General features: G+C 74.8%; 108 protein-coding genes (2 of these 108 cut by a window edge). 44 read left to right on the top strand and 64 right to left on the bottom strand.

What is annotated here, in order from left to right; all coding sequences use genetic code 11:
- Positions 1-32 carry the 3' end of a LolA-like protein gene (locus tag PATMI_RS0123150; protein WP_026912623.1) on the top strand. 760 nt of this gene lie to the left of the window's left edge, so only the last 32 of its 792 coding nucleotides appear in the window; its start codon lies beyond the left edge, outside the window; the stop codon is at positions 30-32.
- Between the two features lie 21 nt (positions 33-53).
- Here PATMI_RS0123150 and PATMI_RS0123155 read toward each other — a convergent pair whose 3' ends face one another.
- Positions 54-1592: an acyl-CoA synthetase gene (locus PATMI_RS0123155; RefSeq protein WP_026912624.1), complete on the bottom strand. Its 1539-nt coding sequence runs from the start codon at positions 1590-1592 to the stop codon at positions 54-56.
- A gap of 241 nt (positions 1593-1833) precedes the next feature.
- Between PATMI_RS0123155 and PATMI_RS32730 the strand changes: the two genes are divergently transcribed.
- From PATMI_RS32730 to PATMI_RS0123180, 5 genes are all read left to right on the top strand, one after another.
- Positions 1834-4602 carry an AAA family ATPase gene (locus PATMI_RS32730; RefSeq protein ID WP_036726315.1) on the top strand — a complete coding sequence of 923 codons (2769 nt, stop codon included), beginning with the start codon at positions 1834-1836 and terminating at the stop codon, positions 4600-4602.
- A 97-nt stretch (positions 4603-4699) separates the two neighbouring features.
- On the top strand, positions 4700-6109 hold the full coding sequence (locus tag PATMI_RS32735; RefSeq protein ID WP_051472193.1) for an MFS transporter: 1410 nt from the start codon (positions 4700-4702) through the stop codon (positions 6107-6109).
- A gap of 288 nt (positions 6110-6397) precedes the next feature.
- Positions 6398-7777, top strand: coding sequence for an FAD-binding oxidoreductase (locus PATMI_RS32740; protein WP_036726317.1), 1380 nt, complete (start codon positions 6398-6400; stop codon positions 7775-7777).
- 114 nt (positions 7778-7891) lie between these two features.
- A complete protein-coding gene (locus PATMI_RS0123175; RefSeq protein ID WP_026912625.1) occupies positions 7892-9136 on the top strand; it encodes an acyl-CoA dehydrogenase family protein in 1245 nt (414 codons plus the stop codon).
- A 146-nt stretch (positions 9137-9282) separates the two neighbouring features.
- A complete protein-coding gene (locus PATMI_RS0123180) occupies positions 9283-10572 on the top strand; it encodes a cytochrome P450 (RefSeq protein ID WP_026912626.1) in 1290 nt (429 codons plus the stop codon).
- A 64-nt stretch (positions 10573-10636) separates the two neighbouring features.
- On the opposite strand, the gene PATMI_RS0123185 is transcribed toward PATMI_RS0123180, so the two are convergent.
- The 3 genes from PATMI_RS0123185 to PATMI_RS0123195 all read right to left on the bottom strand — a co-directional run bounded on the left by PATMI_RS0123185 (position 10637) and on the right by PATMI_RS0123195 (position 13975).
- Complete coding sequence (locus PATMI_RS0123185; protein WP_026912627.1) at positions 10637-11803, bottom strand: CaiB/BaiF CoA transferase family protein; 1167 nt, start codon at positions 11801-11803, stop codon at positions 10637-10639.
- Between the two features lie 58 nt (positions 11804-11861).
- On the bottom strand, positions 11862-12626 hold the full coding sequence (locus PATMI_RS0123190) for an SDR family NAD(P)-dependent oxidoreductase (RefSeq protein WP_026912628.1): 765 nt from the start codon (positions 12624-12626) through the stop codon (positions 11862-11864).
- 167 nt (positions 12627-12793) lie between these two features.
- Positions 12794-13975, bottom strand: a complete 1182-nt coding sequence (locus PATMI_RS0123195) for an acyl-CoA dehydrogenase family protein (protein WP_026912629.1) — start codon at positions 13973-13975, stop codon at positions 12794-12796.
- 135 nt (positions 13976-14110) lie between these two features.
- On the opposite strand from PATMI_RS0123195, the gene PATMI_RS0123200 reads away from it, so the two are divergent.
- Positions 14111-15397, top strand: a complete 1287-nt coding sequence (locus PATMI_RS0123200) for an ATP-binding protein (RefSeq protein WP_084270195.1) — start codon at positions 14111-14113, stop codon at positions 15395-15397.
- Between the two features lie 11 nt (positions 15398-15408).
- Here PATMI_RS0123200 and PATMI_RS0123205 read toward each other — a convergent pair whose 3' ends face one another.
- On the bottom strand, positions 15409-16287 hold the full coding sequence (locus tag PATMI_RS0123205) for an aldo/keto reductase (RefSeq protein WP_026912631.1): 879 nt from the start codon (positions 16285-16287) through the stop codon (positions 15409-15411).
- A 194-nt stretch (positions 16288-16481) separates the two neighbouring features.
- Between PATMI_RS0123205 and PATMI_RS0123210 the strand changes: the two genes are divergently transcribed.
- The gene (locus PATMI_RS0123210) at positions 16482-17483 is read left to right on the top strand and encodes a type III polyketide synthase (RefSeq protein WP_211241780.1); all 1002 of its coding nucleotides are present in this window, start codon (positions 16482-16484) and stop codon (positions 17481-17483) included.
- Positions 17484-17556: 73 nt separating this feature from the next.
- Here the strand turns inward: PATMI_RS0123210 and PATMI_RS0123215 are convergent, their stop codons facing one another.
- Entirely contained in the window at positions 17557-18171 is a 615-nt protein-coding gene (locus tag PATMI_RS0123215) for a TetR/AcrR family transcriptional regulator (RefSeq protein WP_026912633.1), read from the bottom strand.
- A gap of 93 nt (positions 18172-18264) precedes the next feature.
- On the opposite strand from PATMI_RS0123215, the gene PATMI_RS0123220 reads away from it, so the two are divergent.
- On the top strand, positions 18265-19026 hold the full coding sequence (locus PATMI_RS0123220) for an SDR family NAD(P)-dependent oxidoreductase (RefSeq protein WP_026912634.1): 762 nt from the start codon (positions 18265-18267) through the stop codon (positions 19024-19026).
- Position 19027: 1 nt separating this feature from the next.
- On the opposite strand, the gene PATMI_RS0123225 is transcribed toward PATMI_RS0123220, so the two are convergent.
- Positions 19028-19747: a methyltransferase domain-containing protein gene (locus PATMI_RS0123225; RefSeq protein ID WP_026912635.1), complete on the bottom strand. Its 720-nt coding sequence runs from the start codon at positions 19745-19747 to the stop codon at positions 19028-19030.
- A gap of 23 nt (positions 19748-19770) precedes the next feature.
- On the opposite strand from PATMI_RS0123225, the gene PATMI_RS32745 reads away from it, so the two are divergent.
- Both PATMI_RS32745 and PATMI_RS0123235 read left to right on the top strand, forming a co-directional pair.
- Positions 19771-21456: an FAD-dependent monooxygenase gene (locus PATMI_RS32745; RefSeq protein WP_051472194.1), complete on the top strand. Its 1686-nt coding sequence runs from the start codon at positions 19771-19773 to the stop codon at positions 21454-21456.
- A gap of 52 nt (positions 21457-21508) precedes the next feature.
- A complete protein-coding gene (locus tag PATMI_RS0123235; RefSeq protein ID WP_026912636.1) occupies positions 21509-21901 on the top strand; it encodes a VOC family protein in 393 nt (130 codons plus the stop codon).
- Positions 21902-21922: 21 nt separating this feature from the next.
- On the opposite strand, the gene PATMI_RS35370 is transcribed toward PATMI_RS0123235, so the two are convergent.
- The 3 genes from PATMI_RS35370 to PATMI_RS35375 form a co-directional block, all read right to left on the bottom strand.
- A complete protein-coding gene (locus tag PATMI_RS35370) occupies positions 21923-24862 on the bottom strand; it encodes a bifunctional diguanylate cyclase/phosphodiesterase (protein ID WP_051472195.1) in 2940 nt (979 codons plus the stop codon).
- Positions 24859-25260, bottom strand: coding sequence for a hypothetical protein (locus PATMI_RS36990; RefSeq protein ID WP_026912637.1), 402 nt, complete (start codon positions 25258-25260; stop codon positions 24859-24861). The genes PATMI_RS35370 and PATMI_RS36990 overlap by 4 nt, the downstream gene beginning before the upstream one ends.
- A 107-nt stretch (positions 25261-25367) precedes the next feature.
- Entirely contained in the window at positions 25368-27005 is a 1638-nt protein-coding gene (locus PATMI_RS35375) for a sensor histidine kinase (RefSeq protein WP_051472196.1), read from the bottom strand.
- A gap of 127 nt (positions 27006-27132) precedes the next feature.
- Here PATMI_RS35375 and PATMI_RS0123260 point away from each other — a divergent pair, with 127 nt between their 5' ends.
- The 3 genes from PATMI_RS0123260 to PATMI_RS36995 all read left to right on the top strand — a co-directional run bounded on the left by PATMI_RS0123260 (position 27133) and on the right by PATMI_RS36995 (position 28417).
- Positions 27133-27807 carry a response regulator transcription factor gene (locus PATMI_RS0123260; protein WP_051472197.1) on the top strand — a complete coding sequence of 225 codons (675 nt, stop codon included), beginning with the start codon at positions 27133-27135 and terminating at the stop codon, positions 27805-27807.
- Positions 27808-28038: 231 nt separating this feature from the next.
- Positions 28039-28248 (top strand): DUF6458 family protein, encoded by a 210-nt coding sequence (locus PATMI_RS0123265; RefSeq protein WP_026912639.1) that lies wholly within the window; start codon positions 28039-28041, stop codon positions 28246-28248.
- A gap of 10 nt (positions 28249-28258) precedes the next feature.
- Positions 28259-28417 carry a hypothetical protein gene (locus PATMI_RS36995; RefSeq protein ID WP_157260938.1) on the top strand — a complete coding sequence of 53 codons (159 nt, stop codon included), beginning with the start codon at positions 28259-28261 and terminating at the stop codon, positions 28415-28417.
- A 77-nt stretch (positions 28418-28494) separates the two neighbouring features.
- Here PATMI_RS36995 and PATMI_RS32760 read toward each other — a convergent pair whose 3' ends face one another.
- Genes PATMI_RS32760 through PATMI_RS0123285 form a run of 3 tightly spaced genes read right to left on the bottom strand, consistent with a single transcriptional unit; the run spans position 28495 to position 31985 of the window.
- Complete coding sequence (locus PATMI_RS32760; protein WP_051472198.1) at positions 28495-29631, bottom strand: serine/threonine-protein kinase; 1137 nt, start codon at positions 29629-29631, stop codon at positions 28495-28497.
- Positions 29628-30359, bottom strand: coding sequence for a hypothetical protein (locus tag PATMI_RS0123280; RefSeq protein ID WP_157260939.1), 732 nt, complete (start codon positions 30357-30359; stop codon positions 29628-29630). Before PATMI_RS0123280 ends, PATMI_RS32760 begins: the two co-directional genes overlap by 4 nt.
- 30 nt (positions 30360-30389) lie before the next feature.
- Positions 30390-31985 (bottom strand): RNA polymerase sigma factor, encoded by a 1596-nt coding sequence (locus PATMI_RS0123285; RefSeq protein ID WP_026912641.1) that lies wholly within the window; start codon positions 31983-31985, stop codon positions 30390-30392.
- 275 nt (positions 31986-32260) lie between these two features.
- Between PATMI_RS0123285 and PATMI_RS0123290 the strand changes: the two genes are divergently transcribed.
- The gene (locus PATMI_RS0123290; RefSeq protein WP_026912642.1) at positions 32261-32485 is read left to right on the top strand and encodes a DUF6458 family protein; all 225 of its coding nucleotides are present in this window, start codon (positions 32261-32263) and stop codon (positions 32483-32485) included.
- Between the two features lie 3 nt (positions 32486-32488).
- Positions 32489-32809, top strand: a complete 321-nt coding sequence (locus tag PATMI_RS0123295; protein WP_026912643.1) for a hypothetical protein — start codon at positions 32489-32491, stop codon at positions 32807-32809.
- A gap of 21 nt (positions 32810-32830) precedes the next feature.
- On the opposite strand, the gene PATMI_RS0123300 is transcribed toward PATMI_RS0123295, so the two are convergent.
- Positions 32831-33433, bottom strand: a complete 603-nt coding sequence (locus tag PATMI_RS0123300) for a DUF2231 domain-containing protein (RefSeq protein ID WP_026912644.1) — start codon at positions 33431-33433, stop codon at positions 32831-32833.
- Between the two features lie 229 nt (positions 33434-33662).
- On the bottom strand, positions 33663-34115 hold the full coding sequence (locus PATMI_RS35380; protein ID WP_051472199.1) for a hypothetical protein: 453 nt from the start codon (positions 34113-34115) through the stop codon (positions 33663-33665).
- Positions 34116-34267: 152 nt separating this feature from the next.
- Between PATMI_RS35380 and PATMI_RS0123310 the strand changes: the two genes are divergently transcribed.
- From PATMI_RS0123310 to PATMI_RS0123320, 3 genes are read left to right on the top strand one after another with little or no spacing between them, the layout of a single operon-like run.
- On the top strand, positions 34268-34939 hold the full coding sequence (locus PATMI_RS0123310; RefSeq protein WP_157260940.1) for a response regulator transcription factor: 672 nt from the start codon (positions 34268-34270) through the stop codon (positions 34937-34939).
- Positions 34936-36183 carry a sensor histidine kinase gene (locus tag PATMI_RS0123315; protein ID WP_026912646.1) on the top strand — a complete coding sequence of 416 codons (1248 nt, stop codon included), beginning with the start codon at positions 34936-34938 and terminating at the stop codon, positions 36181-36183. Before PATMI_RS0123310 ends, PATMI_RS0123315 begins: the two co-directional genes overlap by 4 nt.
- Before the next feature lie 59 nt (positions 36184-36242).
- Entirely contained in the window at positions 36243-36587 is a 345-nt protein-coding gene (locus PATMI_RS0123320) for a DUF1232 domain-containing protein (protein WP_051472441.1), read from the top strand.
- Between the two features lie 27 nt (positions 36588-36614).
- Here PATMI_RS0123320 and PATMI_RS0123325 read toward each other — a convergent pair whose 3' ends face one another.
- From PATMI_RS0123325 to PATMI_RS0123350, 6 genes are all read right to left on the bottom strand, one after another.
- Entirely contained in the window at positions 36615-37919 is a 1305-nt protein-coding gene (locus PATMI_RS0123325) for a cytochrome P450 (protein WP_051472200.1), read from the bottom strand.
- Between the two features lie 38 nt (positions 37920-37957).
- Positions 37958-38413: a hypothetical protein gene (locus PATMI_RS0123330; protein ID WP_026912649.1), complete on the bottom strand. Its 456-nt coding sequence runs from the start codon at positions 38411-38413 to the stop codon at positions 37958-37960.
- 154 nt (positions 38414-38567) lie between these two features.
- On the bottom strand, positions 38568-39368 hold the full coding sequence (locus PATMI_RS0123335) for a L,D-transpeptidase (protein ID WP_026912650.1): 801 nt from the start codon (positions 39366-39368) through the stop codon (positions 38568-38570).
- Complete coding sequence (locus PATMI_RS37715) at positions 39365-40294, bottom strand: hypothetical protein (RefSeq protein ID WP_026912651.1); 930 nt, start codon at positions 40292-40294, stop codon at positions 39365-39367. The genes PATMI_RS0123335 and PATMI_RS37715 overlap by 4 nt, the downstream gene beginning before the upstream one ends.
- A 275-nt stretch (positions 40295-40569) precedes the next feature.
- On the bottom strand, positions 40570-40806 hold the full coding sequence (locus PATMI_RS0123345; RefSeq protein WP_026912652.1) for a helix-turn-helix domain-containing protein: 237 nt from the start codon (positions 40804-40806) through the stop codon (positions 40570-40572).
- A 208-nt stretch (positions 40807-41014) separates the two neighbouring features.
- The gene (locus tag PATMI_RS0123350; protein ID WP_026912653.1) at positions 41015-42445 is read right to left on the bottom strand and encodes a membrane-attack complex/perforin family protein; all 1431 of its coding nucleotides are present in this window, start codon (positions 42443-42445) and stop codon (positions 41015-41017) included.
- A gap of 131 nt (positions 42446-42576) precedes the next feature.
- On the opposite strand from PATMI_RS0123350, the gene PATMI_RS35385 reads away from it, so the two are divergent.
- Positions 42577-43392, top strand: a complete 816-nt coding sequence (locus tag PATMI_RS35385) for a L,D-transpeptidase (protein WP_157260942.1) — start codon at positions 42577-42579, stop codon at positions 43390-43392.
- A 192-nt stretch (positions 43393-43584) separates the two neighbouring features.
- Complete coding sequence (locus PATMI_RS0123360; protein WP_026912654.1) at positions 43585-44997, top strand: cytochrome P450; 1413 nt, start codon at positions 43585-43587, stop codon at positions 44995-44997.
- A gap of 31 nt (positions 44998-45028) precedes the next feature.
- Here the strand turns inward: PATMI_RS0123360 and PATMI_RS0123365 are convergent, their stop codons facing one another.
- From PATMI_RS0123365 to PATMI_RS0123375, 3 genes are all read right to left on the bottom strand, one after another.
- Positions 45029-45511: a CinA family protein gene (locus PATMI_RS0123365; protein WP_051472202.1), complete on the bottom strand. Its 483-nt coding sequence runs from the start codon at positions 45509-45511 to the stop codon at positions 45029-45031.
- 89 nt (positions 45512-45600) lie between these two features.
- Positions 45601-45969, bottom strand: coding sequence for a hypothetical protein (locus tag PATMI_RS0123370; protein ID WP_026912656.1), 369 nt, complete (start codon positions 45967-45969; stop codon positions 45601-45603).
- A gap of 145 nt (positions 45970-46114) precedes the next feature.
- The gene (locus tag PATMI_RS0123375; protein ID WP_026912657.1) at positions 46115-46987 is read right to left on the bottom strand and encodes an SDR family NAD(P)-dependent oxidoreductase; all 873 of its coding nucleotides are present in this window, start codon (positions 46985-46987) and stop codon (positions 46115-46117) included.
- Positions 46988-47167: 180 nt separating this feature from the next.
- Between PATMI_RS0123375 and PATMI_RS0123380 the strand changes: the two genes are divergently transcribed.
- Complete coding sequence (locus PATMI_RS0123380) at positions 47168-47725, top strand: TetR/AcrR family transcriptional regulator (RefSeq protein ID WP_169738411.1); 558 nt, start codon at positions 47168-47170, stop codon at positions 47723-47725.
- A 21-nt stretch (positions 47726-47746) separates the two neighbouring features.
- Here PATMI_RS0123380 and PATMI_RS0123385 read toward each other — a convergent pair whose 3' ends face one another.
- The 15 genes from PATMI_RS0123385 to PATMI_RS32820 all read right to left on the bottom strand — a co-directional run bounded on the left by PATMI_RS0123385 (position 47747) and on the right by PATMI_RS32820 (position 63950).
- A complete protein-coding gene (locus PATMI_RS0123385; protein ID WP_026912659.1) occupies positions 47747-48349 on the bottom strand; it encodes a dihydrofolate reductase family protein in 603 nt (200 codons plus the stop codon).
- A gap of 71 nt (positions 48350-48420) precedes the next feature.
- Positions 48421-49776, bottom strand: coding sequence for an NtaA/DmoA family FMN-dependent monooxygenase (locus tag PATMI_RS0123390; RefSeq protein WP_026912660.1), 1356 nt, complete (start codon positions 49774-49776; stop codon positions 48421-48423).
- Between the two features lie 15 nt (positions 49777-49791).
- Entirely contained in the window at positions 49792-50721 is a 930-nt protein-coding gene (locus PATMI_RS32775) for a DsbA family oxidoreductase (RefSeq protein WP_051472204.1), read from the bottom strand.
- Positions 50718-51926, bottom strand: a complete 1209-nt coding sequence (locus PATMI_RS32780) for an LLM class flavin-dependent oxidoreductase (RefSeq protein ID WP_084270204.1) — start codon at positions 51924-51926, stop codon at positions 50718-50720. Before PATMI_RS32780 ends, PATMI_RS32775 begins: the two co-directional genes overlap by 4 nt.
- 1 nt (position 51927) lies before the next feature.
- Positions 51928-52824: an ABC transporter ATP-binding protein gene (locus PATMI_RS0123405; protein WP_211241781.1), complete on the bottom strand. Its 897-nt coding sequence runs from the start codon at positions 52822-52824 to the stop codon at positions 51928-51930.
- The gene (locus PATMI_RS32785; protein WP_036726320.1) at positions 52814-53680 is read right to left on the bottom strand and encodes an ABC transporter ATP-binding protein; all 867 of its coding nucleotides are present in this window, start codon (positions 53678-53680) and stop codon (positions 52814-52816) included. Before PATMI_RS32785 ends, PATMI_RS0123405 begins: the two co-directional genes overlap by 11 nt.
- Positions 53670-54740 carry an ABC transporter permease gene (locus tag PATMI_RS32790; RefSeq protein ID WP_084270205.1) on the bottom strand — a complete coding sequence of 357 codons (1071 nt, stop codon included), beginning with the start codon at positions 54738-54740 and terminating at the stop codon, positions 53670-53672. The genes PATMI_RS32785 and PATMI_RS32790 overlap by 11 nt, the downstream gene beginning before the upstream one ends.
- Position 54741: 1 nt before the next feature.
- On the bottom strand, positions 54742-55746 hold the full coding sequence (locus tag PATMI_RS0123420) for an ABC transporter permease (protein WP_026912662.1): 1005 nt from the start codon (positions 55744-55746) through the stop codon (positions 54742-54744).
- A 24-nt stretch (positions 55747-55770) separates the two neighbouring features.
- Positions 55771-57354: an ABC transporter substrate-binding protein gene (locus tag PATMI_RS0123425; RefSeq protein WP_026912663.1), complete on the bottom strand. Its 1584-nt coding sequence runs from the start codon at positions 57352-57354 to the stop codon at positions 55771-55773.
- On the bottom strand, positions 57351-58496 hold the full coding sequence (locus PATMI_RS32795; RefSeq protein WP_036726323.1) for an LLM class flavin-dependent oxidoreductase: 1146 nt from the start codon (positions 58494-58496) through the stop codon (positions 57351-57353). Before PATMI_RS32795 ends, PATMI_RS0123425 begins: the two co-directional genes overlap by 4 nt.
- Positions 58497-58718: 222 nt before the next feature.
- A complete protein-coding gene (locus PATMI_RS32800; RefSeq protein ID WP_211241782.1) occupies positions 58719-60026 on the bottom strand; it encodes an acyl-CoA dehydrogenase family protein in 1308 nt (435 codons plus the stop codon).
- Positions 60023-60808, bottom strand: a complete 786-nt coding sequence (locus PATMI_RS32805; RefSeq protein WP_051472205.1) for an ArsR/SmtB family transcription factor — start codon at positions 60806-60808, stop codon at positions 60023-60025. The genes PATMI_RS32800 and PATMI_RS32805 overlap by 4 nt, the downstream gene beginning before the upstream one ends.
- A gap of 131 nt (positions 60809-60939) precedes the next feature.
- On the bottom strand, positions 60940-61485 hold the full coding sequence (locus PATMI_RS32810) for a cupin domain-containing protein (protein WP_084270206.1): 546 nt from the start codon (positions 61483-61485) through the stop codon (positions 60940-60942).
- A gap of 168 nt (positions 61486-61653) precedes the next feature.
- The gene (locus tag PATMI_RS32815) at positions 61654-63327 is read right to left on the bottom strand and encodes a carboxylesterase/lipase family protein (protein WP_051472206.1); all 1674 of its coding nucleotides are present in this window, start codon (positions 63325-63327) and stop codon (positions 61654-61656) included.
- Positions 63324-63950, bottom strand: coding sequence for a TetR family transcriptional regulator (locus PATMI_RS32820; RefSeq protein WP_051472207.1), 627 nt, complete (start codon positions 63948-63950; stop codon positions 63324-63326). Before PATMI_RS32820 ends, PATMI_RS32815 begins: the two co-directional genes overlap by 4 nt.
- Positions 63951-64024: 74 nt before the next feature.
- Here PATMI_RS32820 and PATMI_RS37000 point away from each other — a divergent pair, with 74 nt between their 5' ends.
- The 8 genes from PATMI_RS37000 (at position 64025) to PATMI_RS37010 (ending at position 68336) form a co-directional block, all read left to right on the top strand.
- A complete protein-coding gene (locus PATMI_RS37000) occupies positions 64025-64198 on the top strand; it encodes a hypothetical protein (protein WP_157260943.1) in 174 nt (57 codons plus the stop codon).
- A gap of 44 nt (positions 64199-64242) precedes the next feature.
- Positions 64243-64419, top strand: a complete 177-nt coding sequence (locus PATMI_RS37005) for a hypothetical protein (protein ID WP_157260944.1) — start codon at positions 64243-64245, stop codon at positions 64417-64419.
- 48 nt (positions 64420-64467) lie between these two features.
- A complete protein-coding gene (locus PATMI_RS0123470) occupies positions 64468-65655 on the top strand; it encodes a zinc-binding dehydrogenase (RefSeq protein ID WP_026912664.1) in 1188 nt (395 codons plus the stop codon).
- 53 nt (positions 65656-65708) lie between these two features.
- Positions 65709-66029, top strand: a complete 321-nt coding sequence (locus PATMI_RS0123475; protein ID WP_026912665.1) for a hypothetical protein — start codon at positions 65709-65711, stop codon at positions 66027-66029.
- A 349-nt stretch (positions 66030-66378) separates the two neighbouring features.
- Positions 66379-66624 carry a hypothetical protein gene (locus PATMI_RS0123480; protein ID WP_026912666.1) on the top strand — a complete coding sequence of 82 codons (246 nt, stop codon included), beginning with the start codon at positions 66379-66381 and terminating at the stop codon, positions 66622-66624.
- Positions 66625-66785: 161 nt separating this feature from the next.
- Positions 66786-67184, top strand: a complete 399-nt coding sequence (locus tag PATMI_RS35390) for a copper resistance CopC family protein (RefSeq protein ID WP_051472208.1) — start codon at positions 66786-66788, stop codon at positions 67182-67184.
- A complete protein-coding gene (locus PATMI_RS35395; RefSeq protein ID WP_026912667.1) occupies positions 67181-67852 on the top strand; it encodes a DUF1775 domain-containing protein in 672 nt (223 codons plus the stop codon). Before PATMI_RS35390 ends, PATMI_RS35395 begins: the two co-directional genes overlap by 4 nt.
- A 331-nt stretch (positions 67853-68183) precedes the next feature.
- The gene (locus PATMI_RS37010; protein ID WP_157260945.1) at positions 68184-68336 is read left to right on the top strand and encodes a hypothetical protein; all 153 of its coding nucleotides are present in this window, start codon (positions 68184-68186) and stop codon (positions 68334-68336) included.
- A 211-nt stretch (positions 68337-68547) separates the two neighbouring features.
- On the opposite strand, the gene PATMI_RS0123500 is transcribed toward PATMI_RS37010, so the two are convergent.
- The 11 genes from PATMI_RS0123500 to PATMI_RS32860 all read right to left on the bottom strand — a co-directional run bounded on the left by PATMI_RS0123500 (position 68548) and on the right by PATMI_RS32860 (position 79046).
- Positions 68548-69672, bottom strand: a complete 1125-nt coding sequence (locus PATMI_RS0123500) for a helix-turn-helix transcriptional regulator (protein ID WP_026912668.1) — start codon at positions 69670-69672, stop codon at positions 68548-68550.
- On the bottom strand, positions 69669-70844 hold the full coding sequence (locus PATMI_RS38430; protein ID WP_051472209.1) for a helix-turn-helix transcriptional regulator: 1176 nt from the start codon (positions 70842-70844) through the stop codon (positions 69669-69671). The genes PATMI_RS0123500 and PATMI_RS38430 overlap by 4 nt, the downstream gene beginning before the upstream one ends.
- An 82-nt stretch (positions 70845-70926) precedes the next feature.
- Positions 70927-72156 carry a molybdopterin molybdotransferase MoeA gene (locus PATMI_RS32840; protein ID WP_051472210.1) on the bottom strand — a complete coding sequence of 410 codons (1230 nt, stop codon included), beginning with the start codon at positions 72154-72156 and terminating at the stop codon, positions 70927-70929.
- 93 nt (positions 72157-72249) lie between these two features.
- Entirely contained in the window at positions 72250-73722 is a 1473-nt protein-coding gene (locus tag PATMI_RS35400; RefSeq protein ID WP_051472211.1) for an aldehyde dehydrogenase, read from the bottom strand.
- 312 nt (positions 73723-74034) lie between these two features.
- The gene (locus tag PATMI_RS0123520) at positions 74035-74388 is read right to left on the bottom strand and encodes a hypothetical protein (protein ID WP_157260946.1); all 354 of its coding nucleotides are present in this window, start codon (positions 74386-74388) and stop codon (positions 74035-74037) included.
- A gap of 122 nt (positions 74389-74510) precedes the next feature.
- Entirely contained in the window at positions 74511-74876 is a 366-nt protein-coding gene (locus PATMI_RS0123525; RefSeq protein WP_036726329.1) for a DoxX family protein, read from the bottom strand.
- 245 nt (positions 74877-75121) lie between these two features.
- Complete coding sequence (locus PATMI_RS0123530; protein WP_026912672.1) at positions 75122-75466, bottom strand: hypothetical protein; 345 nt, start codon at positions 75464-75466, stop codon at positions 75122-75124.
- An 88-nt stretch (positions 75467-75554) separates the two neighbouring features.
- Positions 75555-76010, bottom strand: a complete 456-nt coding sequence (locus PATMI_RS35405) for a Fur family transcriptional regulator (RefSeq protein ID WP_051472212.1) — start codon at positions 76008-76010, stop codon at positions 75555-75557.
- Positions 75988-77043: a metal ABC transporter substrate-binding protein gene (locus PATMI_RS32855; RefSeq protein ID WP_051472213.1), complete on the bottom strand. Its 1056-nt coding sequence runs from the start codon at positions 77041-77043 to the stop codon at positions 75988-75990. The genes PATMI_RS35405 and PATMI_RS32855 overlap by 23 nt, the downstream gene beginning before the upstream one ends.
- A gap of 206 nt (positions 77044-77249) precedes the next feature.
- Entirely contained in the window at positions 77250-77489 is a 240-nt protein-coding gene (locus PATMI_RS0123545) for a hypothetical protein (RefSeq protein WP_026912673.1), read from the bottom strand.
- Between the two features lie 393 nt (positions 77490-77882).
- The gene (locus PATMI_RS32860) at positions 77883-79046 is read right to left on the bottom strand and encodes an EAL domain-containing protein (protein ID WP_051472214.1); all 1164 of its coding nucleotides are present in this window, start codon (positions 79044-79046) and stop codon (positions 77883-77885) included.
- A 113-nt stretch (positions 79047-79159) separates the two neighbouring features.
- Here PATMI_RS32860 and PATMI_RS36220 point away from each other — a divergent pair, with 113 nt between their 5' ends.
- Together PATMI_RS36220 and PATMI_RS32865 are read left to right on the top strand one after the other, a co-directional pair.
- Positions 79160-79330, top strand: coding sequence for a DUF1059 domain-containing protein (locus PATMI_RS36220; RefSeq protein WP_084270208.1), 171 nt, complete (start codon positions 79160-79162; stop codon positions 79328-79330).
- 325 nt (positions 79331-79655) lie between these two features.
- Positions 79656-82124, top strand: coding sequence for a glycerol-3-phosphate 1-O-acyltransferase (locus PATMI_RS32865; protein WP_051472215.1), 2469 nt, complete (start codon positions 79656-79658; stop codon positions 82122-82124).
- Positions 82125-82188: 64 nt separating this feature from the next.
- Here the strand turns inward: PATMI_RS32865 and PATMI_RS0123565 are convergent, their stop codons facing one another.
- The 3 genes from PATMI_RS0123565 to PATMI_RS32875 form a co-directional block, all read right to left on the bottom strand.
- On the bottom strand, positions 82189-82518 hold the full coding sequence (locus PATMI_RS0123565) for a hypothetical protein (protein WP_026912674.1): 330 nt from the start codon (positions 82516-82518) through the stop codon (positions 82189-82191).
- Positions 82519-82651: 133 nt separating this feature from the next.
- Positions 82652-83569 carry a fatty acid desaturase gene (locus PATMI_RS32870; protein WP_051472216.1) on the bottom strand — a complete coding sequence of 306 codons (918 nt, stop codon included), beginning with the start codon at positions 83567-83569 and terminating at the stop codon, positions 82652-82654.
- A gap of 121 nt (positions 83570-83690) precedes the next feature.
- Positions 83691-84935 (bottom strand): PucR family transcriptional regulator, encoded by a 1245-nt coding sequence (locus PATMI_RS32875; protein WP_211241783.1) that lies wholly within the window; start codon positions 84933-84935, stop codon positions 83691-83693.
- 79 nt (positions 84936-85014) lie between these two features.
- Between PATMI_RS32875 and PATMI_RS35410 the strand changes: the two genes are divergently transcribed.
- Entirely contained in the window at positions 85015-86001 is a 987-nt protein-coding gene (locus tag PATMI_RS35410) for a glucosaminidase domain-containing protein (RefSeq protein ID WP_051472217.1), read from the top strand.
- Between the two features lie 256 nt (positions 86002-86257).
- Positions 86258-87130, top strand: a complete 873-nt coding sequence (locus PATMI_RS0123585) for a 3-hydroxybutyryl-CoA dehydrogenase (protein WP_026912675.1) — start codon at positions 86258-86260, stop codon at positions 87128-87130.
- A 53-nt stretch (positions 87131-87183) separates the two neighbouring features.
- Here PATMI_RS0123585 and PATMI_RS0123590 read toward each other — a convergent pair whose 3' ends face one another.
- Positions 87184-87666, bottom strand: a complete 483-nt coding sequence (locus PATMI_RS0123590; RefSeq protein WP_157260948.1) for a hypothetical protein — start codon at positions 87664-87666, stop codon at positions 87184-87186.
- A gap of 156 nt (positions 87667-87822) precedes the next feature.
- The gene (locus tag PATMI_RS0123595) at positions 87823-89241 is read right to left on the bottom strand and encodes a wax ester/triacylglycerol synthase domain-containing protein (RefSeq protein WP_026912677.1); all 1419 of its coding nucleotides are present in this window, start codon (positions 89239-89241) and stop codon (positions 87823-87825) included.
- Positions 89242-89462: 221 nt separating this feature from the next.
- On the opposite strand from PATMI_RS0123595, the gene PATMI_RS0123600 reads away from it, so the two are divergent.
- Complete coding sequence (locus PATMI_RS0123600) at positions 89463-90473, top strand: NAD(P)H-dependent glycerol-3-phosphate dehydrogenase (RefSeq protein WP_026912678.1); 1011 nt, start codon at positions 89463-89465, stop codon at positions 90471-90473.
- A gap of 58 nt (positions 90474-90531) precedes the next feature.
- On the opposite strand, the gene PATMI_RS0123605 is transcribed toward PATMI_RS0123600, so the two are convergent.
- The 5 genes from PATMI_RS0123605 to PATMI_RS0123625 form a co-directional block, all read right to left on the bottom strand.
- On the bottom strand, positions 90532-92316 hold the full coding sequence (locus tag PATMI_RS0123605) for a helix-turn-helix domain-containing protein (protein WP_026912679.1): 1785 nt from the start codon (positions 92314-92316) through the stop codon (positions 90532-90534).
- 172 nt (positions 92317-92488) lie between these two features.
- Positions 92489-93949 (bottom strand): HAD-IB family hydrolase, encoded by a 1461-nt coding sequence (locus tag PATMI_RS0123610; RefSeq protein ID WP_026912680.1) that lies wholly within the window; start codon positions 93947-93949, stop codon positions 92489-92491.
- Positions 93946-95352, bottom strand: coding sequence for a wax ester/triacylglycerol synthase domain-containing protein (locus PATMI_RS0123615; RefSeq protein ID WP_026912681.1), 1407 nt, complete (start codon positions 95350-95352; stop codon positions 93946-93948). The genes PATMI_RS0123610 and PATMI_RS0123615 overlap by 4 nt, the downstream gene beginning before the upstream one ends.
- A complete protein-coding gene (locus PATMI_RS32885; RefSeq protein WP_051472218.1) occupies positions 95349-96200 on the bottom strand; it encodes an alpha/beta fold hydrolase in 852 nt (283 codons plus the stop codon). The genes PATMI_RS0123615 and PATMI_RS32885 overlap by 4 nt, the downstream gene beginning before the upstream one ends.
- A 178-nt stretch (positions 96201-96378) precedes the next feature.
- Positions 96379-97488: an NAD(P)-dependent alcohol dehydrogenase gene (locus tag PATMI_RS0123625; RefSeq protein ID WP_026912682.1), complete on the bottom strand. Its 1110-nt coding sequence runs from the start codon at positions 97486-97488 to the stop codon at positions 96379-96381.
- 340 nt (positions 97489-97828) lie between these two features.
- On the opposite strand from PATMI_RS0123625, the gene PATMI_RS32890 reads away from it, so the two are divergent.
- Both PATMI_RS32890 and PATMI_RS0123640 read left to right on the top strand, forming a co-directional pair.
- Positions 97829-98755 (top strand): LLM class flavin-dependent oxidoreductase, encoded by a 927-nt coding sequence (locus PATMI_RS32890; RefSeq protein ID WP_051472219.1) that lies wholly within the window; start codon positions 97829-97831, stop codon positions 98753-98755.
- Positions 98756-98783: 28 nt separating this feature from the next.
- On the top strand, positions 98784-99947 hold the full coding sequence (locus PATMI_RS0123640; protein ID WP_026912683.1) for an acyl-CoA dehydrogenase family protein: 1164 nt from the start codon (positions 98784-98786) through the stop codon (positions 99945-99947).
- 102 nt (positions 99948-100049) lie between these two features.
- On the opposite strand, the gene PATMI_RS0123645 is transcribed toward PATMI_RS0123640, so the two are convergent.
- The 4 genes from PATMI_RS0123645 to PATMI_RS0123660 are packed head-to-tail and all read right to left on the bottom strand — an operon-like array spanning position 100050 to position 104480.
- Entirely contained in the window at positions 100050-101723 is a 1674-nt protein-coding gene (locus tag PATMI_RS0123645; RefSeq protein ID WP_026912684.1) for an acetate--CoA ligase, read from the bottom strand.
- Complete coding sequence (gene dmpG, locus PATMI_RS0123650; RefSeq protein ID WP_026912685.1) at positions 101720-102754, bottom strand: 4-hydroxy-2-oxovalerate aldolase; 1035 nt, start codon at positions 102752-102754, stop codon at positions 101720-101722. The genes PATMI_RS0123645 and dmpG overlap by 4 nt, the downstream gene beginning before the upstream one ends.
- Complete coding sequence (locus PATMI_RS0123655) at positions 102751-103662, bottom strand: acetaldehyde dehydrogenase (acetylating) (protein WP_026912686.1); 912 nt, start codon at positions 103660-103662, stop codon at positions 102751-102753. Before PATMI_RS0123655 ends, dmpG begins: the two co-directional genes overlap by 4 nt.
- Positions 103659-104480 carry a 2-keto-4-pentenoate hydratase gene (locus PATMI_RS0123660; RefSeq protein WP_036726334.1) on the bottom strand — a complete coding sequence of 274 codons (822 nt, stop codon included), beginning with the start codon at positions 104478-104480 and terminating at the stop codon, positions 103659-103661. Before PATMI_RS0123660 ends, PATMI_RS0123655 begins: the two co-directional genes overlap by 4 nt.
- Positions 104481-104581: 101 nt before the next feature.
- Between PATMI_RS0123660 and PATMI_RS32895 the strand changes: the two genes are divergently transcribed.
- The 7 genes from PATMI_RS32895 to PATMI_RS0123695 form a co-directional block, all read left to right on the top strand.
- Positions 104582-105364, top strand: a complete 783-nt coding sequence (locus tag PATMI_RS32895; protein ID WP_051472220.1) for an IclR family transcriptional regulator — start codon at positions 104582-104584, stop codon at positions 105362-105364.
- A gap of 104 nt (positions 105365-105468) precedes the next feature.
- Positions 105469-106815 (top strand): aromatic ring-hydroxylating oxygenase subunit alpha, encoded by a 1347-nt coding sequence (locus PATMI_RS32900; RefSeq protein WP_051472221.1) that lies wholly within the window; start codon positions 105469-105471, stop codon positions 106813-106815.
- Between the two features lie 23 nt (positions 106816-106838).
- Positions 106839-107573, top strand: a complete 735-nt coding sequence (locus PATMI_RS0123675; protein ID WP_211241784.1) for an SDR family NAD(P)-dependent oxidoreductase — start codon at positions 106839-106841, stop codon at positions 107571-107573.
- A gap of 17 nt (positions 107574-107590) precedes the next feature.
- Complete coding sequence (locus PATMI_RS0123680) at positions 107591-108106, top strand: aromatic-ring-hydroxylating dioxygenase subunit beta (RefSeq protein WP_211241785.1); 516 nt, start codon at positions 107591-107593, stop codon at positions 108104-108106.
- Positions 108103-108807, top strand: coding sequence for a class II aldolase/adducin family protein (locus tag PATMI_RS0123685; protein ID WP_026912690.1), 705 nt, complete (start codon positions 108103-108105; stop codon positions 108805-108807). The genes PATMI_RS0123680 and PATMI_RS0123685 overlap by 4 nt, the downstream gene beginning before the upstream one ends.
- Entirely contained in the window at positions 108804-109685 is an 882-nt protein-coding gene (locus tag PATMI_RS0123690; protein ID WP_026912691.1) for an alpha/beta fold hydrolase, read from the top strand. The genes PATMI_RS0123685 and PATMI_RS0123690 overlap by 4 nt, the downstream gene beginning before the upstream one ends.
- 1 nt (position 109686) lies before the next feature.
- A protein-coding gene (locus PATMI_RS0123695; RefSeq protein ID WP_026912692.1) for a DODA-type extradiol aromatic ring-opening family dioxygenase crosses the window boundary here: on the top strand, positions 109687-110336 show its 5' portion. It continues 433 nt past the right edge of the window; only the first 650 of its 1083 coding nucleotides appear in the window; it begins with the start codon at positions 109687-109689; the stop codon falls past the right edge of the window.

Raw genomic sequence — 110336 nt, forward strand, 5'->3', positions numbered from 1 at the left:
CGGGCGGCGGCAGCACCGGCACGCCCGTCTGACCGCCCGCCCCGGGCGGCGCGTCAGGCCTGCGCCGCCTGCGCCTTGTACTCGTCGACGAGCAGCCGCTTGTAGAGCTTGCCCGTGTCGTGCCGCGGGAGCTCGGCGCGGAAGTCGAGCGAGCGCGGGCACTTGACGTCGGCGAGGCGGGAGCGGCAGAGGGCGATCAGGCGCTCGGCCTCGGCGGCCTCGTCCTCCGGAGCGACCGGCTCGACCATCTGGACCACCGCGTGGACCTGCTCGCCGAAGTCCGCGTGCGGGATCCCGAAGACGGCGGCGTCGAGGACCGTGGGCTCGGAGATCAGGACGTTCTCGGCCTCCTGGGGGTACACGTTGACGCCGCCCGTGATGATCATGAAGCTCTTGCGGTCGGTCAGGTGGAGGAAGCCGTCCTCGTCCAGCCGGCCGATGTCGCCGGCCGTCGCCCAGCCCCGCGAGTCGTGCGCCTCGGCCGTCTTGACGGGATCGTTGTGGTATTCGAACGGCGGCCCGTCGGAGAAGTAGACCGTCCCGATCTCGCCGACCGGGAGCTCCTGCCCGTCGTCACCGACGACGTGCGGGACGCCGATCGCCGCCTTGCCGACCGTGCCCGGGTGCGAGAGCCACTGCTCGCTCGTCACCCAGGTCAGGCCGCAGGCCTCGGTCGACGCGTAGTACTCGTGGATGATCGGCCCGAGCCAGTCGATCATCTGCTGCTTCACGTCGACCGGGCACGGCGCGGCGGCGTGCATGACGACCTTCAGGCTCGAGAGGTCAGCGGCGGCACGGGTCTCCTCGGGGAGGCGGAGCAGCCGCACGAACATCGTCGGGACCATCTGGGTGTGCGTGACGCCGTGGTCCGCGATCGCCTGCAGCGCGGTCTCCGGTGTGAACTTCTCCATCATCACGACGGTGCCGCCGAGCTGGTGGACGGCCATCGTGAAGCGCAGCGGCGCCGCGTGGTACTGCGGCGCGGGCGACAGGTAGACCGACTCCGGACCGACGCCGAGCATGTCGCGGAGGATCGGGACGACGATGATCGGGGCCTCGTCGATCGGCACCGTCAGGTCCTTCGGCTTGATGCCCTTCGGCCGCCCGGTGGTGCCGGACGAGTAGAGCATGTCCTTGCCGCCGATCCGGACGCCCTCGATCGGCGTGGACGGGTGCTCCGCGGCGGCGTCCTCGACGGCGCGGTACCCGTCGATCTCCCCGCCGACCGACAGCCGCGCGACGGTGTCGGGGACCAGGCCGTCGAGGGCGACGGCCGTCTCCGCGTACGCTGCGGAGACGACGAGCGCCCCGGCTCCGCAGTCCTGCACGATGTAGGCGATCTCCTCCGGCGTCAGGCGCGTGGAGATCGCGGTGTAGAGCAGCCCGGCGTAGTGGGCGCCCCACAGCAGCTCGAAGAACTCGATGGAGTTGTCGACGACGAGGGCGACGTGGTCGCCGGTCTCCAGGCCGAGCGAACGGAAGAGGTGCGAGACCCGGTTGGCGGCGGCGTCGAGCTCCCCGTAGGTGGCGCTGCGGCCCGAGACCGACAGGACGATCGCGGTGTTCTCGGGCGGATGGGCTCCGGGGTGCATGGTCGACGGCTCCGTCGGGTCGCAGGGGTGGACCCCGACCCTCTCGCATCCGAGCGTCCGCGTGCCATGGACCGCGGGAGGGGTTCTCCTCTCCCGCACGGGCTATGCGGACCGGCTCCCGGCGCGCGACTCCGGGCGCCCGGTGCGCCGTGGGCCGCGGCCGCGGGCACTCCCCGCGCCGCCGGTGGCGTGCTCGGCTGACGCCTCGGGGCCACGCGGTACCGGTGATAGCCTGCCCGCCGTGCTGGTGGGTCGCGACCACGAGCGGGCCACGATGCGTCGGCTCGTCGCCGACGCCCGGGAGGGACGGAGCGGCGTGCTCGTCCTGCACGGCGAGGCAGGCGTCGGCAAGAGCGCGTTGCTCGAGGACCTCGTCGCGGACGCCCCGGGCGTCCGGGTCCTCCGGGCCACCGGCCTCGAGCGCGAGGCGCATCTCGCGCACGCCGCGCTCGCCGAGCTGCTGGACCCGCTCCTGCACCTCCGGGACGGCCTCCCGCCCGCCCAGGCGCGGGCCCTCGGGTGCGCGCTGGCCCTCGAGGACGGGCAGGCGACGCCGTTCGCGGTCGCCGCCGGCGCGCTCAGCCTGCTGGCCGCCGGGGCCGAGGACGCCCCGACGCTCGTGGTCGTCGACGACCTGCAGTGGCTCGACGACGCCTCGCGGGGCGCGCTGCTCTTCGTCGCCCGCCGTCTGGACCGCGAAGGGCTCGCGGTCGTCCTCGCGGCCCGGGACGACGAGGGCCTCGACGTCCTCGATCTCGGCCTGCCGACGCTGCCGGTCACGGGCCTCGCCGCCGGGCCCGCCCTGCGGCTCCTCGACGACGCCGGGATCGCCCCCGCGGTGGCCGAACGCCTCGTCGCCGCCACCGACGGGAGCCCGCTCGCGCTGCTCGAGATCCCGACGCTCCTGACGCCGGAGCAGCGGTCCGGCGCCGAGCCGCTCGACGACCCGCTGCCGATCGGACGCGACCTCGAGCACGCGTTCCGGCGCCGGATCGGGAGCCTGCCCGTCGACGCCCGCCGCGCGCTCGTCGTCGCGGCGTGCGCGGGCGACCTCCGCCCCGACGTCGTCCTCGACGCCGTGGTCGGCAGCGGTCTGGACCGCGATGCGCTCCTGCCGGCCGAGGAGGCCGGCGTGCTGCGGCTCGAGCTCCAGCGGATCGTGTTCCGTCATCCGCTCTTGCGCGCCGCGACGCTGGCCACGGCGTCGCCCGTCGCCCGGCGGGCCGCGCACCGGGCCCTGGCCGCCGTGCTGCCCGAGGACGGGACCGCGCGAGCGTGGCACCTCGGCGCCGCGGCGGAGGGCGCGGACCCGGAGGCCGCCGGCGCGCTCGCCGCCGCGGCCGCCGACGCCCGGGATCGCGGCGCGCCGGACGAGGCCGCGCGCGCATTCGCACGCGCCGCGGACCTGGAGCAGGACGGAGACGCCCGCGCCCGGCTCCTGCTCGAGGCGTCGGTGCTCGCCGCGCTGGCCTCCCGTGCGCCCGAGGCCGTCACCCACGCGCAGCGTGGTGCCGAGCTCGCCCGCGACGAGCTGCTGCGCGCGGACCTGCGCGCCGCCGGCGCCCGGGCCGACATCCGCACCGGCGCGGCGTTGTCGGGCCGCGAGGTCCTCGTGCAGGAGGGCGAGCGCCTGGTGGCGACGGACCCCGCGCGGGCCGGGATCTTCCTGCTGGAGGCCGCCGTCGTCGACATGGCCTCCGGCCGGCTGCGGCGCATGGTCGACGTCGGTGCACGAGCCGCCACGCTCGCCCGACACGCCGTTCCGCCGGTCGCCTTCCTCGCCGACACGATCGTGGCCGAGGCGCGGCTCGCGCTCGGGGAGTCCGCGGCCGGGGACGCGGCGCTCGCCGCCTCGGAGGACGTCCTGCGGGCGTTCGAGGTCGGGACCGGGCCGCCGCCGGTCGTCGCGATGGCCGCCCACTCGTCCCTGTGGGTGGAGCGGTTCGAGCGGGCCGAGACGATCCTCGAGCGCCTGATCGGCCGCCTCCGCGACGCCAGCGCGGTCGCTGAGCTCGTCTACCCGCTCGCCGTCCGGTCGCACCTGGCGTTCCGGCTCGGGCGACTGCCGTCCGCGCGGGCCGACGCCTCCGAGGCCGTCCGGCTGGGCGACGCCACCGGGCAGGAGCTTGTGGTCGCCCACGCCCTCGGTGCCCTGGCGGAGGTCGAGGCCGCGCTCGGCCACGACGAGGACGCCCGCGCGCACGCCGGTCGCTGCCTCGCGCTCGCGCAGGCGCAGGGCGCCGACGCCACCGCGATCTACGGCCACGGCGCCCTCGCGTTCCTCGCGTCCGGGCGCCGGGACCCCGAGGAGGCCGTCCGGCGGGCGCTCGCCGCGGCACGGTCCGAGGCCCGCACGGACAACGACGAGCCCGGCATCGTCCGCTGGGCCCCCGAGCTCGTCGAGGCGCTCTGGCGGCTCGGACGCCACGACGAGGCGCGGGAGCAGGTGGAGCGGCTGCAGCGGCAGGCCGACCGTCCGGGGCACACCTGGGCGCGGGCGGTCGTGCTGCGTTCGCGCGGGCTGCTCGCCCCCGACGACGACGTCGACGACCTGTTCGCGGCGGCTCTCGCGCTCCACGACCAGACCCCGCAGCCGCTCGAGGCCGGCCGGACGCGGCTCCTGCACGGCGAGCGGCTCCGGCGCGCGCGCCGCCCCGCCGACGCGCGCGGTCCGCTGCACGGCGCGCTGGCGACGTTCGAGCGCCTCGGGACGCCGGCGTGGATCGAGCGGGCCCGGACCGAGCTGCAGGCGTGCGGCGGCCAGGAGACGCCCGCGGTCGCGACCGTCGGAGCGGTCGAGGCGTCCGCCGCCGTCGCCGAGCTGACGCCGCAGGAGCTGCAGATCGCGCTGCACGCCGCGCGCGGGATGACCAACCGCGAGGTCGGCGCCGCGCTGTTCCTCGCCCCGAAGACCGTCGAGCACCACCTGAGCCGCACCTTCCGCAAGCTCGGCATCCGCCGCAGGGTCGAGCTGGCCGACGCCCTGCGCGCCGAGCCCGCCGTCGCGTGAGCCGGGTCACGGACCGGGGTCCCGCCCGCGAGCACCGGGGTCGCCCCAGGGGCAACCCCCCGATGTGCGGACGCGGGCACCGTTCCACGATCGGTGCATGCCCTCCACCAGCCCCGCCCCCTCCCGCGTCCTGACGGTCGCCGCCCTCGGCGCCGGCGTCGCGTTCGTCGACGCGACCATCGTCAACGTCGCGTTCCCCGACATCGGCCGCGACTTCCCCGGCGTCTCCCTCGACACGCTCTCCTGGGTCCTGAACGCCTACAACATCGTCTTCGCCGCGCTGCTCCTGCCCGCCGGGCGCCTGGCCGACGTCCTCGGACGCCGGCGCATGTTCACGATAGGCGTGCTCCTCTTCACCCTCGCCTCGGGCCTCTGCGCCGTCGCACCCACCCTCCCGGTCCTGATCGGCGCCCGGGTGCTCCAGGCCGTCGGCTCGGCGATCCTCGTGCCCGCGTCGATGGCGCTGGTCGTCCAGGCCTACCAGCGGACGTCCCCGGCACGCGGGATCGCGCTGTGGAGCGCGATCGCCGCGCTGGCGGCGGGCCTCGGCCCGTCGCTCGGCGGACTCCTCGTCGAGGTCGACGGCTGGCGCCTGGCGTTCCTCGTCAACCTGCCGATCGGTGCGCTCGTGCTCGCGCTGACGCGGGGATCGATCCCCGAGAGCCGCGGCACCGACCGACGGCTCCCCGACCTCGTCGCGTCCGGCCTGATGGCGCTCTCGACCGCGAGCCTGACGCTCGGCATCGTCGAGGGCTCCGACTGGGGCTGGGACAGCCCGGCCGTCCTCGGCAGCTGGGTCGCGGCCGTCGTCCTCGGGCTCCTGGTCGTCGTGCGCGGCCGCGGTCGCGGCCGGGTGGCGCTGATCGACCCCCAGCTCGTCCGGGTGCGCTCGACCGCCGTGGCGAACGTCCTGACGGTCGTCGGCGCGGCCGGCTTCTACGGCTACATCCTCGTCAACGTCCTGTTCCTCACGACGATGTGGCACTGGTCGGTCCTCGACGCCGGCCTGGCGCTCACGCCCGGGCCGATCGTCGCCGCGGCCGTCGCCGGCCCGGCCGGCCGGGTCGCCGAGCGCGTCGGCGCGTTCCCCGTCATCGCCGCCGGGGCGCTCCTGTGGGCCGCCGGGATCGCGGTGCTCGTCACGGCGGTCGGCACGACGCCCGACCTGCTGGGCGAGTGGGTGCCCGCGATGCTCTTCCTGGGCGTCGGCGCGGGGACGTGCTTCCCGGTGATCGGCGGCGCGGCGGTCGCCGACGTCGACGCGGCCCGGTACGCCACGGCGACGGGCCTGAACTCGATCGCGCGGCAGCTCGGCGCCGTGATCGGGGTGGCCGTCGTCGTCGCCATCATCGGCGTCCCGACCACGCCCACCGCTGCGGCCGCCGCCTTCGACCACGCGTGGGAGTTCGCGGCGGGGTGCTTCGTCCTCGTCGCCCTGGGCTCGCCCGGCCTGCGGGTCCGGCGGGCGCGCGCCGCCGCCCGCCGCCGGGGGCTCGCCGAGGCCTGATCGTCGGTTGCCGGCGGGGGTCCGCCGAGGCCTGAACATCGGTCGCCGGTCCGCCCCGGCGATCACGCGCACGAGCGCCCGCCGGTCCGGCGGGCGCTCGTCGTCGTTCCGCCGGTGCGCGTCGTCGTCCCGCGGCCCCGAGGCGTCCGTCCGCGCGGGACGTCGGGTCCCGGCGGGACGACGCCGTCCGCAGACCACGGCTCCGCCGCGGTCGTCGGCCGTCGTCGCCGCGACAGGAGGGGCAACCCCCCGATGCCGCCCGGTCACGCCGGGGCCAGGATCCTCGGCATGTCCACGATCACCGCCCCGCCCACCACCCTCGACCTCGGCGCCGCCCTGCGCGAGTGCTGCACCGGCCCTGTCTCCTGCCCCGGCGATCCGGGGCACGACGAGGCCCGCCAGGCCTGGAACCTCTCCGTCGACCAGCGCCCCGAGGCCGTCGTCCGGGCCCGATCCACCGCCGACGTCGTCGCGACCGTCGAGCTCTGCCGGGCACGCGGGCTGCGGGTCGCGCCCCAGGCGACCGGCCACGGCGCCGCAGCCCTCGGCCCCCTCACCGGGGCCGTCCTCCTGCGCACCGACCTGATGCGCGACGTCGCCGTCGACCCGCAGGCCCGGACCGTCCGCGTCGCCGCCGGTGCCCGGTGGGACGACGTCCTCGCGGCGTCGGCGCCCCACGGTCTCGCGCCGCTGGCGGGCTCGGCCGGCGACGTCGGCGTCGTCGGCTTCTGCCTCGGTGGCGGCCTGTCGTTCCTCGGCCGCCGGCACGGCCTGGCCTGCGGCGACGTGCTCGGCGCCGACGTCGTCCTCGCCGACGGGTCGCTCGTCCACGCCCGGGCCGACGACCACGCGGAGCTGCTCTGGGCCCTGCGGGGCGGCAGCGGCGCGTTCGGCGTCGTCGTCGCGCTGGAGCTCGCCCTCCACCCCGTCCCCGAGCTGTCGGCCGGCGCGCTGTTCTGGCCGATCGAGCGGGCCCGCGAGGTCCTCGGGGCCTGGCGCGACTGGTGCGCCGTCGCCCCGGAGTCGATCAGCACCTCGGCGCGCCTCATGCGCTTCCCGCCGGACCCGGCCCTGCCCGAGCCGCTGCGCGGTGCGGCGCTCGTCGTCGTCGACGGCGCCTTCGTCGGCCCCGCCGCGGACGCGGAGGCCGTCGTCGCACCCCTCCGGGCGATCTGCCCGATGCTCGACACCTTCGGCCCCGCCCCGCTCGAGGCGCTGACCCAGCTGCACATGGACCCGCCCGTCCCCGTGCCGGCCATCAGCACCCATGCGCTGCTCTCCGAGGCCGACGACCACGTCCTCGACGCGCTCGTCGCGACCGCCGGCGCCGACAGCGGCACGTCCGCGACCGTCGTCGAGCTCCGGCAGCTCGGTGGGGCGCTGGCCCGGCCGACCGGCGTGGGCGCCCAGCGCACCATCGACGCGGGCTTCCTGTTCTTCGCGCTCGGCGTCCTCGGCGGCCCCGCCGACCCCGCGACGATCGGGACCGACCTGACGGCGATCGCGGCGCGCGTGGCGTCGCGCGCGGTCGGGACGTTCCCGAACTTCGTGGAGTCCCCGGACGGCGACGTCGCCCCGGAGTCGAGCGTCGGCGATCGGCTCTCCGACATCAAGACCCGGCTGGACCCGGCGGGCGTCGTCCAGGCGGCGCACGCGCCGCGCCGCTGACCCCGGACGTCCGGTCGGCACCGCGCCCGGACGGGCCCCGACCTCCCCTTCCGGGGTGCCGATCTCGCCCCGGCGGTGGATGCGCCGGGCGCGCGGATCCGCCAAGGTGCTCCTATGGCCACCGCCCCGCCCTCCGTCGCCCCCGACCGCACCCAGGACCGCATGTGGCACGACGTGCTGCTGCCCGACGACGTCAAGGACGTGCGGGCCGACGTGCGCGCCGCGGTGGCCGAGCACCTGGCCCCGACGGCCCGCGAGATCGGCCGGCAGCTCGAGACCCCGGACGCCTTCCCGTGGACCGCCTTCCGCGGGCTCGCGTCGGCCGGCGTCTTCGCGTACCCGTTCGAGGGCGAGCACGGTGCCGGGCTGACGCACCGCAACCTCGGCACCTGCATCGCGACGGAGGAGATCGCCTACGAGAGCTCGAGCCTCGCGGGCGTCTACGACGGGCAGTGCATCCTCGTCGCCCAGACGCTGCGCTGGGCCGAGGACCACGTCAAGGCCGAGCTCCTGCCGAAGCTCATCTCCGGCGAGCAGGTCTTCTCCTTCGCGACCACCGAGCCCGACGCGTCGTCCGACCTCACGCCGTCGGCCCTGAAGACCGTCGCCACGCGCACCGCCGACGGCTTCACCGTGACCGGCCGCAAGCGTTGGATCACGAACTCGATCGTCGCCGACTACGTGTGCATGCTCTGCCGCGACGGCGAGGAGGACGCGTGCACGATGCTGCTGATCCCGCTGAAGGACAACCCCGGCGTCACGATCGGTCCGCCCGACACGAAGATGGGCCACCACGGCCAGATCACGGCCGACATCGTGCTGGAGGACGTCCACGTCCCGCACGACCACTGCCTCGGGCAGCCCGGCCGCGGACTCGGCGTCGCGCTCGGCTCGCTCGCCGCCGGCCGCGTCGGGATCGCCGCCGCCGGCGTCGGCGTCGCGCAGGCCGCGCTCGACCTCGCCGTCCAGCGGGTCCGCGAGCGCAAGCTGTTCGGCAAGCTGATCGGCGAGATGCAGCACTGGCAGTACCGCCTCGCCGCCCACGCGACGGAGATCGAGTGCGCCCGCTCGCTCTACCAGAAGGCCGCGATGCGGATGGACCTCGGCGACCGCTCCGGCGAGCCCGAGGCCTCGATGGCCAAGAGCTACGCCACCCGCCTGGCCAACGACGTCGCACGCGACGCCCTGCAGGTCCACGGCGGCTACGGGTTCGCCCGCCAGATGGGCGCGACGGGCGAGACGTACCGCCTGGAGGAGATCTACCGCGACGCGAAGATCCTCGAGATCTTCGAGGGCGCCAACGAGGTCCTGCAGTGGGTGATCGCGCGGCACCTGATCGGCCGCGACGTCACCGGCTGAGCCCGCCGACCGGGCCGACCGGGCCGGGCGGGCCGGGCGGGCCGGCTCCCGGTCGCCCGCCCACGCCCGGTGTCCCCCGGGAGGAACGCGCATCTCCCTCCCGCGGGCGATGGCGGACGCCGGTCACAGACGCGAGACTCGGCGGTATGAGCACCACCCTCAACAACGCCGACGGCAAGTCCTGGCCCGCGGACCTCGACCTCGCGGCCCGCACCTTCTGGGAGCGCCCCTTCGCCGAGCGGGAGAAGTCCTTCGCGAAGCTGCGCGCCGAGCACCCCGTCTCCTACCACCGCGCCTACGAGAGCTCGCTGCTCCCGCCCGACGAGGACTCCCCCGGCTTCTGGGCGATCACGAAGTTCGAGGACTGCCGGCGGGTCTCCCGTGACGTCGAGTCGTTCGTCAGCGGCCAGGGCGTGCTGATGGAGGACGTGCCGGAGGTCGTCACCCTCGCGACGACGTCGTTCCTCGCGATGGACGGCCCGGAGCACCGCCAGGTCCGCGGCATCGTGTCGCAGGCGTTCACGCCGCGGAAGGTCAAGCAGATCGAGGGCTGGATCAACAGCGAGGCCAAGGGGCTCGTCGACGACATCATCGGTCTCGGCGAGGGCGACATCGTCGACCTCTACGCCAAGATGCTGCCGGGCCGCATCTTCGCGTTCTTCTTCGGTGTGGACGCGGGCTCCGAGGAGATGCACACCATCATGGAGGCCGCCGAGCGCATGCTCGCGTGGGACGACCCGAACTGCGCTCTGGGCCGCGACGCCCTGACGACGTTCGCGGAGGAGGCCGACCGGATCCAGGAGGTCGCGATGGCCCGCGCCGACCACTTCCGCGAGCACCCGGCCGAGAACCTCGTCTCGTGGGTCGTCAACGCGAAGTTCGAGGATCGCGTGCTGGAGGACTGGGAGATCGCGGCGTTCTTCTCGCTGCTCGGATCCGCGGCCAACGACACGACGCGCCACTCGATCGGCCACGCGTTCCGCCTGTTCCACGAGCACCCGGACCAGCTCGAGCTGCTGAAGGAGGACATGGAGGGCCGCCTCGACGGCGCCGTCGAGGAGATCCTCCGCTACGTCTCCCCTGTGCAGCACTTCCGCCGCACCGCGGTCAAGGACGCCGTCGTCGGCGGCCAGGAGATCAAGGCCGGCGACAAGCTCGTCATGTGGTACTGCTCGGGGAACTACGACGAGGACGTCTTCGAGGACCCGACGACGTTCGACATCCTCCGCTCGCCGAACAAGCACCTCGGCTTCGGCGCCGGCGGCCCGCACTTCTGCATCGGCTCCGCGCTCGGCCGCCAGATGATCAAGGCGACCCTGCGCGAGGTCTACACCCGCATGCCCGACCTCCACCTCACGGCGGAGCCCGAGCTGCAGGTCAACAACTTCATCAACGGCATCCACGCGGCACAGGCCGCCTGGACGCCGTCGAAGTAGACGCGGCGGGGCGCGGCCGGTCGCGGCACGCGCCCCTGGCCGACCTCTCGGCCGGTCGCCTGGATCAGGCGGCGGGCGGCTGGTAGATCGTCCCGGCCTCGCGGAGCCGGTCGATCGTCTCCGGCGGGACGCCCCAGGCGGCCAGCGCCTCGACCGTGTCCGCCCCCGGCGCCGGGGGTGCGGTCGGCGGGTCGGGGGTCGTGCGGGAGAACCGCGGCGCCGGCCCCGGCTGGGGTGTTCCGCCGACGTCGACGAACACGCCGCGCTCGACGTTGTGCGGGTGCCCCGGGGCCTCCGCCAGGTCCAGCACTGGCGCGTAGCAGGCGTCCGTCCCGCCGAGGATCTCGTCCCACTCGTCGCGCGTGCGCGTGGCGAACGTCCGCTCGAACGTGGCGCGCATCGCCGGCCACGCCGAGCGGTCGTGCTGGTCGGCGCACTCGGGCGCGTCGGCCAGGCCGAGCAGGTCGATCAGGAGCGCGTAGAACTGCGGCTCCAGCGCGCCGACCGACACCCAGCGGCCGTCCTTCGTCCCGTAGACCGCGTAGAACGGTGCGCCGCCGTCGAGGATGTTCGACGAGCGCTCGAGGCGCTGCTGGCCCGCGGCGTGCAGGCCGAAGAACGCGGTCATCAGGCTGGCCGCGCCGTCGACCATCGTCGCATCGACGACCTGTCCGCGGCCGCTGCCACGGGCCTCGAGGATCGCGCTGACGAGCCCGAGGGCGAGGTACAGGGACCCACCGCCGAAGTCACCGACGAGGTTCAGCGGCACGACGGGCGCGGCGTCCGGATCGGGGCCGATCGCCGCGAGCGCCCCGGAGAGCGCGATGTAGTTGATGTCGTGCCCGGCGTCCTTCGCCATCGGGCCGGTCTGGCCCCAGCCGGTCATGCGCCCGAACGCGAGCCGCGGGTTCCGCGCCAGGCAGACGTCCGGTCCGAGTCCGAGCCGCTCCGCGACACCCGGGCGGAATCCCTCGATCAGCGCGTCCGCCCGCTCGACGAGGTCGAGCACCACGGCGGTGCCCTCGGACGACTTCAGGTCGACCGCGATCGACCGGCGGCTGCGGTTCAGGACGGCCAGCTCGAGGCCGCCCGGTCCGTCCCGCTTCGCCGCGTCGACCCGTTCGACACGGACCACGTCCGCACCGAGGTCGGCGAGCAGCATCGCGGCGAACGGCCCGGGACCGATGCCGGCGAGCTCCACGATCCGGACGCCGTGCAGCGGCCCCGGCACGCTCAGGTCCTCTCGCCGACGCGGGCGACGCGGCCCGCGCGGCCGGTGCCGGCGGCGATCATCGGGGTGCCATCCGCAGCGCGCCGTCGAGGCGGACGGTCTCGCCGTTGAGCATGCGGTTGGTGACGATGTGCTCGACGAGGTCCGCGTACTCGGTGGGACGACCGAGCCGCGCCGGGTACGGCACGCTGCCGCCGAGCGCGTCCTGCGCCGCCTGCGGGAGCCCGGCCAGCATCGGGGTCTCGAACAGGCCCGGGGCGATCGTCACGACGCGGATCGCGTGCGCCGCCAGCTCGCGGGCGATCGGGAGCGTGAGCCCGACGACGCCGCCCTTCGACGCGGCGTAGGCGACCTGCCCGATCTGCCCCTCGTAGGCGGCGATCGACGCGGTCTGCACGAGGACGCCGCGCTCGCCGTCGTCGTCCGGGTCCTGCGCGGCGATCTCCGCGGCGGCGAGGCGCTGCGCGTTCAGCGTGCCGAGCAGGTTCACCTTGATGACGGACTCGAACTTCGCGAACGGCGTCGCCGAGCCGTCGCGGCCCAGGAGCTTCGCCGGCGTGCCGAGGCCCGCGCAGACGACCGAGATCCGCAGGCCGCGCGGGGCCTCCTTCGCCCGCTCGATCGCGTCGGCCACCGACGACTCGTCGAGGACGTCGGTCTTCACACCGATGCCGCCGATCTCGGTGGCCAGCGCCTCCGCGCGGTCCTCCGCGAGGTCGGCGACGACGACGTGCGCGCCCTCGGCGGCCAGGCGACGGGCCGTGGCCTCGCCCAGTCCCGAGGCTCCGCCGAAGACGATCGCGCCGGTTCCCTTGATCTCCATGTGTGCTCCTTCGCTGTGGGTCGAAGCTCCGCGCCGGGCGTCCGGCGCGCAGGTCGGTTCGTGGCCCCGGATCGGGTCACGGGCGCGCGCGGACTCGCCGGCGCCGGGGCTCCCCCGCCGGGCGTGCGTCGCGACCGGGCCGTCGTGCGACGGCCGGACCGGTGGGCTCAGGCCGCGCGGGTCGCGCGGATCGACGCCGCCGCGCCGTCCTTCTGCAGGTGACGGCTGATGACCATCCGCTGGATCTGGTTGGTGCCCTCGAAGATCTGCATGATCTTCGCCTCGCGCATGAAGCGCTCGAGCGGGAACTCCGTCGTGTACCCCGCGCCGCCGAGCACCTGGACCGCGTCGGTGGTGACGCGCATCGCGGCGTCGGTGGCGACGAGCTTGGCGACCGACGCCTGGCGTGCGAACGGCCGCCCCAGGTCGCGGCGGCGCGCGGCGTCGAGCAGCGTGGCGCGGGCGGAGTCGACCGCGGCGGCCATGTCGGCGAGCAGGAACCCGAGGCCCTGGTGCTCGATGATCGGCTTGCCGAAGGTCTCGCGCTCGCCGGCGTAGGCGACGGCGTGGTCGAGCGCCGACTGCGACAGCCCGACCGCGGCGGCCGCGATACCGAGGCGGCCGGAGTCGAGCGCCGACAGCGCGATCTGCAGACCCTGGCCCTCGTCGCCGATCCGGCGCTCCTCGAGGATCTCGACGCCGTCGAGCTCGATCGTCGCGGTCGTCGAGCCCGTGAGGCCCATCTTCGACTCGGCCTTGCCGGCGGACAGCCCGGGCGCGTCCCCGGGGACGAGGAAGCAGGAGATCCCGCGCGAGCGGTGGTCCGACGTGCGCGCGAAGACGGTGTAGAAGTCGGCCTCGCCGCCGTGGGTGACCCACGCCTTGGAGCCCGTCAGGCGGTAGCCGGTGTCGGTCCGCTCCGCCCGGCAGCGCATCGCCGCGGGGTCGGACCCGGCGTCGGCCTCCGACAGGCAGTAGCCGCCCAGGAGCGTCCCGCCGACCATGTCGGGGAGCCAACGCGCCCGCTGCTCGTCCGTCCCGAACGTCGCCAGCGGGTAGCACGACATCACGTGCACGGACACGCCGACCGCGACGCTCGCCCAGGCACCCGCGAGCTCCTCGAGGACCTGCAGGTAGACCTCGTACGGCAGGCCTGCGCCGCCGTAGGCCTCGTCGTACGGCATCCCGAGCATCCCGAGCTCGCCGAGGTGCCGGAACGTCGACCGCGGGAAGGCGTGCTGGGCCTCGGCGTGCGCGGCGTTCGGCGCGAGCTCGCCCGCGGCCAGCTCGCGGGCCATGGCCACGAGCTCCTCGGCCTCGCCGGAGGGCAACAGTCGGTCCGCGCTCATACGGCGCAGTGTACTGCCGGACGTACGGGAGTACAGTCAGCCGATCGGCGGGTTGTTCACCTCCTCCCGGAGGAGAGGCCCGCCGGGCGACATCCGCCCCTGATCCCTGGACCCGTCCTGCGACACTTCACGACGATGGCGGCCCCCGCTCCCGGCTCGTTCCACGCCCGCATGGTGGAGCGCCACCCCTCGATCCCGCGAACGGTGGTCTCGAAGGCGGCGATGACCCGCATCTCGCGCGTGATCGAGTCGGTCGCCGAGACCGACGGGCCCGCGACGGTGCTCGTCGGCGGGTTCCAGTACGAGCGGTACTGGCGGAGCGCGTCGGAGCGCTACGCCCGGAGCGGGGTGACGACCATCGCCCTCGCCCGTCCGGGGCGGACGCGGACGACGACGACCGGCGGCGCGTTCGTCCCCGTCCCGGCGGGCCATGCGCTCGAGTCCGAGTGGTTCGTGGTCGCGCTCGGCCCGTCGGTGAGCGTGGTGCTGAGCGGGCTGGACCGCGGCGAGGCGCGCACCACCGGACCGGCGCAGGACGCCCGCACGTTCGACGTGGTCCTGAGCACCGACCCCGGCGCCGTGCACGCCGCGCTCGACCTCCTCGTCGCCGACCCGGCGCTGCCGTTCCCCGACGAGGCCCGTCGCGCGCTCGTCGATCGCGCCCGCGAGCGCTCGGACCTGCCCGCGCCCGCCCCGGATCCGAGCTTCGCCGACCGCATGCTGACCGCCCTGCTCGAGCAGGCCGACCACGACGTCCGGCGCCTCCAGGAGCGCGACGCGGCGCGCGACCACGTCATGACCGAGATCAGCGACCACGAGCGCCGGCGCCTCGTCGAGGTCGTCCACGACGAGAGCCTCCAGCACCTGCTCGCCGCGCACCAGGACCTCGAGGAGCTCGAGGAGGTCGGACCCGACGAGCCGCCCCCGATCGACCTGCAGGAGACCCGCGCCACGCTGGAGGAGGGCATCCAGCACCTGCGCGCGGCGCTCGCGGGGACCCTCGACGACGCCGCGCCGGACGGGCTCGGCGAGCCGCTCAGGACCGTCGCCGCGCGCGCGGCCCGCCGCGGCGGGTTCGAGGCGACGGTCTCGGTCGATCCCGCCGCGGCCGGCCTGTTCGACGACCACGTCGTCTCCTGCGCACGCGAGGCCCTCGTCAACGCCGCCAAGCACGCGCGGGCCCGGCGCGTCGACGTGACGGTCGTCCGCCGCTCATCGCCGGACGAGATCGTGGTGGTCGTCGAGGACGACGGCGTCGGGATGACCCCGGACGCGCTGCGCGAGGCGCGCGAGGACGGACACCTCGGTCTGACCCTGTCGCGCTCGCGCATCGAGCAGGTCGGCGGCACCTGGTCGCTGAACTCCGCCCCGGGCGAGGGCGTCCGCGTCCGGGCGACGATCCCGGTCCCGATGGCCGCCTGACCGGGGGCCGGTCAGGCCTCGGGGATCTCCTTGCCGAACGCCTCCAGGGTCACCTGCTCGGGCTCCGGGCCACCGCGCCTGCCGGTCTCCAGGCCGTCGAGCGCCGCGACCTCGTCGGCCGTGAGCTCGAAGTCGAAGACGTCGAGGTTCTCACCGATGCGGTGCGGCTTCGTCGACTTCGGAATCACCTGGCGGCCGTGCTGGAGGCCCCAGCGCAGCATCACCTGGGCGGGCGACTTCCCGTGCTCCTCTGCGACGCCGACGATGGTCGGGTCCTCCAGGGCGCTGGCGTGGCCGCTGTCGCGGTAGAACGTGATGCCGCCGATCGGCGACCACGCCTGCGACACGATCCCGCGTTCCTCGCCGAACGCCAGGACCTCGGCCTGCTGGAAGAACGGGTGGATCTCGAGCTGGTTGACGGCGGGCACCACGTTCGCGCGGTCGAGCAGCGTCGTGAGGTGGTCGACCATGAAGTTTGAGACCCCGATCGCGCGGACCTTCCCCTGCTCGAGCAGGGTCTCGAGCGCGCGGTACGCCTCGAGCGTCCGCTCGAAGTCGGAGGGGAGCGCCTGGTGCAGGATGAAGAGGTCGATCTGGTCGACCCCGAGCTTGCCGGCGCTCTTCTCGAACGCGTGCAGGGTCTCGTCGTGGCCGTAGTCGGAGATCCAGACCTTCGACTCGATGACGATGTCGGCGCGGTCGACGTCCGAGGCCGCGATCGCCTCGCCGACCTCGCGCTCGTTCCCGTACGCGGCGGCGGTGTCGATGTGGCGGTACCCCTGGTCGAGCGCCGAGGTCACGGCGGCCCGGGTCTCGTCGGGCGGCGTCTGGAAGACGCCGAGCCCGAGCGCGGGGAGCTGCACGCCGTTGTTCACGGTGATGGTGTCCATGGGGTGATCCTCGCTGGTCGCAGACGTCGGCCCGTGGGGATCGGGGGTTGGTCGACCGCCGCAGAGGGCAGAGGTGCACGATGAGCTCGCGCGCCGCCGGCGAACCCCCCGGCGGGTCCGGACCGTTGCCCCGGACCGTCCCGCGGCCCGCCGCGGTCCCGACCGTCGTGGGGTTCGGGTCGGCCTTCCCGCCCGTGCGCACGCAGACCGAGCTGTGGAACGGCTTCTTCCGCGACCACTTCGGCGGCCGGTCCGTCCCCGAGCAGATCTTCATGAACAGCGGCGTCGACTCCCGCCACGGCATCGTCGACCCGTTCGTCGAGGACGTCCGCGAGTGGGGCACCGAGAAGCGGATGCAGCGGTTCCAGCAGGAGGCCCTCCCCCTCGGGCTACGCGCCGTCGAGGCGTGCCTGGAGGACGCCGGCGTCGACCGGTCGGACGTCGGCCAGCTGACCGTCGTCTCGTGCACGGGGTACGGCACGCCCGGCGTCGACGTCCTGCTGGCCCGCGACCTCGGCCTCGGCGACGACGTCCAGCGCCTCCACATCGGCCACATGGGCTGCTACGCCGCGGTCCCGGGCCTCGCGACGGTCGCCGACGCCACCGCCGCCCGCGGGAAGGTGTCGATCATGCTCTGCCTGGAGCTCACGTCGCTGCACCTGCAGCCGCCGACCCGGGACCTCGAGCAGGTCGTCGCGCACGCGCTGTTCTCCGACGCGGCCGTCGCGGTGGCGGTCGTCCCGGACGCACCGGAGGGCTTCGAGGTCCTCGACGTCGTCGCGCGGACCGCCGTCGAGCACGCGCAGCTCATGCGCTGGGACGTCACCGACCTCGGGTTCAGGATGGGCCTCTCGTCGAAGGTCCCGCGGGTGCTGGAGGAGCACGTCGCCGGCGTCGTCGAGGAGCTGCTCGCGCCCCGCGGCCTCACCGCCTCCGACGTCGCGGGCTGGGCCGTCCACCCAGGCGGCCCGCGCATCATCGACGTCGTCTGCGAGCGCCTCGGCCTGCCCGAGGAGGAGCTCGAGGAGACCGCCACGATCCTGCGCGAGCACGGCAACTGCTCGTCGCCGACGGTCCTCATGGTGCTCGAGCGGATCCGTGCCCGACGCGACCTGAAGGACGGCGACCCGGTCGTGTTCATGGCGTTCGGGCCGGGCCTGACGCTCTACGCGGCGCTCCTGCGGTACCGGGCCTGAGCGCCGCCGGGGAGGAGCGGCCCCGGTCGCGGTGTCGAGGAGGAGCCCCGAGGGGCGATCGCCGCGGGCGCGACTACCGCTCCGCGGGCGCCCACGACCGCAGGTGCGCGAGCGCACCGTCGAGCGCGGCCTCGAGCGGCCAGAGGCCCTGCTCCGTCCGGGTGAGGAGCAGGCCGCCCTCGACGGCCGCCAGCACGGCGACGCCCAGCCGCTCGGGATCCGCCTCCGCCCGGAGGTGCCCCGCCGCACGCAGCCGGCCGACGCCCGCGGCGAGCAGCGCCGCCCAGTCCCGCAGATAGGCGGTGAGCTCGCCGGCCAGCACCGGGTCCGTCGCGGCGGCCTCCGTCGCCAGCGAGCCGATCGGGCACCCCCAGCCGTGCTGCGCGTCGTAGTGGGCCAGGAGCCGCGAGCGCCAGTCCTCCCACGACGGCCAGTCGTCCAGGGCGTCGAGCGCCGGGCGCTGGGCGTCGAGGACGCGGCGGCCCTGCAGGTCGACGACCGCGCGGACGAGCTCGGCCTTGCCGCCGGGGAAGTAGTGGAAGAGCTGGCTCTTGCTCGTCGCGGTGTCGGCGCGCACGTCGTCGAGGCTCGTCCCGCCGAGCCCCGCGGCGAGGATCCGGTCCGCGGTCGCCTCGACGATCCGCGCGCGGGTCGCCTCGCCCTTCGCCGTCCGTGCGCCCGTCGTCATGTCCCCATCGTACGCACTGGACCGCCGGGTCCACTCTGCTACAACGAATGGACCAGCGAGTCCAGAACGGGCTCGCGAGAGCGGAGACGCACCATGGGAACGACGCAGCAGGGGCGCACGGCGCTGATCACGGGTTCGACGAGCGGCATCGGTCGCGCGATCGCGGCGGCGCTCGCCGCGGAGGGCGCCCACGTGGTGCTCACCGGGCGCGACGCCGACCGCGGAGCGGAGGCGGTCGACGGGATCCGGGCGGCGGGCGGCCGGGCCGACGTCGTGACCGCCAACCTCGGCGCGTCCGGGGACGCCGTGCGCGCCCTGGCGGCCGAGGCGACCGACGTGCTCGGCGGCCGGATCGACGTGCTCGTCAACAACGCGGGGATCTACCCGTCGGCACCGACGAGGGAGGTCGACGACGCCACGCTCGACGCGGTCTGGACCACGAACGTCCGGGCCCCGCACGTCCTGACCGCGGCCGTCGTCCCGGCGATGGTCGAGCGCGGATCGGGGGTCGTCCTGAGCGTCGGCTCCTGGATCTCGACGGTCGGGATGCCGTCCGGCGCGCTCTACGCGGCGTCCAAGGCGGCGGTCGAGCAGCTCACCCGCGGATGGTCGGCGGAGTTCGCCGGCACCGGCGTGCGGTTCAACGCGATCGCGCCGGGGATCACGAGGACGGAGGGCACGGCCGCCCACGTCGCGTTCCTCGAGGAGGCCGCCCGGGCGTTCCCGGCCGGCCGGCTCGGGGAGCCGGACGAGGTCGCGGCCGCGGCGGTCTGGCTCGCGAGCGACGCGGCGGCGTACGTGCACGGCACGACGCTCGTGGTCGACGGCGGGGCGCTCGGCACGCGCACGCTCTGACCTACGCGGGTCCGCGCTTGACCCCGACCCCCTGGTAGACGGCGGCGAGCGACCGGGTCCGGACCATCTCGACGCTCGAACGTCGGCGCAGCAGGAACGCGACGAACTGGGCGGCGGCCGGCCGCAGGCCGTGGACGTGGAGGTCGACGCCCCCGGCGGCGCACAGCTCCTGCAGCCGCGCCGGCGGGACGAACAGCGCCGGGTCGTGGCAGGCGGGCGGCGGTCCGCCGCGCACCCGCTCCCCGATCGTCACGAGCGAGAGCCGCGCGAACGCCGTGGCGTTGATCGTGTCGCACACGAACGTGCCGCCGGGCCGCAGGACGCGCAGGGCCTCGGCGACGGTGCCGTCGAGGTCGGAGACGTGCTCGAGGATCTCGCCGGCGACGACGACGTCGAACGACGCGTCGTCGAACGGCAGGTCCGCGGCGTCCGCCCGGACCGCGTCGACGCCGTGGTCGGCCGCGACGGCGAGCCCGGCGTCCGAGAGGTCGACGCCGACGTGGTGGTAGCCCGTCACGTGCGGGGCGAGGAGCCCGCCGCCGCAGCCGACGTCGAGCAGCCGGGCGTCCGGGGTCGTCGCGACCGGGATCAGGCGGGCCCGTGCCCGGGCGAGCCAGTGCAGCGACGAGAACGGGCCGTCCGGGTCCCACCAGCGGTCGGCCAGGTCGTCGTACTGGCGCAGGTCGTTGCGCGCGCGGCGCGGCGGGAGCTCCGGGGGCACCCGATGAGCGTAGCGTCGGGTCGGTGCGCGTCCCGGACCCCGCTCCCGTCGTGGTCGCCGGCCTCGGTCCGGTCGGGGCGACGCTCGCGCTGCTGCTCGCGCGCCAGGGCGTGCCGGTCCTCGCGGTCGAGCGGGAACACGAGGTCTTCCCCCACCCCCGCGCCGTGGCCCTCGACGACGGGGCGCTGCGGGTCCTGCAGGCCGCCGGGGCGCTCGACCCGCCCGGGTTCCCGCTGCACGCCGGCGGACCGGTGCGCATCGCCGGGCCCACCGGGAGGACGCTCGTGGAGCTGCCCCCGCCCCCGGCCGACGGCGGGCATCCGGCGCTGTCGTTCTTCCGCCAGCCGGAGCTCGAGGGCAGGCTGCGCGCGCTGCTGGACGCCGAGCCGCTCGTCGAGGTCCTGCTGCGCCACGAGGTCGTCGGGGTGCGGGACGAGGACGGTCACGCCGTCGTGCGGCTGGTCCGGAGGTCCGACGACCGGACGAGCAGCGTGCGTTCGAGCTGGGTCCTCGCGTGCGACGGCGGGCGCAGCGGCATCCGCCGGGACCGCGGGCTCCGGCTGGTCGGGCGGACGTCCGGGCACCGCTGGCTCGTCGTCGACGGGACCACGCCGCCCGGGACCGATCCGGCGTTCACGTTCGTCTGCGACCCGCGCCGCCCGTGGGTCCACGGGCCGCTGCCCGGCGGCCGGCACCGCTGGGAGTTCCTGCTGACCGCCGAGGAAGGACGCGACGGGTCGCCGGAGGACCTCGCCTCGAGGCTCCTCGGCGAACGCGTCCCGGGCGGCGGACCGGCGGTCGCCCGCGCGTCGGTCTACGTGTTCCACGCCCGGATCGCGCCGCGTCTGCGCGCCGGGCGGGTGCTGCTCGCCGGGGACGCCGCGCACCTCGCGCCGCCGTTCGCCGGCCAGGGTCTCGGCGCCGGGCTCCGCGACGTGCACAACCTCGCGTGGAAGATCGCCGCGGTGGAGCAGGACGGTCGGCCGGAGCGCCTCCTGCGGTCGTACGCTCGCGAGCGCCTCCCCCACGTCCTGACGACGACCGCCCTCGCCGTCGGCCTCGGTGCGCTGGTCCAGGTGCGTCGCGGGCGGGCGGCACGCGTGCGCGACGCCGTGCTCACGCGACTCGCGGGGTCCGCCCGGGTCCAGGCATGGATCCGGGCCGGCGGTTGGCGTCCGCCCGGCCGCGTCGGCGGGACGCTCGTGGCCGGGCGCGCGGACCACCGGGCGGGGCTCCCGCTCCCCCAGCCCGACGTCGTGACCCCTGACGGCCGGACCGTCCCGCTCGACGCGTTGCTCGGCGCGGGATGGGCCGTCGTGATCGTGGACGACGTCGGCGCGGCGGGGACGACCTCGTCCGCCACCGGCCCGGTGTCCCGTCGCCCGGCGTCCCCGGCCGCCCCGGTCGTCGTCCAGCTCGGGCCGTCCGGGACCGCCGACGACGACGGCGTGCTCCGTGCCTGGCTGGCCCCAGCGTCAGCGGCCCTCGTGCGCCCCGACCGCGTGGTCTTCGGGACGACGGACGCGGCCGGGCTCCCGGACCTCTGCCTGAGGGCAGACCGCGCACTCGGCGTCCCGCGGGACCGGAGGCGCACGCCGGGCGCCCCCTGCTCCGGCCGAGGTGCGGCGGCGTCGGTCGGCGCCGCCGGGACGGGACCACCAGACTCCGGGACGACGCCGCCCACGGGCGAGCCGACGCCCGGGACCTGACCCGCGCGGCCGCGCCACGACGGCTCCCCGCACGACCGAGACGAGACCGTGCATGAGCACCTCCCCTCCCCTGATCACCGGCGTCGACTTCGTCACGCTCCCGGTCGACGACATCGACGCGGCCGTCCGCTTCTACGGCGAGGCCCTCTGCCTCCCGTTCGTCGAGCGCTGGGCCAGCATGCCGGCCGCCGAGTTCCAGGCCGGGAACCTGACGATCGCGCTCATGGATCCTCGGGCCTTCGGCGGCGACGGCGAGGTCCGGACCCACGGGACGCCCCTCGCGCTGCAGGTCGACGACGTCCCGACGGCGCGGGCGCTCCTCGAGGAGCGGGGCGTCGTGTTCCTGGGCGACGTGCTGGACAGCGGCGCGTGCCACCAGGCCCTCTTCCGCGACCCTGCGGGCAACGTCCTCGACCTCCACCACCGGTACGCGCCCGCGGTCTGATCCCCGCGGGACGACACGCCGTCACCGCCGAGCTGCGGCGCGAGGCGCCGCCGGAGCGGTGCTCGCACGCCCGAGCAGCTCGTCGAGGTCGACCGGCGCAGGACGGCCGATGTGGAACCCCTGCGCGAGATCGACCCCGAGGTCCGTGACGCACCGCAGCACGGCCTCGTCGGTGACGAACTCCGCGATCGTGCGCTTGTTCATCCCCCGGGCGACCGCGACGAGGGAGCGGATGACCACCCGGTCGTCGTGGCTCGTGGCGCAACCCCGCACGAACTCGCCGTCGATCTTCAGGTAGTCGGACGGCAGGTGCTTGAGGTAGTAGAACGACCCGAATCCGGCGCCGAAGTCGTCGAGGGCGAACCGGCACCCGATGCGGGTGAGGCGCTCGACGAACTCCCGCGCCGCGGCGATGTCGGCGATCGCCGCGGTCTCCGTGATCTCGATGATCAGGGCGCGCGGGTCGACGCCCGTGCGGCGCAGCTCGCGCTCGATGTGCCTGAGCAGCCCGTCGTCGCTGAGCGACCGCCCGGACACGTTGACCTCGAACCGGTGGGAGCCCCCGGCGTCGGCGATCCGCTCGAGCAGCTCGAGCGCCCGGCTGAGGACCCACCGGTCGATCCGCGGAGCGAGTCCGTGACGCTCCGCGACCGGCAGGAACGCGGCGGGTGGGATGAGGTCACCGTCGTCGATCATCCGGAGCAGCAGCTCGTGCCGGTCCACCGCCCCCGTCGACAGGTCCTCGATCGGTTGCGCGAGCAGGACGAAGCCGTCCGTCCGCAACGCGGTCTCGATCCGTTCCACCCATTCGATCTGGACCTTCGTGCGGGACTCGTGGACCCGCCCGTCCGAGAACACCGCGAACCGGTCCCGCCCTGCGGACTTCGCGTCGTACATCGCGAGATCGGCCTCGACCATCAGCTCCTCCGCCGTGATGCCCGGCCGGTCGCCGTCGACGACCGCGACGCCGACGCTGACCGTGACGTCCCGAGGACGGACGCCCTCGATGCCACCGGCATGCTCCCGGACCACGCGCACGAGCTCGCCGGCGACCGTCTCGGCGTCCGCCGCTGTCGCGCGCGGGAGGAGCACGGCGAACTCGTCGCCGCCGAGACGGGCCAGGACGTCGGAGGCCCGGAGCCGACCGGACAACAGGCGGGAGATCGCGACGATCAGGTCGTCGCCGACCTTGTGCCCGAGCGTGTCGTTGACCTGCTTGAAGTGGTCGATGTCGAGGACGCAGACGGCGCCGATGTCGCCGTACCGCCGGACCTGGTCGAGCTGACGGGCGAGCTCCTCCTCGAACCTGCGCCGATTCGCGAGGCCGGTGAGGCTGTCGTGGTCGGCGAGGTGCCGCAGCTCCCCCTCGTACCGGCGTCGCTCCGTGACGTCGACGAGTTGCACGAGCACCTGGCCGCCGCTCATCGCACAGGCGTGGACGGTCACGGTCGCGCCGGTCTCCGTCGTGAGCTCCAGCTCGCCGTCCGGCACTCCCCCGTCGCGGACGAGGTCGACCCGTTCCCGGACGCAGCGAGCGTGCTCCTCGCCGACCACGGCTCCGAGGGGCGCCCCCTCGGGTCGTCCTCCGTCCACCAGCCGGACGAGCGCCGCGTTCGCCCGGCTGACGAGCCCGTCGGGTCCGATCACCAGCTGGGCGATCGTGGCCGCTTCGAACATCGCCCGGAAGTCGTCGTGCATCTTCCGCAGCGCGTGCTCCTGCCGTCGGCGGTCCGTCACGTCCCGGGCGAGGACGAAGACGCCGGTGACGCGCCCCTCGGGGTCTCGCCGGGGTGCGATCTCGAGCTCGCCGGCCGTCCCGGTGAAGGAGGAGTCGTGGTCGAGCCGCACGGTCTCGCCGTCGAGGGCCCGCCGGAAGAGGGGCTCGAGGACGGCCAGGCGCTCCTTCGAGACCACCGCGTGGAGGGGCCGGCCGATGAGCGCCGTCGTGTCGACCCCGAGCGACGCGGGCGACGTGCCGTCGAGGAGCTCGAGCCGGAGATCGGCGTCGAACAGCGCGCAGATCGCGTCGGGCATCGCCCCGACGAGCTGCCGGTAGCGCTCGGCGCCGTCGAGCGCGGCGACCGCCGCGGAACGACGCTCACCGACGATCGCGGACGTCAGCGCGACCCCGACGAGCACGACGGCCAGGAACCCCTGCACCGCCACCACCGCGTCGAGCCCTCCGGCGACCTCCGCGAACGGCCCGCGCCCTCCGACCGTCCCGAGGACCGCGACGAGTCCCACCCCGCTCGTGGCGAGCATCGTCGGGCCGCGCTGCCCCCGCACTGCGACCCAGACGAGGAACGGGAACGTGGCGTACGGATAGTCGAGGACCACGACGTCGAGCGCCCGCGGGACCGCGAACACGGCGCAGCCGACGAGGATCGCCGTGGCGGCCAAGGCGTACCCGACCGCGTCCCCCGCCGCGTCGCCACGACGTCCGCCCAGCCGCAGCAGGACCGGGACGACGAAGACCATGCCGAGCCCGTCGGCGAGACTCCAGGTCGCCCACCCTGCGAGGACCGGCGACCCCACCGTCGCCCCCAGGGCGAGCGCGCCCGCGAGGCCCGCCGAGGCGGCCGACACCACGGCACCGAGCAGCACGCTCTGCAGGCCGCGGACGCCGTCCCAGGCCGGGAGTCCCGCCCCGCGCCGGTGGCGCGCCACCGCGGCGCCGAGGAGCGGCTCGGCGGCGTTGACCGCCGCCAGGGCGACGGCCAGGGCGACGCCGGGCCGCGCGCCCAGCTGCGCGAGCAGGTTCCCCGCGAAGACGCCCGCGGCGATCGCCGGCGCCCAGCGCGCCGGGGCGAGCAGCGCCGCGGCGAAGGCGATGCCGCTCGCGGGCCAGACCACCGCGACGTGCCCCGGATGCGCCACGAACGCCAGACCGAGCTCGGAGGCCGCGTAGTACGCCACCCCGACGACGAGGACGACGAGCGGTGCGGCGCGACGGTCGGTCACGACCCGGCGCCGGGGTCGTCCGTCCGGCCCATCGCGATGAGCACCACGTCGACGCACACGCGGACCGCGGCGTCCTCGTGGTCGTGCCACCTGCGGACCCCGGACTCGACCGCGTCGCGATCGACCGGTCGGATCTCGAGGCGGGGGAGCACCTGCAGGATCGGCAGCACCAGGTCGGGGTCCTCGACGGCGACGGCGAGGAGGGTGGGGACGTGGGTCCCGAGGAGGTCCGGACGACGTCGACTCACCACCTCGAGGAGGTGGGCGGCCCGCAGGCGATCGACCGGGTCGCGTCTGCGCAGGACGTCGACGAGGCGCCCGACGGCCACGACGCTGCGGTCCGGCCATTCGTCCGGACGGTGCTCGGGACGCCGGTCGGGCTGGCTGACGGTGCGCATGGACCGAGCGTCCTTAGTCGGTGGCGTGGCCACCTGGGTAGTTCGCCGCAGATTCCGCGGGAGACTGCGGAACCCGGGCGTTCCGGGACCCGGTGGCGATGGGGGACTCAGCGACCGGTCGCCCGGGCGCCGGTCCCTGAGCGCCCCAGCGGCAGGGTGGCTCGGAGCGACGTCCCGCCGCCGGGGACCGGCTCGAGATCGAGCCGTCCACCCGCCAGCGTGGCGCGCTCGCGCATCCCCGTCACGCCGAACCCCTCGCGGCGACGGAGCAGGGCGGGATCCACGCCTCGGCCGTCGTCGACGACGTGGACGACCACCGCCTTCCCGTCGTGCCTCACATCCACGCGGACGACGTCCGCCGCAGCGTGCTTCACGACGTTGGCGAGCGCCTCCTGGACGATGCGGTAGACGGCCGTCTCGTGCTCCGCCGGCAGCCGGTCGGCCGGGAGACGGACCCGGAGAGCCACCGCGACTCCGCCGGTGGCCCCCACGCGGTCGACGAGGCTCTCCAGCGCCGGCGTCAGGCCGAGCTCGTCGAGCGCGGCGGGCCGGAGCTCCGTGATCAGCGTCCGGAGCCGCGCGATCTCTCCTGCGACGGCCGTCCCCGCATCCCGGACGCCGTCCGCGAGCATCTCGTCCGTGGCCTGACGCTCGAGCATCTCGAGCCGCATCCGCAGTCCCGCGAGTCCCTGCAGCGTCTCGTCGTGCAGCTCACGCGCCCACCGGCGGCGTTCCTGCTCCGCGCCGTCCAGCGCGTCACGCAGCCGGGATTCCCCGACGTGCTGGGCCGTCGCGACCGCGATCGCGGCGCTCGCGGCGAATGCGCGGAGGAGCTCCTCGTCCTCCCCCGTGAAGTCGGGCCCGCCGTTCTGTCGGTCGAGGGCGGCGAGCACCCCGAGAGGACGCCCGCGGAAGATCAGCGGCACGAGCATGCTGCTCTCCACCCCGTGCAGTCCCATCCGGGCGGGGGCGTGCCCGAGGTCGCGGGCCGCCACCCGCCGGGCGACGCCGCTGCGCAGCACCTCGCCCGCCGTCGACGTCGCCATCGGGATCCGGGCGCCGCGCGTCGCACGCCCGGCGTCCCCGGCCGCGGCCGCGATCTCCAGCTCGTCACCGGCGGGCAGCGAGATGACCGCCGTACGGGCGTCGATGAGCCGACGACCACGGGACACCACGAGCTCGAGAACCCGGGCGAGCTCGGTCTCGTCCCCGATGGCGCGGGTGATCGCGGTCGTCGCCGCGAGCGTCTGGACGAGGTGGGCGGCCTCCGCTCGCCGACGTCGGACCTCCTCGCAGGCCGCGGCGTTCGCCGCCGCGACCGCCGCCCAGTCGGTGAGGACCTCGAGCGCCTCGACGTCGCGCGCGTCGAACGCGTCGCCGTCGCCGCGCGACGCCAAGCGCAGACGGGCCCACGGGGCCCGACGCACCGTCACGTCGGCCGTCAGCACCCCGGACGGGACCGGGTCGCCGCAAAGGGCCGCCCACGCGGATTCCGCACGCGCATCGTCGATCACGCCGTCGAGGCGCAGGGAGAGCGCCCGTCGGTGTCCGTCAGGTCCGGCCTCGCGGACGACGACCGCGTGCCGAGCACCGGTGAGCTGCTGCGCGCTGGTCAGCAGCTCGCGCAGGATCCCGTCCTCGTCCAGCTCCGCGGCGAACCGACGACCCGCGGCGATCAGCGCGCGCATCCGGGAGTCGTCCAGCGCGACGTGCTCCGAGGTGGGGTCCGGATGGAGATCCAGCACCGGGGCAGTGTCGCCGAGGTGGGCGGAACGGTGTCCGGGGCTGGACGTTCCGACGATCGGGCCGCCCGGACCCGAACGGACGTCCGCGTCGCGCGACCCCGCCGGAGCACGACGGTACGGTCGCCGGATGACCCGGCCGTCCGATCCGTCCGACGAACGGCCCGTCCCCTTGCGCGTCGCCCTGGCCGACGACCACGAGGTGGTCCGCCGGGGCCTCCGCCTCGTCCTCGAGTCCGAGTCCGACATCCGCGTCGTCGCCGAGGCCGGGAGCGCCGAGGCCGCTCGCCGGGCCGTCCTCGGACACAAGCCGGACGTCCTGGTCCTCGACCTGAACATGCCCGGCGAGTCGAGCCTCGATGCGATCCCCCGGATGCTCGCCGAGTCTCCTGCGACCGCGGTGGTCGTCCTGACCATGCAGGACGATCCGGCCTTCGCGCGGGCCGCCCTGCTCGCCGGTGCCCGCGGGTACGTGCTGAAGGACGCGGCGAGCAACGAGCTGGTCCGGGCTCTGCGGGTCTGCGTCGAGGGTGGGACGTACCTGCACCCGTCGCTCGGCGCCCGCATCGCGGCGGCACCCGAACCCGCCGGCCCGCCCGACGACCTGTCGCCCCGGGAGCTCGAGGTGCTGCGCATGGTCGCACTCGGGCACACGAACACGGAGATCGCCGAGCTCCTCTTCCTGAGCGTGCGCACCGTCGAGTCCCACCGCGCGAGCGTCCAGCAGAAGGCCGGCCGGAGCACACGGGCGGAGCTCGTGGCCTACGCGCTCGAGCACGAGTTGATCGGCGCCGCTGCTCGGTAGTCCTCCCCTCCCCACGGCGCCGGGGTGACCGCGGAGCTCGCTCTCGCGCCGGGATCCGGGGGTGGCCGTCGACGACGACCACGTCGGCGCCGCCGCAACGTGTGGGGATGGCGAAGGTCAGGCACGATCCGGCGAAGATCGACCATGCGTCGAGCGAGCAGTTCCGCGGGGTCCACGGGGGTACCGACGACCAACGCCGCAGTGGCGACGTCCCCCAACGAAGGAGAAGACATGACCTACGGAACCGCGCTGTTCCTCATCGCCGTCGGAGCCATCCTGCGCTTCGCGGTACACGTCCACACCAAGGGCTTCAGCCTCCACACCGCCGGCACGATCCTGATGGTGATCGGCGCGATCGGCCTCGTGCTGAGCCTGATCTGGGGCCTGTCCGCGGCGCGACGCCGGGACACCGTCCTCGTCGACGACCGTCCCCGATACTAGGAGCCCGGCCATGAACCTCTACGGACTGGTCGTCCTCCTCGTCGTCGTCGCCCTCGTGCTCTTCCTCGCGAAGATCGCGATCGGCGGCGGCATCATCGGCGTCGTCGCGCTGATCCTGCTCGTCTGGGTCGTCCTGAACGGACGGCGCGCGGGCCCGCGGATCCGCTGAGGCTCGCCGGACTGCGGCGGCCGGACCGGCCCCGTGGTCGAGCTCGGGGCCCGGGCCGCGGCGGGCCGCTCAGCCGCTCACCGCGGCACCCCGTCGACGATCGACCGCAGGGACCGGAGCTGCTCGGTCAGCGGGGCGACGGAGGAGGCCGGGCGCGGCACCGCCTTCGACCCGTCGCCCGACGACCCGACCGCCGCGACGAGCACCACGAGCACCACGACGGCCACGAGCGCGACCACCGCACCGACGGCGCGTCGGTCGCGCCGTGCCCACGCCCGGACGGCGCCGCCGGGGACGCCGGTCGGCGTCCCGGGGCGATCGGGAACGGGCTCCGGAGACCGGCCGCCACCGGTTCGCGGTCGTCGTGCGCCGGCGTCGCCCGGGCCCCCCACCGGGGAGAGCGGGCGGCCCCGTGGCACCTCGTCCCGCGGGAGGCGGGCGTCGATGCGGGTCGGCGCGGTGCGGTGGTGCTCCGGTGCTCCCGCGGGGTCGACCAGGATGCGCAGCGCGTCGACGGCGGAGGACGGGCGGTCCTCCGGCCGGGACCGCGTCAACGCGTCGGCGAGCCGGTCGAGTGCGTCGGACGGAGCGACCGCGGCGATCTCGCGGAGGACGACGCCGGCGGCGAAGAGGTCGCTCGCGACGGTCGCGGGACGCCCCTCGGCGACCTCGGGTGCGAGGTACTCGAGCGTCCCGATGACCATCCCGACCTGGGTCAGGGGCGACGAGCCCTCGGTCCTGGCGATCCCGAAGTCCGCGAGGTGCGCGTGGCCCTCCGCGTCGACGAGGACGTTGGCGGCCTTGACGTCGCGGTGCACGATGCCGGCGCGGTGCACCGCGCCGAGGGCGCCGAGGAGCTCGAGGGCGAGACGCTCGGGATCGGGCACCGGAAGGTCGGCCTCGCGGAGGAGCCGCGCCAGGTCCCGACCGGGGACGTGGGCCATCACGAGGAAGGGACGGCCGTCCTCGAGCCCGTGGTCGTAGACCGTGACGACGTTCGGGTGCTCGACCGCCGCCGCGGCCCGCGCCTCGCGGGTGAACCGCGTCGCCCACTGCGGGTCCCCGGCGGGGGCGTCGGCGACGATCTTGATCGCGACCGGACGGTCGAGGCGCCGGTCGTGCGCCAGCCACACCGACGCCATGCCCCCCGCGCCGAGCGGGCGGTCCAGGCGGTAGCGCCCGTCGGCGAGCGCGGCTCCGGCCCGCAGGGTCATCTCGTGCCGCCACGGGACGGTCCGGCGGCCTTCCCGCGACCCGCGGGGGGACCGCCGGGGCCGGCCGGGCCACCCGCCTGCCCGGGGCCCTTCGAGCCCTTCCCGCGCTTCTCGGCGTCCTTCCCGCGGCGCTTCGCGTCCTTGGCCCGCTGCTTCGCGTCCTTCGCCCGCTGCTTCGCGTCCTGCGACGGTGTCCTCGCACCCGCCGCGGGAGCCGCCGCGGATCCGGGGACGCCCGGCCCCGCACCGGGGTCCGGGGTCGACGGCCCACCAGTCGTGGTCGGGGCGGTGGTCGCACCGGTGGCACCCGACCCGGGCGCGGTCGTGACGGGCGCGGGTGTCGTCGACGCCGTGGACCCGCCGCCGGTCGACGGTGCCGTGGTCGTCGTGTCGGCCGTCGACGACGTGGCCGGCAGCTCCGCGAGGATGCGCGCCCGCGTCCGGGCGATGCCGGTCCGCAGGGCGTCGGCCTGCGCGGAGCTCAGCGCGCCCGTGCGCCGACGCTCCGCCACGGTCGTCGAGAAGGTCCGCAGGGCGCGGAGGGCCGCAGGTCGGTCCTCCGCGCTCGCCGCGCGCTGCACCGCGGCGAGCCGTCCGGAGAGCTCCCGGCCGGTGCCGTCCGATGACGACGGGACGGACGACCCGCAGCCTGCGAGCAGCAGGAGCGGGACCGCGGCGACGAGTCCGCGGCACCGGTGGGTGATCCGTCGCACGGGTCCGATCGCCACGCGTCCGGTCTCGGCGCGGGGGTCCACCGATCAGTCGCCCTTGCCGGAGTTCGAGGGTTTGGTGCTCGTCGAGGATCCGCCCGGCGTGGTCCTCGCGGGCGGGCTCGCCGACGTGGTCGTGGTGGTCGACGGCTTCGACGACGTCGTCGCCGAGGATCGTCCGGAGTCCGAGGTTCCGCCGGTCGAGGAGCCGGAGCCCTTCGCGTCCTTCCGCTTCGCGGCCTCGGCCTTCGCGGCCGATGCAGCCTCGGCCTTCGCCGACTTGGCCTTCGCGGCCTCCGACTTCGCGGGCTTGGACTTCGCCGCTTCGGCCTTCGCCGCCGTCGCCTTCGCGTTCGACTTCGCCGTCTTGGCGTCCGCCTTCTTCGCCTTGGCTTCCGCCTTCGCCTCCGCCTTCGCCGTCTTCGCGTCCGCGGTCGACGCGGCGTCCGCGCGTCCTCCACGGTCGCCCGGAGGCGCCGTGGAGGCCGAGCCCGCACCGGGCGCACCGGATGCACCCGTCGTGCTGCGGTTCCCCGCCTCGCGTCCCCGTCGGGTGGCCGCCACCCCTCGCGCGTCCGCAGGCGTGCGCGCACCGGTGGCCGTGCCCGGGATCGCCGGCGAACGGACGGTGCCGCCGGGGCCCGCCGGGGACCGGTTCGCGCCGGCCCCCGGTGGTGCCGACCGGGCGGGTCCGGGTGGATCGTGGGAGACCACGTGGTCCACGGCCACCGCCCCGCCCGCGAGGGCCGTGGTGGCGGCCACCACGGCCACGATCTTCGTCGCACCCGCGAGCGCGAGGCCCCCGCCGACCCCGGCCGTCGCGCCGACGCCCCCCGACACGCCGGCGCCCGCGGTCCCGGCGACCCCGGCGCCCGCACCCCCGGCGATCCCACCGCCCGCGGCACCGCCCTTGAGGAGCGCTGCGAGGCCCGCCGCACCCGCGAGGGGCACGACCGGCGACAGCGCGGCCAGGTCCTTCGGGCGCTGGGCGAGCGCTCCCTGGAACGTCCGGCACGACCGGCAGCTCCGCAGGTGCGCCCGCATCCGGCGCGTGCCGACGACCCGGCCGTCGTCGTCCGAGAGGGTGCGCTGGACGGTGTCACAGTCCATGGCGCGACCCTCCGCGGCGTCGCCGAGCCCCTTGCGCGCCTCGTAGATCGTCTGCTTCACGGCGCGCGCAGAGGTCCCCAGCGCGACCCCGATCTCCTCGTGACTGAGCCCGCTCAGCTCCCGCATCACCAGCGCGCCGCGCTGCCGTTCGGGCAGGTCCTGCAGGTCGGCCCGGAGGTGCCCCAGACGCTCCCGGGTCTCCACCGTCCGGTGCACCGTGTCGTCGTCGCCACCGACCCGGTCGTCGAGCTCCGCCGTCTCCGGTCGTCTGCGGATCAGCGAGATCGCTTCGTTGTGCGCGATCCGGAAGAGCCAGGGCCGTAGGTCCAGGTCGCGGTCCTCGGTCTGCAAGGCGGCGAAGGCCTTCACCATCGTGTTCTGGAGCGCGTCGTGCGCGTCCTGCTCGTGACGGAGGATCGAGCGGCAGTAGCGGAAGAGCTCCGTCCGGTGCCGCTCGTAGAGCGCGGCGAAGGCCGCGGGATCCCCCGCGACCGCCGGCGGGTGCTCCCGCGAGGCCCGGGAGCGGCGCTTCAAGACGCGTGTCGCTGCCTGCACCTCGGCCCCCCTCTCGTCCGCTCATGCCCCTGCGACGTCCACAGCGGGCCAGGGTCAGGTTGTACCCGATGAAGAAGCGCGCAGGGCGGGTCGCTCGACGAACGGCGCCCCGGTGTCCCCGCGGTCCGCGGTCGTCCCTGACCTTGACGGTCGCGGCGCGTTCCAGGCTGGTACGAGCAGATCGCCGGCCGCACCCTCGCGGTCGTCGGGACCATCCCGGTCGCTCGACGGACCCGAAACGACGGACCACGCCCATGACCTACGGAACCGCCCTCTTCCTCATCGGCGTCGGCGCGATCATGCGCTTCGCCGTGCACGCCTCGACCTCCGGGTTCAGCATCCACACGGCCGGCACGATCCTCATGATCATCGGCGTGGTCGGCCTCGTCCTCAGCGTCCTGTGGGCCGCGGCCTTCGCCCGGCGCCGGGACGCGCTCCTCGAGCGGCCGGTCGTGCGCGAGCGCCGCGAGCGCTGGTAGTCCGTGTCCATCGAGACCCCCGCCGAGGCGCCCGACGCCGCCACGTGGGCCGCGGGACGCATCCTGCTGGAGGCCCAGGTCGTGCACGGGCGCGTGACCGCCGTCGTCCGCACCTGTCGCGACGGCCGCGCGCCCGCGCTGCGGGAGCTCGACGCGATCTCGGTCGCGCTGGAGACGATGTGCGCCCGGCTGGGCGAGGCGCAGAGCGGATCGCCGGCCTCGGACGCTCCTGCGCTCTGGGCCGCGGCCTCGTCCATCCGGACGTCGCTGGACATGGTCGGCCACCTCCTCACGGACCTCCGCGTCCGGCCGCCGGTGATCTGAGCTCCGCCCCGACCTGTCCGCTCAGCGCTCGTCGCCGTCCCCGTGCCCCGGGGCCGCCGCGGCGGGGGTGTCGTGCCACACCGAGCGGGCGCCGGCCTCGCCGGTGCGGTAGATCCAGATCCCGGAGATCACCGAGAACACGAGCACGAGCAGCGCGAGTGCGGCGGCGACCTGCGGCTGGCCCGGGAACGCGCGGGGTGCCTCCCCCGGGATGCCACCGATGCGGTCGACGGCGGTCGGGGTCGCGGCGGCCGCGGCCGGGTCCGCGCCGGACGCGGCCCGTCGGCGGTAGCGGACGGCCAGCATCGCGAGGATCAGGATGACGCCGTAGGCGATCAGGATCGTGCCCATCTGGTCGCCGAGCTCCGTGTGCTTCTCGAGGAGCTTGCTCGGCTCGGTCCGCGCCTCGAGCTTCTCCCCCGTGGACGGGGTCACGAGGCCGAGGAAGATGCTGAGGACCCCGGTGACGAGGAGCGGCCAGCTGAGCCAGCGGCGGAAGCGCGGGATCAACGCGTAGGCGAGGCCGCCGATCGCCCCGCCCGTGGCGACGACCACGGTGAAGTGGACCATCAGGGCGTGGGTCGGCAGCCCGTTGACGTTGTCGAGGATGTCGGCGAGGGCCATGTGGGCTCCGGTGGGAGGCGGGTGGTCGGCCGTCCCGCGTCCGCCGCCGTCCGCCCTGGGGCGGAACGGCGCCGACCACGCGACGACCTCGGGAGCACGGTGCCCGGCGACCGGACAAGCGTCGTCGAACGAACCGACAAGAAACGGCAAAGGCCGTCCCCCGGGCATCGGCGGAAGGCTGGATGCAGAGGCCCCGGCAGCGGGCGAGACCGCGGCCGGGGCCGGATCGTCAGGAGACGCGGGTCGCGGGCGTCGGGGCGACCACCGGCAGGCGGCGGGCGACGGTCGCCCGTGCCCCCAGGACGGCCCCGGCCAGCGCGACGACGCAGCCCTCGATCCACAGGCTCGAGAGGCCGAGGCCCTCCGTCCAGTTGCCGATGTCGCCGTGCGCCTGCGGCAGCCCGGTCGTCCGGGTCAGGACGAACCCGACGATCGCGCTGGCGGCCAGTCCCCCCGCGGCGGCCCAGGCGAGCTTCGAGCCCGTCCGGATGAGCTCGGCGCCGACCGCGATGCAGCCGAGGATGAGCGCCATGTACATCCAGAACATGTAGGGGGTCTCGCTGTACTTGCCGGGGGCGTCGAGCAGGTGCACGAGGCCGATGCCGGCGACGCCGAGGGTGCCGACGGCGCGGGCGATGGCGTCGCGGACGGTCGCGTCGACGGTGGGATCGGTGGGGTTCATGGTCGGGCTCCGGTGGGTTCGGGATGGAGAGACGGCGGGACGCCGTGTCGTGGTCCCCATGGTGCGGCGCGGCCGCCCAACCGCCGGGCAGCTCCGCGGAAAGCTTTGGCAAAGGCCGGTTCGGAGCCCCCTTCCGGCCCTACGATCACCGTGTGGAGCGCCTACTGGTGGTCGAGGACGACGACAGCATCGGCGAGCCCCTCGTGCGCGCGCTGCGCCGCGAGGAGTTCGAGGTCGAGCACGTCACGACGGGCGAGTCGGCGCTCGTCCGCCTCGCGAAGGTCCGGTTCGACGTCGTCGTCCTCGACATCGGCCTGCCGGGCATCGACGGCGTCGAGGTCTGCCGGCACATCCGGCGCGACCACCACGCCACCGCCGTCCTGATGCTCACCGCGCGCAGCTCCGAGCTCGACGAGGTCGTGGGGCTCGACGCCGGTGCCGACGACTACGTCACCAAGCCGTTCAGCCTCGCCGTCCTCACCGCCCGCGTCCGGGCGCTCGTCCGCCGCCAGTCCGCGCCGACCGTCGGCCCGGACGCGATCGAGGTCTCCGGCCTCCGGATCGACCGGTCCTCCCGGCAGGCGTGGCGCGAGGACCGGGAGCTCGAGCTCGCCCCGAAGGAGTTCGACCTCCTCACCACGCTGGCCTCGCACGCGGGCGAGGCCGTCCGGCGCGAACAGATCATGAGCGAGGTCTGGGACGAGAACTGGTGGGGCTCGACCAAGACGCTCGACGTGCACATCGGCTGGCTGCGGCAGAAGCTCGCCGATCCGCCGCTGATCACCACCGTCCGCGGCTACGGCTTCCGGCTGGAGCGCGCGTGAGGCGCAGGCTGCTGCGCTCGACGTTGGCCATCGCGCTGGTCGCCGTCGTCGTCCTGGGGCTCCCGCTCGGGGTCGTCGGGACGGAGCTCCTGCACCAGCGGGCCGACATGCGCCTCGAGCGCCGCGCGGACGCCGTGGCGCTCCGCGTCGCACGGGCCGAGTCCTCGGGGACCCCGCTGACGACCGCGCTCGTCGCCGACCTCCTCCCGCCGCACCAGGCGGTCCAGATCACGAAGGACGGCCGGAGGATCACGCTCGGGTCGCTGCCGACGCACGACGTCACCCGCGTGACCTCGGGCGACGGCGGTCCGCTCCGGGCGACCCTCGTCGCACCCTCGGGCGTCCGGGGCGACGACGTCGGGACCGTGTGGGTCGCGATCGCCGGGCTGGCGGTCCTGGCCCTCGGCGCGGCCGTCGCCCTGGCGACCGTGCAGTCCCGGCGCCTCGCCGCGCCGCTCGAGGAGCTCTCCCGTCGGGTCGAGCGGGTCGGGGAGCCGACCTACGACGACGGACCGGTCACCGGGAACGTCCCGGAGATCGACCGCGTGCAGGTCGCGCTCAACCGCGCCGACGGGCGGCTCGCGGACCTCATCCGCCGCGAACGCGAGTTCACGGCCAACGCGTCGCATCAGCTGCGGACCCCGCTGACGGGCCTGCGGATGCGGCTCGAGGAGCTCCGCACGCTGGCGGACCGCCCGGCGATGAGCGTGGAGGCCGACGCGGCGCTCGTGCAGGTCGACCGGCTCGTGGCGACGATCGAGCACCTCGAGACCGCGGCCCGTCACCGCGACGACGCGCCCGACCGCGTCGACGTCGGCGGCCTGGTCGCCGAGCACGTCGACGCCGGGCGTTGGCGCTCGCGCTTCGACGACGCGGACCGCGACCTCCTCGTGCTCAGCGACGACGCCACGTGGGGGCGCGCCGCGCCCGAGACCGTCCGCCAGATCCTCGACGTCCTGCTCCAGAACGCGCTGGACCACGGCACCGGACGGACCCGGGTCCGCGCGACCTCCCCGGGCGACTTCGTCCGTCTGCGGGTCGCCGACGACGGACGCATCGGCGGGACGGACGCCACGGCGATCTTCGGGCGGGGCGTCGGCACGGGCAGCGGCATCGGGCTGACCGTCGCGCGCGAGCTCGCGCGTCGCGACGGCGGCGATCTGCTGCTGGTCGACACGGCACCGACGACCTTCGAGGCGCTGTTCCCCGCGGGCGACCCGGGACCCACGGGAGGTCCGGCGTGACCACGCTGCTGTGGATCGCGGGCGTCACGCTCGCCGTGTGGGCGCTCAGCTGCGTCGCCATGGTCCTCTTCGCCCGGCGCCTCCCGCCGGGGCTCCTGCGCGACCTCCTGGAGTTCCTCCCGGCGTGCGTCACAACCGCCCGGGCGCTGCGTGGGAGCCCCGAGGTCCCCCGCCGCGCGAAGGTCGCGCTCCTCGTCGCGATCCTCTGGGTGCTCTCCCCCATCGACCTGCTCCCGGAGTTCCTGCCGGTGATCGGTCCGCTCGACGACGTCGTCGCCGTCGTGCTCCTGATGCGCTTCGCAGCGCGGAGCGTTCCGCGGGAGCTCATCGAGGCGGCGTGGCCGGCGAACCCGCGGCTGCTGCACCGGATGCTCGACGGGCGGCGCGGGCGATCGGGGGCCTGACGGGCCGGGACGACGTGCCGGACCTCCTCAGGCCCGCTGCACCAGGACCTCGCCCCCGCGGTCCGGCACGACGACGAGCAGGCTCCTCCGCGCCCGCTCGGGCTCCGGGCGCACGGGCGAGAACCGCAGCCCCGACGCCGCCCGGAGGACCTCGCGCAGCTCGAGCTCGGCGAACGGCGCGCCCGCGCAGCGCCGGACCCCGCCGCCGTAGGGCATCCACGACCGCATCTCGTCGAGCTTCCCGAGCCAGCGCTCCGGCCGGAAGGCCGACGCCTGCGTCCAGAGGTCCTCCCGGCGCATCGCCAGCCAGAGGCAGGCCGCGACCTGGACGCCGGCGGGAAGGCGGTGCCCCGCGATCGTCACGGGCTCCGTCAGGAGCCGGGGCGCGATCGTCAGCGCGGGCCGCACGCGCAGGACCTCGCGGACGACCGCGTCGATGTAGTCGGGGTCGCCGTCGCGCATCCGGTCCTGGACGTGCGGATGGCGGGCGAGGCGCTCGAACGCCCAGGCGAGCGTCGCGGCCGAGCTGTCGTGCCCGCCCATGAGGAGCGCGACGAGCTGGTCGCGGACGTGGCGATCGGTGGTCGGTCGTCCGTCCTCGTCGTGCTGGTGCAGCAGGACGTCGATCACGGCGTCGCCCCGCGGGGCCGCGCGACGGCGGGCGATGACGTCGAGCAGCACCGCGTCGAACCGCTCGACCGCCAGCCGGAAGCGCCCCCACGGGCTGCGGGGGCCGAGGTCCCGCTGGACCACGGCCATCGACAGCATCCGCGGCAGGCTGCGCACGTCGTCGAGCGCACCGTCGATCGCGGCGCGCAACCGGTCGACCTCCGTCCGGTCGCCGGCGCCGAAGATCACGCGCAGGATGATCTCGAGCGTCAGGTGCCGGGACCGCTCCAGGGTGGTGACCCGGCCGTCCCAGCCGCCGAGCTCCTGCGCGGCGACCTCGGCGATCGTCGGCGTGAGCTGCCGCATGCCGGCGCCGCGGAACGGGGCGCCCATCAGCCGGCGCTCGCGCAGGTGCGGCTCGCCGTCGAGCAGCAGGATCGAGTCGGGCCCCGCGAAGGGCCGGAGGAACTCCCAGCTCTGCCCCGCGGGTGCGACGCCCGGGTCGAGCCGGAAGATCTCGCGCACCGCGTCCGGGTGCGAGAACAGCACCATCGGCTCGGGCGTCCAGTACGTGCGGATCGTGACGGGGTCGCCGAACCGACGGTGCGTCCGCTGGAGGAACGCCCCGGGGCGCGCCATCCAGGCGAGGGTCTGCCAGAGCGCGGGCGCCCGCGGACCGGCGGGGAGCGCGGAGCCGGTGCCGTCGTGTCCCCCGCGCGCCACCGGACGAGGGTAGCGCCACGGGGATCAGGCCTCGTGGCTCAGCGGGCCTGCTTCGACTTCTCGGCCTGCTTGGCCGCGGCGGTGACGCACCGGCTGAACGGCGTGCCCTTCGTGCCCTTGACGTGCTTCTTGCCGAGCGCCCTGCACGCGACCTTCGGCGAGGTGCTCGGCTTCCGGTCGACCTTCGCCAGCGCGACGACGCACTGCGAGAACGGCGTGCCCTTCTGCCCCGCGACGTGCGTCTTCGACTGGCCCTTGCAGAGGACGCCGTAGCCCCGCTTCTTCTCCGCGGCGGTCGGCTCGGCCGGCGTGGACGGGGTCGTGCCGGTGGTCGTGGTGGCCGTGGTGGTGGTCGCCGGCGTCGTGGTCGTCGTCTTGGGCCCGTGGGGCGCGCCTTCGGGCTGGTCGGCGAGCGCGAACGGTGCGGCGGCGCCGAGCGAGACGCAGGCGGCCGCCAGGACGGCGGTGGTGGCGTTCTTGCGGTTCGTGGTCATGGGGGGTGTGACGCCGGACCGCCCCGAAGGTCAGGGCTGACCTCGGACGGTCGTGCACCCACGCCCGGGGCGGGCCTCGAGGGTGTGCGCCGACGCCGATCGCCCCCCCGCCACGGCCGGGCCGGGACGGGGCTCCCGCGCCGCCTGCCCACGGTCAGCGGATCGTGACGGGGGTCCCGATCGGCAGCAGCCTCGCGAGCCGCAGGACGTCGGCGTTGCGCAGGCGGATGCACCCGTGCGACACCGCGCCCGGGAGGAGGTCCGGTCTGTCGGTCCCGTGGATCCCGACGACGCCACCGCCGGGCCAGTCGGTGAGCACGTCGGAGTGCGCGCTGAGCCCGAACGCCACCGGGCCGTAGATCGCCCCGAGCGTCCGGCCGGACAGCTCGTTCCGGACGTAGAACTCGCCCGTCGGCGTCGGCGACCCCGGCTTCCCGACCCCGACCCGGACGCGGAGGACGACCGTCCCGGAGCGCACGAGGGTCAACGTCGTCCGCCGCAGGTCGACCTGCACCCACGTCGCGACGCGGCGCATCGTGCCGAGGACGTCGCCGGGGACCCACCCGACGGAGCCGTTCGGCCGTCCGGGGGTGCGGACCCGCAGCCACGTGCGGCCGTCGGCGTCCGCGGTCCGGGCGAGCACGAGCACGAGCTCGGTCGTCCGGTCCTCCGTCAGCAGCCGGAGCTTCGCCCCCGCCGATCGCGCGGACATCGACGGAGCGACGCGCGGGGTGAACGCACGGTCGACGAACGCGTGACGCGCGAGCACCCCGGGGTCGTAGAGGTCCTCGACCGCCGGGAAGCGGGGGCGCGCCGGGACCGTGGACCCCATCGTCGGACCAGGCGCGGCCGACGCGGACGCCGCCGGGAGCGCGACGCCCGCCAGCGCGATCGCGACCGCGCCGGCGAGCGCCCGACGCATCCGGTCGCCCCGGACGGCGGACGCGGTGCTCACCCGGTGAAGCGGCCCGCGCGCGGTGCGCGGACGACCCGGGGGGCCAGGACGCGACGCCGGTCCGCGCCGAAGCAGACCTCGGACTGGAGCACGAGGGTCCCCGCGCGTGCCGCCTTCACGCGGAAGGTCGCGACGCCGGCGACGTCGGTCCGCCGGTTCTGGACGCCGCCGGGGTAGGTCGCCCGCACGAGCGCCCGGTTCAGTTCCTGGCCGCTGGTGCTGCGGATCGTGACCCGCACGATCGTCGTCTCCCGGGCGCGCAGGCGCAGCGTCCTCGGGGTCGAGATGCATCTCGCACCACCGCGCGTCAGCCTGCCGGTCGGCGCCGGGATGAACCCCGTGGTCGGGACGGTCGGGGTGCCGGCCGGCACGACCGGGGTCCCCGGGGCCGCGGGCGCCCCCGGGGTCGCGGGCGTGCCCGGAGCGGGCGGCGTCGCGGGGGACGCCGGGGCCGCCAGGATGCACGGGACGTCCACGACGACGCCCGCCGCCTGACCGAGCCCCGACCCGTTGTCGGGCTCGAGCTTCACGCGGAACGACGTCGCGGCCTGGGTGGCCGTCCGGAAGTCGTAGGCGATCGTGGCGGTGTGGTCCTGCGTGTCGCCCGGGACGAGGTCGACCTCCGGAGGCGAGAAGACCGGCGTCGGACTCGTGCCCTTGAGCTGCAGGAGCTTGAAGGTCGCGTGGGCCGGCTTCGAGACGTCGGACCCGAACGTGAACTGCAGCGTCTGGGCCTGCGACGCCGTCACGCATCCGAGGTACGAGACCTTGATCAGGCCGTTGCCGTTGTCCTTCACCGTGTAGAGGCTCGGGTTCGGGGCGACCGAGTACCGGATCGCGTCGGCTGATGCCGACGACGCGGTCGCCAGACCGACGCAGGACGTCGCGAAGACGGCTGCGGTGAGGCGGTGCTTCGTGCTGCTCATGGTGTTCGTCTCTCTTGGGGGACAGACGCGGCGCGCCCGTCGTTGCAGGACCGACGATGCCCTCCTCACACGAGCGCAACCGCTGGATATCGGCCTACTCCGGGCCCTATGGGATGCGGCCGGACGGTCGAGCCGAAACGGCCCCCGGCCCGCCCGTCTCGGCCGTCGGTCCTGCCGGAGGCGCGGTCGCCCGACGCCGGCGCCCGCCCCGGGGGTGCTCGTCGCCTGGTGCGACGACCACGAGGCCCGCCGAGGTCGAGCACCGGCGTCCCGGATCAGCCGTCGCGATCGTCCTGTGACTCCTGTGCGGGGTCGGCAGGCGACTGCGCACCCTCCCATCCCGAGGCCAGGAACCACTCGGGCGCGCCGCACGCCCAGGCGATGCGTGCGCGTTCGCGGTCGGTCATCCGGCGCTGGTCGTCCTCGAGCCGACGGATCGTGCGCGGGCTCGCCCCGATCCTGCGGCCGAGCTCCTCCCGGGTCAGGTCCGCGAACACGCGGACCGCCCGCACGCGCGCTCCGACCCCGGTCCGACGGGGATGCTCCGGGCCGGTCATCGGCCGGCCGGTGGCGACGCCCGGGTGGGTCCGGCAGGCCGGACGGGCGACGTGGTCGTCGGGGGGTGCATCCCCGGTAGGACGCGTCGGCCCGCCGAACGTCAGGTGCGACCGCGGGCCGGACGGGCCCCCGTCGCCCGGGCCCGACCGCTCGCGCCGCGGATCAGCCCGTGAAGCGCACCTTCGGCGCCCCCGCGGCGCAGCGCCGGAACCGGAAGCTCAGCGAGCGGGCCGCCGTCCGACTGTCGCTCGCGAACGTCACGCGCGCCGAGACCCGGTGGGCGCCGCGACGGGTGGTGCTGATGCGCGCCGTGTACGGCGAGGTGCGGTCGGTGCGGACCCTGCGGCCGTCGACCGAGAACACCACGCTGCGGATCGAGCGCCCCGAGACGCGGGCCGTGAACGAGCGCTTCGTGCACGTGCCGCTGACACCGCCCGTGGCGATCCCGCTCGGGCTCGAGGTCAGCTTCGCCTGTCCACGAGGGGTCGCCTCGGTGCGATCGTTGGCCGAGCTGCACCCCGTGTCGCGCGGGAAGTCGGTGCGCCCGTCCTTGTCGTTGTCGATCCCGTCGGAGCACTGCGGCAGGTTCCCCTGGTCGCGCTCGTCGTCGTCGGCGGGGTTGAAGGCGCCGTTCGGGCCGCTCAGGCAGCCGGGGTCCCGCGCGTCGGACACGAGGTCGCCGTCGTTGTCGAGCCCGTCGGAGCACTGCGGCGTGCCGCCCGGCGTGTTCGGGTCGGTCTCGTCGTCGTCCCGCGGGTTGTAGGTGCCACCGGGGCCGCTCAGGCAGCCCGGGTCCTTCGCGTCGGCCAGGCCGTCGCCGTCGTTGTCGGCGCCGTCGGAGCACTGCGGGTTCGCGGGCGGCGCGATCACCGCGGCGGCGCACGGGTTGCCGGTGAACCCGGCGGCGGCCTCGCCGATCACGACGTCGGCGACCGAGCCGTCGACCGGCACCTGGAGCTGCAGCGCGCGCTGGACGATCCGGCCGTTGGTCTGGACGGTCTGGTTGAGGAGCAGCGTGCCGAGACCGGCCGGCAGGTCGAGCCGGTACGGCTGGTTGTTGCCCGGGAGCGTGATCGGCGTGGCCACGCCGCCGACCGTCAGGACGATGTTCGCGACGACCGACGAGCCCGCCGGGACGGGCGCCCCGGCGCGGCACGTGTAGGAGGCGGTGGCGCCGATGACGTCGGCGGTCAGGCGGATGCCCGTGGCGCCGCCTCCCACGTCGACCACCGGATTGGTGACCGACGCGGTCGCGCGGCCGTTGTCGCCGTCGGCGGCCGGTGCGCCGGCGAGGTTCGCGGGCTGCACGACCGTGTCGGCGTTGGCCAGGTCGACGCGGACAGGGCCGATGTCGGTGGGATTCAGGATCGCGGCGGTCCCGTTCGCGCAGGGCGCGTCGGAGGCGTTGGCGATCGTCGGCTCGAGCAGCGTGGTGCCGAGGAGGGTGACGCGGGCGGCGCTCGCCCGACAGGTGAAGTCCGACCCGCCGGGGCGCGGTGCGGCGCCGGCGGTCGGTGCGAGCCCGAGGAGGGCCGAGCCGGCGGCGAGTGAAGCGAACCAGCCGATCGTGCGACGACGTGGTGCTGCGGTCATGAGGACCTCTTTCGGAGGAGTCGAGTCCTTGAGCCGGGATGGCGGACGACCCTCGACTCCTGCACTTGTACTCGCACTCGACGGCGTATGCGCTGGATGACCGGTTACGCCGCGGTTGGGGTGGACGGACGATGCCCCGCACCGCCCCGAACGGCGCCCGCACCCTCGCCGAGGGTCATACTCGCGTCATCGTGCGACATCCCGCCCCCGTCCTCTCCGGAGTCGTCGTGCTCCTCGTGGCGGGTGGCGTCGTCGGAGTCGCCCACGCCGCGCAGCCCACCGCGCCCGCAGCGCCGGCCGCCGCGCCCGCCCCGGCGGTGACGCCCCTCTCGGACGAGCGGACGCTGTCGCGGTGGGCGCACGCCGAGGGGCGGGCGATCGTCCGCCGCTCGCCGTCCGACGAGGCCCGCGCCGTCGGCCGGCTCCGCCTCGACACGGAGGACGGGCCGCCGGAGGTCTACCTCGCGCTGGAGCGCACCGTCGACGCCGAGGGGACGCCCTGGATCAAGGTGCGCCTGCCGGCGCGGCCGAACGGCCAGACCGGCTGGGTCCCCCGGTCCGCGCTCGGCGGGCTGCACCGCAACACCTCGCTGCTGCGCGTCGACCGCCGCACCCTGCGGGCGACGCTGGTCCGGGACGGCAGGACGATCTGGCGCGCGCGCGTCGGGGTCGGCAAGCGTGCCACGCCCACACCGGCGGGGCGGTTCTACGTCCGCGAGCGGCTGGTCCCGGCGTCCGGCACGATCTACGGCTCGCTCGCGTTCGGGCTGAGCGCCTACGCGCAGGTGAGCGAGTGGCCGGGCGGCGGGGTCGTCGGGATCCACGGCACCGACGCGCCCGCCCTGATCCCCGGACGCCCCTCCCACGGCTGCGTCCGCTTGCGGGCACGGGACCTCCGCCGTCTCGGTCGCCTGCTCACGATCGGGACCCCCGTCCGGATCGTCTGACGGGTTCTCACGCCCGGATCGAGCGTCCGACGCCCGCTCCTGCGGCTCCGGGACGTCGGCGATCGCGCCCCGGCCTCCCTGCCGCAGCGTTCCCGTGGGCGACCGCCCGGTCGGCGCGCGACCGAAAACTTGACACCGTGTCAAATCCTGTGGGATCGTCCTTGGCGAGCACCACCCCGGAGGAGTCCCCGCATGCCCGTGCCCCTCGAACACCGAGCCCGCGCCGCCGCCGCCGCGGTCGTCGACCGCCTGCCGGCGCGCCGGTCCGTGCCCCTCGCCGAGCCGCCCGCCGGCAGCGACCTGCGCCCGGTGCTGGGCGACCCCGGGCTGCCGGTGGTCGGCAACACGCTGGGCATGATGCAGGACACCCTGGCCTACTGCCGCCGCGCGCACGAGCGGTACGGGCCGGTCTCGTGGACCGGCTCGCTCGGCACGCGGATGGTGCTCGTCCTCGGCCCCGACGCGATCGGCGAGGTCCTGACGAACCGCGACAAGGTGTTCTCCAACGAGCAGGGCTGGGGGTACCTGATCGGGGCGTTCTTCGAGCGCGGCGTGATGCTCATGGACTTCGAGGAGCACCGCGACCACCGGCGGATCATGCAGCAGGCGTTCAAGCGCGAGCGCCTCGTCTCCTACCTCGACGGCATGAACGGCACGATCGCGCGCGGCCTGGCGGACTGGCGGCCGCAGGACGGCTTCGAGATCTACGAGGCGACGAAGGCCCTGACGCTCGACATCGCGACCGAGATCTTCGTCGGCGCGGAGACGGGCGCCGACGCCGACCGCCTGAACGAGGCGTTCATCCACACGGTGCACGGCGGGCAGACCGTCATCCGCCAGGACGTGCCGGGGACGCGCTGGCACCGCGGGCTGGTCAGCCGCCGGCTGCTCGAGGACTACTTCCGCGGGCAGCTGGCCGCCAAGCGCGCCGGGGACGGTGCGGACCTCTTCAGCGTGCTCTGCCGCGCCGAGGGCGACGACGGCGCCGGGTTCTCCGACGAGGACGTCGTCAACCACATGATCTTCGTGCTGATGGCCGCGCACGACACGAGCACGATCACGCTGGCGATGCTCGTCTACTACCTCGCGCGGCACCCCGAGTGGCAGGAGCGCCTGCGCGCGGAGTCCGAGGCGCTCGGGAAGGACGCGATCGGCTACGACGACCTCGACGACCTGCCGCTGATGGACCTGGCGTTCAAGGAGACGCTGCGGATGAACTCCCCCGTCGGCATGCTGGCCCGTCAGACGCTCCGCGACACCGAGATCCAGGGCCACCACGTCCCTGCGGGCACCAACCTGATGCTCGGGCTCTACCAGACGATGCGCATGGCGCAGTGGTGGGAGGACCCGGACCGCTTCGACCCGGAGCGGTTCTCCGAGGAGCGCCGCGAGGACCAGTCGCACAAGTACGCGTTCACCCCGTTCGGCGGGAACGTCCACAAGTGCATCGGCATGCACTTCGGCGGCATGGAGGTCAAGGCGATCCTCCACCAGCTCCTGCTGCGCTCCACGTGGACGATCCCCGCCGGGTACGAGCCGGTGATGGACTACGGCACCGGCCCGTTCCCGGTCGACGGCCTGCCGATCTCGCTCAGGTCGCGCTGACCGCGCCGACCGCCGGGCAGGCCGCCCGGTCTCACCCCTGCGCGATCAGCTCCAGCGCCCGCACCGCGAAGACCTCCATGTTCGCGGTGCGGTCGTCGTCGCCGGTCAGCAGGTGCGCGGTCGCGATCCCGCCGGGACCGGCGGCCGCGACCCAGCTGTGGCCGGCCGGGTCGCCGTAGGGGTTCGGCTTGGGACCGGACGCCCCGGTCTCCCCCACGCCCCAGTCGGCCTCCAGCCGGATCCGCGCGGAGTCCGCGACCCACCGCACCCGCTGCTCGGTCGCGCTGCGCTTCCCGCGGTCGAGCTCGGACACGTCCTGCAGGGAGACCGTCATCGACTCGAGCGTGTAGAAGACGAACCCGCCGCGGTAGTACGTCGACGCGCCGTCCTGGGCGATCAGCGCGGCGCTGATCAGCCCGCCGGTCGAGGACTCCGCGACGGCGACGGTCTCGCCGCGCTCCCGGAGCCGGCCGGCGGCGGCGGAGGCCGCGGTGAGGATGGCGTTCGTCAGCATCGGCCGATCGTAGTGCGGGGCGTCGTGGTCGACGTCGAGGCGTCGGGGACATCGTCCCGTCCGCGGTGCGGTTCGACCGGGCGTGGCCGCTACATCCGGAACCGCACGGTGCGCCCGCCGCGCACGCACCGAACGCGGATCGTGTCCCCGACGCGGGCCGTCGTCCGGCAGCGGTACCCGCTGCGGACGCAGGGCGACGTCAGCTTCAGCTCGCGTCCCGAGACGTACGAGCACCCGCGGAACCGGGCGCCTCGGACCTTGCTGACGCGGCTCGCGAGCTTCCGCGCGGCCGAGCACGAGGTGCCGCTCGCGGTGATCTGGAACGGCGTGGCACCTTCGCCGAGGACGTCCTCGCAGGTGCGGGCGGACGCGGCGTGCGTGCCGGCCGGGAGCGCGAGCAGGACGGCGGCGAGCGCGAGACCCGGGGGGACGAGGGATCGCGGTGAGGGCACGGACATGCGGGCTCCTGGGGGATTCGGGACCGGCCACCGCCGGGCGCGGCGGCCGCCAGATCGGTACCCCGACGTCGCCCTCGGCACGCTCCGTCTCCCTCACCGCCCGGACCGCGTCGCGGCGCCCCGCGGGCGCCGGGCGGTCCCGCGTTCACCCGGCGTCGCGGACCGCCGAACCGCGTCGGAGCCCGAAGACCCGCCCCATCAGCGCGTCGAGGAGCCGGTCGGGGGCCAGACGCCAGAGGACCTCGGCGCCCCGCGCGCCCGGGCCCGCGGGGTAGCGGGTGCGCGGGCGGCGATCGGTCATCGCACGCAGGACCACGCGGGCGACGACCACCGGCTCCGCACCGCGCCGCTCGTGGGCCACGGCGGTCCGGATCGCGGCGGGGAACCGCTCGCCGTAGAGCTCGCGCCCGTGGTCGTCGAACGCGTCGACGCTCCGGGCGGTCTGCTCCTCGAGCTTGCCGACCGCGGCGCTCGCGATCGTCGTCGGCTCGACGATCGCGACCGGGAGGCCCCACGGCCGCAGCTCCAGCCGCAGCGCGGTGGCCAGTGCCGTCAGCGCGTGCTTGGACGAGACGAGCGGGCCCGCGAACGGCAGCACCACGTGCCCGCCGATCGAGCCGATGAAGACGATCCTGCCCCGGGCACGACGGAGCGCCGGGAGCAGCGCGCGCGTCACGGCCAGCGGACCGACGACGTTGACCTCGTAGTGCCGGCGGAGCGGCTCGGCCTCCAGGAACTCCAGCGGCATCGCGAGCCCGTCGCCCGCGTTGTTGACGAGCCCGGCCAGCCCCGCCGGACCGCACGCCGCGTCGATCGTCGCGCGCGCCTGCTCGATCGAGTCGGCGTCGGTGACGTCCAGCCGGACCGCGGTGATCCCGGGGTGCTGCGCCTCGAGCTCCCGGGCGTCGGGATCGCGACGGACGGTGCCGAGCACCCGGTACCCGGCCTCGGCGAGCAGCCGCGCAGAGTCGCGACCGATGCCGCTCGACGCGCCCGTGACGACGACGACGCCGGTCATCGACCGCGGCCGTCCTGAGTTCCGGAAGGCATGCGACCACGTATATCATCCACTGTTGATATAGCTGTGAACCACGTGTCACGCCACCCCGCCACCGCGTCGATGGACCACCGACGGCGTGAACCCGAGCGCGGCGGCCGGACCGGCCGCCGTCCGGGACGTCCCGAGACCCGGACGGCGGTGCTCGATGCCGCCCGCTCGCACTTCGTCGAACGTGGCTACGCGGGCACCCGCCTGCGCGACGTCGCCGCCGACGCCGGCGTCGACGTGGCGCTCGTCCACTACTTCTTCCGCACGAAGGACCTGCTGTTCGCCACGGCGATGGAGCTGCCGATCGACCCCGCGGAGATCGTCGCCGAGCTGCTCGACGGGTCGCGCGACGAGCTCGCCCTCCGGATGCTCGGGCGCTTTCTCGACGCCTGGGACGCCCCGGGTGCCGCCGATCCGCTGATCGCTCTCGTGCGGTCCGCCTCGACCCACGAGCCCGCGGCCGAGCTGCTCCGCGGATTCGTCCACCACGGCGTCGTCGGCCCCCTCGTCGTCGGCCTCGGGGTCGACGATCACGAGCGGCGTGCCGCACTCGTGGCGTCGCAGCTCCTGGGACTCGTCCTGGTCCGCTACGTCGTTCGGGTCGAACCGGTGGCGTCGGACGATCGCGAGACCGTGATCACCGCACTCGCGCCGGTGATCACGCAGCACCTGTTCGGCCACCGGCCTGAGCCCCGGCCGCCGCAGTGAGCGAGCGGCGGCCGGTCAGGCTCACCGGTCGATGCGGTACCTGACGTGCGAGGCCAGCGGCGAGTGCAGGACCTCGACGGGCGTGACGCGCAGGTCGGACACGTCGTCGAACAGCCGCTCGCCCGACCCGAGGAGCACCGGCGCGACGTCGAGGGTCAGCTCGTCGACGACGCCGGCCCGCAGCGCCTGCCGCACCGTCGACGCGCCGCCCGCGATGTCGACGCCGCGGTCGCCGGCGGCCTCGGTGGCCTGCGCGAACGCCGCGTCGAAGCCCTCGGTGACGAAGTGGAACGTCGTGCCGCCCTGCAGCTCGACCGGCTCGCGGGCGTGGTGCGTGAGGACGAAGACCGGCGCGTGGTAGGGCGGCTCGTCGCCCCACCAGCCGGTCCAGTCGCCGTCCCACGCGCCGCGGATCGGGCCGAACATGTTGCGGCCCATGACGTACGCCCCGCGGGGCCGCATCAACCAGTCGACCGCGGTGCGGTCCGCCGGGTCCGTGATCTCGCCGAGGTGCCAGCGGTGGACCTCCATGCCGCCGACGCCGAGCGGGTTGTCGCGGTCCTGGTCGGGGCCGGCGGCGAAGCCGTCGAGCGAGATGGACATGTGGCAGGTGGTCTGGGGCATGGGGAGGATCCTCCGTCGGTGGGGTGTCGGAAGGGGATCGGAGCTGCGCCCCGTCCCTCGACATCCTCGGCCTACGATGTGGCGGATCCCGTCCCGACGGTCCGCCGCAGGGCGGTGTGGACGTTCTCCGGCACCGGCAGGCCGAGGTTCCCGCGCAGGGTGTCCGCCTCGTAGGCGGTGCGGAACAGGCCGCGCTCCCGGAGGATCGGCAGGACCTCGCCGGCGAACCGGTCGAAGGCGCTCGGGACGGTCACGTGCATGATGAAGCCGTCGGCGGCCCGCCCGAGGAACCAGCGCTCGATCTCGTCGGCGACGGTCCGCGGCGCGCCGACGAACGCGGTGCGGGTCCGCCGCTCGGCGTACAGGACGGTCTCCCGCAGGGTCAGGCCCCGCTCGGCGGCGACCTGCTGCAGGTGCGCCGTGATCGTGCGCCCGCTCGTCTCCCCGTACCGCGCGACGTCGGGGAACGGCGCGTCGGGGTCGTACTGCGCGAAGTCGTGCCAGACGTAGGGCCGGCCGAACTCGGCGAGCGACCGCGCGAAGTCCTTCGCCGCGTATGTCGCGTCGTCGATCGCGCGGGCCTCCTCGTCCGTGTCGGCGAGGACGACCGTCAGCGACGGGAGGATCAGGACGTCGTCGGGGTCGCGGCCCTTCGCGGCCGCCCGGTCCTTCATCTCCGCGTAGAACGCCCGGGCCTCCTCGAACCGGCGGGGCATCGTGAAGATCCCCTCGCCGACCGTCGCGGCGAGGTCGCGGCCCTCCTCGGAGTCGCCGGCCTGGAAGACCACCGGCTGCCCCTGCGCCGAGCGCTCGACGTTCAGCGGCCCCTGCACCGAGAAGTGCTCCCCGCGGTGCCCGAGCGCGTGCTGGCGCGACGGGTCGAAGAAGACGCCGGCCGCCTTGTCGCGCGGGAACGCGTCGTCCTCGTAGGAGTCCCACAGGCCCCGCGCGACGGTGACGTGCTCGAGCGCACGCGAGTACCGCGTGGCGTAGTCGAGGTGCTCCTCGCGGTCGTAGTTGCGCGCCGTTCCGGGGTCGAGGCTCGTGACGACGTTCCAGCCCGCGCGACCGCCGCTGATGAGGTCGAGCGACGCGAGCTGCCGCGCGACGTGGAACGGGGCGGTGTAGGACGTCGTGATGGTCGCCGCCAGGCCGATCCTCGTCGTCGCGACCGCGAGCGCCGAGAGCAGGGTCAGCGGCTCCAGGCGGTTGAGGTAGTGGGGCGGCGAGTCCGCGGTGATGAACTGGCTGTCGACGACGAAGACGAAGTCGAAGAGCGCCTCCTCGAACCGCCGCGCCAGGTCGGCGTACCACCGGATGTCGACGCTGGCGTCGCCCGGGATCTCGGGGTGCAGCCACGTGTGCTGCTGGCCGGGTCCGCCGACGCCGACGGGTGCGGCCCCGAACTTCAGCTTCCGCTCGCTCATGTCCGCCTGCTCCCGTCAGACGGCGGCGGCGCCGGAGGCCGTCCGCGCGTGGGTGTGCTCGGCGCCGGTCGGCGGTGCCTCGTCCGGGTGCACCCAGATCGGCGTCGTGGCGGTGTCGATCCGGACGGCGCCCAGGGGCTCGCGGCCGCCGGTGGTGATCCGCAGGTCGGCGGCGGTCAGGGTGCGGTACCGTGCCAGCGCCTCGTCGGGGTCCAGCGTCCTGGCGGTGTCGACCGGGCGGGCGCCGACGGACTCCACGGCCCGCGCCAGCGCGGCGACGTCGTTCCAGCCGGAGACGACCTCCTCCCCCGCCGGGCCGCGCAGGAGCAGCGTCGGGAAGCCGTACCGGGTGCGCTCGCCGTCGGGCTTCGCGCCGCCGGGGTTCGGGCCCGGGCCGGTGCGGCCGATCACGGCGGGGTGCGGGCGCCGGGTCTCCTCCCAGTCCGCCTGGACGCTCGCGAGGACCTCCGGATCGTCGAGGTCGCCGAGGAGCCGGTCGAGGTCGAGGCCGTCGACGCCGGCGAGCGCGTCGGCGATGCGCTCGCGCGTGTCGGCGGGACGCCCGTGCACGAAGACCGCCTCGCGGAGCCGACGCAGGACGCGGTCGGCGACGTCGGGGTGCTCGGCGGTGACCTGGCGCTCCGCCGCGCGGACGGCGTGGGACGCCGGTCGCGTGGAGCGGTGCTGGCGGTCCAGGCGGACGGGGACCGGGGCGTCGGTGTGGACGGCGACGGCGAGCCAGTCGTCGCGGAACGCCTCGGCGTCGCGCACCGCGTCGCGGGTCGGGTGGGTCTCCGACAGGCGGTCGACCTGGACCCCGAGGACGCGGCGCCACCGCAGCTGGTCGCCATAGTGGCGACGCAGCCACCGCAGCTGCGGCTCGCTGCCCCAGGACCAGACGCAGCCCGGGTCGGTGTACTCGACGACCTCGATCGGCGCGCTCATGCGGCCACCGCCTCCCGGGCGGGCTCCACGCTGCGCGGGATCAGCCCGGCGTCCTCGCGCCAGCCCGCGCCGCCGACGGGCGCGGCACCGATGAGCTCGCGGCCGGCCGCGGCCCGCTCGCGGTCGCGGCGCGCGACCTCCTGGCGGACGATCGGGATCAGCTCGCGGCCGTAGTCGATGGCGTCGTCCAGCGGGTCGTAGCCGCGGATCAGGAGCGTCGAGACGCCGAGGTCGACGTACTCCAGCAGCGCCTCGGCGACGGTCTCCGGGGTGCCGACGAGCGCCGTGGAGTTGCCCCCCGCGCCGAGCGCCTTCGCCAGCTCGGTCCAGAGCGCCTTGCCGTGCCGCGGCCCCTGCTCCGCGGCCTCGAGCTGCCGCCGGAAGCCCTCGCTCGGTCCCTCGGCCGGACGGCCGCGGAAGGTCTGGAGGTCGCCGCCGGCGGCGATCCGCGCCTTCGTCGTCTCGAGGATCCGCTCGGCGCGGGCCCACGCGAGCTCTTCCGTCGCACCGAGGATCGGCCGGAACGAGACGCTGATCCGCGGTCCGTGGTCGCGGCCGGCGGCCGTCGCGGCCGCGCGGATCTTCGCGATCTCCGCGGCGAGCTGCGCGGGCGGCAGGGCGAACAGCGCGTGCGTGTCGGCCTCGGTGGCGCCGATGCGGAACGCGACGGAGGACGAGCCGCCGAAGAAGATCGGGATCCGCGGCCGTTGGTGCGGCGGGGTCGCCAGGACGAAGTCCTCGAAGCGGTAGAAGCGCCCGTCGTGGCCGAACGGCTCGGTCGACGTCCAGGCACGCTTGAGCACCCGCAGGAACTCCTCGGACCGCGCGTAGCGGTCGGCCTTCTCGAGGAAGTCGCCGTCGCGGCGCTGCTCCGCGTCGACGCCGCCGGAGATCGTGTGGAGCGCCACGCGCCCCTGGCTGAACTGGTCGAGCGTGGCGTACTGGCGCGCGACGACGGTCGGGGCGATGAACCCCGGGCGGTGGGCGACCAGGAACCCCAGCCGCTCGCTGTGCGCGGCGGCGTCCGCGGCGACCTGCATCGGCTCGGCGATCGTGGACGCGAGCGCGACGAGGGCGCGGTCGAAGTCGCCGTCCTCGTGCGCGCGGACGATGCGGCGGAAGTACGCGCGGTCGACGGGCGGGCCCGCGTCGTGGGTCTCCGAGGCGCGGTTGGTGAGGACGGCACCGATGAACTCGACGGGCATGTCAGGACTTCCGGGGGATGGTGGTGGAGGTGTCCGCGGCGGACGCGAGGGCGTCGAGGCGCCGGCGGACGGTGGCGGGCGCGGCCTGCAGCAGGAGGCGCGTGTACTCGTGACGGGGGTCGCGGAGCACCCGGTCGGTCGGGCCCTCCTCGACGACGGCGCCCTCGTAGAGGACGACGACGCGGTCGACGACGCCGACCATGCTCGTCAGGTCGTGGCTGATCACCACGAGCGCGGTGCCGAGCTCGTCGCGCAGCCCGGCGAGCATCCGCAGGACCGACTCGCGGCTCTGGGCGTCGAGCGCGGAGACCGGCTCGTCGAAGACGATCAGGCGCGGGCGGGTGGCGAGCGCGCGGGCGATCGCGACGCGCTGGCGCTGGCCGCCGGAGATGTCGCGCGGCACGCGCTGCAGGAGCGTCTCGTCGAGGCCGACGAGCTCGAGGGCCCGGATCGCCTCCTCGCGGCGGACCTGGGCGGCGAGGCGGCCGCGGATCGCGAGCCCCTCGGTGACGAGCTCCTCGACGCGGAGCGCCGGGTCCAAGGACCGCAGCGGGTCCTGGAAGACGAGCTGCAGGTGGCCGGCGCGGCGGTGGGCGCGGCGACGGCGTCCCTGTCCGAGGCGCGTGAGGTCGACGCCGTCGAGGTCGATCGAGCCCTCGTCGGTGCCGACGAGCCCGGCGATCGCGCGGGCCAGCGTCGTCTTGCCGGAGCCGGTCTCGCCGATGATGCCGACGACCTCCGACCGGCCGACGTGGAGGTCGACGCCGCGCAGGACGTGGTGGCCGTCGGTGCCGCCGTGCCCGCCGAGCGAGGCGTGGAGGCCGGAGACGCGCAGGAGCGCGTCGTCCGGCACCGGGGTCGTGGTGGGGCGCTCCAGGAGCGCGGTCTCAGGCGACACGGTCGTCCTCCGGGGTGGTGGTCTCGAGTCCGGCGGCCCGCAGGAGTGAGCGCGTGTACGGGTGCTCGGCGCGCCCGGCGAGCAGCTCGGCGGTCGGCGCCTCCTCGACGATCCGGCCGTCGCGGAAGACCGCGATGCGGTCGCAGAGCTCGGTGACGACCGCGAGGTCGTGGCTGACGAACAGGATCGCCAGGCCGATCCGCTCGCGGAGCTCCCGCAGCAGCCGGACGATCTCGGCCTGCGTCTTCACGTCCAGGGCGGTCGTGGGCTCGTCGGCGATCAGGAGCTGCGGGTCGCAGGAGATCGCGATCGCGAGCATCACGCGCTGCTGCATGCCGCCCGACAGGTGCGCCGCGATCCGGTCGAAGACGACCTCCGGCCGCTTCAGGCCGACCGTCGCGAACAGCTCGAGCGCCCGAGCGCGCGCGGCACGCCGGCCGAGGCCGGTCTTCACGCGGAGCACCTCGGCGAGCTGGCGGCCCACCGTCTGCGCGGGGTTCAGGTACGACGCGGGGTCCTGGAAGACCGCGCCGATCCGCACGGCGTGGACGTCCCGCCAGGCCCGGGGCGAGAGCGTCGCGAGGTCGGTGCCGTCCAGGTCGATGGTGCCGCCCGCGACCGTGCAGCGGCCGGGGAGGACGCCCAGGACGGCGCGGCAGGTCAGCGTCTTGCCGGAGCCGGACTCGCCGACGAGGCCGAGCGCCTCGCCGCGACCGACGCGCAGGTCGACGCCGTGGACCGCGTCGACGGGGCCGTCCGCGCCGGGGACGGCGACGCGCAGGCCGCGGACCTCGAGGAGCGGCGCGCCGGTCGCGACGGGCGCGGTCTCCGGGCGGGTCGCGAGGTCAGCCGACATGGCGCACCTCCTCGCGGCCGGGGCCCGGTCGGCCCGTGACCCCCGCGCCGACCGGGACCCGGGATCCGGCGCGCCCGCCCGACGCGGGACGGTCGGCGCCGGTCGTGTGCGTCGACTCGTCGAGGACGCCCGGCCGCGGGACGTCGGGCCCCGGCGCGCCGGTGGGTCGCGGCTCGTCGGCGGCCGGCGCGACGCCGGCCAGGAGCGCGTCGGGGTCGTCGACCGCGCCGCGGACGAGGCCCGACTCGACGGCGAGGCCGTCGCGCAGGCCGTCGGCCAGCGCGTTCAGCGACCACGCGGTCAGGGCGATGAACAGGCCGGGCCAGATCGGCGCCCAGGAGTCCTCGGCGAGGTGCTCGACGTTCGCGGCGAGCATGCCGCCCCAGGTCGGGTCCGGCGCCTGGACGCCGAGCCCGAGGAAGCCGAGGCTCGCGGCCGCCATGACGGCGTAGCCGGCGGACGTCGCGGTCGTCACGGCGATCGTCGGCAGCACCTTGCGCCAGACGTGGCGGCGCACGATCCAGCCGCGCGAGGCGCCCAGCAGGGTGGCGGCCTCGACGTACTGCTGGTGCGCGAAGCCGAGCGTCTCGGCCCGCGCGATCCGGAAGAACCGCGGCGCGAGGAGGACGCCGATCGCGATGATCGCCCCGACCTCGCCGTTCGTGAAGAGCCCGGCGATCGCGATCGCGAAGACGATCGGCGGCAGCGCCATCAGCGAGTCGGTGAAGCGGAGCAGCCCGAACTCCGTCCACCGGCCGGCGAACGCGGAGAGCACCCCGGGGACGGCCCCGAGCAGCAACCCGACGGCGACCATCCCGCCGGCGCTGAGGACGGAGGCGCCGGCGCCGGCGAGGAGCCGGCTGAGCACGTCGCGCCCGACGTAGTCGGTGCCGAGCAGGTGCCCGGAGGCGCCGGCGTGGGCGAAGATGTCGTCGCCCTGGCCGAGCGGGTCCTGCGGCGCCAGGGTGCCGCCGAGCACGGCGACCACGAGGACGAGCAGGAGGACGACGCCGGCGACGCGGACGTACGTCGTGGCGAAGGTGCGGCGGAACGTGTCCATGTCAGGCCTTCCGGGTGGCGGGCCGCAGGCGCGACAGGAGCGCGTCGACGACGACGTTGGAGATCAGGACGATCGCGATGGTCGCCACGAGCACGCCCTGGATGACGGGCACGTCGTGGCTCTGCGCGCCGTTCAGGGCGTACTGGCCGAGGCCGGGGAGCCCGAAGATCGACTCCGCGATGACCGCGCCGCCGAGCAGCGTGGGGACCGCGAGGCCGACGGTGGCGACGGCCGGTGCGGCGGCGTTGCGCAAAGCGTGGCCGAAGAGGATGCGGCGCGGCGACAGGCCGCGGACGCGGGCGCCGACGACGTAGTCGTCCTCCAGCGCCGTGATCAGCGAGCCGCGGAGCTGGCGGGCCACCTGTGCGGCGACCGTCAGGCCGAGCGAGACCCCGGGCAGCAGCACGTGCTGGAGCCACAGCCAGGGGTCCCGGTGGAACGGCACCCAGCCGCCCGAGGGCAGCCAGCCGAGCGTCACCGAGAAGAGGACGACGGCCATGATCGCGAGCCAGAACTCGGGGATCGTGATCAGGACCGACGCGACGAGCGTGACGACGCGGTCGACGATGCCGCCGCGGCGGACCGCCGCGATCGTCCCGGCCGCGAAGCCGAGCACGATCGCGGTGACGATCGCCACGATCGTCAGCGCCAGATCGATCGGCAGCCGCTGCCCGATCGCCTCCGACACCGACGTGTCCGTGAAGTACGACGCGCCGAGGTCGCCGGTCAGCGCGTGACCGAGCCACGAGACGTACTGCTCGAAGAACCCGCGGTCGAGCCCCCACGTGTGGTTCAGCTGGGCGATCGCCTCGGGCGTGGCGTTCTCGCCGAGCTTCTGGGCGGCCGGGTTCGCGGACGCCAGGTACGTCATCAGGAAGACGAGGAACGTGCTGATCAGCGCCACGGGCACGACGCCGAGGAGCAGCGCGCGACCCGGCCGGGTCGCGCGTCGACGGACCCGCGCGCCGCGGCCCGCGATCGGTCTGGACAGGGTCGTCGTGCTCATGGTCGCTCCTCGTCCGCCGCCGGCTCAGCCGCCGAGCCGGACGCCCTCCAGCCGCGTGCCGACGATGTAGGGCCGGATCCCGGAGACCTTGCTCGTGTGCACGAGCACCGTCGGCGTCGTGTAGAGGAACGCGACGGCGCTCTCCTTCGCGGCGCGGGCGGTGACCGCCTGGATCGCCGCGGGGTACTTCGGATCGTCGAGCGGCAGCTTCGCGGCGTCGGCGATCGCCGTCGTCAGCTCCGGGCTCGCCTTGCGGCCCGGGTTCAGCAGGCCGTCCTTGCCGTACTGCACGTCCAGCATCTGCAGCGGCGACTCGCGGCCGACGATGCCGTTGGGGTTGAACGCCACGTCGTGCTTGACGTAGACGCGCTCGGCGGCCTGCGCGAGGGGCAGGGTCGAGAGCTTCGACTTGATGCCGACGGCGGCGAGCTGCGCCTGCAGCTGCTCGGTCAGGCCCTTGTAGCCCTGGGCGTCGAAGTACGTGATCGGGATCGTCACGCCGTTCGGGAAGCCGGCCTCCTTCACGAGCTGCTTCGCCTTGTCCGGGTCGTACGGGTAGAGGTCGGCGACCTCCGGGCTGTAGCCGACGTAGCCCTTCGGGAAGGGCTGGTACGACGGCTCGCCGATGCCGCCGTTCTGGGTGCGGATCAGGGCCTTGCGGTCGATCGCGTAGTTGATCGCCTCGGTCAGCTTCTTGTTGTCGAACGGCTTGATCGCGTCGTTGATCTCGATCGACGCGGCCGACAGGCTCGGGAGCTGCTCGACCTGGAGGCCGGCGCGCTTGGAGGCCGCGACCTGGCTGCCGGTGGAGCTCGCCAGGTCGATGCTGCCGGACTGCAGGCCGGCCAGGACCGCCTGCGGGTCGTTCAGGTACTGGAGGTCGACGCCGTCGAGGTGGATCTCCTTCGCGTCCCAGTAGCCGGGGTTGCGGACGAGCGTCGAGGAGGCGTCGGGGACGAACTTCGTGAGCCGGAACGGGCCGGCGCCGACGGGCTTCGTCGGCAGGTTCTGGACGCCCGCGGCGATCGCCTTCGGGCTGACCTGCATGCCGGCCTTGCCGCCGAGCACGAGGGGAAGGCCGTAGTCGGCCTGCGAGAGGTCGAGCTCGACCGTCGACGCGTCGACCACCTTGGTCTTCTTCACGTTCGCCAGGAGCTGCGTGAGGACGGAGCCCTTCTGCTGCTGCGCGCGGTCGAGGTTTGTCTTGACGGCCTCCGCGTCGAGCTTCGCGCCGTCGGTGAAGGTCACGCCCGGCCGCAGCGTGAAGGTCAGGACCGTGCCCTTCTTCGAGAACGCCCACTTCGTGGCCAGGCCCGGCTGCGGCCTGCCCTGCTCGTCGATCGACGTCAGCGCGGCGTAGACGAGGCCGAGGTGGCGGACCTCGTTGCCCGCCGCGGAGGTGACCGGGTCCCAGGAGGCGTTGGCGTTGATCGCCCAGCGCAGCGTGCCGCCCTCGGCGGTCGAGGCCTTGCCCGACGCAGCGGCGTTCGTCGTGGAGTCCTCCCCCGTGCCGCAGCCGGCGGCGGCGAGGACGAGGGCGGCGCCCGCGGCGAGCAGGCCGCCGCGGGTCAGGGTGACGCGGTGCCCGGAGGCTGCGCGGCGGGTCATGCGGCCACCCCCTGACGGGTCGCGGCGTGCTGGGCGGCGGCGTCCTTCGCGGCGTCGCGCTCCGCGACCCCGGCCCGGACGCGCGGGATCAGCTCGCGGCCGTAGTCGACCGCGTCCGCCAACGGGTCGAAGCCGCGGATCAGGAGCGTCGTGACGCCGAGGTCGACGTAGTCCAGGAGCGCCTCGGCGACGGTCTCGGGCGTGCCGACGAGCGCGGTCGTGTTGCCCGGTGCGCCGGTGGCGGCGGCCAGCGGGGTCCAGAGCGCGCGGTCGTGGCGCTCCCCGCGGGCGGCGGCGTCGAGTTGGCGCTGCGAGCCGACGCTCTTCGGGCCGGACGAGAGGAAGCGGCGGTACTCCTTGAGGCCCTGCCCGTCGGCGATCCGCTGCTTCGTCGTGTCGAGGATGCGGTGCGCGCGCTCCCAGGCCTCGTCCTCGGTGGCGCCGAGGATCGGGCGGAAGGAGACGCTGATGCCGGGCGGCGTGGCGCGGCCGGCGGCGTCGGCGGCCTGCCGGACCCGCGCGATCTCCTCGGCGATCTGGTCGAGCGGCTGCGCGAACAGGGCGTAGACGTCGGCCTCGGCGCCGCCGACGCGGTAGGCGTCCTCCGACGAGCCGCCGAAGTAGATCGGGATCCGCGGCTGCTGGTACGGCCGGACCGCGAGCTGGAAGTCCTCGAAGCGGTAGAAGCGGCCGTCGTGGTCGACGGGCTCCGTCGCGGTCCAGACCTCCTTGAGGATCCGGAGGTACTCCTCGGAGCGGGCGTAGCGGTCGGCCTTCTCGAGGAAGTCGCCGTCGCGGCGCTGCTCGTGCTCGGAGCCGCCCGTGATCGTGTGCAGGGCGATGCGGCCCTTCGCGAACTGGTCGAGCGTCGCGAAGTAGCGCGCGGCGGTCGTCGGCTGGACGACGCCCGGGCGGTGCGCGACGAGGTAGCCGAGCCGCTCGGTGTTGGCGGCGGCGAACGCGGCGACCTGGAGGTTGTCCGGCGACGCCGACGAGTAGCCGATGAGGACGCGGTCGAAGTCGCTCTCCTCGTGCGCCAGGGCGAAGCGGCGGGTGTGGTCGGGATCGACGAGCGGGCCCGCGGACTGGTGGGTCTCCGACGCGTCGTTGGTGCTGATGAGGCCGATGAGCTCGATGGGCATGGTGCTGTGGGTCCTTCGCAGGGGGTCGGATGCGGGGCCGCCGCGGGCATGGCGGTCCCGTCACCGGCGGCGGAGGGCTGCCGGTGGGTGGGGTCCGGGGCGTGGGCCCCGCGGTCGTGGTGGCCGCGGACGGCGGCCGATGAGGAGGGCGACTCCGGCTCCTGGGCCGACCCGCGCGGGGCGGGGTCGTCGCCGGCGGCGCCGCTCTCGCGGCCGGCCGCCCTACGTACAGCCCGGTGGGCCCTCCCGGGCGGCGGCGCTCCGGTGCAGCGCCGTCCGGCCGGCGGCCTGGAGGACGGTGTCGTCCTGCGGCGTGTGGACCGGCCCGCAGAGCGCGTCGCGGTGGTGACGCTCGAGCGGGTGGTGCCGGGTGAGGCCCGCGTTGCCGACCGCCTGGACGGCCCGGCGGGTGAGGTCGACGACCGCGCGGGTCGCGAGGGTCTTCACCAGTCCGGCGCGCTCCGCCGCCGCCGCGGCATCGGGGCCGCCGGCGTCGACGTCGCGGGCCAGTCCGACGACGAGCGACTCGGCGACGAGCAGCGACGCCTCGACCTCCCCCGCCTCGGCCTGCAGGCGTGGCACGGTCGCCAGCGGGGCGCCGAGGTTGCTCGGGACGCGGTCGTGCAGGTACGCGTGGAGGGCACCCCGGGACGCGCGGCCGACCCCGACGTAGACCGCGGTCAGGAGCGCGGTCGTCCACGCGGCCAGCGGGCCCCGCCGGAGCGGGGAGTCGCCGCCGACCGGCGCCAGGCCGACCGCGTGGTGGGCCGGCACGACCACGTCGTGCAGGAGGACGTCGTGGCTCGCGGACGCCCGCAGGCCCAGGTGGTCCCAGGTCTCGCGGATCTCGACGCCGGGGCTGTCGGCACGGACGAGGAACGTGCCGGCCAGCGGTCCCGCAGACGGGGCGTCGCCCGGCGTCGCCCGGTCCGCCGACGCCCACACCGCCAACCACCGCAGCCCGATGCTGCCGGTGCTGAAGACCTTGTGGCCCGACAGGCGCCAGGCCGGTCGGCCGGCGTCGTCGACGGTCGCGACCGCGCGGGTGGCGGGGACGCCGCCACGGGCGGGGGTTCCGAGGTCCGGCTCGACCCGCAGCGCGTTGAGCAGCGCCGGGCCCGTCAGAACGTCGGCGACGACCTGGTCGCGCAGCGCGTCCGGCCAGCCCCCGCCGGGCTCGCCGAGGAGCCGCAGCTGCAGCAGGTGCATGACCCAGACCAGTGCGGTCGACGGGTCCGCCGCGCCGATGCGGGCCACGGCCTCGGTGCTCGTGCGGAGGTCGGCGCCGGTGCCGCCGAGGGCGACGGGCAGGGTCAGAGCGCCGAGCCCGGCGTCCCAGAGCGCGGCGACGTGCTCGTGCGCGAATGCTCCGGTGCGGTCGTGCTCCGCGGCGCGCGGGGCGATCGCGGCGGCGACGCGGTCCGCGGCGGCGAGGACGGCACGCGGATCGCCCGCGGGCAGTGTGGCCGTCGGGCGTCCGGCCGACGACGACCGGTCACCGGACCGGCCCGCGGTGCCGACCGCGGTCACGGGCCCACCGCCGGGGCGTGGTCGCTGTGCAGGTGCTGGTGGCCGTGCCCGTGGGCGACGAAGCCGTGGACGCCCGGCGCATCGTCGTCCTGCTCCCGGACGACGACCCCCAGCGCGTCCCGCAGGCCGGTGCGCCCGGCGGGGGTCAGGCTCACGACGCGGCTGGCCTCCCGCGACTGCAGCCAGCCGCGCCGGAGCAGGTCACCGGTGAGCGCGGCGCCGAGGCCACCGGCGAGGTGGTGCCGGCCCTCGGACCGGTCCATGCAGGCGCGGGTCAGCTGGCGGGGCCGCCCGCGCAGCTCCTCGACGTCGATGTCGAGGGCCCGCAACGCGGACTCCCCGCGCGTCGTCACGGTGTAGCCGCCCGGGCTCGGCACCAGCAGGCGGCCGGCGAGCAGCCCGTCGGTGATCGCGACGCCCTGTCGCCCGGCGAGGTGGTCGTAGCAGAGGCGTGCCTCGCGGAGGCCGTCGCGCTCGCGGGACGCCTTCAGGTTCTGCACCGGCGCGAGCGGCGCCATCAGGAGGAGGACCTCGAGCGCGTCGGCGACGTGCTGACCGGACAGGCGGTACAGCCGCTGGCGCCGCAGGGGCTCGACGGTGATCAGCCCGCCCTCGGTCAGCTTGCGGAGGTGCGAGCTGGCGAGGGACCGCGAGACGCCCGCGCGCTCCGCGAGCTTCGACGCCGGCGTCAGTCCGCCGTTGAGCAGCGTCGTGAGGATCGTGGCCCGCGTCCGATCCGAGAGCAGCGATCCGATCGCCGCGAGGTCTGCTTCACCCGTCATTGGAATAAGCCTAAACCAGATACGGTTTTACAAGAATTGAATCGTCGCGGCCGGCCTGGAGCCGTCACCGGTGCGTCCGCGTGCGGACGGCGTACCGGCCGTCGGCGCCCCGGACCCGCCGCGTCGTCGCATCAGGCGACCGGCCGCGCCTCGTCGCCGGCGTCCGGGATCCCCGTGGTGTCCCACAGGTCCCGCAGGTTCACGACGATCTCCTCGGGGGTGCTGCGCGCGAGGACGACGACCGCGTCCTCGTCCGCGGACGGGTTCTCCTCGCGGTGCGGCACGTAGGCGGGCACGTAGACGAAGTCCCCGGGCGCGGCGTCGACGGACTCCTCGCGCCCGTCGACCACGAAGGTGAAGCGCGGGTGCCCGGAGACGATGTAGATCCCCGAGTCCGCGGGCCCGTGGTGGTGATCGTCGGACGCCTCCCCCGGGCGGACCGTGTTGCCGCCCATCCACAGGTGCTGCGACCCGGTGAGACCGCCGGAGATCGCGGCGAAGCGGCGCATGCCGCTCGTCTGCGGGGTGTCGTCGCAGCGCTCGTCCTGCCGCGAGCGGACGAGCGGCCGGCGCCAGTATGCGCCGGACAGGCCCTCGGGTCCGGTCGCGGGGACGGCGGGGGTCGCGGTCGACGGGTCCGCGGGCGTCGCGGGGGTGGTGCGGTCGGTGGTGGCCATGGGGTCCTCCGTGGACTCGGCGTCTGGGGTCGGCGCGGGCGCGTCGGAGACGCCGTCCGCGCCGAAACCTGTTGTACCGGGTCAGATTAAGCACCTATTGGTTCAACGCCCGTTGCATCGTCGCCCCAGGGATGCCGGGACCTGCACGCGGTCCGCCCGGGGCGCCGTTCAGCCGAGCCGGTCCCAGAACCCGCACCGGTGCTCGGCCGCGACGTCCGTGCGGCCGATGTCGCCTGGGGCCAGGCGCTGCACCTCGTCGCCGCCGCGGAACCGCGGCCACGTGGGGGCGCCGTCCGCCCTCGGACGACCGTCACGGGCGAAGCTCGTCCACGACGCGACCATCGTCCGGGCCAGCGCGCGCTGCTCCGGCGTCCGGAGGAGGCTCCGGCCCCCGAGGTCGAACAGGAACGGGACGTCGGTGGCGTGCGCGGCACCCTGCGGGACGGCCCGCACGCCGTTGACGTTCGGCGCGTGCGGGTCGGCGAACTCGTAGGCGTAGACCGGCCCGCGGCGGGCGAGCGCGCGGTTTCCGCGCAGCGTCGGGCAGGCCCACGAGCCGTCGGTCGTGACGGCCGAGAAGGCGAGGACCGGCGAGGCGGAGCGGCGCAGCGGGTACGTCCGCGCGACGGCTCCGGCGTCCCTCCCGTAGGCGGTGCGCAGGAGGCGCGGGTACGTGGCGCGGGTGAAGGTTCCGGGCTTCGCCTGCTCCGCGCCGCCGTGGAACGCGCGCTCCTCGTCGCGGTTGCCGCCGGAGAGCACGGGGATCCGAGCGGTGTGCCCGTCGGCGACCGCCTTCGCGGGGTCCTCCGGCAGGAGCGTCGTCCCGTAGGCGAGGACGTTCGAGAAGCCCTCGCTCTGCGGGAGGAGCGCCTTCGTCGGCAGCCGCCGCAGGCACGCGAGCGCGTCCCGTCCGGTGCAGCGGAGCTTCCTCGCGACGGACGCCCCCAGCGCGCGGTTGTCGGCCAGGGAGACGTACGGCCGTTGCGCCGGCGTGCCGGGCAGCAGGGTGCCGGCGGGCCAGTACAGGAGACACGACCCCGAGCTGATCGCGACCTTGTCGATCAGGCCGCGCGCCGCGGGGGACGTCAGGGCCGCACACGCGGCCATACCGCCGTCGGACTCGCCGAAGACCGTGAGGTTCTCCGGGTCGCCACCGAAGGCCTCCGCGTTCTCGCGCGCCCACCGCGCGGAGGCGAGCTGGTCGGCGAAGCCGAAGTTCCCCGACCCGGGGAGGCCGCGCAGCCCGAGGTACCCGAAGATCCCGAGCCGCTTGTTCGCGGTGACGACGACGACGTGCCCCTCGCTCGCGAGCCGCTGCGCGTCGTAGACCGCACCCGACCCGCTGGTGAAGCCGCCGCCGTGCCACCAGACCATCACCGGCAGCCGCTGTCCGGGGCGCGCGTCCACCGGGGTCGTGACGTTCAGGAAGAGGCAGTCCTCGGAGGTCGATGCGGTGGCCTTCGCCCCCGGGGCGGCGCCCGCCTGGGCGCACGGCGCTCCGGGCTTCGTGGCGTCGACCGTTCCGGCCGCCCGGGGCGCCGGCTCGGGGAGCGTCCAGCGGCGCGCGCCGACGGGCGGCTTCGCGAAGCGGACCCCGAGGAACTCGTGGGCGCGCCCCGTGGCGACGCCGCGGAGGCGGCCGCTGGTCGTCGACGCGGTAGGCGCGTCCGTGGCGGGCGCGGTCGGCGTCGACGTGGCCGGCGTGCCCGGCGCGGTCGCGGCGGGCCGGGCGCCGGTCGTGCCGCCCGCGACGGTCCGACCGTCATCGTCCCCGCCGCCGCAGCCGGCGAGCGCGATCCCCGCCAGCGCGACCGCGGCCAACGCCCGGCCGGGGCGGGTCACGATGCCGCCCTCGTCGTGCGATCGACCGTCTCGACGAGCTCCGCGCGGAGCGCGTCGACGTCGGCGCCCGCCCGGACGCGGACGAGCCCCGCGTCGAGGATCGCCCGGATCACCGCGTAGCTCGTCTCGACGTCGGACGGCCGGAAGAGGCCCCGCTCCTGCCCCGCGCGGAGCAGCGCGACGACCGCGTCCCGCTCGCCACGGTGGTCGTCGGCGTCGGCCCTCCCAGGAGCGCCCGGGCGCCCGTCGACGGCGAAGATCTCGCGCAGCGCAGCCATGTGGTCGGGGTAGGCCGCGTAGAAGTCGATGCTCCCGCCGACGAACGTCAGGAGCGAGGCGCGCGGGTCGCCGGCCGCCGCCACCTTCGCCGCGAGCGCGTCGCGGGCCACCGCGTAGACCTCGCGGACGACCGCGTCGAGCACGTCGTCGCGCCCCGTGAAGTGGTGGGTGAGGACGCCGCGGCTGACGCCCGCCCGCTTGGCGATCTGCACCATCGAGGCGCGCTCGAGCCCGACGTCGGCGATCGTCGTGATCGCGACCGCGACGAGCTGCGACCGGCGGGCACGCCGGATGAACGTGCCCTCCTCGGCGTCCGTCACGTCGGCGGTGGCGTCGGCGACCATGCCTTCGACCATACAGGTCAGATCTTTTCCAAACAGCCCTGTTTGTGATCGCGCGAGACGGGAACGGGAGGACCATGGGCATCATCGGAACCCTGCGAGACCGCGTCTCCCCCGACCGCGCCGAGGCGCGGGCCCGGGCGGAGGGCAAGACCGAGGACGAGGTCGCCGAGGCCCGCCGCAAGGCGGAGCGCCGCAGGAAGCTCATGCGGTCGGGCGCGATGTCGAGCGGCGGCAGCAGCGGCGGCTGAGCCGACCCCGGATCACGACCGGCGGATCCGGGTACGCGAACCGCATGGACCAGAACCGCGCGGCACTCATCGGTGGACTCGGCGGCGTGATCGTGGTGATCGTCGTGGTGGCGGTGATCGGAGCACCGGTCTTCGCGTTCTTCCCGCTCGTGGTCGCAGGGCTGTACCTCGCCGCGCTGGCGGTGCGGGGCGACGGGACGCGCCGCGGGGGCTCCGCGTAGTCGTCCGGCGGTCGGACCGGACCGCCACGCCGCTGGCAGACTGCCGCCATGCGCGCCGTCGTCTGCCAGCACACCGAGCTGTCGGTGCAGGACCTGCCCGAGCCGACGCCGGGGCCCGGACAGGTGCGGCTCGAGGTCCTGCGCTGCGGCGTCTGCGGCTCGGACCTCCACGCCCGGGAGGGGTTCGACGCCTGGGCGGACATGGCCGACCAGGTCGGCTACGACCGCTTCGGCCGGGTGGCGCAGCCGGTGGTCCTCGGACACGAGTTCTGCGGGCGCGTCGCGGAGTACGGGCCGCGGACGAAGGCGACCGTCCCCGAGGGCACGCCGGTCGTCGCGCTGCCGATGCTCCGCAACCGCACGCCGGGGGCGATCGATCTCACCGGTCTGTCCCGCCACGCGCCGGGCGCCTACGCCGAGCAGCTGCTCGTCGAGCGTTCGCTGATGCTGCCCGTCCCGAACGGCCTGGACCCGGAGGTCGCGACCCTGACCGAGCCGATGGCCGTCGCCCGCCACGCCGTCCTGCGCGGCGAGGTCGGCCGACGGCAGACCGCCGTCGTGGTCGGGTGCGGGCCCGTCGGGCTCGGCGTGATCCTGACGCTGAAGTCCCGCGGGGTGCGGACGGTGGTCGCGAGCGACCCGTCGGCCGGCCGGCGAGCGCTGGCGGAGCGCTGCGGGGCGGACGTCGTCGTCGACCCCACCACCGACTCGCCGTGGGCCGCGGGCTCCGACCGCCACCTGCGGTCGATCCCCGACACGCTCGAGCTCGCGGTCTCGTCGCTCGAGAAGATGCAGCGCCTCCCCGTCGGGTGGTGGCACCTCTGGCGGTCGGCGGACCGGGCGGGCCTGGCGGACCCGCCGCACCCGGTGGTCTTCGAGTGCGTCGGCGTTCCCGGGATGCTGCAGGACCTGATGGCCGGGGCCCCGATGTTCTCCCGGATCGTCGTCGTCGGCGTCTGCGTCGGCGAGGACCGCATCACCCCCGCGATGGGCATCAACAAGGAGATCGACCTGCGGTTCGTCTTCGGCTACACGCCGCTCGAGTTCCGCGACACGCTGCACGCGCTCGCGGACGGGGACGTCGACCCGCGGCCGCTGATCACCGGGACGGTCGGTCTCGACGGGGTCGGCGCCGCCTTCGAGGCCCTGGGCACGGATCCGACGCACGCGAAGGTGCTGATCGACCCCGCGTCGGCCGCGGACCGGCTCGACCAGCCAGTCCCGTCGGAAGCCTGATTCCCGATCGGGATTCGCTCCGGCGCCCGGGGGTTCCGCTAGAGTCCGGCCGGATGCGGCCACGCCCCCATCTCCCGCGGATCGGCACGGCGCTCGGCGTGCTCGCCGCGTCGGGGATGCTCGCTGCCGCGTCACCGCACGCCGCACTGGTCCTCGGGCCGGCGCTGCTGCTCTTCCTGATCCTCGCCGCCGGGGCGTTCCCCGGCGAGCGGACCCTGGCCCGGGCGCGGGCCCGCCGTGCGCGCCCGCGCGCACCGCGGGTCGCGTCGCGGGTCCCGCGCCCGGTCCTGCCGGACGTCGTCCGGCCCGTGGGCTCCGCGCTGGCGTTCGCGCTGGCCATGCGCCCGCCACCGGGCGTGCACGCCGGCACCTGAGGACGACTCCCGGTCGAGCACCGGAGGGTCGCTCCTCCCGCGCCCGCGGTGCCCCACGCCCCGACGCGGGGCGCGGGCCGCCGCGTCCCCGCACGCGCGGTCCGGTGACGGACCTGCGCACCGACGCGGCCCGATCGCCCGCAGAGGACGGCGCCCCGCGCGCGCCTCCGCCCGGCGTTCCCGGACCGCCGCCCTCCCCCGTGCACGACCCGGATCGACCCCATGAAAGCCAACACGGCACGCATCTCCGCCTCCTTCTCGGCACCCTCCCCTCCCCGCGGCTTCGCGGGGGCCCCGTCGCCCGCACTTCACGCCCGCGGCGATCGCGTCCACCGGCGTCCCGGTCGCGGTGACCGGACCGGCCGGGCAGGCGCTCCGCGTCCGCGCGACGGTCTCCGCCGCGCAGGCGCGCCGGCACGGCCTGAACTCGACGATCCTGGGCTCGAAGTCCGGCGTCGTCGGCCGGGACGGGACCGGGTCGATCACGGTCAAGCCGTCCGCGTCGCAGGGCGCGAAGCTCCGCAAGGCCAAGGGCAGCGTCCCCGTGACCCTCGAGCTCGTCGTCGGCACGACGAGGGCCACGGTCTCCCGCTAGTCGCGGCACTCCCCCGGGCGCCCGCGTCCGGCGGGCCCGGCCCACGGTCGGGCCCGTGATCGACGGGCCGCACCGTCCGGCCCCGCGGGGCCGGACGGTGCGGCGCCGCCGCGCCCACCCGATCTCCAACCGCACACCCGCACCACGAAAGCGATCCCACCATGCGTTCCGCATCCGCCCGAGCCTCCCTCCCCGCCGCCCGCGGCACCGCCGCCGCCCTCGCCGTCCTCGGCACCCTCGCGCTCGGCGTCGCGACCGCCGACGCCCACACCGAGGTCTCCTCCACCAGCCCGAGGGCCGGCGGGACCGCGTCGACCTCCGTGCAGACCGTGAAGGTCACGTTCACCGGCCAGGTGAAGTCCGGCACGATCGTCGTCACGCGCGGCGGCACCACGGTCTCGAGGGGCCGGGGCGGCCTCGACCAGACGAACGTCAAGCGCATCAAGGTCGGCCTGCGGTCCGGGCTGAAGGCCGGCCGGTACACCGCCCGGTGGACGGCCGTCGCCGCCGACGGCCACCACCAGTCGGGCAGCTTCACCTTCCGGCTGAAGAAGCGATGAGCCGCCGAGCCGCCCTCGCGGCCGCGATCGCCGTGGTCGTCCCCCTCGCGGGGGCCGGGACGGCAGGTGCCCACGTCCAGCTCCAGCCGTCGACGGTCGCTCCGGACGACCCCGTCGAGTTCACCGTCCTGATCCCGAGCGAGCGCGAGGCGCACACGACGAAGGTCGACCTCAAGCTCCCACCCGGCGTGATCCCGTTCTCCTACGGCGAGACCCCCGGCTGGAAGCGGAAGCTGATCACCGCCCCCGACGGCGCGGTCGACCGGGTCGTCTGGACCGGGAAGCTGGCCGAGGACGGGTTCGCCGCGTTCCGCTTCCTGGCGAGCACCCCCGACAAGCCGACGACGCTGACCTGGAAGGCGATCCAGACCTACGACGAAGGACCGGTCGCACGCTGGATCGGCGCACCCGGATCCGAGAGCCCCGCCCCGGTGACGAAGGTCGTCGCCGGCGCGCCGCGGCAGAACGCGGGCGGCGAGGGCACGGAGGACACGTCCGCCCCCGCGACGACGTCCGGGGCGGCGAGCGCGAAGGCCCCCGTCGCAACGACGGCCACCGCCGGCGGATCGCCCGACGACACCGACTGGGTCGCCCGCGGCCTCGGGATCTCGGCGCTGCTCGTCGCGATCCTGGGCGTCGCCGTGCTGCGGCGAAGCGGGACGGCCTGAGGCGCGTCGGCAGGAGGGGTCGCCGTCGGCGCGGCCCCGGCGCGGCCCCGGCGCGGCCCCGGCGCGGCCCCGGCGCGGCCCCGGCGCGGCCCCGGCGCGGCCCCGGCGCGGCCCCGGCGCGGCCCCGGCGCGGCCGAAGCGTCCTCCCGTCGGACGCGGATGTCAAGCAGGACCGTCCATGCGTCGAACGGGCTCATCGGGCCGGGGGCCGGGGGTAGCCGACGGGCGACGCCGACCGGCGTCGTCCCCCGAAGGAAGGACCACCCGCATGTCCCCCACCCCGCACACCTGCACCGGCGGCCCGACCGCCGACCGGCGATAGGGGCGCACGATGCTCTACGGACTCGTCGCCCTCCTCGTCGTCGTCGCCCTGGTGCTCTTCCTCGCGAAGGTCGCCGTCGGCGGCGGCATCATCGGCATCGTCGCGCTGATCCTGCTCGTCTGGGTCGTGCTGAACGCGCGCCGCGCCGGACCGATCCGCTGACCGCCGCGGACGGGACGGTCCGCCGCCCCGTCCGCCGCCCGATGGCGCCGGATCCGGACCACGTGTTCCGCGGTCACCGATGGTCGCCCTCCGACCAACGTGGCCCCCGACCCCGAGACCGACCGGCAGACCACCGGCCCCGCGGTCACCGATGGTCGCCCTCCGACCAACGTGGACCCCGGAGCGACGCCCACCCCCGAGCTCGCCCCCGTCAGCGGTCGTCGGACCCCGACGAGGCCACGGGCGGCTCTCGCCGCGGTGGCTCCCACCCGGCGTCGATGCACGCGGAGATCGCCTGCGCCCGGTTGATCACGCCGAGCTTGCGGAGGATCCGCTTGACGTGCGACTTCGCGGTCCCGACGGTGATGCCGAGCTCGGCGGCCACCGACGCGTTCGAGTGCCCGTGGAGGACCAACCCGAGGATCTCGGCCTGCCGGACCGTCAGGCGGTCGTCGTCGTCGGACTCCCCCAGGGCGTTGCGCAGCGCGGGAGCGACGCGCGGGGCGACCGTCGCACTCCCGGCCTCCGGGAGATGCGTCAGCTCGACCGGCGCGCTGGTCAGCTCCCCGACGTCCCGGTCGACCGCCGCCAGACGCTCGAGGACGTGGTCGCGCTGGAGCCGCAGGCGGGCGAGCATCGCCGTCCGCTCGAACGTCGCGCCGACGCCGGCGGCGAAGAGGTCGAAGGCCTCGCGGTCGAGCGCGTCGACGTCCCGGCCGTCCGGCCCGTGGTCGACGACCAGCAGGCCGAGCTCCTCGTCGCCCGCCCGGACGACCCGGGCGATCGCGCGCTGCGGCGGGGCGGCCAGCAGCTCCCGCGGGGCGTCGTCCCCCGGGCAGTCGTCGGTCACCGCCGCGGTCCACGGCTCCCAGTCGCCGTCGTCGCGACGCGCCAGGGTCGCCCGCCGGAACCCGACGTGGCGGACGAGCTCCGCGCACAGCTCCTCGACGAGATGGTGGGGCGTCGGCGCGGCCCGCAGGACGTCGAGCGCGATCCGGCATCCCGTGACGCGCTGCGCCGTCCGCGCCCGATCGAACGCGAAGGCCTCGGTCGCCATCGCCCGGAGCGCGACGAGCGCGTCGCGGTGGGTGGCGGCGTCGCGATCCCCGGGGTCCCCGGTCCGGAGGCGCTCGAGGCAGTGGGCCGACAGCTCCTCCGCGAGCACGGCCGCCCCACGTGCCCGCGGCACGGCCGGCGCCGGCCCCCCGCCGTGGTCGGGCAGCGCCTCCCGGAGCCGCTCGAGCCGGGCGTGCAGCTCGCGCTCGGGGCGCCCGTAGGCGGGACCGTGGAGCGGCGACGGGGCGATGCGGGCGACCCGTCCGTCCAGCAGCGTCACGGGCGGACGCGCCCCTGTTGGGCGATCGTCGTCTGCAGGACCTGCGAGACCACCCCGGAGCGCGTGTTCACCCCGAGCTTCCGCATCACGTTCTTCACGTGCGACTTGACCGTGCTCTCCGCGATCACGAGCTCCGCCGCGATGTCCCGGTTGCTCGCGCCGGCCGCGAGGCAGGCGACGATCTCCCGCTCGCGGTCGGTGAGGGTCGCCGCCACCGGCGGGCCCGGGGCGACCGGTCCCCCGGACGGTGACGGGCCGGGGAACGCGACCGTGGGCTCGCGGAGCGCCAGGACCCGGCGCTCGGCCTGGCTGAACGCGTCGCGGACGTCGCGGCGCTGCATCTCGACCCGCTGGGCGGCGACCGCGCTCTCGAAGACGAGCGCCAGGCCGTCGGCGAAGGCCCGGACGTTGTCGCGGTCCTCCGGCTCGAGCTCGCGCCCGCACGAGAACGCGTCGGCGTGCAGGAAGCCGATGACTCCCGTCGAGGTGATCAGCGGCGCGGCGACGTAGCCGCTGCACTGCGACACCTGCAGCATCGGCTGGGCGACCCGCTGCAGCGACGCCCGGTCGCGGATCAGCGTGGGCGTCCGCCGGTGGACGAGCTCGGCCTCGGGCATCGTCGAGGTCAGGGCGATCTCGGCCTGCAGCGAGTAGTCGCGGAAGGCCAGGTTCGTCGGGTGGCGCTCGTCGCTCTCGAAGTGCATCCGGCGCGGGACCCAGGTCGATCCGCGGAGGTGGGAGATCATCGCCCGGTCGAACGCGCCGGCGGCGCACAGCTCGCGCGGGACGCTCTCGACGAGCTGCCGGACCGTGGGGGCGCGCCGCAGCCGGTCGACGGCCTCGTGCACCCGCTCCAGCGCCCGGAAGCGGAGCCGCAGCTCGAAGCCCCGGAGCTCGGCCTGGGTGTCGAGCAGCTCGGTGAGGGCGGAGCACGCCGCGTCGAGGACCAGCGGCGTGGACGCCGGGTCGGCGAGCACGGCCAGCAGCTCGGCCTCGCTGGCGGCGATCCGTGCCGTGACGTCGGCGAGGAGCGCGCGGTCGACCGTCCCGCCGGGAACCGCCACGGCGGCAGCGGCGTCGGCGCACTCCCGCACGCGACCCACGACCCCGTCCCAGGACCCGGAGCGACGTGCCGACGCCGGGGCGGGCCGCCGATCGAGGTTCTGGTGCATGCGATCTTCTACGCGCGGGACACCGGGGGCGCAACCCCCGACTCCGGGGGGTTGTATGACGCGACGACCCCCGGCAGGGCCGTCAGGCACCGGGCAGACGCAGCACCGGCACGATCGTGCCCGCCCGGTGCTCCGGTCCCGGCGGCACGATCACCAGGGCGTCGCTGCCCGCCGGGGTCCGCAGCCGGTGGGAGTGCTGCAGCGCGGCGGGTCGGGCCACGAGGAGCGCGTCGTCGTCGACCGCGAGCCGGGCCCACAGCACCCGGTGCCGGTCCGGGGTCCCCCGCACGTCGACCGCGAGACGTGCATGCTCCGGCCCGGCCGGCGGAGCGCCGCGCATCGCCCGCACGATCGGGACCGCCAGCAGCACCGCTCCGACGAGCGCGGCGGAGGGGTTGCCGGGCAGGCCGAGGACGGGGCGAGCGCCGGTCGGGCCGGGGAGCACGCCGAGGGCGGTCGGCGCGCCGGGCTTCATGCGGACGCCCGCGACGATCTCCCGCACCCCGACGGCAGCGAAGGCGCGACGGACGTGGTCGTGCCGCCCGACCGAGAGACCGCCGCAGGCGACGACCAGGTCGCCGGCTGCCGACCGCAGGGCCTCGAGCGTCGCGTCCGGGTCGTCGCCGACGTGCGCGACGTCGACCGGGCCGCACCCCGCGGCCGCGAGCAGCGCAGGCAGCGCCGTGCCGTGCACGTCGTGGACCCCGCCCGGCGGCAGCGGGCGGCCGGTCGGCGTGACCTCGTCGCCGGTGACGAGCACCGAGACCGTCGGGGGCCGGCGCACGGCGACGGTCGCGATGCCGAGGCCGGCGAGGAGCGCGGCGCGGCCCGGGTGCAGGCGGTCGCCGCACCGGACGACCACGTCGCCGCGGGCGACGTCCTCCCCCGCACGCCGGACGTCGTTCCCGGCCGCCACGGGTCGCCGCAGGACGACCGCGGCGTCCGACTCCTCCGCGTCCTCGACCCGCACCACCGCGTCCGCGCCGCCGGAGATCCGGGCGCCGGTGCTGATGCGCAGCGCCTGCCCGGCGCCGATCGTGCCGGTCGCCGGACGACCGGCACGGGCCTCGTCGACGAGGGCCAGGACGACGGGCGCGCCGTCGCCGGCCGCAGCGGTGTCGGCGGCCCGTACCGCGTAGCCGTCCATCGCCGAGCCGTCGAACCCGGGCAGCGACACCGGCGCGACGACGTCCGCGGCGGCCACGCGACCGGTGGCGGCGACGCAGGCGACGTGCTCCACCCCCGTCGGTGCCGCGGTACCCGCCGCGACGGCGGCGGCGACCGCGTCGGGGAGGGATGCCGGGGCCCTCATGGGCGAGGACCCGCGGGCGGGACTGCGGTCGTGCCGGGCACGCCCGCAGTGTCCCAGGTGCCGACGCTCTGGACCGACCGCCGGCGGACCGGATCAGCCGGCGGCCGGCGGGTCCAGGTAGACGGTCTGGAGCGCCTGGTAGTGCGCCAGGCCCTCGGGACCGAGCTCGCGGCCGAGGCCCGAGGACTTCACGCCGCCGAACGGCGCCGCCGGGTCGTTGACGTAGTGGTTGATGCCGATCGACCCGGTCTGCACGCGACGGGCGACGGCGAGGCCCCGCTCCTGGTCCTGCGTCCAGACGGTGCCGCCGAGGCCGTACTCGGTGCCGTTGGCGATCGCGATGGCGTCGTCCTCGTCGTCGTACTGGATGACGGAGAGGACCGGCCCGAAGATCTCCTCCTGGGCGATCGCGGAGTTGCGGTCGACGTCCGCGAAGATCGTCGGCTGGACGAAGTAGCCGTCGAGGCCGTCGGGGCGGCCGCCGCCGGCGGCGACGCGTGCGCCCTCGTCCTTGCCCTTCTGGATGTAGCCCTCGACGCGCTCGCGCTGGACCTGGGAGACGAGCGGCCCGATCTGCGTGCCGTCGTCGAGCGGGTTGCCGATCGTGACGCCGTTGGCGAGCGCCGACAGCGTCTCGACGACGTCGTCGTAGCGGCTCTTCGGCGCGAGGATGCGGCTGTTGAGCCAGCAGGTCTGCCCGTTGTTGATGAGCATGGAGCCGAACAGGGCCTCCATGTTGCCCACGAGGTCCGCGTCGTCGAGGACGATCGCGGCCGACTTGCCGCCGAGCTCGAGCGTCACGGGACGGAGCAGGCGGCCGCAGACCTCGCCGATCTTCCGGCCGGCGGCGGTCGAGCCGGTGAAGGAGACCTTGTCGATGCCCGGGTGCTGCACGAGGTACGCGCCGACCTCGCGGCCACCCTGGACGATGTTGATGACGCCGGCGGGCACGCCCGCGGCCTCCGCGGCCTCCGCGATCGTGTAGGCGTCGAGGGTCGTCTCGGGGGACGGCTTCAGGACCACGGTGCAGCCGGCGGCCAGGAGCGGGGCGAGCTTGAGGAACGTGATCGCCTGCGGGAAGTTCCACGGCACGATCGCGCCGACGACGCCGATCGGGGTGCGGCGGACGATCGAGGTGCCGCCGAGCAGGCCCGGGCGGCGCTCCTCGACGTCCTGCTTCGTCGCGAGGTCCGCGTAGTAGCGGAGGACCATCCCCGGGAACGGGCCCTCGAAGGCGCGGGAGATCGCGACGGGCATGCCGTTCTGCGACGAGGTCCGCAGCGCGGAGTCCTCGGCGCGCGCGTCCATCGCGTCGGCGAGCTTGTTCAGGGTCTCCTGGCGCTGCTCGGCCGACCAGCGCGACCAGCCGGACGGGTCGTCGAACGCGCGGCGCGCGGCGGTGACGGCGACGTCGATGTCCTGCTCGGTGCCGTCCGGCACCGAGCCGATCTGCTGCAGCGTCGACGGCGACGTGATCGTGATCCGCTCGGACCCCGTCGGCGGCACCCACTCCCCCCCGATGTAGAGGGTGTCGTAGGTGACTTCCAGCTCGGCGACGGTGCTCATGTGTTCTCCTCGGTCTTCTCGGACGCTCGGACGGCAGGGCGATGCGGGCGGAGACCCGCATGTCGTGAGCTTCCCATCACACGACCTCCGCGTGGGAGGGGCGCCCGGCATCGCTGTGGGGATGGACAGGGGCGCGTTCCGTGTCCGGTGGGACCGTCCCGGATGGCGGGATGCCGGGCGGGTCCGACCCGTCGCGGCCGCCGGACCCGGTGCTCGTCGACGTCGCCGGAGCACCACGCGGTCGTCGCCGTCGAACCTGACCGACGTCCTGTCGCGGAATGCGGACCCCGGTGTCCCACGCCCGCGCGGTGCCTACGCCCGGCCGGTTCCCGACGACGACGTCGCACCCGGCCGCTTCGGCAGCACGACGTGCTCGAGCATCCCGTCGCGCCGCGCCTGGGCGATCAGCTCCGGCGACGCCTGTCCCGGCCACATCCCGTACCGCTCGAGGAACTCCCGCGACTCGGACTCCTTGTGGCGGTCGACGTCCCCGGCGAAGCCGACGCGCTGGATGTAGTTGACCAGCACGATCCCGCCTCCACCGCCGGCAAGGAGCCCGGCGGCCTCCATGCCCGCGGCATCGTGGCGCACGATCAGGAGCACGACGCAGACCGCGAAGATCGTGGCCGGCAACCAGAAGCGGATGATCCTCTCGAACGTGAACACGTGCTGCTCCTCGACGGGTGCGGACGGCCCGGGCGGGGCGGTCCCTGCACCCATCATCCCAGCCCCGGGCGCGGTCGTCCGGTGGGAAAACCCACCAGCGCCGAGCCGGTGCTCCGCCCGGGTCAGTCGTCGCCGCCGGCGCGCAGCGCGAGCAGGAACAGCGGGAGCTGCAGCGGCAGGCGGGCGACGAGGGTCCGCTGTCCGCCGGGGAGCTTCGGGAAGCGCTCGGGGTGCAGCGCCATCTCGACGTTCGCCGGGAACACGCCGACGATGGTGGCCGCCGCGAGCCGCCGGCCGAACCGGCGGGTGCGCGGGTGCATCGTCGAGACGCCCGCGACGAGCTCGACGGCCCCGCTGAGCAGGATCAGCTCGCGGTGGGCGGGCAGGTACGACGGCATCGCCGGGGCGAAGACCTTCGGGGCGGCGAGGTGCAGGACGCCCATGCCGGCCATGAACGGCCCGAACGCGCGACGCGGGGAGAGCTTCATGCGGGGCACGCTCGCAGAACCGACCCCACAACGCCGAACGCCCCCGGACGGATCCGGAGGCGCTCGACGGCGTGTGTGTGGTGGGCGGAGGCCGTCCCGGGCCTCCGACCGTTGTTGTCCCGTCCTGGTGCCAGGAGCACTCGGACTCCACGACCGTAGCGCGCCCGGCCGGAAGTTCCAAGGGCCCTGGACAGGTCTTACGTGACGCTGACGTCACGTTGAGGCTTCGCGACCGGTCGGAGAGGTCAGCCGACGACCGCAACCGGCCCGTGGTCGTCGCAGTGGTCCCCGTGCGGGTGGTGCAGGACGCCGTCGACGAGGTAGTCGACGTGGTCGCCGTGCGGGACCTCCGGGTGCCCGCAGTCCGGGCCGTGGACGTGCGCGTCGTCGTGGCCGGCGGCGGGGGTCGTGTGGCCGTCGGGGTGCTCGGCGTCGACGACGAAGACGTGCTCGTCGACGTGGTCGCCGTGCTGGTGGTGCAGGTGCCCGTCGTGGAGGTGGTCGACGTGCCCGTCGTGCTCGACGGCGACGTGGCCGCAGCCGGGGCCGTGCTGGTGGTCGTGGTCTTCGTGGATCACGTGATCGCTCATGCGGCGACCGTACGACCGGGTCGGCGCGCCGCCCAGCGGATGAGCGTGATTCGCGTTCTCACGCCCGCGGGCCGCCCGCCCCGGTCGCTCAGGCCTCGCGCCGGACGCCGCGGAGCACGACCTCGTGGGAGCGCAGCTCGATCCCGAGCCGGTCGGCGACCCGCTCGATCGAGCGCTCGAGGTCGTCGTCGGTGAACGGCCGGACCTCGCCCGTCCGCTCGTCGACGACGTGGTGGTGATGGTGCTCGGGGTCGGCGATCTCGAACCGCGCGACGCCGTCGCGCCCGTCGAGCCGGCGGAGCAGCCCGAGGTCGGAGAGCTCCATGAGGACGCGGTAGACCGAGGCGGTCGATCCGCCGCCGCCGGGGCGCAGCAGCGACGTGATCTCGGCGGCGCTCAGCAGGCACTGGCCCTCGCGCGCCAGGGTCTCGACGACGGCGGTCCGCGCCGCGCCGGCGCGCAGCCCGGCGGCGGTCATCCGCCGGGTCGCGAGCTCGAGCCAGCGGTCGCGGACCGCGCCGTCAGCGGGGGAACGTGCAGCCATCGGCCTTGCCCGTGAAGCCGCGGACGACGGCGTCGGCGTTGTGCTGCTCCATGCCGATGTACGTCGCGCCGTCGCTGCCCTGCTCGCCGAGCGTGTCGCCGTAGAGCGTGAGGTCCGACGACGCCCCGGTCTCCTTCCCGATCGCGTCGGCGAGCTTCGGGTTGACGGACGACTCGGGGAAGATCGCCTTGACCTTCTCGCGCTCGATCAGCTTCGTGAGCGCTGCGACCTGGCCGGCGGACGGCTGCGCCCGGGTGGTCTGCGAGGGGATCGCGGCCCCGACCACGGTGATGCCGTAGCGGTGTGCGAAGTACCCGAACGCGTCGTGGCTCGTGACGAGCTTGCGCTCGGCCTCCGGGACCGCCGCGACGCACTCGCGGATCCGGGCGTCGAGGGCACGGACCTTCGCGAGGTAGGCGGCGGCGCTGCGGCGCACGGCGTCGGCGGCGGACGGGTCCGCCTGCACGAGCGCGTCGCGGACGATGCCGACGGCCGCCTCGACGTTCGTGGGGTCGTGCCACCAGTGCGGGTCGGTGTCGCCCTCGTGGTCGTGGCCCGCCTCGGCGTGCTCGTCCTGCGCGTGCTCGTCGCCGTGCTCCTCCTCCGCGTGCTCGTCGCCCGCGAGCTTCGTCGGGACGCCGTCGCCGACGGTCACCACCGGGGCGTCGCCGCCGGACTGCTTCGCGACGTCGGAGATCCAGCCGTCGAGCCCGAGTCCCGAGGCGAAGACGACCTTCGCCCCCGCGGTCTCCGTGACGTCGACGGGGCGCGGCTCGTACTCGTGCGGGTCGGTGTTCGGCTGGAGCACCTGGTGGACGTCCACCGCGTCGCCCCCGACCTCGCGGACGATGTCGCCGAGCTGCGACGTGGTCGCGACGACCGTCATCCGGCCGCCGGATCCGGAGGACGTGCCCGAGTCGGATCCGCAGGCGACGAGGCCGACGGATGCGGCGGCCACCGCTGCGGCGGCGACGAGCCGGCGGCGGAGCGTCCCGGCGGGGCGGGTGGTCGGACGGGGTGCTGCGACGTGCATGCGGTTCCTGACGGGAGCGGCGGGGTGCGCGTCGACCCGGTCGTCCCGGCCCGACGACCGAGGACCTTACATGAGACTGACTCTCATCACCTTCAAGCGGTGAACATGACGGCGCGGCGTCCGTCGCCGGCCGCCGGTCCGGGTCCACGTCGAGGGCCGGTGCTCCGCGTGCCACCGCGCGACCGCGGCCACCCGCCGGCGACCGCTCAGCCGGCGTCGAGGCGCCCGATGACGTCGCCGACGACGACCAGGGCCTCCGCCAGGGCCCGCCGCGCCGCGAACAGGTCCGCATCACCGGACGGGCCGAGGGGCGCGCCGGCCGCGGCCCGCTCGATGCGGTGCCGCAGCACGACGAGATGGAGCCCCAGGGCGTCGAGCTCGACGGAGGCGTCGATCCGCGGATCGGCCTCGATGCGGACGGTCAGGTCGAGGACCCGAGCGAGCACCGACTCCGCCTCCTCCGCGATCCCGCGCAGCGGGCGGGCGTGCGGACGCCCCCCGGTGGGACGACGGGCGCCGGCGCCGGCCCCGCCCCGCCCAGACCGCGGGCGGCCGCCCGTGGAACGTGCTCGTGACCCGTGGTCCAACCGCATACCGACCTCCCTGCCCGCACCCGAAGGTGGATGTGTGCGACACGTGGACGTCGCCTGCACCGAATGTACGCCGTCCCGGAGCCCGTGGGCGTGTCCAGTCCGGCCATGATCCGCGCCGCCGGTTCCGCCCGATGTGGAAGCCGTGCGGCGGTCGTCCGGCCGACGCCCGGGGGCGACCACCGCCGTCGCGGGTCGACGACGTCGAGACGCCGGCGCCCCGGTGCCGCGACCGGACCGGGGCCGACCTCAGCCGGACGTGCGGGACCGGGCCAGCGCCTCGGTCAGGCGCTCGACCCCGACGACGCCGATGGCGCGCCCCAGCGCGTCGCAGCAGACGACCGGGAGGAGGCGCTCGGACGCGGGACGCCCCGCCGCGCGGAGCGCGACGTCGGCGACGTCCTCCCCCGGCATGACGCACATCGGTCGCGGGCCGCCAGGCACGAGCTCCCCGTCGACCTCGAGGCCGACGGGCGCACCGTGGTCGTCGACGAGGACGACGTGCGACCGCTCGCCCGTGAGCGACCGCCGGCCGTTCGCGGTCCGCATCACCGCGCGCATCTCGGCGTCGTCGACCTCGCGCATCGGGGTCTCCCGGACCAGGCGCCCGACGGGCAGCGCCACGTGCTCGTGGTCGCCCAGGTGCCGGACGAGGTCCGCGACCTCCGGGGCGAGGTCCCCGGCCTCGGGACCGGGCCGGCCGAGCAGGTACCCCTGTCCGAGCGCGACCTCGAGCTCCGCGACGACCTCGAGCTCGCCGCGGCGCTCGATGCCCTCGGCGACGAGCCAGCCGTCGAGCTCGTCGGTCAGCGCGCCGATCGCCGCGACCGCCGCCCTGCGGTGGGGCTCGTGGTCGAGGTCGGTGACGAGCGCCCGGTCGAGCTTGACGAACGCGGGCCGGAGCGCGAGCACGTGGCCGAGGCTGGCGTAGCCCGCCCCGACGTCGTCGACGCCGAGCAGCGCCCCCGCCGACGCGGTCGACGCGAACGCGGTGCGCAACGCGTCGTAGTCCAGGACGCGCTCGTGCTCGGTGATCTCCACCACGAGGCCGCGGAGGTCGCCGCCCGCCGCGAGGACCTCCGACGTCGCGGTCTCGAGCATCACCCCGGCGCTGACGTTCACGCTCAGGAACGTGTTGGCCGGGAGCTGCGGCCGGACGCGCAGCGCCTTGGCGAGGATCGCGCGCTCGAGGTCGCCGAGCCGGTGCTCCCGCTCGGCGGCGGCCAGCCAGGGCAGCGGGTACGGCGGGTAGCCGTCGAGGTCGAAGCGCGCGAGCACCTCGTAGCCCGCGACGACCCCGCGCCGCAGGTCGGCGATCGGCTGGAACGCCAGCCGCACCGGGCCGTCCGGGCAGCCGACGAGGTCGAGCGCACGGGACCAGTCGAGCCCTGGGTCGGCCGTCGTCTCGATCACCGTCGTCCTCCCCGCATCGTCGTCCCCCGTCCGTCCATCACTCCTGCACGTACCCGCCGGAGGTCTGGTAGACCACGGTCGTCCGAGCCGTCAACGCAGGGAGTCGAGTCGAGATGAAGCAGTTCGCATGTGGCAGCGTGGTGCCCGGGTGCACCGCGACGTTCGAGGGACCGACCGAGGACGCGATCCTCGCCCAGGTCGCCGAGCACGCGAAGGCCGACCACGGGATGGAGTCCGTCCCCAACGAGGTCGTCGAGCAGGTGCGGCAGAACATTACGGGCTGAGCGTCCGGCCGCCGTCCCCGCGCACCGCCGCGCCGCCTCGAGGGCGGTCGGACGGCGGGTGCGTGGGGTCGCGTTCACGGTCGTTGCTCCTGCGGTGGCGGCCCGGGCATCGGGTCGGCGGGGAGCAGCTTCCCTCCACCCCGCCCGCCGTGTCAACGCCACTGGACGGTGCGGCCGGGCGGGACCGACGATCCGTCCGCCGCACCCCGCCGTCGCTCACGGACCGCGGCGGTCCGGACGACACCCGGCGGGTCCCACCCCCCGCGCCGGGGGCGCGAGACGCCCGGAGCTTGCGGCGTACGGGCCGATGATGGAGGCTCTGGACATGCATGGGGCCCCCGGCGGACGAGCAGGCATCACGACGACGACACCGACGCCCTGGCCGCCCGAGGGAGGCAAGCCCGTCTACCTCGCGCCCAGTGCCAACGCGGTCGAGCGCGACGTGCTGCTCGGCGCCGTCCGGGCGCTCGCGGTGGGCGACGGCGATCCGCAGCTCGTGTTCTCCGGCGCGGACGCGATCGCGGCCGCCGACGACCCCGGGCGGCCGATCGTGCCGGTCCGCGTCCACTGGTCGCCGGCGGGTGGGGACGGCGGCCCCGCGCGCCTCGCCGGTCTGCGGGAGATCACCCGGGTCGCCGCCCCCGAGGCCCTCCGGCTCCCGCGCCAGCGTCGCGTCCTCTCGAGCGACCCCTCCCGTTGCCGCGTCCTCGTCGGCGCGCCGGCCACGCTCACCGAGCTCGAGGCCCGCTGGCGCGAGCGCACCGGGACCCCCGGGAAGACCACGTCGGACTCGTCCGGACCCGCGTCCTCGTCGACCGGCGACCTGCCGTCGTTCATCGAGCGGGCGGCCGGGATCGTCCTCGAGCGCGCGAAGCGCTCCGTCACCGGCGACCGCTACCGCGCCCCACGGGGAGCCGTCGACGAGATCATCGGCGACCACCGGTTCCAGGAGGCCGCGGACGCACTCGCCGTCCGCCTCGGCCGCGATCCCGTCGGCGTCATCGCCGACGCGCGCGCCTACCTCGAGGAGTTCGGGACGGAGCAGCACAGCGCCGCGCGCGACGTCTGGGCCCGCTGGTCGCGGTTCCTGCACCGCGCCTACGACGTGAAGGTCGACCCGGAGCAGGTGGCGAGGATCCGGGAGCTCGCCGCGGAGCGCCCGCTCGTCTTCCTCCCGTCGCACCGCTCGAACCTCGACGGGTTCGTGATGGCGGCCCTGATGTACGACCAGGGGCTGCCGCCGAACAACACGCTGGGCGGCATCAACATGTCGTTCTGGCCGCTCGGCCCGATGGGTCGGCGCAACGGCGTGATCTTCATCCGCCGCACGTTCCGCGACAACGAGGTCTACCGCTTCGCGCTCCGGCAGTACCTCGGGTTCCTCGTGCAGAAGCGGTTCAACCTCGAGTGGTACATCGAGGGCGGACGCTCCCGCACCGGCAAGCTCCTGCCCCCGCGGCTCGGCCTCTTCAACTACCTCGCCGACGCCGTCGAGGACCTCGGCACCGACGACCTCCGCGTGATCCCCGTGTCGATCGTCTACGACGAGCTGCGCGAGGTGCACGAGATGACGAGCGAGTCCCGCGGCGCGGTGAAGCCCGCCGAGGGCGCCAAGTGGCTGTTCGACTTCGCCCGCTCGCAGAAGGGCGACTACGGCTCGATCCACGTGAACTTCGGCGAGCCGCTCGACCTCGCCGCGTCACTGCGCCGCCACGGCGGTCTCGGCAAGGACGTCGAGCCGGCCGCCAAGCGCCTCGCCCGCAGCAAGTCGTCGTTCGAGGTGATGACCCGGATCAACCGCGCCACCGCCGTCACCGACACCTGCCTCGTCACGCTCGCGCTGCTGGCCGGCGAGGACCGCGCCCTGACGATCGGCGAGGTCTCCGACGCGCTCGAGCCGCTGATCACCTACGTGCACCAGCGGGGTATCCCCGGCGCCGAGAGCACCGACGGCCTGGCGGTGACCTCGCGGGTCGAGCGCACCCTGAAGACGCTGCAGGAGCACGGCGTCGTCGAGTGCTTCGCCGGCGGGCGCGAGACCGTGTTCCGCATCGGCCCCGACCAGGAGCTCGTGGCCGCCTTCTACCGCAACGCCGGCATCCACTGGTTCATCAACCGCGCGATCGTCGAGCTCGCCCTGCTCCACGCGGCCGAGGCCGAGCCCGGCGAGGGCGACGATCCGTTCGACGTCGCGGTCGAGGACGCGTTCCGGCTCCGCGACCTCCTGAAGTTCGAGTTCTTCTTCCCGGAGAAGGAGGAGTTCCTCGACGAGCTGCGGGAGGAGGTCGCGCTGATCGACCCGCGCTGGCGCGACCGCGAGAGCCGCGCCGAGCTCGTGCCCGAGCTCGGGGAGCGGTTCCGCGACTCGGGCGCGGTGGTCGCTCACCGCGTGCTGCGGTCGTTCGTCGAGGCGTACGCGATCGTCGCGGACCACCTGGCCGCGTCGGGCGCGAAGTCCGTCGAGGTCGAGGACACGATCGAGCGGTGCCTCCTGCTCGGTCGGCAGTACCGGATGCAGCGCTACGTCACGAGCGAGGAGGCCCTGTCGTCCCACCTCTTCCGCTCCGCCCTGCAGCTCGCGAAGAACCGCGGGCTCGTGGACGCCCCCGGCGATCCGGACCTCGCCGCCCGGCGCACCGCGTTCGCGGACGAGCTCGCGGACGTCCTCCGCCGCCTGCGCGCCGTCGGCCGCCTGGACCGTCAGCGCTCCCGGCCGACGGGCTTCGCCGACCCGGAGACCGACCGTCCGGGGTCGGCGGACGACCCGGCCGGCGGCGTCGCGACGGTGGCCTGACGGGCGACCTCGTCGCCGGTCCCGGGGCCGTTCGACCTCCGGGCCGGCGTCGGCCCGGGCGCGGTCAGACCGTCGCGAAGTACTCGACGAGCTCGGACACGGTCTCGACCGACGCGCCGATGTCGCGCCGCGCGCCGAGGAGCGCGTCGATCCCGCCGTCGCCGTGACGCTCGGGCCGGGAGCGCTCGATCCGCCACTGGAGGTCCACCAGCGTCGTCGTGATCGCGTCGATGTCCTCGATCGCGATGGTCTCGCCGAGGTGCGTCGCGTCGAGGACACCCTCGACGCGCAGGCGGACTGAACGGGCTTCCTCGCGGAGCGCCGACGGCTGGGTCCCCCGTCGCGCAACCCGTGCCTGGCACCCCGCGGCGCGCCTCGCCGTGCGTGCGCTCATGTCGTGCGTTCCCCCACCGGAAGCGGTCATTGCCCGTTGTTCGGACGACCCTCCCGTTTTGTGACCACGAATGTCGTCCGGGCCCATCGGACGTCCATCCGGGGGGCGCGGCGCCCGGACGCCGGACCCGGTGCTACTCGTGGTCCTCGACGAGCTCGCGCATCCGCCGGTACTCGTCGGCGGTGATCTCCCGGCCCCGGAGGGTCGAGAGCGCCGGGTCGCCGTCCACGTACGACGCCTCGTTGCGACGCCACACCTGGATGTACTTGTAGAACGGCACGGTCGGGTGGAGGTGATGGACCAGGTGGTAGTTCTGGTACAGCATCAGCGGGGAGACCCAGCGCTCGCCGCCGATGCGGTTGCGGGTCGTCTTGAGCCGGTCCTCCTTGGGCCGGTGGTGCAGGCCGTGGTGCGGGAGGTAGTCGAACGCGTAGGCGAGCCAGATGATCGCCAGGCGCGACGGCACGAAGAGGACGACGAGCCAGGCGACGACGTTGCCCGTCGCGATCAGCGCGACGGGGACCGCGACGCCCAGGGCGAGGAACAGGATGCCCTCGACCTGCTCGGGACGGGGCCGCGAGCGGACGTGCCGGAGGTAGAAGAGCACGTAGTGGTAGTCGATCGTGACCCACCGGAAGGGCCGCTGCCAGCCGGGCCCACGCATCGTGTAGTGGTCCGGGTCGTCGCCGTCGTCGTGGTTCGTGAACCGGTGGTGCTGCATGTGGATGAAGCGCCAGACCGGGAACGCGGCGTGGAGGGCGAAGAACGGTGCCGACGCCCGGCCCATCGCGTTGTTCAGGACCTTGTTGCTCGACGCCGAGCGGTGCGCCGCGTCGTGCGCGACGGTGAACAGGAGGTACCCGGTGACCGCGTTGACGACGACCGTCGCCCACCACGGCACGGCGTCGGCCAGGTAGAGCACGGTCGCGCCGATCCAGCCGGCGAGGCCCACGACGAGCAGCGCGAGGGTCGGGACCGCGACGGACGGCACGGGCTCCGCAGGGTTCGGGATCCGGCGGACGGTGACGGGTGGGGGGACGGTGGCGGACATCGGTGGCGGCTCCTCGACGGACGGTGCGATCCCAACGTACGCCCCCGGAGCGCCGGTGGCTACGGGCACCCGGCCCAGGGCGGTGTGCGGATCGCACATCCCCCGCGACGGGTCCACCGCCTCAGCCGGGCAGGACCGCCGGGCCGAGCGCCGCGGCGAGCAGCAGCGCGGCGTGGAGCTCGGCCGGGCGGTCGGTGGCCGGACGGCCGCGGAGCTCCTCGGCGCGGCGGACGCGCTGCAGGACCGTGTTGCGATGGACGCCGAGCAGGCGCGCGGCCGCCGCGAGGCCGCCCTGCGGCGCGACGACCGCGAGCAGGGCGGCGCGGACGCGCTCCGCGGCCGGACCGGCCGTCGCCAGGCCGCCGAGCTCGCCGGCCACGAAGGCCCGCGCCGCGTCGACGTCCCGGCTCAGCAGATCGACGAGCGCCACGTCGGCGTAGGTCGAGAGCGACGGGGCGCGGTGTTCCGCGAGCGTCGCGATCCGGCGCGCGCGGTCGGCCTGGAGCCGTCCGTCGCGGAAGCCCGCCAGGCCGACCCCCGGGCTCCCCACCGCGACGTGCACCTCGGCCGACGCCGCCCGGGTCGCCGCGGTCGACGCGGCGACGTCGACCGGCCCGTCGGGCACGACCCAGCCGCCGAGGACGTGGGGCCCGTCGGGGACGAGCAGCGGCCGGGCGCTCCCCACCGTCGCCGCGAGGGCGAGCGCGACCCGCTCGAGCTCCACCGGATCGCCGGTCGACCAGCACACGAACGCGAGCTGCGGACCGGCGAGCGCGTGGCCGAGGGCACGCTCGGCGGAGCGGTGGTCGACCGGCTCTCCCGCGAGCACGGCGCGGACCACGTCGGCACGCACGATGGCCGCTCGCCGCTGGCGTCGCTCCCGCTCGGCGACGTGCTCGGCGCCGACGCGCGCGGAGACCGTGTCGATGTAGCGGAACGAGAACGCCGCGGTGTCGCGGAGCGCGACGGCCAGTCGGTCGCGGTCGGTGATCACCTCGGTCAGCGCGGAGCTCCAGAGGCCCCAGAAGTACGCGTGCCCGAGCCGGTAGAAGCGCAGGGTCGAGTCCACCCCGCGGCCGCTGGCCGCCATCCGCCGGGCGTGCTCCAGCGCGGCGACCGGGGCCTCGGTCGCGCTCGCCGGGATGCCGTGGCGCACCATCGAGATCATCGCCTCGACGTTGGCGCTGCACGACGCGAGCGTCACGCCGGCGATCTCCGGGTCGTCGACGGCCTCCGGGATGTGTTCCGCGAGGTAGTCGAACATGCCCCCGGCGATGCCCTCGACGTCGCCCGCCCAGCCCGTCGCGAGGGCGCGGACCTCCTCGATCGCCATCCCGTCCGGCGGCGCGTCCTGCGGCTCGAGCACCCGTCGAGCCTCGCACGCCCGGCGGTCGGCGGGGTGCCGGCACGGGCGTCCCGGACGGGCGCTACCCTGGCGGCGTCCCATGCGCGTGCGTCCTCGTCCCCTGTCGTCCATCGCCGTCGTCCTGCTGGCATCCGCCACGGCGGCGGTCTCCCCCGCGGCGGCGTCCTCCGGGCCGCCCGCCGGCCCCGCCGCCCAGGCGAGCCCGGCGACGCCCCGGGCCGCGCGCGCCGCGCCGTCGCCCGTGGGTGTCGTGCGGCTGAAGCCGGCCGGGTCGACGATCGCGACCCGCCGGAGCCCGGTCGCGCCGGCACCCGGCAGCGCCGTGAAGGACGGCGACAGCTTCGTGATCCGCTGCCAGGTCAACGGCGACGAGCAGGCGTCGACGTACGGCACGTCGCGGCTCTGGAACCAGGTCCAGCTCCCGACCGGGGAGATCGCCTACCTCCCGGGCGCCGCGACCGACCTCTCGACCCGCACCGAGATGGTCGCCCCGTACTGCGGTTGGCAGGACGCCACCCGCGTCGGCGGCTCGCAGGGGACGTGCTTCCGGCGCTCCCCCGTGCGGCTCCTCGCCGCCCCGCGGTCGCGCGCCGCGTTCGTGAAGCGGGCCGGACCGGAGGCCCGGCGGTCGTTCCGCTCGACCGGCGTGCCGGCGTCCGTGTCGGTCGCCCAGGGGATCCTCGAGTCCGACTCCGGGAAGGCGACGGCCGGGGCGAACAACTACTTCGGCATCAAGGCGCAGCAGGTCGACCCGGGCACCGGGACGTTCACCTGGGGGTCCTCGGCGGTCGGCTGCGTGAACGTGCCGACGTTCGAGTCCGAGGGCGGCACGGACGTGCGGATCATCGCCGCGTTCCGGCTGTACCGGACGATGCGCGGCTCGTTCGCCGACCACGGGCGGTTCCTGCGCGACAACCCGCGGTACGCGACCGCGTTCCGGTACCGCCGCGATCCGAAGCGGTTCGCGAAGGCGCTCCAGCGCGCAGGGTACGCCACCGACCCGTCGTACAGCTCGAAGCTGATCGCGCTGATCCGGCAGGAGCGGCTCACCCGCTTCGACCGCTGAGCCCGGGGGCGCGTCGCCGGTCGCGGGCCGTCGCGGCACCTCCTGCGCCCTCGTGCATGCGCCACGGGCACCGCGGCCGGGCCGGCCGGGGTGGCGAGGTCACACGGCCCGCCGGGACGCGTCGCGGGGCGGCGCGAACGACCCCCGGTCGGGGGTGTCGCGGCACGTCGCCGGAGGACTAGCGTGATCGCATGGACCCCAGCGCTCACCCCCTCGGCCGCCCGGCCGCCACCGCGTGCCTCCCGGAGGCCGGCCGATGAGCGCCGCGGAGCAGATCGACCTCGTCGGCGTCGTCGGCGGCGGGCAGATGGGGTCCGGGATCGCGGAGGTCGCCGCGCGCGCCGGGTGCGACGTCGTCGTCGTCGAGGTCAGCCAGGAGCTCGCGGACAAGGCGGTCGCCAGGATCGAGGCCTCCCTGCAGCGCGGCGTCAGCCGGGGCAAGCTCACCGCCGAGGAGGCCGCCGACACGGTCGGACGGCTCAGCGCGTCGGGGTCGATGGCCGACCTCGCCGACCGGCAGCTCGTCGTCGAGGCGGTCGTCGAGCGCAAGGAGGCGAAGCTCGAGGTGATCGGCGCGCTGGCCGAGATCCTCACCGACCCGACGGCCATCCTCGCGTCGAACACGTCGTCGATCCCGATCGTCGAGCTCGGCGCGGCCGTCGGCCAGCGGTCCACGAACGTCCTGGGGCTCCACTTCTTCAACCCGGTGCCGGTGCTCTCGCTCGTCGAGATCATCCCGTCGCTCCTGACGTCCGAGAGCGTCACCGAGCGCGCGCGGTCGTTCGTCGTCGACGTCCTGGGCAAGGACCCGATCACGGCCCCCGACCGCGCGGGCTTCACCGTCAACGCGCTGCTGATCCCGTACCTGCTCTCCGCCATCCGGATGCTCGAGCAGGGCCTCGCGTCCGCGAAGGACATCGACGAGGGCATGGTCAAGGGCTGCGCGCACCCGATGGGCCCGCTGCGGCTGTCGGACCTGATCGGACTGGACACCGTGCTGGGCGTCGCCGAGACCCTCTACGCCGAGCAGCGCGAGCAGCTGTTCGCCCCGCCGGCGCTGCTCCAGCGGCTCGTGTCGGCCGGCCGGCTCGGCCGCAAGACCGGGCACGGCGTCTACGACTACGACTGACGGTCCGCGCGCGGCGGTCCCGGCCGGGACCGCCGGACGCGCGGCGCCGGCGATCAGCAGGAGGGCCGGCGCACGCGCCGGGGTCCGCGCGAGGCGGGCGTCCCGGCGCCCGGGCGCAGGACGGGCGGGCCGCCGAGCAGGGCGACGAGCGGGCGGGACCGGCCGAGTCGGCGGGACGGCACGTCGGCGCGGGCCGGGCGGGCCATCAGGTCGCGCCCGCGGGACATCGAGTCCTCTGCGGCGCGGCAGTCCTCGGCGATGCGCTCCGCGAGGTCCTCGAGGTCCTCCACGGGCATCTCCGCGGCCGGGTTCTCGCGGAGCGTCGTCGCGACCTCGTGGAGCCGGTGGATGATGACGAGGAGCGTGGCGCGGACGACCGACACCTCGTCCGCGCACTCCGGCACGTCGTGGGCCGCGTCGGCGAGGTCCTGCCGCGCCGCGTAGAGCTCCTGCGAGAGCTCCTCGGTCAGCCAGTCCGCGACCGCGATGAAGTGGGTGGAGAGCTCGGTGTCGCCGGTGCGGTCGTGTCGGGGCATCGTGTGGGCCGGTCCGGCGATCCCGGAGGGCTCCGGGGGCACGTGGACCCTGGCGCGTCGGGGGTCATCAGACAGAGACGACCGGGATCGGGAAAACAGACGAAAATCGTAGGACGAGTTTCCCGGCACCCCCCGGACGGTGTACCCGGCGAGCGGTCAGGCGCCGACCGCGAGCACCTCGTCGAAGCCCGCCCGCAGACTCTCCCGCAACGCCGGGACGTCGGTCACCGCGGCCGTGTCGACCGCGATCCCGATGCTGCAGACGCCGCGGTTCGACACGAGCGTGGCCATGATCGCGCAGCCCGGGACGGGGCCCATCACGTAGAGGCCCTGCACCTCGGCCCCGGCCACGAACGCGTCGCGGTCCAGGCCGCGGAAGTTCGACGCCTGCACGTCGAGCGCGCTCGTCAGCGAGGCCGTCGACCGGGTGATGAGCGCCGTCGGCAGCCGGCTCATCAGCGGGGCGACGGCGCCCGCCAGGTCGAGCGCGGGCTCGTCGCGCGCGGCGAGGACCTGCTCCCGGACCCGGGAGATCCGTCGTGCGGCGTCCGGCTCCGCCACCGGCAGCGCCACCCGGGCGGCGGCGAAGCGGTTGCCGCCCGAACCGTCGGCCGACGTCCGCAGGCTGATCGGCATCCCGAGGGGGAGCTCGTCGACGTCCACCCCGAGCCGCTCGTGGTAGCGACGCAGTCCGGCGCCGAGCGCCGCGAGGTACGCGTCGTTCAGCGATCCGCCGAGCGCCTTGCCGGCACGACGGAGGTCCGCGAGCGAGACCTCGTGCGTGAAGACCGCGCGCCCGAGGCCCCGCGAGCGGAACGCGGGCGACGGGCTCCCCGGCGCCGCGCCGGCCATCCGTCCCAGCGACGACACGTACCGCGCGGTCGCCGCGGCGGTCCGCCGGGGGCGCCGGACGATCCCGCCCGCCAGGCGGGTGGCGCGCGCCGCGATGCCGGGCGTCCGTGCGAGCTGCCGGGTCGCGTTGCGGACGAGGAGCCCCGACGCCGACGCGGCCTCCGCGGGGACGAGTCCGGCCTGTCCGGTCGCCGAGACGGTCGGGTCGCGCGTGTCGCTGTGGATGAGGTCCAGCAGCTGGACGAGCGCCGTGCCGTCGGCCATCGCGTGGTGGAGCTTGAAGAGGTACAGGGCCCGTCCGTCGGCGAGCCCTTCGACGAGGACGCCCTTCCACTGCGGGCGGTCGCGGGCGAAGTCCTCCATGTGGACCTCGGCCGCCACGACCATCGCGTCGTCGAACGTCGACCCGGGCGGCAACGCGATCCGGCGCAGGTGCGCGTCGAGGTCGACGTCGACGTCGACCCACGCGGGCTGCCCGATGCGCGACGGATCCTCGAGCACCCGCTGGCGCATCCGGCGGACGCGGCGGACCAGCCAGCGGTGGCCGGTGACGAGCCGCTCCCACTCGGGCGCGTGGTCGAGGACCTCGACCAGGAGCCCCGCCGAGCGCAGCACCGGGTCGGCGTCGGCCCGCCACATCATCGTCTCGAAGGGCGACAGCTCGTCGGCCGTGCCCCAGTCGGCGGCCTCGGTGCTCCTCGCGGACGTCGTCTCCTGCGGCACGGTGCTCCTCGCGTGGTGTGCCGCGGGGTGCGGCGGTCGGAGCGGAGGATAGTCCCCGTCCGTCGTACGGCGCACGCGCGGTTCCCCCGGATGGAGGACGCAGACCACCCCTCGGATCCGCTCGCGAGCCGTGCGCTGCGGATACGGTCGTCGGACGGATCCCGGACGAGGAACACCAGCATGCGCACGATCTCCCGGCACGACGACCTCCCCGCACCGGCATGACGAAGCCCGTCAACGTCGTCGTCCTCGGTGGTGGCTCGTGGGCCACGACCGTCGCGTCCCTCGCGGCGACGAACACCCCGACCACGATCTGGGCCCGCGACGCCGACGTCGCCCGCGACATCGACGAGCACCACCGCAACTCGCGGTTCCTCGAGGACCGCCCCCTCACCGAGAGCCTCCGCGGGACCGACGACCTCGCCGCCGCGGTCGCGAAGGCCGACGTGCTCGTGATGGGCGTCCCGTCCCAGGCGCTGCGCGAGGTCGCCGGGCTCGCCGCCCCGCACCTGCGCCCCTGGGTCCCGGTGCTGTCGCTCTCCAAGGGCATCGAGGTCGGCACCCGTCTGCGCCCGACCCAGATCATCGGGTCCGTCCTGCCCGGTCACCCGATCGGCCTGCTCGCCGGCCCGAACCTCGCCCGCGAGATCCTCGACGGCAAGGCGGCCGCCGCCGTCGTCGCGACGCCGGACACCGAGGTCGCCAAGGCCCTGCAACCGCTGTTCTCGACGCCGCTGTTCCGCGTCTACCGCAACGCGGACGTCGTCGGCAGCGAGCTCGGCGGCGCCCTGAAGAACGTGATCGCGATCGCCAGCGGCATGGCCGACGGCCTGGGCGTCGGCGACAACACGCGGGCGATGGTGGTGACCCGCGGGCTCGCGGAGGTCACGCGGCTGGGCGTGGCGCTCGGCGGCGACCCGGTCACCTTCACGGGCCTCACGGGCCTCGGGGACCTCCTGGCCACCTGCTCCAGCAAGCTCTCGCGCAACCGGCGCGTCGGCGAGGAGCTCGGCAGCGGGAAGACGATCGAGGAGGTCCTCGCGGGGATGAGCCAGGTCGCCGAGGGCGTCAAGTCCGTCCGGACGGTCCTCGAGCTCGCCGCGATGCACGACGTCTCGATGCCGATCGCCGAGGAGGTCGACGCGGTCGTCAACGAGGGGCGGTCCGCCCGCGACGCCTACCGCGGTCTGCGGGCCGAGGCCGCGCAGAGCGAGCACCACGAGGTGGCCTGAGGGCCGGGGCGGTCGGCACCGACGGGTGGCGGCCCGCCGGTGCCCCGCACGCGGCTGCTCAGCTGCGCAGCGCGATGACCGCGGCCTGTGCGGTCAGCTGATCGCCGACGTCGCCGAGCACGTCGAGTCCCGTCCGCTCGCGGATGCGCGCGAACCGGTGGCGGATCGTGTTGGCGTGGAGCCCGAGCACCGCCGCGGTCTCGGTGACGCTCGCGCCCGCGGCGAAGAAGTGGCGCAGCGTCTCCACGAGGTCCCCGCCGGCGGACTCGGCCCGCAGGAGCGGTCCGAGCAGCTCGGTCGCCAGGTCGCGGGCATCCGAGGCCTCGCAGGCGAACAGACGCGCGGGACCGAGGCTCTCGACCGTCAGCGACCTGGACGGACCGGCGACGACCGCGGCGCCGCGGGCCTCCCGCAGCGCGCGCGGGAGTCCGATGAGGCCGGTGCTCGGCGCGGAGACCACCACGCGCACGTCCATCCCGGCCGCGTCGGCGAGGGCCTCGAGGGCGGCGCCCGCCGCGGCACGTCGCTCGACGTCCGCCGGAGGTTGCACCACGAGGACCGAGCCCGTCCCGAGCACGACCTCCACCGGCGCCCACGCCGGCAGCGCCGACCGGACCGCATCGAGGTCGAGGGCACCGCCGTCGGACAGCACGACCAGACGCGGGGCCTCGGGGTCGATCCCGAGCCGGACGGCCAGGGCGTCGCAGGCGTGGGGACCGAGCCCTCCGCCGAGGACGCCCGCGAGGAGCGTCGCGCGGGCCGCGTCGTCGGGCTCGCCGACGGGGGCCTGCCGGACCGTCAGCGCCGCGGCGATCCTGGCGGCGATCAGGCGGTCGGTCGTCCCCGGGCGACCGCCGGCGGGGAGCACGAGCACGACGTGCGGTCCGTCGCCCGGTCCGGTGCGCACCAGCGCGGCGGCGCACGACGGGCCGTCGGTGCGCCCGGACCGGAGCGGCACCACGACGGTGCCGTCGTCGTCCGGCACGGTGCTCGCGCGCATCGCGGCGATCCCGACGGCGGCGTCCGGGGAGGGCCGGCCGTCCGCATCGGCGGGACCGGCGCGGAGGACGAGCTCGCCCGACCCGTCGCGGAGCTCGACCACGACCTCGGCCGCGACGGCGACGGCCTCGAGGAGCGTGCGACGGCCCGCGCCTCCGGTCTCGCCGATGGCGCGCTCGACCCGGGCGATCCGGGCGTGGGCCCGTCGCTCGCGGGCCAGGGCGTCCCGCGCCGCGGCGAGCTCCGCGACGCGCAGCGAGCGGTCCATCCACCGACCGAGCAGCGCCGCGAACGCCGCGGCGGCGGACTCGAGCTCCGTCCCGAACCGCCGGCGACGGTCGCGGTCCTCGACGAACGCGACGCCGAGCACGCGCCCTCCGGCGGACACGGGCACGATCAGCACGGAGCCGGTGTGCTGCCGGCGGACGGCGACCGCCTGCGCCGGGCGCGGACCGGGAGGCGCGTCGGGCAGGGCGACCGGGGTGCGAAGCCCGACGGCCTCGCGGACGGCGGGCTCGCCGGTGGGATCGAGGATCAGCCGCCGCAGGACCGGGTCCAGGGACGCCGGGTGGCCGAGGCGGCCGTGGAAGCACCCGCCCTCTCCCCCGCGCAGGTAGACGCTGCAGCGATCGGCGTCCAGCAGGTCGCAGAGCGCCTCGGCGGCGGGACGCAGCACCGCGTCGAGACCCGGGCGGTCGCCGGCCCGCCCGAGGACCTCACCGAAGGCCCGCGCAGCCGCGGGGTCGGCCCGCGGCGCCTCGACGTCGGGCAGCGCCCGCAACGCCGGAGCGGTCCCGCCGGCCCGGCGCAGGGCGGTACCACGGGTCGTCTCGGTCATCGCCATGGATGGACAGTACCGGATCCGTGAACGATCGTTTACATGCCGTCCGGTGCGCGGATCGCCCGTGCGAAACACGGATCGCCCGTCCCGACGGCGGTCTCGCCGGTCCGGGGCGTCGGCGGGCCCCGGAGGACGTCCCCCCGATGGGAGGCGAAGGTCCATCCGTGGCGGTCGCCTACGGGGCGGCCTCCAGCGCCGGCGGGGCCGACGGGCCCCACTCGTCGAGCGTCGTCTGGAACAGTCCGCGGATGCGCTCGACCTGCGCCGGGATGTCCTCGGTGGCCCAGTCGGTCGTCGGCTGCGGCTCGAGCACCCGGACGTCGAGGGTGCCGCTGCGGATGTAGCCGTCGCCCCGCCACTGGAGCGCCCCGGCGTTGCGCAGGACGATCGGGACGATCGGGACCCCGGCCTGCTGCGCCATGTGGAAGGCGCCCTTCTTGAACGGCCCGAGCCGGGGCGTCATCGAGCGGGTGCCCTCGGGCGAGAGCACGATCGAGACGCCCTCCTGCAGCCGCGCGACGACGGGATCGAGGACCTTCCGCGGGTCACCGGACCCGTCGCGCTCGACGAAGGCGATGCCGGCCAGCCGCGCGAACTGCCCGATCCCCGGCTGCGAGGCGACCTGCGCCTTCGCCACACCGGTCATGTCCTGGCGCAGCAGCCGCATCACCACGAGGCCGTCGATCCAGCTCTGGTGGTTGAAGATGAAGACCGCGGGGCGATGCGACCACGCGTGCTCCTCCCCCTCCACGTTCAGCCGGACCCCGGCGAACGCGAGCGCCAGCCGGCTGCCGACGTCGAGGGTCACGTCGACGGCGACCTTGCGGTCGCGGTTGAGCACCCCGAGGCCCAGACCGAGTCCGAACGACGTCGCCATGCTGCCGTACGCCGCGAGCGACCGGACCTTGTCGACCACGCCCAGGGGCGTCCGCGCGACCAGGGTCTCGGTGGGCCAGCCCTGGCGCTCGGCGTGGGCGCGCAGGTCGTCGTGCGGATTGATCGCCACGGCGTGCCCGACGACCGAGAGGAACTCGATGTCCTCCGCGCCGTTGGCGTAGCCGAAGCTGTCGATCAGCGCCACGTCGTGCGCGTCGGCGAACGCCTCGACGGCGTCGGCCTTGCCCGCACCCCAGAGGATCGCGTCGTCGACGATGCCGCCGTCGAGGACCCCGTCGACGACCGACGGCGTCGTGCACAGCACGTGCTCGACGTCGAGCTCCCGCACGACCGGCTCGATCTGGAACGGCAGCGCCGAGCTGGCGATGACGACGGTGTGACCACGGCGCTGGTGGGCCTCGATGAGGAGGAAGGCGTCCTCGTACATCCACCCACCGGTGACGCTGCGGGCGAGCTTGCGTCCGGCGGCGTCCAGGTCCTCCTTGCGGCGACCCTTCAGCGCCCGGACCCCGACCCGCATCAGCTCCTCGAAGCTGCTGCGCCCGGCGGCGCCCTTGAGCCCGACGAGCGTCAGGTTCGCCATCTCCATCAGGCCGATGTCGCGGCGACGGAAGCGGTCCTTCATCAGCGCCGCCGCCGAGTACCCGTCGATGACGGTGCCGTCGAAGTCGAAGATCGCGGCGGTCTGCGGGCCCTCCGGTGCCGCCTCGATCGCGGCGAGGCGCTCCTCGAGGCTCATGCCGTCGCCCCGGTCGTGCCGAGGACCTCGTCGAAGCCCTCACGCAAGCTGCGCCGCAGCAGCTCGACGTCGGTCACCGCGGCCGTGTCGACGGCGACGCCGATGCAGCACGTCCCGCGGTGGGAGATCAGCGTCGCCATGAACGCGGAGCCGGGCACCGGGCCCATCGGGTACACGGCGAGGACCTCGGCGCCGGCCATGAAGGCCTCGCGGTCGAGCCCGCGGAAGTTCGACGCCTGGACGTCGAGGCCGTTCGTGAAGCTCGCCGTCGCGCGCGTCAGGAGCGCCGTGGGTGCGCGGCTCATCATCGGCGCGGTGGCGCCCGTGAAGTCGAGGGCCGGCTCGCCCCGTGCGGCGAGGACCTGCTCCCGGATCCGGCGCACGCGCTCGGCGGGGTCGGGCTCCGCGACCGGGAGCGCGATGCGCGCGCCGGCGAACCGGTTGCCGCCGCTCTCGTCCTCTGCGGTCCTGAGGCTGATCGGCATGCCGAGCGGCACCTCGTCGACCTCGACCCCGATCGCCGCGTGGTAGCGCCGCAGCCCACCGCCGAGACCGGCGAGGTAGGCGTCGTTCAGCGACCCCCCGAGCCGCTTGCCCGCGGCGCTCAGGTCCTTCACGGGCACGTCGATCGGGAACAGCGCGCGACCGAGGCTGCGCTCGCGCATCGCCGGCGAGGGCGTGCCCGCCGGGGCGCCGAGGACGCGGCCGAGCGACTGCGCGTAGCGCCGGGCGCTCGTGAACCCCTTGCGCGGCCGGACCGCGAGGCCGAGCGCCGCACGGCCGCCGCGCAACGCGAGCCCGGGGGTCCGCGTCGCCTGCCGGGTCGCGTGCCGGACGGCGAGCGCCGCACCCGAGCTCCGCGGTGCGGCGTCGAGCGGGCCCACCAGTCCGGCCGTGACCGTCGGGTCGCGCGTGGAGCTGTGCAGGAGGTCGAGCAGCTGCACGATCGCGGTGCCGTCCGCCATGGCGTGGTGGAGCTTCAGGAGGTACATCGCCCGACCGTCCGGGAGCCCCTCGACCAGCACGCTCAGCCACTGCGGACGGGTGCGGTCGAAGCCCTCCTCGTGGAGGTCGCCCGCGACGCGCAGCGCGTCGTCGAGGGTGGAGCCCTCCGGCAGGCGCACCCGCCGGACGTGGACGTCGAGGTCGACCTCGGTGTCCACCCACGCCGGCTGGCCGACGAGCGTCGGATCGTCGAGGATCCGCTGCCGCATCCGCCGGACGCGCCGCACCGCCCACTGGTGACCGGCGCGGAGCCGCTCCCACTCCGGCGCGTGGTCGAGGATCTCCACGACGACGCCGGCGGAGCGGAGCGCGGGGTTCGCGTCCGCGCGCCACATCATCGCCTCGAACGGGGTCAGCTCGTCCGCGACGCCCCAGTCCGCCGGTGCGTCGCGGCTCATGCCCCGACCTCCGTGCCCTGCTCGGCGTCGACGCGCCCGGTGACCTCGAGGATCGTCCGGGCCACGAGGGCCGGGTCGTCGAACATCGGCACGTGCCCGACCCCGGGCAGGTGCACGAGCTCGGCGTTCGGCAGGTGCTCCATGAGCGGCACCCCGTAACCCGGGAACGGGATCGTCCGGTCCAGCTCGGCCCAGGCCACCCGCACGGGGCAGGTCACCTGCGACATGTCCTCGGCGAACGGGCCGTCCCGGAGCGTCGCGGCGAGGAACGGCTCGAGGATGGTGCAGGCCCCGAGGTCCTCGGTCATCTCGAGCGCGGCGGCGGCCGGGACGCGCTCCCCGTGCGCCATCACCGACCGGAACGCGAGCTTCCGGGCCCGCGGGCGTCGCAGCACCCGCAGCACGCCCGGGTTGGTCACGGAGCCGAACCGGCTCGCCTGGCGCATCAGCCGCGACACCCGGGCCAGGCGGCGGTCGTCGAGCCAGCCGCCGGCAGGGGAGAACGCGACGGCCGACGTGGCACGCCCGCGACGGGCGAGCTCCAGCGTCACCCAGCCCCCGAGCGAGTTGCCGACGACGTGGGCCGTCCCGAAGCCGGCCGCGTCCATCGCGCGCTCGACGTCGTCGGCGAGCGCCGCCACGCTGATCTCGGCGTCCGCGGGGTGGGGCGTGCCGCCGCCGTGCCCGAGCAGCGTCGGCGCGAGCACGTCGTGCTTCGCGGAGACCGCGGGGAGGACGGGCGTCCACACGCGCCAGGTGCCGGTGAGCCCGTGCAGGAGGACCAGCGGCGTTCCTTCGCCGGTGCGCACGAACGGCGGGGTGGAGGAGCCGGGCGGGTTCTGCGGCATGGGGAGTCCGATCTGGAGCGGTCGAGGCGGGGCGCCGTGCGGGACGCCCCGCGGACGACGCTATCGGCGGGACGTGGGCCCGGACGACCGGTGCGCCCGCACGTTGTGCGGACGGACACCGGCCGGGCGGGTGCCGGTGCCGGTCCGCGGGCCGCGGGCCCCGCGGACCGGCGGGGCGTTACGCCGCGTCGGGGACGAGGACGACCTTCACGACCTCGCCGCGGTGCTGGGCGTCGACGGCCTCGTTGATCTGCGACAGCGGGAACGTCTCGATCAGCTTGTCGAACGGGAACTTGCCCGCCTTGTGCCACTCGAGCATCTTCGGGATGAAGACGTCGGGGTCGGAGTCGCCCTCCTGGATGCCCCGGACCGTCAGCCCCAGCGCGAGCAGCGGCAGGTACGGGATCGGGGTCAGGATGTCGAGCGCCGGCGGCACGGCGAGGATGCCGTAGGTCGCGTGGAAGTCCACGGCTGCCGTGGAGCCCGCGATGACGTCCGGGATCCCGGTGGTGTCGACGACGAAGTTCGCGCCGGAGGGCACGATCGCGCGCACGAGCTCGCCGATGTCGCCCGAGGTCGGGTCGATCGCATGGGTGGCACCGAGCTCGAGCGCGAGCTCGCGGCGCGCGGCCACGGGCTCGGACACGATGATGGTCCCGGCCTCCTGGATCGCTCCGCCCATCGCGGCGGCGAGACCGACGGGACCGCCACCGAGGATCAGGAGGGTGGAGCCCTTCGTGACCTTCAGCGAGTTGACGACGGCACCGGCGCCGGTCATCAGGCCGCAGCCGAGCGGGCCGACGAGCTCGATCGGGACGTCGTCGCCGACCGGGACGACGTTGCGCTCGGAGGTGAGCGCGTACGACGCGAACGAGGACTGCCCGAAGAAGCTGCCGTGGACGGCCTCGCCGTCCTTGTTCAGCGTGACGGCGCCGTCGCCCTGCACGCCGCCGTAGTTCAGCGGGGCGAAGTTGTGGCAGTAGGAGGGGTCGTCGTCCTTGCACGTCGGGCAGGTGCCGCAGGTCGCGAAGCCGACGGCGACCTTGTCGCCGACCTTGACCTTGGTGACGCCCTCGCCGATCGCCTGGACGATGCCCGAGCCCTCGTGCCCGAAGACGGCCGGCAGAGGAGCGGGGAGGATCTGATCGCGCGCGGTGAGGTCGGTGTGGCAGAGCCCGACGCCCTTGATCTCGACGATCAGCTCCCCGGCCCGCGGCGCCTGGAGCTCGAGCTTCTCGATGGTGAACGGCTTCCCGCCCTCGCGTACGACTGCTGCAGTGATGTCCATGGTGCTCCTCGTTGGGTCGATGACGGGCGACCCGGGAGGTCCGGCGTGCAGGTGTCGGCGACGTCGGTCTCGCGGGTCGGGGCGAACGTATCCGCACACCCGACGGGTCGTCGCGGGCGCGCGACCTTCCGCTGGGAGTCTCTCCAGCGACCGCCCCGCCGCCGTCGCCCCCGGGACGGGGCTTCCCCTCCCGTTGGGGGTCAATCCACCCGTCGAGGAGGTCGATGTGAACGATCGTTCATCCCTCGTGGTAGCGTGGCGCCGTGCCCAATCCGAGCCCGCTCCACGACATCGTCGGACCCGTCGAGCACGGCACCGACCACCGTGCCGGGACGGGCCGATGACCCGCGCCCCGCGCCCCTGGGCGGGCATCGGCGTCGCCGTCCCGAGCGTCGACGCGTACGGCATCGGCCACCCCGTGCTGGACGTCGCCCGCGCGGCGGAGGACCACGGCCTGGACCACGTCTGGGTGCCCGACCACCTCGTCTTCCACCGCCCGATCGTCGAAGCGCTCACGACGCTGGCGATGATCGCCGGCGCCACGTCGCGCGTGAAGCTCGGCACCGCGATCCTCAATCCCGCGCTGCGCCCGCTGATCTGGACCGCCAAGCAGCTCCAGACCCTCGAGACCCTGGCCCCCGGCCGCACCCTCCTGGGTGTCGGGATGGGCGGCGAGTACGAGCCCGAGTGGACCGCCGCGGGCGTGAACCGCAAGCAGCGCGCCCGTCGGTTGGACGAGGCGCTCGACCTGCTGCCCGCGCTGTTCTCCGGCGAGCCCGTGACGCACGAGGGTCTCCACGGGATCGACACCCCGGCGATGGTCCCGAGCGCCCCGGTGCCCCCGGTCCTGATCGGCGGCCGCGCCGAGCCCGCGCTCCGACGCACCGCCCGCGCCGGCGACGCCTGGCTGCCGATGTGGCTGGACCCCGACCAGGTCGCCACCGGCCTCGCGCAGCTCGCGGAGTACGCCGCGGAGCTGGACCGCCCCGCCCCCGGCGCCGCCCTCGTCGCGTTCATCAACGTGAACGACGACGAGGAGCGCGGCCACCAGGAGGCCGCGGAGCTCGTCAAGAAGCAGTACGGCATGCCCTACGAGAAGGTCCGCAAGTGGACGATCGTGGGCTCGGAGGACCAGGTCGCCGAACGCCTCGAGGAGTACCGCCGGGCCGGTATCGAGGGCTTCTCCTTCGCCGTCGCCGGTCCCGACCAGCTGACCCAGGTCGAGCGCATCGCGGGCGTCCGCGCACGCCTCGGCCTCACCGTCTGACCCCCGCACGACGCACCCCGAGGACCCCATGAAGCGCACGATCCACGATGCCGACCACCAGGACCTGCGGGAGTCCTACGCCGCGTTCCTGACGCGCGAGGTCGCCCCCGTCTACGACACCTGGGAGGAGGAGACCGGCGTCATCGACCGCGCGGTCCTGAAGCGGGCGGGCGACGCCGGGTTCCTCGGCCTCCAAGTCGGCGAGGAGCACGGCGGCGCGGACACCGAGGACTTCCGCTTCAACCAGGTGCTCGCCGAGGAGGGCTTCTCCCGCGGGCTCGCCGGCTTCGCGATGGCCGTCCAGATCCAGAACGACGTCGTCCTGCCGTACCTCACCGAGCTGACCACCCAGGACCAGAAGGACCGCTGGCTCCCCGGTGTCGTCTCCGGCGACCTCATCACCGCGATCGGCATGTCCGAGCCCGGCACCGGCTCCGATCTCGCGCACCTCTCCACCCGCGCGGTCAGGGACGGCGACCACTACGTCGTCAACGGCGCCAAGACGTTCATCACCAACGGCATCAACGCCGACCTCGTCGTCTGCGCCGTGCGGACGGGCGACACCGGCACCCACCGCGACATCTCGATCCTGGCGATCGAGGCCGACACCCCCGGGTTCTCGCGCGGGCGCAACCTCGACAAGCTCGGCCTCCACTCCCAGGACACCGCCGAACTGTTCTTCCAGGACATGCGGGTCCCCGTCGAGAACCTGATCGGCGAGGAGGGCCTCGGCTTCAAGTACATGATGCAGCGGCTCCCGCAGGAGCGGCTGACGATCGCGATCGCCGCCGCCGCGGCCGCCAAGGGCGCGCTCGACGGCACCCTGGAGTACGTCAAGCAGCGGACGGCGTTCGGTCGGCCCGTCGGCACCTTCCAGAACTCGCGCTTCGAGCTCGCGTCGTGCTTCGGCGAGCTCCAGGTCACGCAGGCGCACATCGACACCGCCACCCTCGCCCACAACGACCACGACCTCTCCGCCGAGGACGCCGCGATCGCGAAGTGGTGGGCCACCGAGGCGCAGGGCCGCATCGTCGACCGCTGCCTGCAGCTCCACGGCGGCTACGGCTACATGCTCGAGTACCCGATCGCCCGCTTCTACGCCGACGCCCGCATCAACCGCATCTACGGCGGCCCCAACGAGGTCATGCTCGAGATCGTCGGTCGCTCCATGGGCCTCGCCGACCCCCGCTGAGCCAGACGCGGCGCGCGACCGGGGCGATCCCGACCGCGCGCCGCCGGCCGGGACCGCGCGGCGTCGCCACGGCCCCGCCGCGTCCGCGCGCGGCCGGCTGGGTCAGCCCGCGTCGCGCAGCCGGTCGCGCAGCTCGGTGCGGCGGATCTTGCCGCTGATCGTCTTCGGCAGCTCCTCCACGAAGTGGATCTCCCGCGGGTACTTGTACGGCGCGGTCAGCTGCTTGACGTGGTCCTGGAGCTCCTTCGCGAGCGCGTCGGAGGCCTCGTGGCCCGCCGACAGGATCACGAACGCGGTGACGATCTCGGTGCGGTCGGGGTCGGGCTTGCCGACGACCGCGGCCTCCGTCACCGCGGGGTGCTCGACGAGGGCGGACTCGACCTCGAACGGACCGATGCGGTACGCCGACGAGGTGATCACGTCGTCGTCGCGGCCCTCGAACCAGAGGTACCCGTCGGGGTCGCGGGCGGCCTTGTCGCCCGTGAAGTACCAGCCGTCGTGGAATCGCTCGGCCGTCGCCTCGGCGTTGCCGTCGTAGCCGCGGAAGAGCCCGACGGGCCGGTGCTCGCCGTCGGTGCGGATCGCGATGTCGCCGACCTGGCCGTCCGGGGCGCGCTGCAGCTCGGCGTCGAGCACCTGGACGTCCCAGCCGGGCATCGGCAGGCCCATCGACCCGGAGCGCACGGGCACGGAGCGGTAGTTCGCGATCGTCACGGAGGTCTCGGTCTGCCCGTAGCCGTCGTGCACCGTGAGGCCGCCCGTGCCCTTGGCCCAGACCTTGATGACCTCGGGGTTCAGGGGCTCCCCCGCGCTCGTGCAGTGCCGCAGCGCCGAGAGGTCGAAGGCCTTCAGGTCCGCCTGGACGAGGGTCCGGTAGAGCGTCGGGGGCGCGCAGAAGGAGGTGATGCCGCGGTCGGCGAGGATCCCGAGGATCACGTCCGCGGTCGGCTTGCCGAGCTGCACCTGCACGATGGTGGCGCGCTCGTGGAGCTGCCCGAAGAGCGTGCCGAAGGCGGCCTTCGCCCAGCCCGGGTCGGTGACCGCCCAGTGCCGGTCGCCCGGACGCAGGTCGTGCCAGAAGCGGGCCGTCGGGACGTGCGCCAGGCCGTACTCCTGGACGTGGGTGACCATCTTGGGGTGCGACACCGTGCCGCTCGTGAAGTACACGAGCATCGGGTCCTCGCGCGCCGTCGGGTCGTCGGGGAGGTCCCCGCCGTCCTCGGGCGCGGCGTCGACGACCGAGGCCAGATCCAGCCAGGTCCCGTCCGCGGTGTCCACGCCGCCGCAGGCGATCCGGGTCCGCAGCGCCGCCGGCACGTGAGCGATGGCGTCGATCTTCGCGGCGCCGGCGACGTCGGTCACGGCGGCGACGGCCCCGGACTGCTCGAGCCGGTAGGCGATGTCCTTCGTCGTCAGCAGGTTCGGCCCCGGCATCGGCACGGCGCCGATGCGGATCGCCCCGAGGACGGCCGTGTACCACTCGGCGATCCGCGGCAGCATCACGAAGACGCGGTCGCCCTTGCCGACCCCCTGGTCGAGCAGGGCGCGGCCGAACCGCCGGGCGTCCCGCGCGAGGTCCGCGGCGGTCTGCTCGGCGGTGGTCTCCCCGTCGGGACCGATCGACAGGACGGCGAGGTCGTCCGGCGCGTCGTGCGCCCAGCCCTCGACGATGTCGATCACGGCGTTGTAGCGCGCGGGCACGTCGATCCGGAAGGTCCGGCGCGCCTCCTCGTAGTCGGTGAGGCGCGGCGGGACGTCGCGGCCGGGCGCGCTCACGACGCGCTCGCCCCGGTCGCGAGGTCGGCGGCCTGCGCCGCCGCGATCTCGCCGGCGACGTCGACGATCCAGTCCTCCTGGCCCGCGACGGCCTTGCGGCGACCCAGCTCGACGAGCACGTCGCGCGGGTCGATCCCCAGCCGCTCGCTGTGGCGCTTGGCGTGGAGCAGGAACGTCGAGTAGACGCCGGCGAAGCCGAGCGCGAGCGACTCGCGGTCGGGGAACGGCTGGAACGGCATGAACGGCTGGACGACCTGCTCGGCGGCGTCGGAGAGCCCGAAGACGTCGAAGCCGGTGTCGATGCCCGACTGGTGCAGGACCGCGGCCAAGAGCTCCGTCGCCGCGTTGCCCGCGCCCGCACCGAGTCCGCGGAGGCAGCCGTCGATCCGGGTCGCGCCGGCCTCGACCGCTGCGATCGTGTTGCCGACGGCGAGCCCGAGGTTGTTGTGCCCGTGGAACGCGACCTCGGGGACGACCTCGGCGAGGGCGGCCACCCGGTCCCGGACGCCTGCCGGCACGAGCGCGCCGGCCGAGTCCACGATGTAGACGCACGTCGCGCCGTAGCCGGCCATCAGCGCGGCCTGCTCGGCGAGCTGCGCCGGCTCGATCATGTGGGACATCATCAGGAAGCCGATCGGCTCCAGACCGAGCTCCTGCGCCGCGGCGAAGTGCTGTTGGGAGATGTCCGCCTCGGTGCAGTGCGTGGCGATGCGGACCGCCTTCACCCCCAGGTCGGCGGCCGCCTTCAGGTCGCGGCGGGTACCGACGCCGGGGAGCAGGAGGACGCCGATGTCGGTCGACTCCGAGACCGCGACGGCCCGCTCGATCAGCTCGAGCTCCGGCACGTGCGACATGCCGTACTGCAGCGAGGACCCGCCGAGCCCGTCGCCGTGGGTGACCTCGATCAGCGAGACGCCGGTGCCGTCGAGCGCGCGCACGACGTCCTCGACCTGCTGCACCGTGTAAGCGTGGCGCATCGGGTGGGACCCGTCGCGCAGCGTCGTGTCGGTGATGCGGATGCGGGAGCTCATGCGGCCACCAGCCCTTCGCGCTGGACCTGGACCCATCGTTCGCCGACCTGGCACGCGGCGGCGGTCATGATGTCGAGGTTGCCGGCGTACGGCGGGAGGAAGTCGCCCGCGCCCTCGACCTGGAGGAGGACGATCACGACCGTCCGCTCGCCCCACGGCGTCCACTGGCGGTCGATCACCGGCTCGACCTTGAGCCGGTACCCGGGCACGTAGCGGGAGACCTGCTCGACCATCCGGTCCACGGAGGCACGGAGGGCCTCCTCGTCGATCGCCGGATCCTCCGGGACCGCGAAGAGGGTGTTGCCCATCAGGATCGGCGGGTCGGCGGGGTTCAGGACCATGATCGCCTTGCCCGCCGCGGCGCCACCGACCTGCTGCAGCGCGCCCGACGTCGTCCGGGTGAACTCGTCGATGTTCTGCCGCGTGCCGGGCCCGGCCGAGAGGCTGGCGATGGTCGACACCATCTCCGCGTACTTCAGCGGCGCCACGCGGTCCAGCGCGTGGACGATCGGGATCGTCGCCTGTCCGCCGCAGGTGATGAGGTTGACGTTCGTCCCGGAGAGGTGCTCGTCGAGGTTCACCGCCGGGACCACCAGCGGGCCGATGTGCGCGGGCGTCAGGTCGACCGCGAAGATGCCGGCCTGCTCGAGGCGCGGGGCGTGGGAGCGGTGCGCGCCGGCGGAGGTCGCGTCGAAGACGACCTTCACGTCGGCCTCCAGCACGCCGTCGAGCCCGTCGGAGGAGACCGGCACGCCGAGGTCCTTCGCACGGGCGATGCCCTCCGACGCGGGATCGATGCCGGCGAAGCACGCGACCTCCATGGTCTCGCTGCCGCGGAGCTTCATCAGCAGGTCGGTGCCGATGTTGCCGGTGCCGATGATCGCGACCCTCGTCGCTCCGGTGGTCATCGCGTCGTCCCGACCGTGGCCGTGACCGTGCCCACCGCGCCGGAGAACCGCGCCTCGTAGGCGCCGGGCGCGGCCGGGACCGCCGCGGTGAACGACCCGGCGAGGATCGGCTGCCCGACCGGCAGCGCCTCGCCGAAGCGGCCGACGGCCTCGGCGAGCCACGCCACCGCCTTGGCGGGGTGACCGAGGACCGCCTCGCCGGTGGCCCGCCCGACCTCGTCGCCGTCGTGCGTCATCACGACCTCGATCTCGCGGAGGTCGCCGACCGCGTCGAGCGGGACCGCGGCGCCGAGCACCGCGCCGAAGCACGACGCGTTGTCGGCGATCGTGTCCGGCAGCGTGATCCGCCAGTCGACGACGCGCGAGTCGATCACCTCGAAGACGGGGACGATCTCCGCCGTCGCGGCCAGCACCTGCTCGACGGTGAGTCCCGGTCCGCGCAGTTCCTCTCCGAGGACGAAGGCCAGCTCGGGCTCCAGGCGCGGGGCGACCATCCGCTGTGCGGCCGGGTCGAACGTCGCCCCGTCGGCGAACAGGTGCGAGTCGAGCACCACGCCGAAGTCGGGTTCGTCGACACCCAGCTGGCGCTGCATCGCGAGGCTCGTCAGGCCGATCTTGCGTCCGGCCACCGTCCGTCCCGCCGCGGCGTGCCCGGCGACGAGGCGCTGCTGCACGCGGTAGGCGTCGTCGACGTCGAGCCCTCCCGGGCGCTCGGTGAGGGGCTCGACGGCGGTCCCCGACTCGAAGGCCTCCAGGAGTTCGCGCGCGAGGGCGTCGAGCTCGGCGGAGGACCGAGGACGGTGGTCAGTGGTCGACATTCCCGGGACCGGACCACACGGCACGCCTCGACGCAACCCGTATCCCGATATCCAGAACGAAAAGCCCAGGCGCGAGGATCGACCGGCTAGCCTCGCCGACCATGCTGTTGACGGTGATGAACGTCGGGCGCGTCCTCGACGCCTACGACGAGGACCATCCGGAGCGCGGGGTCGCCGAGATGGCGGACGTCCTGGGCGTCGGGACGTCGAAGGCCCACGCCCTGATGACCTCGATGGCGGAGATCGGCCTGCTCCGCCGCGTGCCGGGCGGGCGCTACCGGATCGGCTGGCGGGCGCTCGAGCTCGTCCGCCTGATCACCGAGTCGACGCCCTTCCGGCCGGTCGCCCAGCGCGTCGCGGAGACGATCGCCCGGCGCAGCGGCGAGGTCGTGCACGTCGGCACCCTGGACGGCGGGCGGGTCGTCTACGTCGACCGCTTCGTCGGCTCGCGCGGGGCCCAGATCCCCGTGTCCTCCGTCGGTTCCTCCCTGCCCGCGCACTGCACGGGTGTCGGCAAGGTGCTGCTCGCGCACCAGGACGCCGGCATCGTCGACGTGATCCTCGACGACCAGGGGCTGGAGCCGATGACCGCCAACACGATCACCACGCGGGACCGGCTCTACGCGGAGCTCCACCGCGTGCGGGCCGACGGGGTCGCCTACGACCGCGAGGAGGTCCAGCCCGGCCTGTCGTGCGTCGCCGCACCGATCTTCGACGACGACGGCCGGGCCGTCGCCGCCCTCTCGATCTCGGTGCCCACGGAGCGCTTCGCCCGGGCCGAGACGGCACTGACCAGCACCGTTCGTCGTGCGGCGCGCACGATCTCCGAGCGCCTGACGGTCCCCGCCTCCGCAGAGGAACTCGAACGCGCCACGTCGTCCTGATATCCGGGATCCGGGTTGACGGTGCGGGCGCCGGCCGGATACAGCTGGGTCATGCCCATCGCACACCGGGACGGCACGTCCGTCCGCTCGACCGCCGCCGGCGCATGAGCTCCGCCCGCCCCGAGGTCCTCGTCGAGGACCAGAAGGACGACGGCACGTTCCGCGTCCACCGCTCCGCCTTCCTCTCGGACGAGATCCACGCCGCGGAGATGCAGCGCGTCTTCGAGCGCTCCTGGCTGTTCATCGGCCACGAGTCCGAGCTCGCCGAGAAGGGCGAGTACCGCCGGCGCAAGATCGCGGGACGCTCGATCATCTTCGTCCGCAGCGACGACGGCGAGATCCGCGCCTTCCACAACACGTGCCCGCACCGCGGCGCGATCGTCTGCCGCCAGGACAAGGGCGTCGCGAAGGCGTTCCAGTGCTTCTACCACGCGTGGACGTTCAACTCCCGGGGCCAGCTGAAGGGCATCCCGGGCAAGGACGGCTACGACGGCGGCACCTTCGATGCGGCCGAGCGCTCGCTCAAGCCGGTGGCCCGGTTCGAGAGCTACCGCGGGTTCCACTTCGTGAGCTTCCAGGAGGACATCCAGCCGCTGTACGACTACCTGGCCGGGGCGCGGGAGTACCTGGACCTCATCGTCGACCAGTCCCCGTCGGGGCAGCTGCGCGTCGCGGACGGCTCGCACCAGTACTCGATCCGGGCGAACTGGAAGCTCCTGGCCGAGAACAGCATCGACGGCTACCACGGCATGCCGACCCACCAGACGTACTTCGAGTACGTCGCCGAGGCCGGCGGCCTCGGTGGGAAGGGCGGCAAGAAGCTCCACGGCCGCGGCCACTCGCTCGGCAACGGCCACGCGTGCGTCGAGTACTGGGCCCCCTGGGGCCGGCCGGTCGCCCGCTGGGTGCCGATCATGGGCGAGGAGGCCAAGCCGGCGATCGAGGCCGCGAAGGCCGAGATCGTCGAGCGGCAGGGCGCCGAGAAGGCCGACCGCATCTGCGAGTGGAACCGCAACATGCTGATCTACCCGAACCTCGTGATCAACGACATCATGTCGACGACGATCCGCACGTTCTGGCCGGTCAGCAAGGATTACATGGAGATCGACGCCTGGGCGATCGCCCCCGTCGAGGAGGGCGAGGGCGAGGCCCTGCAGACGCGCCTGCACAACTTCCTCGAGTTCCTCGGGCCGGGCGGCTTCGCCACGCCCGACGACGTCGAGGCCCTCGAGTCGTGCCAGATCGGCTTCGAGGCCGGCGGCGAGCAGTGGAACGACGTCTCGCGCGGGATGAAGCGCGAGGCCCTCGTCGACGACGAGCTCCAGATGCGCGCGTTCTGGCGCCAGTGGGTCGCCCAGATCGAGGGCTACGAGATCGACGACTGGGGCGACGCCCCGCTGCCGGACGAGCTCGTGACCCCCGACGCCGAGCGCACCTGGGCGATCACGTGACGGGAACGCCCCCGGTCGCGGTCGTGACCGGCGCTGCCGCCGGGATCGGTCGCGCCATCGTCCGCCGGCTGCGCGCCGACGGGTGGCTCGTCGTCCTCGCGGACCTCGAGGCGAACGTCGCCCGCGCAGCCGCGCAGGCCGAGGGCGACGACGTCCTGTCCTTCGGCGGCGACCTGAGCGACGCCGACATCGCCCGCGCGCTGATCGCGGACACGACGGCCGAGCACGGCCGCATCGACCTCCTGGTCAACAACGCGGGCGGCGGCGTCCTCCGGCCCTTCATGGACCACGACGACGCGTCGATCGCGGCCACGATCTCGCGCAACCTGCTGACGACGATCCACTGCATCCAGGCCGCGATGCCCGCGCTCCTGGAGTCGCGGGGCTCGGTCGTCTCGATCGGTGGCGACTCGGTGCGCAACGGCCTGTCGATGCACGCGGTCTACAACGCCGCGAAGGGCGGGGTGCACGGCCTGACGACCGGCCTGGCCCGCGAGTTCGCGCCCCGTGGCGTGCGGTTCAACGTCGTCGCCCCCTCGATCGTGCTGACCGACCAGGTCGTGCAGATGGAGCGGGACCGCGACACGCTCACGCCGCCCGTCCTGCACATGCTCGACGAGGCCGTCGACGTCATCCCCATGGGTCGCCCCGCGACCGTCGAGGAGGTCGCGAACGTCGTCGCGTTCCTCGGTTCCCCGCAGGCGTCGTTCGTGACCGGCCAGGTCGTGAGCGTCAACGGCGGCAGCACGATGCTCTGAGGCTCCGGAGGAGCGACATGACCGACACCACCATGCCCCAGACCACCCACGACCGCCTGATGCTTCGCCTCGAGGTCGAGGAGTTCCTGATCGAGGAGGCAGCGATCCTCGACGAGTGGCGCCTCGACGACTGGATCGCCCTCTTCACCGACGACGCCACCTACGTGGTGCCGTCGACGGACCTCGCCGGCGGCGACCCGGCGCGCGACCTGACGCTGATCGACGACGACCGGCTCCGCCTGGAGTGGCGCGTGAAGCGGCTGAAGAGCCGGCACGCCCACCGCGAGTACCCGTGGTCCCGCACCCGCCGACTCGTGACGAACGTCCGCGTGCTGCGTGCGGAGGACGACGAGCTCGACATCACGGCGTCGATCCTCGTCCACCGCTTCCGCCACGGGCGCCAGGACCACTTCGTCGCGCGGTACCTCATGACGCTCGTGCGCACCGAGGACGGCCTCCGCATCCGTCGCCGCCGGGCGGAGATCGACCAGGAGCGGCTGAGCCCCAACGGTGCGCTCAGCATGATCCTGTGAGCGCCGTCCCGCCCTCCCCCACGACCGCGACCCTCGTCGCGGCCTGCCGGGTGCTCGAGCACCAGGGACTGACCACGGCGTTCGGCCACGTGACGGCCCGGGTCGACGGCGCCGACGACGTCCTGATCTCCGGCAGCGCCGGACCGGGGCTCGTCACCGGACCCGAGGACCTCGTCCTGATCGGTCCGGACGGCGACGTCCGCGGCGGCGACGCGACGCTCCTGCCCGGCGAGACCGCGCTCCACCTCGGCATCCTCCGGGCGCGGCCCGACGTCGGGAGCGTCGTCCGCTTCCATGGTCCGAGCACCCTGGCCTGGGGCACCCTCGGGCGCGCCCTGCCGGCGACCACGGGCATGGGCCTGTTCCTCGGGCACCAGGTCCCCGTCTTCGACACGAGCACGACGATCACGGCGGCCGAGCACGCCGACCGCATGGCGTCGGCGCTCGGGCCGCGCCCGGCGCTCCTGCTGCGCGGGTTCGGCTCCGTCACCGTCGGCCGGACGATCGAGGAGGCCGTGGCCCGCGCCTGGCTGCTCGAGCGCTCCGCCGCCGCCCTGCTCGCGGCGCACACCGTGTCCACCCCCCTTCCCTATCCGGCGACCGCGGCCGAGCCCTTCGCCTCGGACGACGGTCCCGCACCACGCCAGCTGGCGCGCGTGTGGCACTACCTGCAAGCGATCTCGAAAGGACAGAAACGATGACCTCGATCTGGCTCGACCTCATGGGCGCCGGCGTCCAGGAGCGCTTCTACGACGCCGGCGGCGTCCGCACCCGCGTCCTGGAGTGCGGTGAGGGGCCGGTGCTCCTCCTGCTCCACGGCACCGGCGGCCACGCGGAGACGTACTGCCGCAACCTCGGCCCGCTGTCGGAGCACTTCCGCGTCGTCGCCCCCGACCTGATCGGGCACGGCTTCACCGACCGCCCCGACGTCGACTACACCCTCGACACGTTCGCAGGGCACATCGTCGACCTGCTCGACGCGCTGGGCGCCGACACGGCGATCCTCTCCGGCGAGTCCCTCGGCGCGATGGTCTCCGCCTGGGTCGGCATCACGCACCCCGAGCGGGTGGAACGCGCGGTGCTGAACACCGGCATCCTCGCCCGCCCCGACGCCCCCGGACAGGCGCAGCTCGACGACCTCGAGCAGCGCACGATGGCGATGGCGAGGGACGGCGTGACGCTCGAGGGCGTCCGGCACCGCATGAACTGGCTCGTCTCCTCCCCCGACCGCATGACGGACGAGATGATCCAGGTGCGCCACCGCGTCTACACGCAGGACGGCATGCTCTCCAGCGTCGCGACGATCATGTCCAGCGTCATCGGGATGATCCGCGGGACGAACGACGGCACCGACTACTACGCCCCGGGCACGATGGCCCGGCTCGAGGTCCCCACGCTCGTCCTCTGGACGGTCGACAACCCGGGGCAGAGCACGGAGCTCGCCCGCGAGACCGCGAAGGAGCTCCCGGACGGGAGGTTCGAGGTGCTCGAGGACTGCGCCCACTGGCCGCAGTTCGAGCAGCCCGACGCGTTCAACGCGATGCATCTCGAGTTCCTCGTCGCCGGGAAGGTGGCCTGACATGGCCGAGTTCCTGGGCCTCGGGGTCACGCACTACCCGCTCCTGGCGGGGACCGACGAGCACATGGCCGGCCTGCTGCGCTGGACGCTCGGCGATCCGGACATCCCGGAGGAGCTGAAGGACCCGGCCGCCTGGTCGCCGTCGATGCGGGCGGAGTGGGAGCGCGGCACGGAGGCCGCGGCCGCGCACCGCGCCGAGCTGCGCGAGCACATGGCGCGATGCCGCAAGGCGCTCGACGACTTCGAGCCGGACGTCCTCATCGTCTGGGGCGACGACCAGTACGAGAACTTCCGCGAGGAGGTCGTGCCGCCGTTCTGCGTGCTGGCCTACGAAGATCTCGACGTCCCCGCCTTCGAGGTCATGAACGAGCGCGGCAGCCCCAACGCCTGGGGCCTGCCGGACGACTTCGAGATCGTGCTCCACGGCGATCCCGAGACCGCGCGGTCGATGACCAACAGCCTGATCGACGACGGCTTCGACATGGCCTACTCGTACAAGAAGCGCGCCGGTGCGCACTTCCCGCACGCGATCCTGAACACCCAGCTGTTCCTCGACTACGACAACGCGGGCGCCGAGCTGCCCTACCCGATCGTCCCGATCACGGTCAACTGCTACGGCCAGCACGCCATCGCCCGCAAGGGCGGGCTCGC

Origin of the sequence: Patulibacter minatonensis DSM 18081, from assembly GCF_000519325.1 — a bacterium.
In the GTDB taxonomy this organism is placed as follows: domain Bacteria; phylum Actinomycetota; class Thermoleophilia; order Solirubrobacterales; family Solirubrobacteraceae; genus Patulibacter; species Patulibacter minatonensis.

What these genes read in the sequence shown, in the direction of transcription:
- PATMI_RS0123200 (WP_084270195.1), top strand. Translation starts at nt 14,111, where the DNA reads ATGGCGGCCCCCGCTCCCGGCTCGTTCCACGCCCGCATGGTGGAGCGC.
- PATMI_RS32895 (WP_051472220.1), top strand. Translation starts at nt 104,582, where the DNA reads ATGCTGTTGACGGTGATGAACGTCGGGCGCGTCCTCGACGCCTACGAC.
- PATMI_RS0123175 (WP_026912625.1), top strand. Translation starts at nt 7,892, where the DNA reads ATGGCCACCGCCCCGCCCTCCGTCGCCCCCGACCGCACCCAGGACCGC.
- PATMI_RS0123390 (WP_026912660.1), bottom strand. Translation starts at nt 49,776, where the DNA reads ATGAGCGAGCGGAAGCTGAAGTTCGGGGCCGCACCCGTCGGCGTCGGC.
- PATMI_RS32870 (WP_051472216.1), bottom strand. Translation starts at nt 83,569, where the DNA reads ATGTCCGCCACCGTCCCCCCACCCGTCACCGTCCGCCGGATCCCGAAC.
- PATMI_RS0123590 (WP_157260948.1), bottom strand. Translation starts at nt 87,666, where the DNA reads ATGCCCCGACACGACCGCACCGGCGACACCGAGCTCTCCACCCACTTC.
- PATMI_RS0123475 (WP_026912665.1), top strand. Translation starts at nt 65,709, where the DNA reads ATGCGGCCACGCCCCCATCTCCCGCGGATCGGCACGGCGCTCGGCGTG.
- PATMI_RS0123365 (WP_051472202.1), bottom strand. Translation starts at nt 45,511, where the DNA reads ATGCTGACGAACGCCATCCTCACCGCGGCCTCCGCCGCCGCCGGCCGG.
- PATMI_RS35405 (WP_051472212.1), bottom strand. Translation starts at nt 76,010, where the DNA reads ATGGCTGCACGTTCCCCCGCTGACGGCGCGGTCCGCGACCGCTGGCTC.
- PATMI_RS32760 (WP_051472198.1), bottom strand. Translation starts at nt 29,631, where the DNA reads ATGACCCTGCGGGCCGGAGCCGCGCTCGCCGACGGGCGCTACCGCCTG.
- PATMI_RS32855 (WP_051472213.1), bottom strand. Translation starts at nt 77,043, where the DNA reads ATGCACGTCGCAGCACCCCGTCCGACCACCCGCCCCGCCGGGACGCTC.
- PATMI_RS32790 (WP_084270205.1), bottom strand. Translation starts at nt 54,740, where the DNA reads ATGGACACGTTCCGCCGCACCTTCGCCACGACGTACGTCCGCGTCGCC.
- PATMI_RS32840 (WP_051472210.1), bottom strand. Translation starts at nt 72,156, where the DNA reads ATGAGGGCCCCGGCATCCCTCCCCGACGCGGTCGCCGCCGCCGTCGCG.
- PATMI_RS0123180 (WP_026912626.1), top strand. Translation starts at nt 9,283, where the DNA reads ATGAGCACCACCCTCAACAACGCCGACGGCAAGTCCTGGCCCGCGGAC.
- PATMI_RS32900 (WP_051472221.1), top strand. Translation starts at nt 105,469, where the DNA reads ATGAGCTCCGCCCGCCCCGAGGTCCTCGTCGAGGACCAGAAGGACGAC.
- PATMI_RS0123525 (WP_036726329.1), bottom strand. Translation starts at nt 74,876, where the DNA reads ATGAAGCTCTCCCCGCGTCGCGCGTTCGGGCCGTTCATGGCCGGCATG.
- PATMI_RS35410 (WP_051472217.1), top strand. Translation starts at nt 85,015, where the DNA reads ATGCGCGTGCGTCCTCGTCCCCTGTCGTCCATCGCCGTCGTCCTGCTG.
- PATMI_RS0123585 (WP_026912675.1), top strand. Translation starts at nt 86,258, where the DNA reads ATGAGCGCCGCGGAGCAGATCGACCTCGTCGGCGTCGTCGGCGGCGGG.
- PATMI_RS0123300 (WP_026912644.1), bottom strand. Translation starts at nt 33,433, where the DNA reads ATGGCCCTCGCCGACATCCTCGACAACGTCAACGGGCTGCCGACCCAC.
- PATMI_RS0123610 (WP_026912680.1), bottom strand. Translation starts at nt 93,949, where the DNA reads ATGAGCCTCGAGGAGCGCCTCGCCGCGATCGAGGCGGCACCGGAGGGC.
- PATMI_RS35395 (WP_026912667.1), top strand. Translation starts at nt 67,181, where the DNA reads ATGAGCCGCCGAGCCGCCCTCGCGGCCGCGATCGCCGTGGTCGTCCCC.
- PATMI_RS36995 (WP_157260938.1), top strand. Translation starts at nt 28,259, where the DNA reads ATGAACCTCTACGGACTGGTCGTCCTCCTCGTCGTCGTCGCCCTCGTG.
- PATMI_RS35400 (WP_051472211.1), bottom strand. Translation starts at nt 73,722, where the DNA reads ATGAGCACCGTCGCCGAGCTGGAAGTCACCTACGACACCCTCTACATC.
- PATMI_RS0123375 (WP_026912657.1), bottom strand. Translation starts at nt 46,987, where the DNA reads ATGACCGGCGTCGTCGTCGTCACGGGCGCGTCGAGCGGCATCGGTCGC.
- PATMI_RS32795 (WP_036726323.1), bottom strand. Translation starts at nt 58,496, where the DNA reads ATGCCCATCGAGCTCATCGGCCTCATCAGCACCAACGACGCGTCGGAG.
- dmpG (WP_026912685.1), bottom strand. Translation starts at nt 102,754, where the DNA reads ATGAGCTCCCGCATCCGCATCACCGACACGACGCTGCGCGACGGGTCC.
- PATMI_RS0123420 (WP_026912662.1), bottom strand. Translation starts at nt 55,746, where the DNA reads ATGAGCACGACGACCCTGTCCAGACCGATCGCGGGCCGCGGCGCGCGG.
- PATMI_RS0123265 (WP_026912639.1), top strand. Translation starts at nt 28,039, where the DNA reads ATGACCTACGGAACCGCGCTGTTCCTCATCGCCGTCGGAGCCATCCTG.
- PATMI_RS32810 (WP_084270206.1), bottom strand. Translation starts at nt 61,485, where the DNA reads ATGGCCACCACCGACCGCACCACCCCCGCGACGCCCGCGGACCCGTCG.
- PATMI_RS32865 (WP_051472215.1), top strand. Translation starts at nt 79,656, where the DNA reads ATGCATGGGGCCCCCGGCGGACGAGCAGGCATCACGACGACGACACCG.
- PATMI_RS37715 (WP_026912651.1), bottom strand. Translation starts at nt 40,294, where the DNA reads ATGAGCAGCACGAAGCACCGCCTCACCGCAGCCGTCTTCGCGACGTCC.
- PATMI_RS0123605 (WP_026912679.1), bottom strand. Translation starts at nt 92,316, where the DNA reads ATGGCGATGACCGAGACGACCCGTGGTACCGCCCTGCGCCGGGCCGGC.
- PATMI_RS0123215 (WP_026912633.1), bottom strand. Translation starts at nt 18,171, where the DNA reads ATGACGACGGGCGCACGGACGGCGAAGGGCGAGGCGACCCGCGCGCGG.
- PATMI_RS0123660 (WP_036726334.1), bottom strand. Translation starts at nt 104,480, where the DNA reads ATGTCGACCACTGACCACCGTCCTCGGTCCTCCGCCGAGCTCGACGCC.
- PATMI_RS0123625 (WP_026912682.1), bottom strand. Translation starts at nt 97,488, where the DNA reads ATGGACATCACTGCAGCAGTCGTACGCGAGGGCGGGAAGCCGTTCACC.
- PATMI_RS0123190 (WP_026912628.1), bottom strand. Translation starts at nt 12,626, where the DNA reads ATGGAGATCAAGGGAACCGGCGCGATCGTCTTCGGCGGAGCCTCGGGA.
- PATMI_RS0123330 (WP_026912649.1), bottom strand. Translation starts at nt 38,413, where the DNA reads ATGACCACGAACCGCAAGAACGCCACCACCGCCGTCCTGGCGGCCGCC.
- PATMI_RS0123530 (WP_026912672.1), bottom strand. Translation starts at nt 75,466, where the DNA reads ATGAGCGATCACGTGATCCACGAAGACCACGACCACCAGCACGGCCCC.
- PATMI_RS0123260 (WP_051472197.1), top strand. Translation starts at nt 27,133, where the DNA reads ATGACCCGGCCGTCCGATCCGTCCGACGAACGGCCCGTCCCCTTGCGC.
- PATMI_RS32775 (WP_051472204.1), bottom strand. Translation starts at nt 50,721, where the DNA reads ATGAGCGCGCCGATCGAGGTCGTCGAGTACACCGACCCGGGCTGCGTC.
- PATMI_RS0123220 (WP_026912634.1), top strand. Translation starts at nt 18,265, where the DNA reads ATGGGAACGACGCAGCAGGGGCGCACGGCGCTGATCACGGGTTCGACG.
- PATMI_RS32735 (WP_051472193.1), top strand. Translation starts at nt 4,700, where the DNA reads ATGCCCTCCACCAGCCCCGCCCCCTCCCGCGTCCTGACGGTCGCCGCC.
- PATMI_RS35390 (WP_051472208.1), top strand. Translation starts at nt 66,786, where the DNA reads ATGCGTTCCGCATCCGCCCGAGCCTCCCTCCCCGCCGCCCGCGGCACC.
- PATMI_RS0123320 (WP_051472441.1), top strand. Translation starts at nt 36,243, where the DNA reads ATGGTCCTCTTCGCCCGGCGCCTCCCGCCGGGGCTCCTGCGCGACCTC.
- PATMI_RS0123655 (WP_026912686.1), bottom strand. Translation starts at nt 103,662, where the DNA reads ATGACCACCGGAGCGACGAGGGTCGCGATCATCGGCACCGGCAACATC.
- PATMI_RS35385 (WP_157260942.1), top strand. Translation starts at nt 42,577, where the DNA reads ATGCCCCGCACCGCCCCGAACGGCGCCCGCACCCTCGCCGAGGGTCAT.
- PATMI_RS0123640 (WP_026912683.1), top strand. Translation starts at nt 98,784, where the DNA reads ATGAAGCGCACGATCCACGATGCCGACCACCAGGACCTGCGGGAGTCC.
- PATMI_RS38430 (WP_051472209.1), bottom strand. Translation starts at nt 70,844, where the DNA reads ATGCACCAGAACCTCGATCGGCGGCCCGCCCCGGCGTCGGCACGTCGC.
- PATMI_RS0123235 (WP_026912636.1), top strand. Translation starts at nt 21,509, where the DNA reads ATGAGCACCTCCCCTCCCCTGATCACCGGCGTCGACTTCGTCACGCTC.
- PATMI_RS36220 (WP_084270208.1), top strand. Translation starts at nt 79,160, where the DNA reads ATGAAGCAGTTCGCATGTGGCAGCGTGGTGCCCGGGTGCACCGCGACG.
- PATMI_RS0123470 (WP_026912664.1), top strand. Translation starts at nt 64,468, where the DNA reads ATGCGCGCCGTCGTCTGCCAGCACACCGAGCTGTCGGTGCAGGACCTG.
- PATMI_RS36990 (WP_026912637.1), bottom strand. Translation starts at nt 25,260, where the DNA reads ATGCGCACCGTCAGCCAGCCCGACCGGCGTCCCGAGCACCGTCCGGAC.
- PATMI_RS0123205 (WP_026912631.1), bottom strand. Translation starts at nt 16,287, where the DNA reads ATGGACACCATCACCGTGAACAACGGCGTGCAGCTCCCCGCGCTCGGG.
- PATMI_RS37005 (WP_157260944.1), top strand. Translation starts at nt 64,243, where the DNA reads ATGGACCAGAACCGCGCGGCACTCATCGGTGGACTCGGCGGCGTGATC.
- PATMI_RS0123565 (WP_026912674.1), bottom strand. Translation starts at nt 82,518, where the DNA reads ATGAGCGCACGCACGGCGAGGCGCGCCGCGGGGTGCCAGGCACGGGTT.
- PATMI_RS32780 (WP_084270204.1), bottom strand. Translation starts at nt 51,926, where the DNA reads ATGCCCGTCGAGTTCATCGGTGCCGTCCTCACCAACCGCGCCTCGGAG.
- PATMI_RS0123195 (WP_026912629.1), bottom strand. Translation starts at nt 13,975, where the DNA reads ATGAGCGCGGACCGACTGTTGCCCTCCGGCGAGGCCGAGGAGCTCGTG.
- PATMI_RS0123615 (WP_026912681.1), bottom strand. Translation starts at nt 95,352, where the DNA reads ATGAGCCGCGACGCACCGGCGGACTGGGGCGTCGCGGACGAGCTGACC.
- PATMI_RS0123690 (WP_026912691.1), top strand. Translation starts at nt 108,804, where the DNA reads ATGACCTCGATCTGGCTCGACCTCATGGGCGCCGGCGTCCAGGAGCGC.
- PATMI_RS32820 (WP_051472207.1), bottom strand. Translation starts at nt 63,950, where the DNA reads ATGGTCGCCGACGCCACCGCCGACGTGACGGACGCCGAGGAGGGCACG.
- PATMI_RS32890 (WP_051472219.1), top strand. Translation starts at nt 97,829, where the DNA reads ATGACCCGCGCCCCGCGCCCCTGGGCGGGCATCGGCGTCGCCGTCCCG.
- PATMI_RS0123680 (WP_211241785.1), top strand. Translation starts at nt 107,591, where the DNA reads ATGACCGACACCACCATGCCCCAGACCACCCACGACCGCCTGATGCTT.
- PATMI_RS0123155 (WP_026912624.1), bottom strand. Translation starts at nt 1,592, where the DNA reads ATGCACCCCGGAGCCCATCCGCCCGAGAACACCGCGATCGTCCTGTCG.
- PATMI_RS37010 (WP_157260945.1), top strand. Translation starts at nt 68,184, where the DNA reads ATGCTCTACGGACTCGTCGCCCTCCTCGTCGTCGTCGCCCTGGTGCTC.
- PATMI_RS32740 (WP_036726317.1), top strand. Translation starts at nt 6,398, where the DNA reads ATGTCCACGATCACCGCCCCGCCCACCACCCTCGACCTCGGCGCCGCC.
- PATMI_RS0123600 (WP_026912678.1), top strand. Translation starts at nt 89,463, where the DNA reads ATGACGAAGCCCGTCAACGTCGTCGTCCTCGGTGGTGGCTCGTGGGCC.
- PATMI_RS0123425 (WP_026912663.1), bottom strand. Translation starts at nt 57,354, where the DNA reads ATGACCCGCCGCGCAGCCTCCGGGCACCGCGTCACCCTGACCCGCGGC.
- PATMI_RS0123350 (WP_026912653.1), bottom strand. Translation starts at nt 42,445, where the DNA reads ATGACCGCAGCACCACGTCGTCGCACGATCGGCTGGTTCGCTTCACTC.
- PATMI_RS32785 (WP_036726320.1), bottom strand. Translation starts at nt 53,680, where the DNA reads ATGTCGGCTGACCTCGCGACCCGCCCGGAGACCGCGCCCGTCGCGACC.
- PATMI_RS37000 (WP_157260943.1), top strand. Translation starts at nt 64,025, where the DNA reads ATGGGCATCATCGGAACCCTGCGAGACCGCGTCTCCCCCGACCGCGCC.
- PATMI_RS32805 (WP_051472205.1), bottom strand. Translation starts at nt 60,808, where the DNA reads ATGACGGGTGAAGCAGACCTCGCGGCGATCGGATCGCTGCTCTCGGAT.
- PATMI_RS32885 (WP_051472218.1), bottom strand. Translation starts at nt 96,200, where the DNA reads ATGCCGCAGAACCCGCCCGGCTCCTCCACCCCGCCGTTCGTGCGCACC.
- PATMI_RS0123290 (WP_026912642.1), top strand. Translation starts at nt 32,261, where the DNA reads ATGACCTACGGAACCGCCCTCTTCCTCATCGGCGTCGGCGCGATCATG.
- PATMI_RS0123360 (WP_026912654.1), top strand. Translation starts at nt 43,585, where the DNA reads ATGCCCGTGCCCCTCGAACACCGAGCCCGCGCCGCCGCCGCCGCGGTC.
- PATMI_RS35380 (WP_051472199.1), bottom strand. Translation starts at nt 34,115, where the DNA reads ATGAACCCCACCGATCCCACCGTCGACGCGACCGTCCGCGACGCCATC.
- PATMI_RS0123370 (WP_026912656.1), bottom strand. Translation starts at nt 45,969, where the DNA reads ATGTCCGTGCCCTCACCGCGATCCCTCGTCCCCCCGGGTCTCGCGCTC.
- PATMI_RS0123385 (WP_026912659.1), bottom strand. Translation starts at nt 48,349, where the DNA reads ATGCCCCAGACCACCTGCCACATGTCCATCTCGCTCGACGGCTTCGCC.